This window comes from Mesorhizobium sp. WSM4810, from assembly GCF_055811235.1.
Window position 1 is genome coordinate 77,393 of the sequence record NZ_JBVVQV010000001.1, and the last position, 112,217, is coordinate 189,609.

The 112,217-nt window shown below is 61.9% G+C and carries 105 protein-coding genes, 1 tRNA gene and 4 pseudogenes; 52 read left to right on the top strand and 58 right to left on the bottom strand.

Annotated features, from left to right (window positions below):
- From AC0L3O_RS00410 to AC0L3O_RS00435, 6 genes are all read right to left on the bottom strand, one after another.
- The coding region (locus AC0L3O_RS00410; RefSeq protein ID WP_473614447.1) for a WD40 repeat domain-containing protein at window positions 1-1,268 on the bottom strand (1,268 nt) is incomplete at its 3' end.
- An 885-nt stretch (window positions 1,269-2,153) separates the two neighbouring features.
- Window positions 2,154-2,462, bottom strand: a complete 309-nt coding sequence (locus AC0L3O_RS00415; protein ID WP_473614448.1) for a DUF1236 domain-containing protein — start codon at window positions 2,460-2,462, stop codon at window positions 2,154-2,156.
- A 313-nt stretch (window positions 2,463-2,775) separates the two neighbouring features.
- Window positions 2,776-3,039, bottom strand: coding sequence for a hypothetical protein (locus AC0L3O_RS00420; RefSeq protein WP_473614449.1), 264 nt, complete (start codon window positions 3,037-3,039; stop codon window positions 2,776-2,778).
- Window positions 3,032-3,361 (bottom strand): hypothetical protein, encoded by a 330-nt coding sequence (locus AC0L3O_RS00425; RefSeq protein ID WP_473614451.1) that lies wholly within the window; start codon window positions 3,359-3,361, stop codon window positions 3,032-3,034. The genes AC0L3O_RS00420 and AC0L3O_RS00425 overlap by 8 nt, the downstream gene beginning before the upstream one ends.
- A gap of 36 nt (window positions 3,362-3,397) precedes the next feature.
- Complete coding sequence (locus AC0L3O_RS00430; protein WP_473614452.1) at window positions 3,398-3,607, bottom strand: hypothetical protein; 210 nt, start codon at window positions 3,605-3,607, stop codon at window positions 3,398-3,400.
- A 14-nt stretch (window positions 3,608-3,621) separates the two neighbouring features.
- The gene (locus tag AC0L3O_RS00435) at window positions 3,622-3,798 is read right to left on the bottom strand and encodes a hypothetical protein (protein WP_473614454.1); all 177 of its coding nucleotides are present in this window, start codon (window positions 3,796-3,798) and stop codon (window positions 3,622-3,624) included.
- Window positions 3,799-4,444: 646 nt separating this feature from the next.
- Between AC0L3O_RS00435 and AC0L3O_RS00440 the strand changes: the two genes are divergently transcribed.
- Window positions 4,445-4,828, top strand: a complete 384-nt coding sequence (locus tag AC0L3O_RS00440; RefSeq protein WP_473614455.1) for a hypothetical protein — start codon at window positions 4,445-4,447, stop codon at window positions 4,826-4,828.
- 197 nt (window positions 4,829-5,025) lie between these two features.
- Complete coding sequence (locus AC0L3O_RS00445) at window positions 5,026-5,535, top strand: thermonuclease family protein (RefSeq protein ID WP_473614456.1); 510 nt, start codon at window positions 5,026-5,028, stop codon at window positions 5,533-5,535.
- A gap of 118 nt (window positions 5,536-5,653) precedes the next feature.
- Here AC0L3O_RS00445 and AC0L3O_RS00450 read toward each other — a convergent pair whose 3' ends face one another.
- On the bottom strand, window positions 5,654-6,001 hold the full coding sequence (locus AC0L3O_RS00450) for a hypothetical protein (protein ID WP_473614458.1): 348 nt from the start codon (window positions 5,999-6,001) through the stop codon (window positions 5,654-5,656).
- A 559-nt stretch (window positions 6,002-6,560) separates the two neighbouring features.
- Here AC0L3O_RS00450 and AC0L3O_RS00455 point away from each other — a divergent pair.
- The 4 genes from AC0L3O_RS00455 (at window position 6,561) to AC0L3O_RS00470 (ending at window position 8,977) form a co-directional block, all read left to right on the top strand.
- A complete protein-coding gene (locus AC0L3O_RS00455; RefSeq protein WP_473614459.1) occupies window positions 6,561-6,758 on the top strand; it encodes a hypothetical protein in 198 nt (65 codons plus the stop codon).
- 190 nt (window positions 6,759-6,948) lie between these two features.
- The gene (locus tag AC0L3O_RS00460) at window positions 6,949-7,665 is read left to right on the top strand and encodes a hypothetical protein (RefSeq protein ID WP_473614461.1); all 717 of its coding nucleotides are present in this window, start codon (window positions 6,949-6,951) and stop codon (window positions 7,663-7,665) included.
- Window positions 7,666-7,845: 180 nt separating this feature from the next.
- Window positions 7,846-8,265, top strand: a complete 420-nt coding sequence (locus AC0L3O_RS00465; RefSeq protein ID WP_473614462.1) for a hypothetical protein — start codon at window positions 7,846-7,848, stop codon at window positions 8,263-8,265.
- Window positions 8,266-8,269: 4 nt separating this feature from the next.
- On the top strand, window positions 8,270-8,977 hold the full coding sequence (locus AC0L3O_RS00470) for a hypothetical protein (RefSeq protein WP_473614463.1): 708 nt from the start codon (window positions 8,270-8,272) through the stop codon (window positions 8,975-8,977).
- A 93-nt stretch (window positions 8,978-9,070) separates the two neighbouring features.
- Here AC0L3O_RS00470 and AC0L3O_RS00475 read toward each other — a convergent pair whose 3' ends face one another.
- Window positions 9,071-9,229, bottom strand: a complete 159-nt coding sequence (locus AC0L3O_RS00475; protein ID WP_473614464.1) for a hypothetical protein — start codon at window positions 9,227-9,229, stop codon at window positions 9,071-9,073.
- An 81-nt stretch (window positions 9,230-9,310) separates the two neighbouring features.
- Here AC0L3O_RS00475 and AC0L3O_RS00480 point away from each other — a divergent pair, with 81 nt between their 5' ends.
- Window positions 9,311-10,351 (top strand): tyrosine-type recombinase/integrase, encoded by a 1,041-nt coding sequence (locus AC0L3O_RS00480; protein ID WP_473614465.1) that lies wholly within the window; start codon window positions 9,311-9,313, stop codon window positions 10,349-10,351.
- A 501-nt stretch (window positions 10,352-10,852) separates the two neighbouring features.
- On the opposite strand, the gene AC0L3O_RS00485 is transcribed toward AC0L3O_RS00480, so the two are convergent.
- The gene (locus AC0L3O_RS00485) at window positions 10,853-11,362 is read right to left on the bottom strand and encodes a ferritin-like domain-containing protein (protein ID WP_473614466.1); all 510 of its coding nucleotides are present in this window, start codon (window positions 11,360-11,362) and stop codon (window positions 10,853-10,855) included.
- Between the two features lie 766 nt (window positions 11,363-12,128).
- Between AC0L3O_RS00485 and AC0L3O_RS00490 the strand changes: the two genes are divergently transcribed.
- Genes AC0L3O_RS00490 through AC0L3O_RS00500 form a run of 3 tightly spaced genes read left to right on the top strand, consistent with a single transcriptional unit; the run spans window position 12,129 to window position 14,043 of the window.
- Entirely contained in the window at window positions 12,129-12,773 is a 645-nt protein-coding gene (locus AC0L3O_RS00490) for a hypothetical protein (RefSeq protein ID WP_473614468.1), read from the top strand.
- Complete coding sequence (locus tag AC0L3O_RS00495; protein ID WP_473614469.1) at window positions 12,770-13,165, top strand: phage holin family protein; 396 nt, start codon at window positions 12,770-12,772, stop codon at window positions 13,163-13,165. The genes AC0L3O_RS00490 and AC0L3O_RS00495 overlap by 4 nt, the downstream gene beginning before the upstream one ends.
- Window positions 13,162-14,043, top strand: a complete 882-nt coding sequence (locus AC0L3O_RS00500; RefSeq protein WP_473614471.1) for a hypothetical protein — start codon at window positions 13,162-13,164, stop codon at window positions 14,041-14,043. Before AC0L3O_RS00495 ends, AC0L3O_RS00500 begins: the two co-directional genes overlap by 4 nt.
- On the opposite strand, the gene AC0L3O_RS00505 is transcribed toward AC0L3O_RS00500, so the two are convergent.
- Window positions 13,936-14,235, bottom strand: a complete 300-nt coding sequence (locus AC0L3O_RS00505; protein WP_473614472.1) for a hypothetical protein — start codon at window positions 14,233-14,235, stop codon at window positions 13,936-13,938. The two genes, AC0L3O_RS00500 and AC0L3O_RS00505, sit on opposite strands and share 108 nt — an antisense overlap.
- Window positions 14,236-14,843: 608 nt before the next feature.
- Between AC0L3O_RS00505 and AC0L3O_RS00510 the strand changes: the two genes are divergently transcribed.
- Window positions 14,844-15,065 (top strand): hypothetical protein, encoded by a 222-nt coding sequence (locus AC0L3O_RS00510; protein WP_473614473.1) that lies wholly within the window; start codon window positions 14,844-14,846, stop codon window positions 15,063-15,065.
- Window positions 15,066-15,759: 694 nt separating this feature from the next.
- Here AC0L3O_RS00510 and ligD read toward each other — a convergent pair.
- A complete protein-coding gene (gene ligD / locus AC0L3O_RS00515; RefSeq protein WP_473614474.1) occupies window positions 15,760-17,676 on the bottom strand; it encodes a DNA ligase D in 1,917 nt (638 codons plus the stop codon).
- Here ligD and AC0L3O_RS00520 point away from each other — a divergent pair.
- A complete protein-coding gene (locus tag AC0L3O_RS00520; RefSeq protein WP_287225363.1) occupies window positions 17,675-18,076 on the top strand; it encodes a DUF3606 domain-containing protein in 402 nt (133 codons plus the stop codon). The two genes, ligD and AC0L3O_RS00520, sit on opposite strands and share 2 nt — an antisense overlap.
- Window positions 18,077-18,303: 227 nt before the next feature.
- On the top strand, window positions 18,304-18,558 hold the full coding sequence (locus AC0L3O_RS00525; RefSeq protein ID WP_287225365.1) for a low affinity iron permease family protein: 255 nt from the start codon (window positions 18,304-18,306) through the stop codon (window positions 18,556-18,558).
- Between the two features lie 205 nt (window positions 18,559-18,763).
- Here AC0L3O_RS00525 and AC0L3O_RS00530 read toward each other — a convergent pair whose 3' ends face one another.
- From AC0L3O_RS00530 to AC0L3O_RS00545, 4 genes and pseudogenes are all read right to left on the bottom strand, one after another.
- Complete coding sequence (locus AC0L3O_RS00530; protein ID WP_091597134.1) at window positions 18,764-19,063, bottom strand: DUF1236 domain-containing protein; 300 nt, start codon at window positions 19,061-19,063, stop codon at window positions 18,764-18,766.
- Between the two features lie 421 nt (window positions 19,064-19,484).
- A complete protein-coding gene (locus tag AC0L3O_RS00535; RefSeq protein WP_473614476.1) occupies window positions 19,485-19,769 on the bottom strand; it encodes a DUF982 domain-containing protein in 285 nt (94 codons plus the stop codon).
- A 303-nt stretch (window positions 19,770-20,072) separates the two neighbouring features.
- Window positions 20,073-20,342, bottom strand: a pseudogene (locus AC0L3O_RS00540) (VOC family protein); the annotation flags it as partial.
- A 498-nt stretch (window positions 20,343-20,840) separates the two neighbouring features.
- Window positions 20,841-21,053, bottom strand: a complete 213-nt coding sequence (locus AC0L3O_RS00545; RefSeq protein ID WP_128185102.1) for a KTSC domain-containing protein — start codon at window positions 21,051-21,053, stop codon at window positions 20,841-20,843.
- A 392-nt stretch (window positions 21,054-21,445) separates the two neighbouring features.
- On the opposite strand from AC0L3O_RS00545, the gene AC0L3O_RS00550 reads away from it, so the two are divergent.
- Complete coding sequence (locus AC0L3O_RS00550) at window positions 21,446-22,270, top strand: class I SAM-dependent methyltransferase (protein WP_473534316.1); 825 nt, start codon at window positions 21,446-21,448, stop codon at window positions 22,268-22,270.
- A 110-nt stretch (window positions 22,271-22,380) separates the two neighbouring features.
- Here AC0L3O_RS00550 and AC0L3O_RS00555 read toward each other — a convergent pair whose 3' ends face one another.
- The 5 genes from AC0L3O_RS00555 to AC0L3O_RS00575 all read right to left on the bottom strand — a co-directional run bounded on the left by AC0L3O_RS00555 (window position 22,381) and on the right by AC0L3O_RS00575 (window position 24,173).
- Window positions 22,381-22,569 (bottom strand): DUF982 domain-containing protein, encoded by a 189-nt coding sequence (locus AC0L3O_RS00555; RefSeq protein ID WP_473534317.1) that lies wholly within the window; start codon window positions 22,567-22,569, stop codon window positions 22,381-22,383.
- 8 nt (window positions 22,570-22,577) lie between these two features.
- A complete protein-coding gene (locus tag AC0L3O_RS00560; protein ID WP_473614477.1) occupies window positions 22,578-22,826 on the bottom strand; it encodes a DUF982 domain-containing protein in 249 nt (82 codons plus the stop codon).
- Between the two features lie 8 nt (window positions 22,827-22,834).
- Window positions 22,835-23,044 carry a DUF982 domain-containing protein gene (locus AC0L3O_RS00565; RefSeq protein WP_473614479.1) on the bottom strand — a complete coding sequence of 70 codons (210 nt, stop codon included), beginning with the start codon at window positions 23,042-23,044 and terminating at the stop codon, window positions 22,835-22,837.
- Between the two features lie 518 nt (window positions 23,045-23,562).
- Entirely contained in the window at window positions 23,563-23,985 is a 423-nt protein-coding gene (locus tag AC0L3O_RS00570; RefSeq protein ID WP_128247773.1) for a type II toxin-antitoxin system HicB family antitoxin, read from the bottom strand.
- Window positions 23,986-23,999: 14 nt separating this feature from the next.
- On the bottom strand, window positions 24,000-24,173 hold the full coding sequence (locus tag AC0L3O_RS00575) for a type II toxin-antitoxin system HicA family toxin (protein ID WP_128247772.1): 174 nt from the start codon (window positions 24,171-24,173) through the stop codon (window positions 24,000-24,002).
- 329 nt (window positions 24,174-24,502) lie between these two features.
- On the opposite strand from AC0L3O_RS00575, the gene AC0L3O_RS00580 reads away from it, so the two are divergent.
- The 4 genes from AC0L3O_RS00580 (at window position 24,503) to AC0L3O_RS00595 (ending at window position 26,702) form a co-directional block, all read left to right on the top strand.
- Entirely contained in the window at window positions 24,503-25,186 is a 684-nt protein-coding gene (locus tag AC0L3O_RS00580; RefSeq protein ID WP_473534318.1) for a Crp/Fnr family transcriptional regulator, read from the top strand.
- Window positions 25,187-25,411: 225 nt separating this feature from the next.
- On the top strand, window positions 25,412-25,657 hold the full coding sequence (locus tag AC0L3O_RS00585) for a hypothetical protein (RefSeq protein ID WP_128247770.1): 246 nt from the start codon (window positions 25,412-25,414) through the stop codon (window positions 25,655-25,657).
- A gap of 7 nt (window positions 25,658-25,664) precedes the next feature.
- Entirely contained in the window at window positions 25,665-25,889 is a 225-nt protein-coding gene (locus AC0L3O_RS00590) for a hypothetical protein (protein WP_287347081.1), read from the top strand.
- 513 nt (window positions 25,890-26,402) lie between these two features.
- The gene (locus AC0L3O_RS00595) at window positions 26,403-26,702 is read left to right on the top strand and encodes a DUF1236 domain-containing protein (protein WP_128247769.1); all 300 of its coding nucleotides are present in this window, start codon (window positions 26,403-26,405) and stop codon (window positions 26,700-26,702) included.
- A 203-nt stretch (window positions 26,703-26,905) separates the two neighbouring features.
- Here the strand turns inward: AC0L3O_RS00595 and AC0L3O_RS00600 are convergent, their stop codons facing one another.
- Complete coding sequence (locus tag AC0L3O_RS00600) at window positions 26,906-27,799, bottom strand: transglutaminase family protein (RefSeq protein WP_128170162.1); 894 nt, start codon at window positions 27,797-27,799, stop codon at window positions 26,906-26,908.
- A 317-nt stretch (window positions 27,800-28,116) separates the two neighbouring features.
- On the opposite strand from AC0L3O_RS00600, the gene AC0L3O_RS00605 reads away from it, so the two are divergent.
- Window positions 28,117-28,317 (top strand): hypothetical protein, encoded by a 201-nt coding sequence (locus AC0L3O_RS00605; RefSeq protein ID WP_036263866.1) that lies wholly within the window; start codon window positions 28,117-28,119, stop codon window positions 28,315-28,317.
- A 217-nt stretch (window positions 28,318-28,534) separates the two neighbouring features.
- Here AC0L3O_RS00605 and AC0L3O_RS00610 read toward each other — a convergent pair whose 3' ends face one another.
- Both AC0L3O_RS00610 and AC0L3O_RS00615 read right to left on the bottom strand, forming a co-directional pair.
- The gene (locus AC0L3O_RS00610; RefSeq protein WP_023800267.1) at window positions 28,535-28,735 is read right to left on the bottom strand and encodes a CsbD family protein; all 201 of its coding nucleotides are present in this window, start codon (window positions 28,733-28,735) and stop codon (window positions 28,535-28,537) included.
- A gap of 207 nt (window positions 28,736-28,942) precedes the next feature.
- On the bottom strand, window positions 28,943-29,206 hold the full coding sequence (locus AC0L3O_RS00615) for a hypothetical protein (protein WP_027155567.1): 264 nt from the start codon (window positions 29,204-29,206) through the stop codon (window positions 28,943-28,945).
- A 225-nt stretch (window positions 29,207-29,431) separates the two neighbouring features.
- Between AC0L3O_RS00615 and AC0L3O_RS00620 the strand changes: the two genes are divergently transcribed.
- Window positions 29,432-29,716, top strand: coding sequence for a DUF3606 domain-containing protein (locus AC0L3O_RS00620; RefSeq protein ID WP_023800269.1), 285 nt, complete (start codon window positions 29,432-29,434; stop codon window positions 29,714-29,716).
- A gap of 37 nt (window positions 29,717-29,753) precedes the next feature.
- Here the strand turns inward: AC0L3O_RS00620 and AC0L3O_RS00625 are convergent, their stop codons facing one another.
- From AC0L3O_RS00625 to AC0L3O_RS00645, 5 genes are all read right to left on the bottom strand, one after another.
- Window positions 29,754-30,674 carry a YihY/virulence factor BrkB family protein gene (locus tag AC0L3O_RS00625; protein WP_023800270.1) on the bottom strand — a complete coding sequence of 307 codons (921 nt, stop codon included), beginning with the start codon at window positions 30,672-30,674 and terminating at the stop codon, window positions 29,754-29,756.
- 165 nt (window positions 30,675-30,839) lie between these two features.
- Window positions 30,840-31,559 carry a hypothetical protein gene (locus AC0L3O_RS00630; protein ID WP_128175894.1) on the bottom strand — a complete coding sequence of 240 codons (720 nt, stop codon included), beginning with the start codon at window positions 31,557-31,559 and terminating at the stop codon, window positions 30,840-30,842.
- 321 nt (window positions 31,560-31,880) lie between these two features.
- Entirely contained in the window at window positions 31,881-32,291 is a 411-nt protein-coding gene (locus AC0L3O_RS00635) for a TadE/TadG family type IV pilus assembly protein (RefSeq protein WP_023800272.1), read from the bottom strand.
- Window positions 32,281-32,724, bottom strand: a complete 444-nt coding sequence (locus AC0L3O_RS00640) for a TadE/TadG family type IV pilus assembly protein (protein ID WP_027155565.1) — start codon at window positions 32,722-32,724, stop codon at window positions 32,281-32,283. The genes AC0L3O_RS00635 and AC0L3O_RS00640 overlap by 11 nt, the downstream gene beginning before the upstream one ends.
- 5 nt (window positions 32,725-32,729) lie before the next feature.
- Window positions 32,730-33,965 (bottom strand): TadE/TadG family type IV pilus assembly protein, encoded by a 1,236-nt coding sequence (locus AC0L3O_RS00645; protein WP_473534320.1) that lies wholly within the window; start codon window positions 33,963-33,965, stop codon window positions 32,730-32,732.
- 201 nt (window positions 33,966-34,166) lie between these two features.
- On the opposite strand from AC0L3O_RS00645, the gene AC0L3O_RS00650 reads away from it, so the two are divergent.
- On the top strand, window positions 34,167-35,483 hold the full coding sequence (locus AC0L3O_RS00650; protein ID WP_419694309.1) for an NAD(P)H-dependent oxidoreductase: 1,317 nt from the start codon (window positions 34,167-34,169) through the stop codon (window positions 35,481-35,483).
- A 276-nt stretch (window positions 35,484-35,759) separates the two neighbouring features.
- Here AC0L3O_RS00650 and proC read toward each other — a convergent pair whose 3' ends face one another.
- From proC to AC0L3O_RS00665, 3 genes are all read right to left on the bottom strand, one after another.
- Entirely contained in the window at window positions 35,760-36,575 is an 816-nt protein-coding gene (proC, locus tag AC0L3O_RS00655; protein WP_473534321.1) for a pyrroline-5-carboxylate reductase, read from the bottom strand.
- Between the two features lie 129 nt (window positions 36,576-36,704).
- Window positions 36,705-38,024, bottom strand: a complete 1,320-nt coding sequence (locus tag AC0L3O_RS00660) for an O-antigen ligase family protein (protein WP_473534322.1) — start codon at window positions 38,022-38,024, stop codon at window positions 36,705-36,707.
- Entirely contained in the window at window positions 37,993-38,991 is a 999-nt protein-coding gene (locus AC0L3O_RS00665; RefSeq protein ID WP_473534323.1) for a glycosyltransferase family 2 protein, read from the bottom strand. The genes AC0L3O_RS00660 and AC0L3O_RS00665 overlap by 32 nt, the downstream gene beginning before the upstream one ends.
- A 171-nt stretch (window positions 38,992-39,162) precedes the next feature.
- Here AC0L3O_RS00665 and AC0L3O_RS00670 point away from each other — a divergent pair, with 171 nt between their 5' ends.
- The 3 genes from AC0L3O_RS00670 to AC0L3O_RS00680 are packed head-to-tail and all read left to right on the top strand — an operon-like array spanning window position 39,163 to window position 42,070.
- On the top strand, window positions 39,163-40,335 hold the full coding sequence (locus AC0L3O_RS00670) for a glycosyltransferase (RefSeq protein WP_473534324.1): 1,173 nt from the start codon (window positions 39,163-39,165) through the stop codon (window positions 40,333-40,335).
- A complete protein-coding gene (locus AC0L3O_RS00675; RefSeq protein ID WP_287067502.1) occupies window positions 40,332-41,150 on the top strand; it encodes a WecB/TagA/CpsF family glycosyltransferase in 819 nt (272 codons plus the stop codon). The genes AC0L3O_RS00670 and AC0L3O_RS00675 overlap by 4 nt, the downstream gene beginning before the upstream one ends.
- Complete coding sequence (locus AC0L3O_RS00680) at window positions 41,147-42,070, top strand: DUF6492 family protein (protein ID WP_128247758.1); 924 nt, start codon at window positions 41,147-41,149, stop codon at window positions 42,068-42,070. The genes AC0L3O_RS00675 and AC0L3O_RS00680 overlap by 4 nt, the downstream gene beginning before the upstream one ends.
- 100 nt (window positions 42,071-42,170) lie before the next feature.
- Here the strand turns inward: AC0L3O_RS00680 and AC0L3O_RS00685 are convergent.
- A pseudogene (locus AC0L3O_RS00685) lies at window positions 42,171-43,317 on the bottom strand (alpha-hydroxy acid oxidase).
- 465 nt (window positions 43,318-43,782) lie between these two features.
- Window positions 43,783-45,078, bottom strand: a complete 1,296-nt coding sequence (locus tag AC0L3O_RS00690; RefSeq protein ID WP_473534325.1) for a lipopolysaccharide biosynthesis protein — start codon at window positions 45,076-45,078, stop codon at window positions 43,783-43,785.
- 152 nt (window positions 45,079-45,230) lie between these two features.
- Between AC0L3O_RS00690 and AC0L3O_RS00695 the strand changes: the two genes are divergently transcribed.
- From AC0L3O_RS00695 to AC0L3O_RS00715, 5 genes are all read left to right on the top strand, one after another.
- On the top strand, window positions 45,231-47,495 hold the full coding sequence (locus AC0L3O_RS00695) for a GumC family protein (RefSeq protein ID WP_473614480.1): 2,265 nt from the start codon (window positions 45,231-45,233) through the stop codon (window positions 47,493-47,495).
- A 122-nt stretch (window positions 47,496-47,617) separates the two neighbouring features.
- Entirely contained in the window at window positions 47,618-48,517 is a 900-nt protein-coding gene (gene folD / locus AC0L3O_RS00700; RefSeq protein ID WP_287236404.1) for a bifunctional methylenetetrahydrofolate dehydrogenase/methenyltetrahydrofolate cyclohydrolase FolD, read from the top strand.
- 19 nt (window positions 48,518-48,536) lie between these two features.
- Complete coding sequence (locus AC0L3O_RS00705) at window positions 48,537-49,535, top strand: GlxA family transcriptional regulator (RefSeq protein WP_023800286.1); 999 nt, start codon at window positions 48,537-48,539, stop codon at window positions 49,533-49,535.
- A 173-nt stretch (window positions 49,536-49,708) separates the two neighbouring features.
- Window positions 49,709-51,370: a vWA domain-containing protein gene (locus AC0L3O_RS00710; RefSeq protein ID WP_473614482.1), complete on the top strand. Its 1,662-nt coding sequence runs from the start codon at window positions 49,709-49,711 to the stop codon at window positions 51,368-51,370.
- Window positions 51,371-51,705: 335 nt separating this feature from the next.
- The gene (locus AC0L3O_RS00715) at window positions 51,706-52,239 is read left to right on the top strand and encodes a dihydrofolate reductase family protein (protein WP_473614484.1); all 534 of its coding nucleotides are present in this window, start codon (window positions 51,706-51,708) and stop codon (window positions 52,237-52,239) included.
- 370 nt (window positions 52,240-52,609) lie between these two features.
- Here the strand turns inward: AC0L3O_RS00715 and AC0L3O_RS00720 are convergent, their stop codons facing one another.
- The 7 genes and pseudogenes from AC0L3O_RS00720 to zwf all read right to left on the bottom strand — a co-directional run bounded on the left by AC0L3O_RS00720 (window position 52,610) and on the right by zwf (window position 60,151).
- Window positions 52,610-54,499, bottom strand: coding sequence for a CHASE2 domain-containing protein (locus tag AC0L3O_RS00720; protein ID WP_473534330.1), 1,890 nt, complete (start codon window positions 54,497-54,499; stop codon window positions 52,610-52,612).
- A 5-nt stretch (window positions 54,500-54,504) separates the two neighbouring features.
- Window positions 54,505-55,041 carry a FecR domain-containing protein gene (locus tag AC0L3O_RS00725; protein WP_473534331.1) on the bottom strand — a complete coding sequence of 179 codons (537 nt, stop codon included), beginning with the start codon at window positions 55,039-55,041 and terminating at the stop codon, window positions 54,505-54,507.
- Window positions 55,042-55,264: 223 nt separating this feature from the next.
- Window positions 55,265-55,396 (bottom strand): hypothetical protein, encoded by a 132-nt coding sequence (locus tag AC0L3O_RS00730; protein WP_287173647.1) that lies wholly within the window; start codon window positions 55,394-55,396, stop codon window positions 55,265-55,267.
- Window positions 55,397-55,434: 38 nt separating this feature from the next.
- Window positions 55,435-56,065, bottom strand: a pseudogene (locus tag AC0L3O_RS00735) (anion permease); the annotation flags it as partial.
- A 7-nt stretch (window positions 56,066-56,072) separates the two neighbouring features.
- Window positions 56,073-57,917, bottom strand: a complete 1,845-nt coding sequence (edd, locus tag AC0L3O_RS00740; RefSeq protein WP_473494473.1) for a phosphogluconate dehydratase — start codon at window positions 57,915-57,917, stop codon at window positions 56,073-56,075.
- A gap of 66 nt (window positions 57,918-57,983) precedes the next feature.
- Window positions 57,984-58,700: a 6-phosphogluconolactonase gene (gene pgl, locus AC0L3O_RS00745; protein WP_473534333.1), complete on the bottom strand. Its 717-nt coding sequence runs from the start codon at window positions 58,698-58,700 to the stop codon at window positions 57,984-57,986.
- On the bottom strand, window positions 58,682-60,151 hold the full coding sequence (gene zwf, locus AC0L3O_RS00750) for a glucose-6-phosphate dehydrogenase (protein ID WP_236375126.1): 1,470 nt from the start codon (window positions 60,149-60,151) through the stop codon (window positions 58,682-58,684). The genes pgl and zwf overlap by 19 nt, the downstream gene beginning before the upstream one ends.
- Before the next feature lie 307 nt (window positions 60,152-60,458).
- Here zwf and AC0L3O_RS00755 point away from each other — a divergent pair, with 307 nt between their 5' ends.
- Complete coding sequence (locus tag AC0L3O_RS00755) at window positions 60,459-61,205, top strand: SDR family oxidoreductase (RefSeq protein ID WP_473614723.1); 747 nt, start codon at window positions 60,459-60,461, stop codon at window positions 61,203-61,205.
- Window positions 61,206-61,317: 112 nt separating this feature from the next.
- On the opposite strand, the gene AC0L3O_RS00760 is transcribed toward AC0L3O_RS00755, so the two are convergent.
- The 4 genes from AC0L3O_RS00760 to AC0L3O_RS00775 form a co-directional block, all read right to left on the bottom strand.
- A complete protein-coding gene (locus AC0L3O_RS00760; RefSeq protein ID WP_473534334.1) occupies window positions 61,318-62,175 on the bottom strand; it encodes an SH3 domain-containing protein in 858 nt (285 codons plus the stop codon).
- 228 nt (window positions 62,176-62,403) lie between these two features.
- Window positions 62,404-63,687, bottom strand: a complete 1,284-nt coding sequence (locus tag AC0L3O_RS00765) for an NAD(P)/FAD-dependent oxidoreductase (protein WP_473534335.1) — start codon at window positions 63,685-63,687, stop codon at window positions 62,404-62,406.
- A 77-nt stretch (window positions 63,688-63,764) separates the two neighbouring features.
- Window positions 63,765-64,082 (bottom strand): four helix bundle protein, encoded by a 318-nt coding sequence (locus AC0L3O_RS00770; RefSeq protein WP_473534336.1) that lies wholly within the window; start codon window positions 64,080-64,082, stop codon window positions 63,765-63,767.
- Window positions 64,083-64,154: 72 nt separating this feature from the next.
- On the bottom strand, window positions 64,155-65,591 hold the full coding sequence (locus AC0L3O_RS00775) for a glutamine synthetase family protein (protein WP_027156302.1): 1,437 nt from the start codon (window positions 65,589-65,591) through the stop codon (window positions 64,155-64,157).
- 149 nt (window positions 65,592-65,740) lie between these two features.
- On the opposite strand from AC0L3O_RS00775, the gene AC0L3O_RS00780 reads away from it, so the two are divergent.
- From AC0L3O_RS00780 to AC0L3O_RS00800, 5 genes are all read left to right on the top strand, one after another.
- Window positions 65,741-66,454 (top strand): HAD family hydrolase, encoded by a 714-nt coding sequence (locus tag AC0L3O_RS00780; protein ID WP_473534337.1) that lies wholly within the window; start codon window positions 65,741-65,743, stop codon window positions 66,452-66,454.
- Window positions 66,455-66,774: 320 nt separating this feature from the next.
- Complete coding sequence (locus AC0L3O_RS00785; RefSeq protein ID WP_288142217.1) at window positions 66,775-67,656, top strand: metal ABC transporter substrate-binding protein; 882 nt, start codon at window positions 66,775-66,777, stop codon at window positions 67,654-67,656.
- A complete protein-coding gene (locus AC0L3O_RS00790) occupies window positions 67,653-68,558 on the top strand; it encodes a manganese/iron ABC transporter ATP-binding protein (RefSeq protein WP_027156305.1) in 906 nt (301 codons plus the stop codon). The genes AC0L3O_RS00785 and AC0L3O_RS00790 overlap by 4 nt, the downstream gene beginning before the upstream one ends.
- Window positions 68,555-69,412: an iron/manganese ABC transporter permease subunit SitC gene (sitC, locus tag AC0L3O_RS00795; RefSeq protein ID WP_287341971.1), complete on the top strand. Its 858-nt coding sequence runs from the start codon at window positions 68,555-68,557 to the stop codon at window positions 69,410-69,412. The genes AC0L3O_RS00790 and sitC overlap by 4 nt, the downstream gene beginning before the upstream one ends.
- Entirely contained in the window at window positions 69,409-70,254 is an 846-nt protein-coding gene (locus AC0L3O_RS00800; protein WP_128247872.1) for a metal ABC transporter permease, read from the top strand. The genes sitC and AC0L3O_RS00800 overlap by 4 nt, the downstream gene beginning before the upstream one ends.
- 137 nt (window positions 70,255-70,391) lie before the next feature.
- Here AC0L3O_RS00800 and AC0L3O_RS00805 read toward each other — a convergent pair whose 3' ends face one another.
- From AC0L3O_RS00805 to aceA, 4 genes are all read right to left on the bottom strand, one after another.
- Window positions 70,392-70,835 carry a Fur family transcriptional regulator gene (locus tag AC0L3O_RS00805; protein ID WP_023800311.1) on the bottom strand — a complete coding sequence of 148 codons (444 nt, stop codon included), beginning with the start codon at window positions 70,833-70,835 and terminating at the stop codon, window positions 70,392-70,394.
- A 194-nt stretch (window positions 70,836-71,029) separates the two neighbouring features.
- A complete protein-coding gene (locus AC0L3O_RS00810) occupies window positions 71,030-71,443 on the bottom strand; it encodes a response regulator (protein ID WP_287341972.1) in 414 nt (137 codons plus the stop codon).
- Window positions 71,444-71,722: 279 nt separating this feature from the next.
- A complete protein-coding gene (locus AC0L3O_RS00815; RefSeq protein ID WP_027156310.1) occupies window positions 71,723-71,965 on the bottom strand; it encodes an SMc00767 family acetate metabolism repressor in 243 nt (80 codons plus the stop codon).
- A 64-nt stretch (window positions 71,966-72,029) separates the two neighbouring features.
- Complete coding sequence (aceA, locus tag AC0L3O_RS00820; RefSeq protein WP_287341973.1) at window positions 72,030-73,319, bottom strand: isocitrate lyase; 1,290 nt, start codon at window positions 73,317-73,319, stop codon at window positions 72,030-72,032.
- A gap of 245 nt (window positions 73,320-73,564) precedes the next feature.
- Here aceA and AC0L3O_RS00825 point away from each other — a divergent pair, with 245 nt between their 5' ends.
- The 6 genes from AC0L3O_RS00825 to AC0L3O_RS00850 all read left to right on the top strand — a co-directional run bounded on the left by AC0L3O_RS00825 (window position 73,565) and on the right by AC0L3O_RS00850 (window position 80,584).
- Entirely contained in the window at window positions 73,565-75,019 is a 1,455-nt protein-coding gene (locus tag AC0L3O_RS00825; RefSeq protein ID WP_287341974.1) for a helix-turn-helix domain-containing protein, read from the top strand.
- Window positions 75,020-75,166: 147 nt separating this feature from the next.
- Window positions 75,167-76,117, top strand: coding sequence for a DMT family transporter (locus AC0L3O_RS00830; protein ID WP_287307789.1), 951 nt, complete (start codon window positions 75,167-75,169; stop codon window positions 76,115-76,117).
- Between the two features lie 357 nt (window positions 76,118-76,474).
- The gene (locus AC0L3O_RS00835) at window positions 76,475-77,572 is read left to right on the top strand and encodes a polyamine ABC transporter substrate-binding protein (protein WP_287238008.1); all 1,098 of its coding nucleotides are present in this window, start codon (window positions 76,475-76,477) and stop codon (window positions 77,570-77,572) included.
- Window positions 77,573-77,646: 74 nt separating this feature from the next.
- Window positions 77,647-78,786, top strand: coding sequence for an ABC transporter ATP-binding protein (locus AC0L3O_RS00840; protein ID WP_473614485.1), 1,140 nt, complete (start codon window positions 77,647-77,649; stop codon window positions 78,784-78,786).
- 8 nt (window positions 78,787-78,794) lie between these two features.
- Window positions 78,795-79,769 (top strand): ABC transporter permease subunit, encoded by a 975-nt coding sequence (locus AC0L3O_RS00845; RefSeq protein ID WP_473614487.1) that lies wholly within the window; start codon window positions 78,795-78,797, stop codon window positions 79,767-79,769.
- Entirely contained in the window at window positions 79,766-80,584 is an 819-nt protein-coding gene (locus AC0L3O_RS00850) for an ABC transporter permease (protein ID WP_287065432.1), read from the top strand. The genes AC0L3O_RS00845 and AC0L3O_RS00850 overlap by 4 nt, the downstream gene beginning before the upstream one ends.
- A 68-nt stretch (window positions 80,585-80,652) precedes the next feature.
- Here the strand turns inward: AC0L3O_RS00850 and AC0L3O_RS00855 are convergent, their stop codons facing one another.
- Window positions 80,653-82,503: an AsmA family protein gene (locus AC0L3O_RS00855; protein ID WP_023800321.1), complete on the bottom strand. Its 1,851-nt coding sequence runs from the start codon at window positions 82,501-82,503 to the stop codon at window positions 80,653-80,655.
- Between the two features lie 276 nt (window positions 82,504-82,779).
- Here AC0L3O_RS00855 and AC0L3O_RS00860 point away from each other — a divergent pair, with 276 nt between their 5' ends.
- Window positions 82,780-84,762, top strand: coding sequence for an acetoacetate--CoA ligase (locus tag AC0L3O_RS00860; RefSeq protein ID WP_473534339.1), 1,983 nt, complete (start codon window positions 82,780-82,782; stop codon window positions 84,760-84,762).
- 381 nt (window positions 84,763-85,143) lie between these two features.
- Here AC0L3O_RS00860 and AC0L3O_RS00865 read toward each other — a convergent pair whose 3' ends face one another.
- Window positions 85,144-88,812, bottom strand: a complete 3,669-nt coding sequence (locus AC0L3O_RS00865) for a PAS domain S-box protein (RefSeq protein ID WP_473534340.1) — start codon at window positions 88,810-88,812, stop codon at window positions 85,144-85,146.
- Window positions 88,813-89,066: 254 nt separating this feature from the next.
- Between AC0L3O_RS00865 and AC0L3O_RS00870 the strand changes: the two genes are divergently transcribed.
- Complete coding sequence (locus AC0L3O_RS00870) at window positions 89,067-89,525, top strand: phasin (RefSeq protein ID WP_128166139.1); 459 nt, start codon at window positions 89,067-89,069, stop codon at window positions 89,523-89,525.
- A gap of 441 nt (window positions 89,526-89,966) precedes the next feature.
- Window positions 89,967-90,043 (top strand) — tRNA-His (locus tag AC0L3O_RS00875).
- 254 nt (window positions 90,044-90,297) lie between these two features.
- On the opposite strand, the gene AC0L3O_RS00880 is transcribed toward AC0L3O_RS00875, so the two are convergent.
- Window positions 90,298-91,749 (bottom strand): acetamidase/formamidase family protein, encoded by a 1,452-nt coding sequence (locus AC0L3O_RS00880; RefSeq protein ID WP_473614488.1) that lies wholly within the window; start codon window positions 91,747-91,749, stop codon window positions 90,298-90,300.
- Between the two features lie 329 nt (window positions 91,750-92,078).
- Between AC0L3O_RS00880 and AC0L3O_RS00885 the strand changes: the two genes are divergently transcribed.
- Window positions 92,079-94,394, top strand: a complete 2,316-nt coding sequence (locus AC0L3O_RS00885) for an acetamidase/formamidase family protein (RefSeq protein ID WP_473614490.1) — start codon at window positions 92,079-92,081, stop codon at window positions 94,392-94,394.
- Window positions 94,395-94,443: 49 nt separating this feature from the next.
- Here the strand turns inward: AC0L3O_RS00885 and AC0L3O_RS00890 are convergent, their stop codons facing one another.
- From AC0L3O_RS00890 to AC0L3O_RS00900, 3 genes are all read right to left on the bottom strand, one after another.
- Window positions 94,444-96,351: a putative bifunctional diguanylate cyclase/phosphodiesterase gene (locus AC0L3O_RS00890; RefSeq protein WP_473614491.1), complete on the bottom strand. Its 1,908-nt coding sequence runs from the start codon at window positions 96,349-96,351 to the stop codon at window positions 94,444-94,446.
- Between the two features lie 229 nt (window positions 96,352-96,580).
- Window positions 96,581-98,065: an ROK family protein gene (locus AC0L3O_RS00895; RefSeq protein ID WP_473534344.1), complete on the bottom strand. Its 1,485-nt coding sequence runs from the start codon at window positions 98,063-98,065 to the stop codon at window positions 96,581-96,583.
- 268 nt (window positions 98,066-98,333) lie between these two features.
- Window positions 98,334-99,239 carry a tagatose-bisphosphate aldolase gene (locus tag AC0L3O_RS00900; protein WP_473534345.1) on the bottom strand — a complete coding sequence of 302 codons (906 nt, stop codon included), beginning with the start codon at window positions 99,237-99,239 and terminating at the stop codon, window positions 98,334-98,336.
- 284 nt (window positions 99,240-99,523) lie between these two features.
- On the opposite strand from AC0L3O_RS00900, the gene AC0L3O_RS00905 reads away from it, so the two are divergent.
- From AC0L3O_RS00905 to AC0L3O_RS00925, 5 genes are all read left to right on the top strand, one after another.
- Window positions 99,524-100,429 carry a sugar-binding transcriptional regulator gene (locus AC0L3O_RS00905; protein WP_023800329.1) on the top strand — a complete coding sequence of 302 codons (906 nt, stop codon included), beginning with the start codon at window positions 99,524-99,526 and terminating at the stop codon, window positions 100,427-100,429.
- A 467-nt stretch (window positions 100,430-100,896) separates the two neighbouring features.
- The gene (locus tag AC0L3O_RS00910; protein ID WP_473534346.1) at window positions 100,897-101,877 is read left to right on the top strand and encodes an ABC transporter substrate-binding protein; all 981 of its coding nucleotides are present in this window, start codon (window positions 100,897-100,899) and stop codon (window positions 101,875-101,877) included.
- A gap of 96 nt (window positions 101,878-101,973) precedes the next feature.
- Entirely contained in the window at window positions 101,974-103,026 is a 1,053-nt protein-coding gene (locus AC0L3O_RS00915) for an ABC transporter permease subunit (protein ID WP_027156329.1), read from the top strand.
- Complete coding sequence (locus AC0L3O_RS00920; RefSeq protein WP_023800331.1) at window positions 103,019-103,774, top strand: ATP-binding cassette domain-containing protein; 756 nt, start codon at window positions 103,019-103,021, stop codon at window positions 103,772-103,774. Before AC0L3O_RS00915 ends, AC0L3O_RS00920 begins: the two co-directional genes overlap by 8 nt.
- Window positions 103,775-104,265: 491 nt before the next feature.
- On the top strand, window positions 104,266-104,508 hold the full coding sequence (locus tag AC0L3O_RS00925) for a hypothetical protein (protein WP_287065469.1): 243 nt from the start codon (window positions 104,266-104,268) through the stop codon (window positions 104,506-104,508).
- Window positions 104,509-104,678: 170 nt separating this feature from the next.
- Here AC0L3O_RS00925 and AC0L3O_RS00930 read toward each other — a convergent pair.
- A pseudogene (locus tag AC0L3O_RS00930) lies at window positions 104,679-105,808 on the bottom strand (DmpA family aminopeptidase).
- A gap of 9 nt (window positions 105,809-105,817) precedes the next feature.
- A complete protein-coding gene (gene xseA / locus AC0L3O_RS00935; protein WP_473534489.1) occupies window positions 105,818-107,383 on the bottom strand; it encodes an exodeoxyribonuclease VII large subunit in 1,566 nt (521 codons plus the stop codon).
- Between the two features lie 114 nt (window positions 107,384-107,497).
- Here xseA and AC0L3O_RS00940 point away from each other — a divergent pair, with 114 nt between their 5' ends.
- Window positions 107,498-109,711: a putative bifunctional diguanylate cyclase/phosphodiesterase gene (locus AC0L3O_RS00940; protein ID WP_473614493.1), complete on the top strand. Its 2,214-nt coding sequence runs from the start codon at window positions 107,498-107,500 to the stop codon at window positions 109,709-109,711.
- 3 nt (window positions 109,712-109,714) lie between these two features.
- On the opposite strand, the gene AC0L3O_RS00945 is transcribed toward AC0L3O_RS00940, so the two are convergent.
- Window positions 109,715-110,665, bottom strand: a complete 951-nt coding sequence (locus AC0L3O_RS00945) for a LysR substrate-binding domain-containing protein (RefSeq protein WP_023800337.1) — start codon at window positions 110,663-110,665, stop codon at window positions 109,715-109,717.
- A gap of 176 nt (window positions 110,666-110,841) precedes the next feature.
- Here AC0L3O_RS00945 and AC0L3O_RS00950 point away from each other — a divergent pair, with 176 nt between their 5' ends.
- Complete coding sequence (locus tag AC0L3O_RS00950) at window positions 110,842-111,132, top strand: DUF1127 domain-containing protein (protein ID WP_023800338.1); 291 nt, start codon at window positions 110,842-110,844, stop codon at window positions 111,130-111,132.
- 152 nt (window positions 111,133-111,284) lie between these two features.
- Here AC0L3O_RS00950 and AC0L3O_RS00955 read toward each other — a convergent pair whose 3' ends face one another.
- Complete coding sequence (locus tag AC0L3O_RS00955; RefSeq protein ID WP_023800339.1) at window positions 111,285-112,172, bottom strand: DUF937 domain-containing protein; 888 nt, start codon at window positions 112,170-112,172, stop codon at window positions 111,285-111,287.
- Window positions 112,173-112,217 lie beyond the last annotated feature (45 nt).

Sequence of the window (112,217 nt, forward strand, 5' to 3'; positions counted from 1 at the left end):
ATGCGATCACCAGCGGGCGAGAAGGCGACGCTGGTGACGTTCCCCTCATGGCCCTTGAAGGGCGGGGCGGCCTCCTTGCCGTCGAGCGTCCATAGCTGAACCATGTCGTCATCGCCAGCCGAGACGATGCGGTCGCCGGCGGGCGAGAAGGCGACGCTGTTGACGATCCCCTCATGGGCCTTGAAGGGCGGGGCGGCCTCCTTTCCGTCGAGCGTCCAAAGCCGCACCGTGCCGTCATTGCCAGCCGAGACGATGCGGTCCCTGGCGGGCGAGAAGGCGACGTCGTGGACGGCGACTTGTTGGCTCTCGAACGGCGGGGCGGCCTCCTTGCCATCGAGCGTCCAAAGCCGGACCGTGCCGTCAAAGCCAGCCGAGACGATGCGATCACCAGCGGGCGAGAAGGCGACGCTGGTGACGTTCCCCTCATGGCCCTTGAAGGGCGGGGCGGCCTCCTTTCCGTCAAGCGTCCAAAGCCGGACCGTGCCGTCACCGCCGGCCGAGACGATGCGATCGCCGGCGGGCGAGAAGGCGACGTCGTGGACGACGTCTTCATGGCCCTCGAACGGTTCGGCGGCCTCCTTGCCGTCGAGTGTCCAAAGCCGGACCGTGCCGTCGCCGCCGGCCGAGACGATGCGGTCGCCGGTGGGCGAGAAGGCAACGCTGGTGACGATCCCCTGCTCATAGGCTTTGAAGGGCAGGGCGGCCACCTTGCCGTCGAGCGTCCAAAGCCGCATGCCGTCCTCGCCAGCCGAGACGATGCGATCACCGGCGGGTGAGAAGGCGACGCTGGTGACGGACCCTTGGTGACCCTTGAACGGCGGGGCGGCCGCCTTGCCGTCGAGCGTCCAAAACTGCACCGTGCCGTCCTCGCCAGCCGAGACGATGCGGTCACCGGCGGGCGAGAAGGCGACGCTGGTGACGGACCCTTGGTGACCCTTAAACGGCGGGGCGGCCTCCTTGCCGTCGAGTGTCCAAAGCCGGACCGTGCCGTCACTGCCAGCCGAGACGATGCGGTCCCTGGCGGGCGAGAAAGCGACGTCGTGGACGGCGCCTTCATGGCCCTCGAACGGTGGGACGGCCTCCTTTCCCTCGAGCGTCCAAAGCCGAACCGTGCCGTCACTGCCAGCCGAGACGATGCGGTCGCCGGCGGGCGAGAAGGCGACGCTGGTGACAGACCCTTCATGGCCCTCGAACGGCGGGGCGGCCTCCTCTCCGTCGAGTGTCCAAAGCCGCACCGTGCCATCAACGCCAGCGGTGGCGATCCTCATCGCTTTTCGTTGATCGCGCTCAGACGAGAATGCCCCAGCGTTCGTTTCGGCGTTGATTTCACAAATTTTGACTGGTTGACCGTCGACCCGAAGGTCGAACACATCGACACGTCCTCCGTCATTGACAACGAGAAGAAGCGTGGGGTCGATTTGGGAATAGCGAACCTTTTTTGGGCTGAAGTCTGTTATGCCCAACTGCGGAACGATCCGAACTAATTCTTCAGCGCACAGGCTGATCGACTGCCAGGTCAGGCAGCAGAGCAGGCTCACCGCAAATGCGATGGCGCGCGGCAGTTTGCCGACACTGGAGCAATGCATAGCCATCTGCTGTGCAATCCACTCGGTCCAGAATATTCTTGCACGGATTACGGAAAGAGCCAAGTTCCGCGCCCTTGGACCTTGGATCACCTGCAGGCGTGATCGCCCCTGACAGGCAACCCCTACGGCAAACGTCGGGGCGCGCTCTGATCGATCGTTCTCCGCAGGAAGGGAAACGTCGGCTTGACGCAATGTCCGATCAGCAAGTGGCACCACGGCTGAGTGATCGGAGCGACCGTATCTGTCAGCCTACCAGCACCGGCGGCACACAGGCGTGATTTATCGAGGCGACGGTTCGCATTGGTACACCATATGAGACCGCCCAAGGAACACCGACAGAAACAGAGCGCCAGCCCACGTTCGGTCTCGCGAGGGTGCAAGGCTCGGCCGCACCGACAAACGGCTCTGGCGCGTCAACCGTTGGTGGTGTGTGGTGGCGTCGAAGGGGGCACGGGGTAGACGTACCGGGGCGACCTACGAACCCGAGAGGCAAATCCGCCCGAAGTTTTGCCTTGCTCTCGCTGGTAGGGGGCCCGGCTCAGCGCCCCCTATCGTACAGCCAAATGGTCACCTTTCGATGATGTGCACGACCTTGCGGGTTTGCGGGTCGATCAGCACGGTGCGACCGTCAACTACGACGTACTGATACTTGGTCGGCAATGTGTTTTCGGCAAGTTCGCCCGGCTTGAATATATCCGGTATGATCGCCCCGACTAGCAGTTCAAAGTTGGACGGACGCTCGACTACGACTGGATTGGTTTTCACGTATTCTCGAACTACGGTTTCCTGTTCGGGCGTGATCACGACAGTCTGGGCGGTCGCGAGAGCGGTTCCTGCGAGAAGGATGGTAGCAGCAATCGTGCTTCGAAAAGTCATATCTACCTCCTGGTTTGGCATAATAGCCGCTGGTATAACCGCCGTCGGTCCAAACGGTTCCGCAATTGTCCAGCCCTCCCAGCCCCCGCCATGCCACGAGGTAGGACCTCAGTCTTTCCCTGTCAGCCACTCCTCGGTCACGCCTCCGGGTCGCCCAGCGATCACCGTATGGAAGACCTAAGGACTTGTGGCGGGCTGGCCCTAAGGGGTGCCGGGGTCTTCGAGCCATTTATCCGATCACCCGCTCGGAAATTTCAGGGCTGCAGCCAAGGCGGAGGGTATGTTGATGGGCGCGGCTATGGAACTATGACCGTCACTCCATGTCGGGCACGTCGCCACCAACAAAGAGCGTCGTCGGCTCGCCGTATTCGCCCAGCGACGGGTTGACATCGCGCGACCAAGCAATAACGCCAGCATGTTTCGCCGCCAGACCCTTGGCGGTGCTTATTGCCCGGTCCTCGGTCTGCTGCTCGGCTGGCCCAAAGACAGGCTGAAGGTCGCCGCTCTCGTCGCGGTCGAAGGCAGTGACCACGATGAGCTTAGGAGTCTTCTGCTGGGGGAGGATGTTCTCAGACACGTTGGTTGCCTTTCCGCTGGGCCGGGAGTTGGACAGGAGGCATGGGAAGTCGCTCCGGTTCACTGGGATAAATCGCAGTGGCACCGATCAAAGGCACCATCGACAGTTCCCGCTTTGGAGCTTTCTGTTCGCCCTTTAGGTCTGCGATTTCCTCGTCACGTCTTGCTATTCGACTTTCCAGATTGGCGATACGCTCGGTCAGTAAGTGGCGGCCGACTAGGAAGCCCCCGCCTCCGAAGAGAACTGCAAACGTCGCAAAGACGGCCGGGTTCGCCAGCACCAGCGCCGAGTTGGCTTCTAGGAAAGCGATAAGGTCATGCATCGGGCAACATCGTCCTCGCGTGAGCGCCCACGGCTGTCACCCCAGGACTGGCGGCGTGTCGTCGTAGCTGACATGCACCAAGCCTGGATGCCGGTGCGCGAGAGCGACGATCTGGGTCTCAAGCTCACAGTTGTAAGCCATGAGCGCCTTCACCGTCTCAAGCGGGCTGTCATAGCGAGCGATGAGTTTCTCGGCTTCGGAGTGCAGTTCCGCCTTGGCCTCGGGGTCCAGGTGCATCATGCCCATTGTTGTGGTGCCTCCTATCGCGTTGCCCGGCGCGGTGCCGAGAGTGCGTCAAGCCGCTCCTGAAGGTGGCCGTTGACGACCATTTCCTTGAGCGCCTTCATCACGTCGCCATTGTGGACGGCAACGAACCTGTCAGCGGTGGCCTGTAGGGCAGCCTCTTGGCGGCTGTCGAGCGTCACGATGTGATCCATAGCGATGCCTCCAAACGTTGCATGGGGCACAGTGAACAAAATAGGAACAAAACTGTCAAGAGCGAATTGACCAGAGGAGGAATGAGTTCCTATTTTGGGCCATGCCTGACAATGGTGGAAGACGTACGCGCGGCAGCGAATGGAGGCTCAGCAATGCCCACGAGGTCGGGCAGCTTGTGCGCGTTCAATGCGGGCTCTGCAACGTCAAGCGCTGGTATCAGCCCAGCGACCTGAAGGAAATCTTCGGGGACATTGAGGCCGAGCTGGTGGGGAGCAGAATGAGCTGCGAGCGATGCGGAAAGCACGATTTCATGCATGTCGAGACGCAAAACCCAACAGGTCGGGAGCGGCAGGGCATTCGCGTCAGGCGGCTGGCCGAAATAAGGACAGTGCGGCGGGTGATCTGGAGAGATGAATAGCAAAGGAACCCAACTTTCGACCCAAACCGGTCAGACACGCAGGCGCGGACATGCTTGCCGAGGGCAGCGGAGGCTGACACTGGACCACGGGGTCGACCATAGGCAGGGAGCAGAATTGTGGCTTTGCCGGCGGCTTTGACGGCTTCCTTTGCGGCCTCAAGAGGCTTGCCTGATATTCAGGCGCGGGCTAAGGGGCGCGCTCCGCAACACCTCTGGAAAATCTTCCCATGCGCGTACTGATCCTAGCCGCCACCTCAGCCCTGTTGGCGGTCGGCCCCGTTCACTCCCGCGAACCTGTCGCTCTCGTGGTCAAATCGCTGTTTAAAGAAAATAAGCCGTTCAACCGGCACGCCGAACTGGTCGGGCATCTCAACACCATGATCCTCGCCTGCGGGATCGACAACAAGCGGAGGCGCGATGCTCACAAACAGGCGTTCGAGGCGGCCGAGGCCGAGATTGGATGGGACGCAACGCACGACCAGTTGTACCTCTTGGGAATTCGGTCCGCGAACTATCTCCTCCCCGCTGGCGCGCACGAGCGGTTCTGCGCGGAAGCGGAAAAAGACTGGGGGCCGGACGACCCAAGCATATGGGACAAGCCGCGCGACTGAGCCGGCGGCAAACGCCTTGACGAAGCAAGGACGCCCAGTGCAGGGCTTTTCCTCGTCGCCGGAGAGGCCGCTGTGGTGACGGCACCAACCGCCGACAGTCCGCCAAGCTACACGGTCAAGTCGTCCATCACAGTGCCCGATCTTGCAAGCCCTTCCCCATCTGGTATCCGTCAGACAGGGTTGATTTGGGGCTTCAGATGAGAATGGGTATTTGCGCCGCCGTCGCGGCAATCTTGTCGGCAACTCCTGCCATTGCGGGACCTATCGCGGGCGTTGCCTCGGTCATCGATGGCGACACAATCGAAGTCCACGGCCAGCGCATCCGTTTCAAGGGGATCGACGCGCCGGAAAGTCGCCAACTATGCCTTGATGCCGCCAGCAAGAAATACCGCTGCGGCCAACGGGCTGCGCTTGCCCTGGCTGATTTCCTCGATGCGAACCAGCCAGCGTCGTGCGTTGAGGTCGATCGCGACCGTTATCGCCGCGTCGTCGCCGTCTGCACGGCGGGCGGGCAGGACGTTGCCGATTGGCTTGTCAGGAGCGGTTTTGCGCTTGACTGGCCTCGATATAGCAACGGCGCGTATGCCGGCGCAGAGAAGACCGCACAGGCGGAGAGACGTGGCATGTGGGCCGGAACATTCGCCCGGCCGTGGGAATGGCGCAGGGGCCGCGACACAGCCCCATTAGTCAACGCTGGCGGCCCCTAACGGGCAAGCGGCCATCTAGACTACAAGCTGAACGTGGTTCGCGAGTAGATGACGGTTCGCCGCGGACCGGGCACATGACGTCGACCATGACTTCGCTGCGCAGCTTTCGGTGCTTTGGTCATCGCTTTCTCTTTGTCATGAGTGCGCGGACTTTGACGATCATCGCAGCATTGGACTTCAGCTGAAAGGCACGGATCTTTCGCATGTGTCGATCGGCTACCTCCTTGTAGTAAAGGATCGGCCGCATCGCTCGCTCGTATGCTGCTTCTTGTCCGGCGCACAATTGCTGCGCTTTTCTCGCTAACGAATACGGATCGCCGCGCTGAACTGACAGCTTTGCCGACCACAACTGATTGCATTTAATCAAGGCGCTCTGTTCGGCCTTGTACCTCGGATCGACTGCTGCTCGGGCGTCAGCAGTAAAAATCGTAAGTCCCACTAGTGTGGCGAGTAAGAAACGGTTCATTGCAGCCCCCCAAGATGGGCTACACAAACCGAAATTTCTCTACCTTTCAAGCCCGGCCTGCCGGTAAGCTCTAATGGAGGCGGCGATCGAAAAGATGCGTTCTACGGGGCTAGGGCGTCTCGCTGCGCACAATTGCCAAGATTATTACTGGAGACGGCAGTCAAGAAGGTGTTGACCCGGTGACGCCGCGTCAGTGCGACCACAACAGCGTTGCCTTCGCGCGCGCAGCAGATGCCCTTCGGTCCCACTTGCAAATCAGTCGCAGCTGCTTTAATGGGTTAAATGCAGTCGACGAACTGCGCCCAAAGGCTCGACCGATGCGTCGGGCTTTTTCGTTTCACCCGCCCGGTAAATTGTTGAGTATACGTGCAGCAGGCACTTGTACCGACGTTCGAACTCATCTAATGTGCTAAATGCAGGCGCGAAATTGTGCCTGAACAAAGCCGCTCCCGACCGGGCGGCTTTTTTGTTTCCGAATTCCAATCAACACCGAAGCCGCCCGCCTCTAGCTCGTTAGCGCTGGAGCGCTTTCGCTCGCCCAAAGGAAAGGCAAACCACCATGACCGCCACAGCGACCCTGACCATCAAAGAGGCCGCTCGCCTCGCTGAGGTGCCACACCAGACCGTCTATGGTTGGATCGAGCGTCATCCCTCGATCGTTGCCGAAACCGGCCGGCCGCGTCGTCTCTTCGCACACAAAGTTCTCGAATTCATCCGAGCGCGCGAACTCGTCTTTGGTCGCGAAACAGCCGCCTGAAAAGCCGGAGCAACTATAGACGTTTTCTAGATCCGCGCGCCTGCAAACAGGCTAATGAAATCATGTACTTAGCAAGGGATAATGCGCGGGCGGAAACGGCCGCGCATTATTGTTATTCAGCATGGTCGCGACGTCCTCCAAAACCAGACCGGGAGGATGGACGTCCACCACGATGTTGACGAGGGTTCAGATGCGAATGATTGACGACTTCGCTTACGCGGCCAATTGCAACGTCCACATCACTATGATGCCGCCCACTTCGGGCGATGCCGAAGGCCTACAGTTCTGCGCGAGGGCGCGTTCCGAACTAGCCACCATGCTTAAGCGGCGCGGGGTCGCCTTCCAGGCGTTGACCGTCTTCGAAAAGAAAGCAGGAGTTGACCTACATGGACACATGCTCGCGCGGATCGACCCCGAGCATTTCGACATCCTTGAAAAATGGCGTGCTCGCTACCCCGGTAACATCATAAAAGCCCAGCCCATCTACAAGCGGGCTGGCCTCGTCACCTACCTTCAGAAGCAACGCCAATGGCTTGGACCGCAGATCGAGGCGAACCTACGGAAATGGCGAGGGGCGAACCACCCGAAATACGAGAAGGGGGAGCCGTTTCGTGGCAAGCGCGTGTCACCAACGAAGGCGGCGGCGGCTCTGTTAGCCGAAATCGAGGCGCGGCGGGCGAGCGCATCCGTTCTTCGCGCTAGACGGCAGCGGACGGCGTACACGGCGGCTAATAGCCGGGGGATCGCGGACCTACCAAAGCTGATCCAGCCCGACATAACGGCACGAACAAAAACCGCTTCCAAGCGCGAACAAGGAAGCGGCGAAACGAATTCGTTGTCAAAGCAGTTACAGCCGCAACAATATCAGCAGTCGGCCGAAGAGCCAAGCTCCGAAGGCCGGAATTGAAAGCCGATGCCGGGTACTGACGTCGAAAACTGACAAGAGCCTCGGCCGGCCAAAACCACCTGCAATCATCGCAAGGACTTCACCACCGTCGCCCTTCGGCCGACGGGACGCGTCCGCGCGCGTCAACGCCAAACGGCCGCCCTCAGCGTGCCGACCGGCATCAATCAAAGGAAAAGCTCAATGCAACAGGACGAAGAAACTATAATTTCCGGTACCGAAACTGACAAAAGGGGGACCGGTTCGAAAAGGGCACGTGTGGGCCGGCCGTTCGCGCTCGAAGCCAGTGGCGAAGCGCTTCGGCAGCTTCGCGGCCTCTCTCGCATTCACGCGACGCACGACGAAATGGCGGATTTCTTCGGCATTGCGCATTCCACGTTCCAAGCCTTTCTAAAGCGCTCACCAGAAGCACTCGAAGAAATCGCCCGGGGCCGCGCGGAGGGATGCATCTCGCTTCGACGTCGGCAGTTCGCACTTGCTGAAAAGAACGCTGCCATGGCGATCTTTTTAGGGAAGAACTACCTCGGCCAGGCGGATCGCGTTGAACTCGCCAACAAGGGCGAGATCGCAATCTACATCGATGCCGACGACGCGAGGTTATAGGTCGATGCTCGACACAAATCCCCCAGGCGTCGTTCCTGACGCGCTCGGCGCGCCTCCGGCAGCGTCCCCGCTAACGTCGGGCGTGAAACCGCCCCGACAGTCCCGGCAGCCGGCAAACCGCGAGAAAGTTTGCTCGGTCGACGGATGCGCCAAGTCGGCCCATGCGCGCGGTCTGTGCAGCGCGCACTACCAGCGGCGACGTAGGTACGGCGATCCTCTTAGTGGGGGAACGGCGTACGGCGATCCGGGGCGATACTTCCGTGATGTGGTCCTCGCATACGAAGGCGACACGTGCTTGATTTGGCCTTTCGCGTTGACCGGCCATGGCTACCCTCACTTCCGCCACGAAGGTAAGTGGTGCTACGTCCATAGGCGCGTTTGCGAGCACGTCAACGGACCCGCTCGTACGCCGAAGCATGAGGCTGCCCACTCTTGCGGCAAGGGTCATCTTGGATGCGTCACCAAGCGGCACCTATCTTGGAAAACCCCATCGGGGAATGCGGCCGATCGGGTCGTTCACGGCACCAATCGTGTGAGGCTCACGCCCGCCAAGGTTCACGAGATACGCTCCCTTGACGGCTTGATGTCGCGGAGCGCGATTGCTCGGCACGTCGGCGTTTCGCCTTCGACCGTCCGTGACGTTCTGGGCGGCAAGACGTGGGCGTGGCTCCCTGACGCTCGTACGGCGGTTCCTGCGACTGCACACGTCTAAAATCCCCGCGAACGCGCCCACGGCCTTCTCCGGCCGTTTCCTATGCCACCCTGACCTAGCCGCTCTGTGCGCTGCCTCGCGGCCACGGAGGGCCTACCTTGCTCGCACGGTGACGCTATCCATGCCCGAATTTTCCAGTTCACAAACGCCGGCCGGCATGCCCTCATGGGCGCTTGCGATGGTGCCGGTCAGCATGGCGGTCGCCGCGATGCTTCTCGGCGTGTCGCGGCGCTTCTTGGTCGACGTGATCAAGGAGCATCCGCACTATGAGCCGCGCGGCTCCAAAAAGATATTTTATCCCGAACACATAGCGTCACTAAGAAAGGTATTGGCATGTCCGGAAAGCTCGAACTCAAAGAAAGGGGCGGAATTTGGTACGCCGTTGGAACCTTCGACGGACGACGCATTCGAGAGAGCCTTAAAACTCGCGACCGCGAAGTCGCCGAGCAAAAGCGCGTCAAATTCGAAGCGCGGCTCTGGAAACGTCATATCCATGGCGAGGAAGCGGTAAGGACGTTCGAAGAGGCGTGCGAGCGCTATCTCCTAGCCGGCGGCGAGGGTCGCTTCCTGCCGCCGCTCATGCGCCATTTCAAGGCCCGCGTGCTTGGCTCTATCAAGCCCGGCGAGATCAAAGATGCGGCGCTGAAGCTCTACCCGCGCGCGGCGCCGGCCACACGGAACCGGCAGGCGATCATCCCGGCCAAAGCCGTTATCAACGACGCGGCCGAAGCCGGATGGTGCCCCAAGATCAGCGTCGAGCTATTCAAGGTGGAGAAGAGCCGGAAGCACAAGCCCGTTGACCGGGCTTGGCTCGACGCCTTCATGGCCGAAGCCGACAAGAGCGGTCTGCCGCATCTGTCGGCGATCGTTCTGTTCATGCACCAGACGGCCGCCCGCGTCGCGGAGGCCGTGAGGCTAAGAGGCGAATGCGTCAATCTCGCCGCGCGGATAGCCGTGCTTGAAAAGACGAAGACGGAAGAGGGTTCCCCGCGAGCGCTCACGACGGAGCTAGTCGTCAGAATGGCTGCCTTGGGGATCGAGGATGGCAAGCCGGTGTTCTGGTATACCGACCCGAAGGCGGTAACGCGGCGAATGAAGGCTGTCGCGAAGCGCGCCAATATACCGATGCGGACAAGCCATAGCGCCGGCCGTCATTCATTCGGCACGAATGCTATTGGCAGCGGCGTGACGGTCAAGGAAGCGATGGATGCCGGCGGATGGAAGTCGGCCGCGCTCTTCATCCAAACCTACGTGCATTCCGAGGAAGCCGCCCGCAAGGTCGCGAACGTCTTCGATCGCGCGACCGGACCTCTTGACGCAAATTTGGCACAACATATCACTGTCCGCCGGCTAAGGTTCGGAAAACAAAAGTAAATCGGTCGCCCGGCGCCATCTCTTGGTAAGGGAGAGGTCGAGAGTTCAATCCTCTCTCGCAGCACCAGTTTATCCCATTGAAATCGTCCAACCACTTGACACGCAAGGCTCTCGTGATCGCTGCAGATTCCTTCAACGGAATTGGTTGGCACAAGATCGACAAGCGCAGCCCCTTGACATCGACGTGTATCCATTCCCATACGATGAAGGTGATGTGCGACGAGATTCAGGCTCCCACGGCCAGAACAGGTCATAGCGCCCGGGAATCAGCCATGCGTGCGAACATCCTGGCTGCACAAATCATGCCGGCTGGGATTTTCGCGAGGCCTAGCAAGCCTCGCGCAGGTTCTGCTTCGAACATCGCGCTGAGAGGGAGCGGTTTCTTTTAGAACCTCAACCAATCCGCCATCCCTTCGCGTCTGAAGCCCTACCGGGTTTGACGTCGATCAGCCTCGTACCGCCGAAGGATTTCTACAACGCGATCGCAAGACTTTAGGCATGTCACCGTTTCGCGGTGTCAGCATCCCGCTCGTCGCGTCTGAGGAACTCGCTGGTGACCGTGCCGAGTTGGTTTTCCAGCCAATCTGCCATCGCCTCTTCTTCGCGGAGGTTTTCTTTACACGCTCTTTGGGTCTCGGAGTCGCCGACCTCGCCGGCTGCGGCAATGAGCATTTTGTAGCTGGCGATTTCCATATGTTCGAATGTGTAGCTAGCCAGTGATCCTTTCATCACCTCGTCGCCTGCAAACATGCCGCTGATGTTCTGTCCGAATGCGATTAGCTTACCGCCGGCATCCTTCAGCGTCGAAGATCCGTCGCCAATCCGGTCGAGGCATTGTTCAAGACGTTTTGCCTGTTGCCTCGTTTCTTCGAGATGCATGTTCATCCGGTCGCGAATCTCGGGATAGTTTTCGAGACGCTCGATTTGGCCGCTCAACATGGTCTCGGCTTGTTCTTCCATGGCGTGAGCGTCGCGAAGCCACTGCACCAGACGTTCCTTGGAGTCTGTCATGTCTGTCTCCGTTGGTCAGCATTGTCTTACTGCCATCGCAACGCTGCCACAGACCGTTAGTTCCGATCGCCTGCAAAGCGCAGTCGATACCCGGCGGTGACCACGACATCCCGTCCCGCAGGTCGCTGCCTCCCCGGCCAAAAGCCCCTTGAAGCGCAACATTAGCGTCAGCTAATAGTGCTCTGTGAGCAGTGGGCGTTGCCTGGTAGGCGCCGGCCGGCAGCTTTTGGTCCGCCGTAGGAACAAGCTCCAGAGGTTAGGGCGGTGAGTATCTCAGATCAGAGCGGCCCGAGGACGAATGTGGCCAGTAGGGCAACAAAAAGCACAGCGGTGATCACGGCGCCCCACATGAGGACCCTTCCTGTGCCGCGTTGCTCTTCCTCGCGAGGTATCTCTTTCGCCATAGCAAGCATCCTTTTTGAGAAGTTCGGTGACTCAGCAACGTGTCTTGCGGAGGCTGGTTCCCGGCAGCCATCTTGAACGGATCAGCTTTCGGAGGGGCCTATTGATGCCCTGGTTCATTTGGATATTTCCCTTGGACCCACGCCATGGGCGCGCTGTCGCTAGAAGTCCATGCGAGGGACGCCGGTTATGGCACCGAATTCTTACTGCTAATTTAGCTGGAAGTGATGGAACCTGTTTGCCCCCGCCAAGTTCGTTAGGCAATGGAGGAGATTGCCACCATGAACAGTGTCATTTATCTCATCGGCCTTGTCGTCGTCGTGCTTGCGATCCTCTCCTTCCTCGGATTCCATTAGGAGATACCATGCAGCGCGAAGACGATCAGGGCCGTAAGCCGGCCGATTTCGAAACAGCCAAAAGCGAACTGTCTGAACGGTTCCAGCAGGAAACGCAGACCGCGACAGAGGCGCTACACGACGCTCGCGACGAACTCGCCAGGAAGGCGGGCGACTACGCTGCTGAAGCGAAGCAGGCGTTATTCGACAAGGCCGAGGGAACACAGCGCGACATCAGTTCCAATCTTAAGGCCTTGAGCGGAGCTTTGCGAGCAGCAAGCGAGCATCTGGCCAATAATGATCAACGGACCGCTTCGAAGTTCACCCTCGATGCCGCCGGCTCGCTTGAACGCCTTTCGTCTTCGTTGAAGGACAAGCCATTCGAAGATGTTCTTGGCGAGATGCGGTCTTTCGGCCGCGAAAACTCAGGGGCGCTGATAGCCGGCTCAGTATTGGCAGGCTTGGCGCTGGGGCGGTTTATCAAGAGCACGCCGCCATCTGCTCGGACCGAGACACCGAGTCGATCGCAAACAGACGGGGGTTCAGAAACGGTTTCGAACTCGGATCAGTCCGCTACGCGATCGGCAGAGGCACCTGACACTACGCCGCCCCCCTTCAATCAGCCCAGAGACGACAGGGATTTGGCAGGCGCAAGCCTGGAGCAGAACCCATGAACAACAATCAGGAAAGTCGCGGCCTCGCAACCCTCGTCAGCGATCTGGCACAGCAGGTCACAAGCCTGCTTCAAACCGAAAGTAGGCTGTTGCGGGCCGAAATGTCGGAGAAAATCAGCAAGGCCGGCACAGGCGCCGCCGAGGTTCTGGCCGGCGCCATATGCCTTCTCGCGGCCTTGATGGTGCTTTTGCAAGCACTCGTAATCGCCCTGGCGAGTGCCGGCTTGGGAGCGGGATGGTCCTCGCTGCTGGTCGGGATCGTCGTCGCGGTACTGGGGATCATTCTCTTGCGCTCCGGCACGAAAAGCATGGCTCCTTCCGAGCTAACGCCTGATCGCACACAAGACCAACTCAAGCGCGACGCACGCGTGATCAAGGATCAAGTGAGATGAGCGAAAAATCCGCAGCCGAGCTCGAACGCGATGCCGACATCGCCCGTGCTAAAGTAGCAGACACCGCCGATTCGATCCGCAGCAAGATGACACCGGGTCAATTGATCGACGAATTTACCGGGATGTTCGCCGGTGGCGAGGGATCTGCCATGCTTGGCAATTTCAAGTCGCAAGTCAGGGACAACCCGTTGCCATTGACGTTGATTGGAGCCGGCCTGGCCTGGCTGATGCTGGGCGACGGCACGTCGGCAACCAACTCAGCTGCCGCCGCCTATCGGACAGGCACGGCTCCTGACGCTTTCTCTAACTTGCGCGGCGATGATTTCAGCCAGGGCAACGAAGGGTCCGGAATCGGGGCGATGCTCTCCGATACCACCGGTTCGGTTACATCAGCAGCAAGCGACGCGGCCGAAGCTGCAGCAAACGCTGCAACGGGCGCCAAGGAAAGGATGACAAAAACCGCCGGACAGCTCGGCTCAAGCGCCAGCGAGATAGCGGCTCGGACGCGCCAATCGGCACAAGACCTCTTCGAGCGCGAACCGCTGGCTATCGCCGCAGTCGGCCTTGCGCTGGGCACTGCCATCGGGGTGATGCTGCCCCACACAGCCACAGAGGACGAGCAACTTGGCGCCTACCGCGACAAAATTCGCGACAGTGCGGAGGAGGTTTTCGAAACGGGCCTGGAGCAAGCAAAGCAAGTTGCCGCCGAGGCCTACGAAACGGTCAAGGAAGAGGCCGACCGGCAAGGCTCGGGTGGAGATGCAGGCACCCTAGCAGGCAAGGTCGGCAAAGTTGTGGAATCGACCGCAAACAGAACTGAGGAAGCCATTCGCGATCGTTTGCCGGGGTCGTCGGACGAGTCTTCTACCACCACATAGCGTCGCCACCAGCCTGAATGACGCGCTTGGTCCATACGATGTCATCCGGCACCGTCGCCGGTCGTAACCACACCGGATCGGAAGGGATTGCGGAGGTGGTCTTGAAGTAGCGGCATTCACAATGGCGGCTTTGAACGCGGCGAAGGTCTCCGGCGGCACGTCCTCAGACTGGTAACATTTACCGCTGGCCACGAACCACGCCGAGAGGGTTCTGCGTTCCGGATCGTATTCCGTTTGCGTATCGAGGTGAACGCCATAACGCTCACACCTTGGTTCGGCGCGGGCCTGCTAGGTTTCTCCCCTTTTGGGTCCTATGACGGTAGTTAGAAAATCGCCAGATCGTCCTGAACGCGGGTCTGCAACGACCTAAACTTGCGTCCCGGTCCACCGCGTGAAGGTGGACCGACCCCGCTACCGCGACGTCGAAAGCCGGCGCTTCAAGCAGAGGCGCGCCTATCGGGGATCGCTTCGCCGTCGGCACCTGACCCGATCGTTCCAAGTCGGCCTGGTCCGGTGCCTGAACGACCGCCTGGAAGAGCTCGAACCCATCCCGAAATACGGCTGGTGTGTCGGGCATCGGCCCGCGTAGCGACCGACGCCTAAAGGCCGGCAGACAGGCCGCCGACAAGGTCAACCTGAACCGCGCGTTGGGCAACCAAGTCCGAAACCAAGTTCGCACGATATTTGGAATCAAGATTAGTCGGGTTGCCTCCCCGGCCGTAAGCCTTGAAGCGGAACGTTAGCGCGCGCTGATGGTTTTCTTTCAGCAGTGGTTGGCAATGCGACGTCAGAGGCATCCAATGTTGACCGTCGAAGGAAAATGGATATGGGACAGCTGGTATTGCCGGGATGATCAGGGACTCTGGCATGCCTTCTTTCTGCAGGCCGATCGCTCGCTAGGGAATCCCGAACTGCGACACTGGAATGTCACCTGGGGCCTTGCCACAAGTCCTGACCTGCGCAAATGGACGTATCGGGAACGGTTTTCCGGCCGAGCAAAACTCCGTCTTTTCATGATCTGACGATCTGGACCCGGCTGCGTTGTGCGGAACGACAGGAATTCATGGACCCTCTTCTATACCGGGACATCACGCGCTGAAGAGGGCAAGATACAACGAATCGGACGCGCGAGTAGCGCCGATCTAGTCCATTGGAGAAGGCAGGGCCTTGCGCTCGAGCGCACCGGTGAGAATGCCGAGTATTACGAGGGTTGCGTTCCGCGGCGCTGGAAGGACTGCTCGCTGCGGGATCCTTGGGTGATACGTGACCCCGAGGGCTCTGGCTGGCTGATGTATTTCACGGCCCGATCGCCGATGCCATCGGATACCAATGCCTCTGGTGCAATTGGCGTTGCCCATTCGCACGATCTTGTAAATTGGCAGCTTCAGCCTCCGGTTTATGTCGGATCTTTCGGGGAAATCGAGGTCCCCCAAGTCTTCCAGCGGGGCGACAAATGGTTCTGCCTCTTCTGCACACATTCACAATGTTGGTCGGAAGAATTCAAACGCAACTATCCGGGAGAGCCGGTAGCGGGCATCCACTATCTTGCTGCCGATCATCCCTTGGGGCCATGGAAACCAGCGGACGGTCCATTCCTATACGGCACACCCGACTGCGAGATATATGCCGGGCGCCTTCTTACACATGGTGACCAGGACTATCTACTTGCCTTCATTTCGGGTCCGGAGGAGCGGTTTTCGGGGACAATCTGCGACCCTATTCCAATCCACTTTGACGCGTGCGGAAGATTGGCCTTGGTCGAGCCACGATCTCCAGATCCGCCGACTGATTATAGAGTCTCTGGTCTTTCTTCACGTCGGGCGATCTGAAATTGGCACGAGCGCGACCCGCTTTCCGCAGGCTTGTCTGCGGCGTCGGTCGAATTGGGCTTTGCAGCGTGAACGCGTCTGGCAGAATTCCCTTTTCGACCAAGCTCCAGGTTACGGGAGCTGCTATCGGAAAGTGTGGCCCGGCTCTTGGCGAATACGCACCGACCGCCGTGTTTCCTCGCCCATTTCGGAGATAATCCAGGAAGATCCGCCCTACGCGGGCGGACGGCGCAGCCGCCAACAGGTAGCGATCGGGATACTTGTTGACCAGCTGCTGCGCCAGCCTGCGTGCATACTGCCTGGCCGCATCGTGGGTGATCGCAGCGTTCAGCGGCGCCATCACATGCACGCCTTTGCCGCCAGTCACCTTCGGCCAGCTGTCGAGTCCTGCTGAACGCAGCATATCGCGGAGCGCCAAAGCCGTGCCGGCAACTAGCTCCCATTCGACTCCTTCGCCAGGATCCAGATCTGTTACGAGGTGGTCGGCATGCTCGATATCATCAATGGTGGCGTTCCATGGGTGCAATTCGACAACGCCCATTTCCACCAAGCCAAGAAGCCCATCAAGGTCATCAACCCACAGCCTCACACCTTCGCCACCTTCGCGTTTCTGAACTCGCAGCTGATGCACGGCATCCGGAACTTTGGGCAATCTGCCCTTGTGATAGAACGTGACGCCGTGGGAGTGGCGAACCAGCTTGAGCGGGCGTCGGCCAAGGTGGACGAGCGCCTTCCTCGCTACCTTCGTCCAATATCCGATCAGATCCTCTTTCGAGGGCACGACGGCGTCGGGCAGCAATTGCAGAATGTTTTCCGGCGGCACGCCGAAACTTTCATCGGACGGCGGCCGCTTGCGGCCTAAAGGCGGCGCGCGGGCTGGTGGGCTCAGATCATCGCGCAGCCCCTTGAACACCGCCTCACGCAGCAGTCCGTCATCGGTGATCCCGCTATATTGGATTTCGGCCTCGACTGCTGGGTGCACCCAAGTTGCCTTGGGCTTGTCTATCGGTTCCGAGAGTGGAGATTTCGCCACAATCAGTGGGTCCAATCGTTCGCGCACTTCGCGTGCATCGCGCAGGCTGTAGCCGCTTTGCGCCTTGCCGGCATAGTGGACGCGATTCCCTTCGCGGCGGCCGAGATAAAGCGAGGCAATCCTGCGCGGCTTCGCCCCCAGCTTCTCGACGAAGGCAACGATCGGAAAGTTGTCGCTCTTGATGCATTTGAGCTTGAGCCAACTCTCCTGCCGGCCGGAGCGGTAGCGGGAATCTGCACGCTTCGACACGATCCCCTCCAGGCCCATTTCGCAGGCGTGCTCGAACACTGTCGGGCCGTCGCCCTCATAATGATCGACATAGACCAGCGCCGGCGGCGCGCCTCTCAAGAGACGTTGCAAGGCGCGCTTGCGTTCCAGCAGCGGAGCGTCCCGCAGATTCTTGCCGTTGAGGTGAAGCAGATCGAAAGCGTGGAAGATCAGCTTCGTTGACTCAGCTTTTCCAAGCTCGCGGCGTAGTGCCTGAAAGTTAGGAAGGCCGGTAGCGCCTAATACAGTCGCCTCGCCATCGATGATTGCGAGCTTTGCTTTCAGCTCAGCCGCGGCACCGACAATCGGGCCGTATCGGTCGGTCCAGTCGAAGCCCCTTCGGGTGAAGGCCTGCGCCTTGCCCCGCTGGATGATCAGCTGGGTCCGATAGCCATCGTATTTGATTTCGTGAATCCATCCATCGCCCTTGGGCGGCTTCTCGACCAGCGTGGGCATCTGGAATTCAATAAACGACAGCCGGCCAATGCCAGGCTCGGTAAGCATGCAATTGGACTCCAGACGCTTCGATTTGAATCAATATCCCCGTTTCGAATCGGTTCCGAAAAACAAAGTGAGGTCCGGCAGTGCTGGCATTCTCCCGTGTGAACAGAACTTGATCCCGCAGGCCCGCGGCAACGAAATCGGTTTGCCGGCGTTGCAATTGATTCGAAGCTCACAGGAGAACGCCATGGGCGATGACATGAGCGAGCGAGATTTCCGCGACCGCGTATCCGCCGGTGACGACTACGAGATCGAGTATTTTACCCAGCAGAACGGTGTCTCGGCAGACCAAGTCCGCCAACTTATCAAAAGCCACGGCAACAACCGGGCCGCTCTGACAGAACCCGCGAGGCGCTGCGTGAGCGGAAATGAGAAACAGCGAGGCCAGCCAGCTACAGGGTAAAGTTCACGACCGGCCGATCAGCCCGGGGCGGAGCATCTCGAGCGCTGTCCTATCCGCCGGCAAGATTTCGATTAGCGCGATCTTGGGCCAGGCACTTCATCACTACGAGCCAGAGCATGAGCTTCTGTCCTATGAAGATGCGTAGGAATTCTTGCACATGGCAAACCACCCAGTTCGGGGCACCATCACACACATTGGCACGCTGACGTCGCGGCCCGCAGGCGTTTTTGATTTTCCTGGCCTATGCCGGGCTTTGGCTTGTCTATGACGCACGCAGCCTCGATTGGCATTCGATTGCGACGCTAGCGACACGGGCCATGACGCTTTTCATCCAGCGCGCCGAACATCCCGATACTCAGGCCCTTCACGCCAAGACGGACGAACTGCTTTGCGCCGTCGGCAAGGCTGATAGCGAGACGGTCAAGTTCGACAAAGAGGAACCTGAAGAGATTGAAAGAGAACGAGAGCGAAAGCAGCAATGAGATTGACCGATAACGAGACCCGGCATTGCCGCGCGAAACCGTTGCAGCCCCAATGCGTTGGGTTGGGCCGCAAGTTACCGGATGAGCCGACAGACCATTGCCTACGAGAGAGGGCAGGCAATGGTCTGTTGGATCAGACCGACTTCCAGATTTAGTGTCCTGCTATACCTTTCGGCACCGCGGGCTGTGCTCCCAGTCGCTTAGGTCACTCGATGACTTTGATGATCTTGCGTGTGCCTGGATCAACGACAACGGTCCGGTTGTCGACCATCACGTAACTGTATTTGGTGTCAGGAACTTCATGAAGCTCGACCGTCTCGGGCAGCGTTGAGCCGATATTGAGCTCTATCCCAGGGACCTTCACCGATGCGAGCGGCTGCTTCTTCACATATTCCCTGATGACGGTCTCCTGTTCAGGCTCGATGACTACGTCCTGAGCGGCAGCAGCGCCGATACCTGCCAGCAGCAGAAATCCCGCGGCTGCAGTGGAAAGTCGCATTTTCATATTGCCTCCTATGTGAGTCCTGTCGCGCCGAACAGCATCGTCACGCGCGATACTCACCGAACCCGCGGCAGCTGCAAAAGTTCCTTTGGCTGGGAGCTTCGGGCCGATCTCAGACAGGACCCAAGTCTCACTGTTCGCGCAACAGACTGGACATCGCACCATCCGGAACCGCGGCTGCCCCTAGTCGTTGCTCACTGTGAGTTCACTGGAAGAGCCCATGGAAAATAGCGTCGACCAAGCCCGCTGGTTACTCGCTCCGGTCTTCGCCGTCTCCATCGCGTTCCTTGGCAATTGGAATGTCGTTAGCTAGGGAATGCGCAGCAAGAGACCACCGCCATTCCTCGATTTGCGGGTGGTCCTGACCACGTCCGCCTAGGCGAGGCCTGTCAGCGGTTCCAAGGTGGCGAGGGCGGGCATCACCTCACATCAGATCTTCAGCAACCCCGTCGAATTTCTTGAGGCCTTCGCTTGGGGGCTTCTGCTTATGAAGTCCCTGTTCCGTTACAGCCGCCTCGAAGGCGGCGAACGCAGCTTGGTGACTGCAATGTCCGGCCAGGCATTCCTCGATCATTCGGATTGCTTCAAGCCGGGACGGCTTGTCCATGAATGGCCATGGTTGCTGAAGCGCTTTCGCAGCGTCGGTTATCGACGCGACCACCATCGGCCTGTGATTCAGGTAGATTGTAATCGGGACAAACGCCGTCATTTTCGTCGCTCCCCAGGAGTGAAGGCGGTTAAACGCGAAGACATGGCGGTGGTTGCATCGTCGTGAATTCAGGGCGCCGCTGCCCGACGCGAACGGCTATGCAGGCCTTAACCGCCGCCAAGATCCAGGACGTCGATGCGGTCGAGCAAAGGCGCGAGGCGCCGTTTCGTGGCAGCATGCCCACGTTTCGATAATTGCATGCGTGTAACGCGGCCGACCGCGGAGGGATGGACGTCGAACAGGCGGGTCGGCCTCGGACGCGCTCGCTGGCATTGGTCACTCTTCGCCTGTCTTCGTATTCGCTCAGCTGAGTTCTTGGGCTAGTCCGATGAGGAGCCCTTCAGGCCCACGGATGTAGCAGAGCCGATACGCGTCTTTATACTGGACTACTTCGCCTTCGAGCTGCGCGCCGCGCGTGCGGAGTCTTTCAAGCGTCTCGTCGATGTCGTCCACGGCGAACATGACGCGGAGGTAGCCGAAGGCGTTGACCGGGGCGTTCCGGTGATCTGCGACGACAGGCGGCGTGAGGAAGCGGGAGAGCTCGAGCCGGCTGTGGCCGTCCGGTGTGCGCACATGTGGACGTGCGGTCGTGTCCACATGTCTACAATTCTGCGGCCCCAAGGGGCTAAGGACAGGCATCACGAAACGGATGTGGTGAGAACGCCACATGCAGCAACCGAACAACCCGCCGTACATCGTGCCGATGCGGAGGCGAGCATGAGCGCGGCCCTACTGATGCCGCACGAGCCGGTCCATGGGTGCGTTTGCTTCGGCCAAACTAGCCAGCGCTTGCTCGACTTTTTGAGCCGAGGCGTCAGTGCGCTTGATGTGCCGTATCATTTGCTGCCTCAACCGAGCGAGCCTTTCCGCGCGATATACATCGCCGTATCTCGCAGTTTCAAGGTGGAGGGTCGCGAGCCTCATGGGCGACGATTCCGATTATCTAGCAGTAGAAATTCGCGAATCCGCCTTTCGTTCCGATGTCCGACCTTACCCTCGCAAAAGCTGGCCGGACGGCCGCGACGAATGAGCCGCATCTCTGCCAAAAGAGAGATCGTCCGCTGATGCTGCTCAGTCGACCGCGGGTCCAACTAGACGGTAGCGGAAGTGATTTCGGATGTGGCCGTTGAAGAAGCGGCCCTTGGCGAAGGCGGCTTGGAACTCGGCGAAGGTCTCCGGCGGCACGTCCTCAAACTGGTAGCATTTACCGCTGGCCACGAGCCACACCGAGAGGACTTTGCGCTCCGGATCGTATTCCGTTTTGTGTATCGAGGTCGACGGCATGACGTGACTACTCCAATCAGGGAGAGAGTCCATCTGAAGTTGCCCGCGCCCACGGAGGGGAAGGACGCGGGCCGATCGGGAGGGGACACCGATCTCGCAGCACAGAAGATGCTGCAGTAGGCGAACGTCCTGCCCATGCCGGTGTTCCATAGGAAACAAAAAAACCCGCCGCACAGGAGAGCGACGGGGCGATCAAGCGGTCACCGAGCGCGGGTGGGTCGGGATTTGCCCGGTTCGCGGATCGTGGAAAAATCCTACGCGCGCCGGCTGCGGCGCGTCTTCCAACCGCCGGTTGGCGCGGTTGCTTGTTTGACAGACGCGCGCCTATGATGACTCCTTAAAGCGCCGATCGAGCCTTTTGCCGAGCGGCTCGTTGTGCGGAAAGGAACGCTATGGCCGAGCAGGAGCAGTGGCAGCTGCAAGGCAGCGCCGCGGAACTCTACGAGCGCTACCTGGTCCCGGCGATCACAACCCTGTGGGCTGCCGACCTGGTGGATCGTGCTGCGCCTCAATCTGGTGAGCGGGTTCTGGACGTAGCTTGCGGCACCGGCGTGGTAGCACGCTTGGCGGCCGAGCGTATGGGAAGTGGGCAGGTCGTCGGCCTCGACATCAACACGGGCATGCTTGCCGTTGCTCGATCCCTCCCGACGGGCGCTGGACCGCGTATCGACTGGCACGAGGGAAGCGCGCTCGAAATGCCGTTCCCTGACGCCACCTTTGATCTGGTTCTTTGCCAGCTCGGACTGCAGTTTTTCCCGGACCGATCGAGTGCGCTACGTGAGATGTTCCGGGTGCTGGTGCCTGACGGCCGACTGGCCTTAAGCGTTTTCAGCGCTATTGAGCGCACTCCTGCGGCAAAGGCGCTGGTGGACGCCTTGGATCGACACCTCGGTGCAGGCGCTTCGGCAACGAAACGGTCCGAGCATTCACTCGCCGATGCGGACGAGCTTTACCAATTGGTGGCCGGGGCGGGATTTCGTCAGGTGACCATCCACACGACGACACAGAACATCCGATTCCCCTCGTCAAAGGAATATGTGCGACTACAGCTGGCAGCGACTCCGCAGGCAGGGCTGGTCAGCGGAATGGATGCCGGACACCGCGACGCTATCATCGCAGCGATTATGGGTGATGTAAGTTCTTCGCTGGCAATCTATTCAATTGGAGGGGAGCTGATGTTCCCCCAAGAGGCTCACGTCGTGCTCGCACGCAAATAGCGCAGCTGATTCTGCGGCATCCGGTGTTCAATAGCGCCCACGGAAGTGAGCCTAATTAGAGGAGGAGCGTAGCAGCCCCTCCTCCTTGGCAGCAACCTCGAAGGCCTTCCTCACGTCGTCGGGCGTGCGCTCGCCTTCAATGAGGCCATACAGACATCGACCGCCGCCTTCCACTTAGATCCCCGCTTGGTCCACTTCATGAGTTCTATAGCGGCACCCTCGACATTGGTGCAGACGAAGGTGAGCCCAGGTTGGTCGGTTTCGATAAAGACCGGAGGGTGAATCCAATGGATGGCCATGATACCTCCTACTCAGGCGAGAGATACATCTCCGCCTCCTTAGCGGCAGCCACGAAAGCCTTTCGGATCACGTGAGGGTCAATCGGATCGCCCTCCAGTGCTGACAGGCAGAGGGTCCACGCCTTGTGCCAGTGAGGTCCTCTCCGGGGCCACGTCTTGAGCTGCTCAAGGGCTGCCCTCGCATTGTTGCAGCCATGCCTGGCACCGTCCGTTTCAGACTTCACGAACACTGGAGGGACGAACCAAAGGGTTGCCATGATACCTCCTACTCAGGCGAGAGATATACGGTCGCCTCCTTGGCCGCCGCCTCAAAGGCTTCACGGACTCTTGGGGGGACACTGCCCTCGAACGCGTCAACGCATAATTGGACCGCTTTCGTCCACCTCGGCCCCTTTGTGTCCCACGCCATGAGTTCCTCGGCGGCTCCCTCGACGTGGCTGACCCCATGGCGAGTGGCCGGACGCTTCGCCTTCACGTAGACCGGGGGAGAGAACCAGAGGAGTAGATTAGGGGATGCTCACATGTTTGGTAGAGGCGGATCACAGCGGCGGCTCGGTCGATATCTCTGGCCGGCCTCATTTCCGGTGAAGCCGTCGCTTACCGCCCCATTTTCGAGGCCGACAGAAGTTCTTCCTCGTCCACCACTCCGGCGCCAGTTCGGACCGCTCGGTTACCCTCCCGAAATGCCTTTCAACAAAGTCTTTGAAATCGTTCTCGCCAAGTTGCAGTTGAGGAGATCCGAACTTAGGCGTTTTGCGGTTTACGCGAACGGTCGTCGGCCTACGGAACAAAGCGCGAAACTGCACGCCTTGGAGCGAAGAAACGTCAGCTTTGGGGCCAAAGACATGATCGCTTACGATGCCAGCTTCGCCTTTTGTGCGGATCGCTTCGGCGGCTTCTTTTTGCTGAGCGCCAGCAGACTCGCGGACAGTTGCCCACGATGGATTTTATCTTATCGTTTGCCACCGCCCACCTCCATCTATCTTGCGGCAGCTAGGCGGCAACGCGAATGTCGACTTCCACCGTGCGTCCTAGCGCGGAGAAGGCCGCTTCCAACTGTTCAAGTCTGGATCTGTGATCAAGCCTGAACAGGCGGTCGACAGACTCCCTCTTCCAATCCAATCGCCTGGCCAATTCAGCTCGCGTTATATCCGAATCCCTGAGCGACCAATAAAGATTCAGCTTCAGCCAAGTCAGTGCCGGTAAATCGATGACCAAACCCGGTTGGCCATCTGGGCGAGGGACGTCCTCACCATCGTCGATCATACTTGCCAGTGCGGTCTCTATGGCATCAACTGCGTGCTGGCGCACACCCTGCTCATCCTCTGCGAACGTCACCACAATTGGCAATTGCGGGCATGTAATGAGCAGCGTTCCGTTGTCGTCCGGTTCCACGTTGATGCGATATCCAGCCATCACTTCAATCCCAACTACTTTTTGACTGCATTGACCAGGCCTGTTCCGAGTTCCTTGCCAGCGTCATGCATTGGCAATTCCGACTTGCGATCACCACGGCGGATGATCAGGTGGCCGGAGCCGCCCTTCTTGCTTTCGAAGGTGCAACCCTGCGCAGCGAGCCATTTCTTAAGTTCCTTGCTGTTCACGCATATAAGGAACTCCACACAAATGTTGAAGTCAACATAAATGTGGAATATCCTAGGCGTGGGCGCCGGTAACCTGCGCAATGGGGCCCTCAGAAGCCCTCCCTTTACCAAGGGCAAGGGAGAGGTCGAGAGTTCAATCCTAGCCGGCGCGCAAAGATGCGCAACGGGGATCGACCGCCGCCACCTTGTCTCAGTTTGAAGTTCGGCCGCGGGTGGCGAAGGTTTTGCCAATCGCGTGTTTGCAGCGTATGCTTTGATATCGGCCGCCAGTGCTGCGGATGCAGCCGACAGTAAGAGGGTACGTGCTCTTGCCCGTCAGGGAGAGAGACGTGTCCCTTCCTCGCAATCATCTGTTGAAAGCCCTCTCCCCAGAGGATTTCGCGCTGCTGCTGCCGTCAATGCATCATGTCCAACTGGACCTCAAAGCCCAGCTGGAGGTGCCGCATCAGCCGATCGGGCATGTGTATTTTCCAGAGGCGGGTATCGCTTCGGTGGTCGCCACCATGACTGGAGGGCGGCAGAGTGAAGTCGGGATCATTGGCTATGATGGCATGACAGGCGTTGCCGTCATTCTCGGCCAGGACAGCTCTCCCAACGAAACCTACATCCAGGTCGCAGGCAGCGGCTGGTGCCTGCCGGTTGAGAACCTTCGGTCTGAGGTGGCAAAGAGCCAGTCGCTTGGCGCGTCGCTGCTTGCCTATGCCCACGCCTTCCTCGTCCAGTCGTCGCGAACGGCACTGGTCAATGGCCATTCCAAGATCGAGGAACGGTTGGCCCGCTGGTTGCTGATGGTCCACGACCGAACCGAGGGCAACAAGATCCAGCTGACGCATGAATTTCTGGCGACCATGCTCGGCTCTCGGCGCCCCGGCGTTACCACCGCCCTGCAAATGCTGGAATATCGGGGGCTGGTTCACGCCAGGCGCGGCGAGATCACGATCGTCGACCGTTCCGGAATGATAAAGCTCACACATGGCGCCTATGGCGACGAGGAGCAGCGTCACTTCGGCTGATGCATGTCGCGCACAAGCATGCCCCTCGGGGACTGACCCAGGGCCTGACCCAAGGGCGTGCAGCGGTTTTCCGATTACCACATGCATGAAAACAACATCCTAAAGCGCGTCGCATGAGGCCGGTCAAACGCGACGTGCTCTGCCTGATTGTCCGAAATCAGACATATGCTTGAAGGCCGCAGCATGTTAGACGAAAGTCGTAGTGTTGGCAGGGAGGAACTGTTGATGAGCCACACTTTTCACACAGTCACGGTTGAAGGCGCGGCGGAGGCCTATGTCCTTTCCAGAGGCAAGGCTCGGTATCTCTCGATCGCGCAGGCGATCCGCGCCATTCGAACACTCATGCCGGCTTGCAAGGCCACCAACCACGAGTTGGAGGAGATGCTGGCGGCAGCATGCGTCGTGCACGGCGTGCCCGTCGCTTTCGACGCCACAACAGCCGATAGCCCAGAACCACGGCTCCATTCTTAGGCCGGAAATGTCCGCGCCGCTGCAGAAGCCAAATTCATTGGATGTCCGGCAAGCGATTGTCGGCTACCTGATCGATCACGTTGACAATCCGAGCGTTTCGATCTTCGAGGTGACCATCGCCGTGAGGGAGATGTTTCCACACTGCGAACTCACGGATTGGCAAATTGGCGATCTCATTGCGCGAAGCGCCATCGACGCGGGATTTGTGGTCGATTTCGATGCGGTCCCCTAGACGCGTCTGGGTAGCAGCATAGTGGCGTTCCGCATTCGCCTCGATCTCGCCGCGGACCAGGCTGGTAGCGCACATCGTTCCGGGGTCGCAGGTTTCCCGAGCGGACTTGCGCGTCGCCGGCCTGTCGAGCGCGGCCGATTCTGGATCAATCCTGAGCGGGAGCCTGCTATAATCCCGTATGGCCGCTCGCATAGTGGTTATCCTGGCGCTGCTTTCCGCCTTCGCCTACGGCTTCGCAAAACTCGTGGAACGTTATGGCGACGCTGGCGACAAGCCGACTGCGTGTGAAAAATGGCCACAGCCTGATTGTCCAGTCCCAAACGCGCCGCCCCAAGAAGAAACCAGGCCTTGAGCGGGCGTTGGCGGGCGCCGCCAAACATCGGCGTCGATAGGCCGTGGCAGCCGGTTCGCGCACAGCCGGTGGAACAAGAATTGCTCAGCATCGTTGAGATAACTAGGCAACCCGTCGCGGCAGCATCAAGCACCGCAGCTGAAGGTTGCTTGGAGGCTATTATGGGAAAGCAACTTACATTGGCTGCGGCAGGCACGCTTCTGCTCGTCGGTGTCAGCGCCGCTGCCGCTCAGGACGTCATTATTCAACCCGAGCATGACACCGTGATCCGCGAATACGTGAAAAAGAAACCGGTGGCATCACTCAGCCTTCCTGGCGTTGAACTCAACATCGGCACAGCTTTGCCCGAAACAGTCGAGCTTTACGAGGTGCCGGACGTTCAGTACCGCTACGTCGTCATCGATGGCCGAACTGTCCTGGTCGATCCAGGTACCCGCAAGATTGTGAAGGTCTACGACTGACGTGACCCCACGCTGAAGCCCGTCGTGCCGAAAGGCGCGGCGGGCTGGCGCCTTCCCGATATGCCGATGGCAGAGATAGAAGGTGCAATATCGCGCTGGAACAGTCATGCAACGGCGTGAATTGCGAAATGCGTAAAATCCCGACAGACACCGGCGAGCAAACTCCCGCGAACAGTTCCGAATATATTGGAAGATGCTGATTTTTATCGATGCTGGTGATTGCCGGCTTCCCTCACCACCTTGACCTCCACCGTCATGCCGAGAAAGCTCGACGCGCTGCCGCAGTAGCTTCCCGAAAGTGGGATGGCTTGCCCGGGATGCCTGGCCACAGCCACCCGGATCAGATCCCGGTTGCCGACAATACCGTTGGTGGGATCGAACTCGACCCAACCCGCGCCGGGCAAATAGACCTGGCACCAGGCATGCGTCGACCCGCCGCCGACGACAGAACCGCTGTCGCGGTTCGGCACATAGACATAACCGGTCACAAACCGGGCGGCAAAACCGAGCGAACGAACCGCTTCCATCATGAACAGCGCAAAGTCTCGGCATGTGCCTCGACGCAGGTGCAAGGTCATCAGAGGCGGTTGCGTCCCTGATTCAGTTCGACGCGAATAAACAAAGCTCTCGTGGATGGCGTAGCAAAGCGTCATCAGCAATTTGCCGGTCTCGGTGCGCCCTTTGGCGCTCACGAACTGTCGTGCCCATTTGCCGATCTCGTCGCCATCATCGAGGTGATGGCGCTCGATGGTTTGGCTGAGGTCGGTTGCCTCGTCGGGATCATAGGAAAATGGATAGCTGAGTGCTGTGTCATCGATACGGAAATCGGGCGCATGCTGCGGCGTGTGATCGAGCCGAATGTCTGTCACGAAACGCAGTTCGTCGCCCGAGCCGTTGAAATCGATTACGGCAACGCAGTTTCCGAAAACGTCGTGGATCCAGCCAATCTCTTTCGGCTCGGGGTCGACTAACAGGGCGTGATCCAGAAGTCGCTGATCGAAACTGTCGCGCGGCCTGAACATCAGCCGGTGCTCGCCGAATGTCACCGGCTGCGTATAGCGATAGACGGTCGTGTGCTTGACTGAAAAGATCGGCATTGGCTTGCGTCGACCACCTGCGATATCAGCGCCATCATATAAACTTTTTTGATGTGCAGCGGACAAAATGGGGCTGCCCCTCAAGACGGCCGTATCAGGCGGACTGATGAACAGATCGGCGCGGCTAGCGCCGAATTGATCATCCATGCTGGCCCGCTGTTCTTGGTTCTGTCGGCAGCATGGCCGCGAAAAAAGCAGCGGACTTGCGCCGCAGGCCTTTTGCAATCTCTAATTGGTAGACTCTCTCAAGACCGGGGAAGTTAATCCTTGCGCCGCGGAGGGGCCAAGGCGAGGAACGTCGCAAACGGGAGGAAGCAATGAATGAAGACTACGAACTGGCCATAGACCACGACAAGCCTTACGAAATAACTGCTTTCGCTAAAAAGCACGGCCTTACGACAAGGGCTGCCGAGCTGATCCTTTTCGCCTATAGCCCGTCCCGAGCGGCGTGCGATACTGCCGCAACGGCTTTCCTCACCGCCGTCGCCGTGCAAGCCAAGAGACAATCGGCGCGCTAGCCGATCGTGACATCGGGGCGTCGCGGCGATCGTATTTTGATGCTGGCAGGACAGAGGGGGGCGCCTCCCTCCGCCATCAACGGTTCTGCACCGTCGTGACGCTCTGAGGTAACGGCATGGATCCTAGGGGCTGCGCCGCGTCGCTTCGCTCCTTGCTTCGCCCTAGCTAGGACGACGAAGGCGCGCCGATCGACGGCGCAGCCTGGATATTGAAGACTCAGGTGAGGCTTCTGGACCAGTCGTCTACCTGGCGCTCTGCCTCTTCCTTGGCGATTCCATACCGCTCCTGAATGCGTCCTGCGAGTTGGTCACGATTGCCCTCGATGCGATCAAGGTCATCGTCGGTAAGGTCGCCCCATTGCTCCTTGGCCTGGCCTTTGAACTGCATCCATTTTCCCTTGATTTGATCCCAGTTCATGAATTCCTCCTTTGTTGTCTAGAGGAAATGCAACTGGACACCACATGTTCCCAAACAGCGGATCGCCATGACGATTATTGCCGATGACGATTGTCATTGGCGACGCGGCAAACACGCCGCCGGCCGGAGCCAGCGGGGCGAATTGGAGCAGGACGGGAACGATCCGCGTCTTGAAATCACACTCGCCGGAAAGGTCCCTCAGCCGGATCAGCTGGCGCGCGCCAAGGCTATCGATATGACGTTGTCTGCATCCGCCCCCGGCAGATCGAACAGCATCGGAAGTTGGCGGGTCATGGCCATTTCAACGATCAACTCTTCGATGGAAGCTGTCGGCAGATCGGTCTCGAGACTATTCGAGATCATCGAGGCAAGCTTGTGGACTGGCACTGGTGCCGACTTCGCACGGTCGTCGAGCAACCTGCTGATTTCGATTACAACGTCTGCGTCAATGCTCTTTGGCAATTCGCGCATGGCTTTTCCTCCCTGCCCATATCATGCGCGTGCCTGAGGGCTGAGTCTCGAAAAATCGACGTATGGACTTAACCAGATACGTGCTTCGACCCGATTGCTTTGGCCGGGCGCTCGGGCCTGCGGCGAAAAAGCGAACTGCATTGGTGTCGCATGCGGCAACGAATTCGCCCGTTTTGCGTTGGCCAATCGTACATCGTGAGCAAACGTGACCAAAGGAGAGTAAGCATGACAGCCGACGCGGCGAAGCTCTATCCCCGCCACCGGGATCGGATCTCCGGCAGCGAAGCTTATATGGTAAGGCATTTTGCCCGACAGAACGGCATCACCCCAGCGCAAGTCCATCAGTTGATCAAGAGATATGGAAGCAACCGCGCCAGGCTGGTGGCTGCGGCGAAGGAGCTTCGCGCGTCGCTCCGACCGGATGTCCCCAAGGCCATGCTCGCCTCGGGGCGCCGCGCCGGGCGTCTCAGCGCCAGTGTTGATGCTGGAAATGGCTTAGGGACGCAGTGAGCGGACTGCGGAAAACAATCTAGCCGACGACTTCGTTTTAGACTTTTCGATCCTGGCCGCCGTCGCCGGCTTCTGTTTGCGATTTACTTGCTTCAATGGTCGCCTCCAGGTCGGACCGGCTGCCATATCGAACCGAGTAGGCTCGTGTAAATTCGGCGCCCAACAGAAAGATCTCGGACGAATAGAAGACCCACAGCAGCACGACGAGCAGTGCACCGGCTGCCCCGTATGACGAAGCGATGGCGCTGGTCCCGATATACCAGCCGATCAGTGACTTGCCGATCGTGAAGAGAAACGCCGTCGCTACGGCGCCGACGCCAACGTCGCGCCATTGCAGCGCGCGGTCGGGCAGTATCTTGTAGATTGCCGCAAACAACAGGGCGATCATGGCAAACGACACGATCCCGTTGATTGCGCTCAGGATGAGGGTGCCAAAGGGCAGATATGCGTTGATGATATCGCCAAGCGCCGAAATTGCAGCGCTTACGACGAGGGATACCAGCAGCAGAAAGCCAAGCGCCGCGACGAGACCCAGGCTGGCAGCGCGCGCCCGAACGAGCCGTGAAATCGATGTGCCAACCGGTTTGACTTTCCAGATCTCGTTCAGGGCAACCTGCATTTCGCCGAAGACGCCGGATGCGGCAACCAACAGCGTGACGAGCCCCAAAATGCTGGCAAGAGTTCCCGCCTCTTTTTGTGACGCGTTCTCGATTGTCGCTTGCAAAAGCTCGGCGCTCTGCGGACCCATCAGGCCCGCCAGCTGGGCCGAAAGCGCCAGTTGTGCGGCATCGTTTCCGAAGGCCATGCCTGCGATGGCGACAACGATGAGCAGGATCGGCGCAAGCGAGGTCGTGGCATAAAACGCCATCGCTGCGCCGTGGCTCAAGGCATTGTCATTGATGAAGCCGACAATGCTCTCCTTAAGGAGCGTCCAGCCCTCTTTCGCCACATCCCACATGTTTGCCTCGCCTGCTTCTCAAGCAAATAGAGGCAGTGCCGCGGCGGACCAGACCGTGGCAGGTCGCAAACCTCTATAGGATTGGGAGCTGGAGGTCGCTCGGCAGCGACCGCTCACAGTCCCTTTCAGGATCAGTCGAAGAACCAAATCCTCTGTGCAGAGCAATCAGGTGACGGATCCCGGCTTGTTTGGCGCGACCTGCCCCGCGGCTCTTCTTGTGAGACCATCCTGCGTCGGGAAGGCCGCGAATGCCGCGATGGCCAGATAGACCGGAATCCCCAATTCGAGGATTTCCTCGAACACTGTCGAGGTATCGTTCCGGGCAAGATGGATGCCGAGAAATGTGAGATTTGACGGCGCCCCGTCGATGACCTTCGAAAGGACGGCGCAACCGATAGCGGCGGCAATGGCAACGGCAGTCGCCTCGCCGTGGCGAAGCCCGTGCACAAAGCTACGGAGGCCGTCTTTGAGGAGAAAATAGAAGGCAACGGCGAGGGCGATAACGACCGTCGCGCCGATCAGCTTTTCCAACAGCGGAACGTCAGGCGAAATGTAGAGGGTGGTCTTGGTGATGTTGTGGGTGGTGAAATGCGCATGGAAATCCAGCTCGCGCAGGCACATCGCGATCGAGATGGCAACGAGATACCAGCGCTTGAGCAGCTCCCGATAGGACATTTCCCGCACAAGCGTCGCCACGACGATCAGGTAACCGGCGGCCGAGAAGACTTCGATGGGACCGCCCTCGCTGAGGTAGAACTTCCGTATGTCTTCGGGAAGAAAGGCGAGCGGCAGGGCGATGAGAAAGACGAGCACCAGCAGCGCAAGGCCCATTTGAATGAAATAATGGTCCTTGCCGTAACCGGTCTTTCTTTCGCTCCATGCCATGTCTGTCTCGCCCATGTCTGTCGCACCGACTCTCTATTGATCGTGATTTCACTCAATTTGAAAGATTGGGCCTTTGTCAAGTTGCCGCTCCGCATGCCGCGCCCGATGCCCGGCCGCTTGCCGGCGCTCTGATGGCATGACTGCGCAAGCGTGACGAGCCTGGTCCGGCCTAGCGCGGTGATGGCTGTCCTGTCCAGAAACGTGCCTTTGTAGCGACGACGACCCGTTCGCTCACGCCACCGATCGCCGCCATCGACCCTGCGGCGGTGTTAATCGATCGACACCCCACCGCCTGTTGCGTAGAGGCGCTGTTGGACGCTCTCACGATCCAACCAACGGAACTGTGACAGTTGTCGCATAATTGATCGGATATTGGTCGAAGTACGGGAACTCGATCACGAAAGCATATCTGGCCGTGAGATGCGCCATGCGGAAGCCGCCGCTGGGAGGGTCGATTGCTATCGTCACATCGACATCTTTCAATCCCAAACCCAGCAATTTTTCTGTGGCTATGGCCTCTATTTCGGCCTCGGTCAGCGAGTTCTTCAAATGCAGCGCACGTGAGGACGTTTCCAGCGTATAGCGAACGCTGGACATGGCATTCAGAGCCCAGCCGAATGCGAAGATACCGAACAAAAGCATTATCAGAAAAGGTGCGATCAGCGCGAATTCCAGCCCAGTCCCGCCTGATGCATCACGGCTGAACGCTCTCGCGATCCGCTTAGCGGACACGGATCACCTCTTGATGGCCGATCTCGCGAGAAAGAGAAAACGCGCCAAAAATGAAGGGCGGGGACCAGGTCGCCGTCGCTTTTATTTCCACGAAGACCGAGGGAGCTTTCGTCCCCCCGTTGCACAGGCTCGATGCATCGACCACGGTGCTTCCGCACATGTATTTCCGGCCCAGTGTAACCTGTGCGCCTTCGGGATGGTTTTCCCAACTTGAAAGGGCGACGGCTTGGGTGGCCGCGTCGTCGGTTGCTCCCTCCATCACAAGATTTGCCGCCGTCTTGACGCTTGCGCGCATCGACAGCGAGCTTGATACGAAAGACCAGCCGTCAATGATGCCGAAAAGCACCAGGCAAAGGATCGGCACAATCAGGGCAAACTCCACCGCAGCAACACCCGAATCGTTCCGGAAAATCCGACCTGACCGCCGTTCCATGACGATTACTCGACAAGGTGAACGGATTGCGCGGCTGGGATCTCTCGCATTCCGAGGCTCGTGCAGTCCTGCTTGATGCTTGTAGCGCCGGACCACTCGATCGTATCGGCGACGACCTGTGTGCAACCACCTTGGCCCGAGAAATTGCCGAGATATTTAACCGCCTGCGTTGGAAAATACAGAACACCGGTCAAAAGCGAATCCGCCGTGCCATTAAACGTGTTCGATCCCGCCAGGTTTGCTCTGTCGCCGTAAAACAGCACACCCGAATAGGTGCCTGACGTCGGTGCGCTAAGCTTGACGGTGGCCGTGCCGTTCATGCTGACGCCGGAGCTGCCGGCCAGATAGATGATGACTCCGTCGCCGGAAATATTTGCGTTCGCGCCTGCTTTGAAATCGCCCCCCTCAACGACATATACCCCAGGCGAGAGCGTTACACTGCCGCTCAAGCTGAGCCCCTTGCAGTATCTTCCAGGTTGCAAGGTCGACTGATTGTCGTTTTGACAAGGATTCGTGGCTGGCGGCGCCGGCAAGTCGGCAAAAGGATCTGCAGCGGGCAGCGCCTGGGTAAGCGGGTTCGCGCAAACGGTTTTTACAACGTTGCTCAATGAAACACCGCCTGCCGATATCAGGCAATCGGCCTCCAGATATGCCGACCCTTGAAGCTTGAGGGCGTCCGCGGCGATTGAATCCGACATGACGGAGCAGCCGGTCAGCTTGAGGTTCGAACTGCCGGAAAATAGCGCCGCTCTCGAAGCGGAAGGATTCAGCGCCAGAACGCAGGCTTTTGACGCGTCCGTGATAAGAGCCACTGCCCTTGCCTGTGCGCCGACCGCGCTTTGACTGAAGATCGATGTGAAAAATCGATCGAGCGTCTGATGGACGACTACTTCAACAGCCTTTTTTGCGACATTCGGTCCGGACGATGGAGGCGTGAAGACCTCGATTGTGCCTGTCGATGGTCCCCAGCCGTTCGTGATCGCTGACAGTGTCGCGGCCGAGACAATCATTGGCTTGTCGGATCCCGAAATTTTTTCCAAAGCGCCAGCATAGGCTGCCGCATCTGCCACCGCCTGTAGCTTCAGGCTGCTGTAATACCAGTAGGAAGTCTCGACACCGAGTCCCGCCCCGCCGACAACAATCGGCAAAGACAGGGCAAAAATAATAGCAACGTTGCCGCTCTCGCTGATTCGTCGCGGACAGCTGAAAAAACGCCTGAAGGTATCGCCACCCCATCCCATTTGCCTATTCAAGCAGCGATGCATAAAGGAATGACTAAGATTTTCACTCGATTTGTTAGCTGCGCCATCCGCCGACGTTGAACCAGCTCTTTCCAGTTCCCGGGGGCATGCGCAAGAAATTATCGACGGCGGCCGGTTTCGTTGGCAAAAGGCTGCCGTTCCCTGCTATTCCCCTAAAAATCAAAAGCAGTGGACTTGCGCATGACTAATGTCGCCTTGACCGGGCTTGCCCGCGATCTCGCCAAGCGCGCTGCGGAAGGCCGACCGGTGCGCATCGGCGTCATCGGCTCCGGCGAGATGGGCACCGACCTGGTGACGCAAGGCATGCTGATGCCGGGCATTTCGGTGTGCGCCGTCTCGACCCGCCGCCCGCACACCGCGCGTGATGCCATCCGCATCGCCTATGGCGATGAGGCGATGGCGCGCGAGGCCGATACGCCGTCGAAACTCAGCGAGGCGATAGAGAGCGGAAAAATAGCCATCACCTCGAACGAGATGCTGGTCACCAATCCGCTGATCGACGTCGTCATCGACGCCACCGGCAAGCCCGGCGTCGCCGCGGATTTCGACCTGATGGCGATGCAGCACGGCAAGCATCTGGTGATGATGAATGTCGAGGCCGACGTCACCATCGGCGTTTATCTGAAGCAGCAGGCCGACCGGCTCGGCGTCGTCTACTCGGTCGGCGCCGGCGACGAGCCGTCGAGCTGCATGGAACTGATCGAGTTCGCCTCCGCGCTCGGCTACACCATCGTCTGTGCCGGCAAGGGCAAGAACAACCCGCTCAACCATGACGCCGTCCCTGACGACTATCGCGCGGAAGCGCTGCGCCGCAACATGAACCCACGCATGCTGGTCGAGTTCGTCGACGGCTCGAAGACCATGGTCGAGATGTGCGCCATCGCCAACGCCACCGGGCTGGTGCCCGACATTGCCGGCATGCACGGTCCCAAGGCCGACCGCGATGAATTGGCCAAGGTGCTCATCCCGCGCGCCGACGGCGGCATCCTGTCGAGGAAGGGCGTCGTCGACTACACCATCGGCAAAGGTGTGGCGCCCGGCGTCTTCGTGATCGTCGAGGCCACCCATCCGCGCATCATCGAGCGCATGGACGATCTGCATATCGGCCATGGACCCTACTACAGCTTCTTCCGGCCCTATCATCTGACCTCGCTGGAAGTGCCGCTCACCGCCGCGCGCATCGTGCTCTATGGCAAGCCGGACATGGTGCCGCTGTCGAGGCCGGTTGCCGAAGTCTGCGCCGTGGCCAAGCGCGATCTGGCGGCGGGAGAGACATTCGACGCGATCGGCGAGACCTGCTACCGCTCCTGGACGATGACTGTCGAGGAGGCCCGCGCCAACCGCGCCGTGCCGGTCGGCCTGCTCGAAGGCGGCAAGGTGCTGAGACCGGTCAGCAAGGGCGAGCTGCTGACATCAGCCAATGCCGCGCCCGACCCGACCACCAGGCTGTTCGCCTTGCGCCGGCTGCAGGACGAGATGCTGTATGGGGCGGGGTAGTGCGCAGAATTTTGATGCCGGCGGACAGCGCGCCCCTCTGTCCTGCCCTCTTTGCCAAAACTTGGCATCTCCCCCACTTGGGGGGAGATTGGCAGCTTCTGGCGGCCACTCACCACTGCGATGTTGGAGATAGGCGAAAGCCGGCGTGACGTCCGATCTCCCCCCAAGTGGGGGAGATGTCCGGCAGGACAGAGGGGGGCGCGAAGGATCGCTACGGAACGTTTGTTATTGCAACTGATCGTCGACCTTCGCCGCCGGCGACTCGCAAAGCCGCCGCTATTTTCCCAGTTCGATCGACCGCAGCCGTGCCGCCTCCACCGCTTCGGTGAGCAGGTGGATCAGCCGGTCCTCGCCCATCAGCACGGCAAGTGCGGCGGCCGTTGTGCCGTTGGGGCTGGTCACCTGCTGGCGCAGCACGCCCGCATCTTCGCCGCTTTCGGCGGCGAGCGAGGCGGCGCCATAGACCGTCTGCACGGCCAGCAGCCTGGCGGTTTTGGCTGGCAACCCGGCCGTCTCGGCAGCCACCGCCAGTGCTTCGATGAAATGGAAGACATAGGCCGGGCCAGACCCTGACACCGCCGTCACCGCGTCCATCAGGCCCTCGTCGTCGATATCTGTCACTTCGCCGCTCGCCGAGAGCAGATCGGCAACGAAACGTTTCGTATCGATGAAAACCAGCCGGTTGGAAAACACCACCATCATGCCCTTGCCGATCGCCGCCGGCGTGTTGGGCATGCAGCGCACGATCGGCGCGCGATCGCCCAGAATGGCCTCGAAAGTGGCGACCGGCGTTCCGGCGGCGATGCTGAGGAAGGTGGTGCGGCCATCGTTGAAGCGCTTGTAGGCGGCGGTCACCTCACGGATCACTTGCGGCTTCACCGCAATGACGATGAGGGCCGGCACCGCGTCCGCCGGAATGCCGCCGGCATCCGAGGCAGCATTGCAACCCAGCGCTTCAGCGCGCTTGCGCAGATCGGCATTGGGCTCGACCACGAAGACCGCCGCCGGGGGGAGCTTGCCCGATTTCAGCCAGCCGGAGAGCATGGCGTAGCCCATATTGCCGCAGCCGGCGAGAACAAGCCTGATCGTCATGGAAAACCTCCGCAGAGCATTGGGCCTAAAAGTGGGTACCGGTTTTGGCAAAATCCGATGCTCAAACCAAAAGATGTTCTCCCATAGACCCTCGCGACTAGGCGGGAAAGCCCCTGGTGGGACGGAGGATCAGGACGGACCACGGACCGCCATCGGCCGCAGCGACACTTGCCTCAGGCCGAACATGCCGAACACGAAGAGCAGCCAGACCGGGTCGGCGCGATGGAAGAAGAAGCTTTCGAGGAAGGCGTTCAGCGCTGCGAACAGCACCACCATCATGAAGAAGTCGCCGAGATAGATGTTCTCCTTGCGCAAGGGAATGCGCATGTAATCGCGCAGCGGCGCGACCAGGAACGTGTAGACCGCCACGCACAGCGCCGGGATGCCCATCAGCACGGCGATGTCGAGATAGCCGTTATGGCCGTGCACGATGGTTCTGATGTCCCAGGCGCGGTCGAAGGGCTGGTCCTGGTTCAACAGCAGCGGCGTGCCCCAGAAGCTCTCGAAGCCATAGCCGGTCCATGGCCGCTTCGCCAGCATCTCGCCGGCGAACTCCCAAAGAGTCGTGCGCCCGGTGTAGGTCAGGTCGGGGAAATAGAATGCAGCCAGATGCTTCACCGGCGGCAGGAAGACGATGCCCAGCGTGCCAATCGCTGCGGCGATGATGGCCAGCGCGAACAGGATCGGCGTGCCAAGCCGCATGCCGATGAGGCTTGGCAGCACGACGATCAGGATCGAAAACGGCACCAGTCCGGCCGTCGTCTTGGAACCGGTGTGCAGCATGAAGATCATCGCCGCGCAAAAGATCGATGCGCCCCAGAGCCGCTGTCCGCGCCGGTAGAGGTACAGCCCGGCGAAGCTGAAGCAGGCCATGACGGGCCCGGCGATGTTCTTGTGGGTGAACACGCCGCGCCACAGGCCGGCATGTTCCGGCTCCAGCGACGCGGCGGTGTGCAGCGCCTCGTTTGGAAAGACGATGAGCCCGATATAGGACAGGCCCATGACGACGACGATGGTGAAGATGATGACTTTCGAGAAAGCTTCGGCGTCGCGCGGCAGCGCCAGGATCGTCGCCATCGTCAAAATGCCGATCAGCGTGAAGAAGGCGGCGCGCATGGCAGACGGCGGATCGGTTGCCATCACCACCGAGAACATCAGGAAAGCCAGCATCAGCAGCCAGGACGGGCTGAGCAGCGAGCGCACCACGCGCGGGTCGGCAAAAGCCATGAGCGAGAAGACCGAGATCGCGCCAAGCGAGCCGAAGCCGAGCTGGTTGACGATGTCGCCGCCATCGCCGGTCGTTGCGGCGCCGGCCGGCTGGAACGGCCGGAACGACACCAGGATGACGGTGAACAGCAGCGCGGCGACCGCGGTCGCGACACCGTCGCGTGTGAAGGCCGCGCTGAGCGGCGCGCGTTCAGTTCTTCTCAGGCTGCCGGTATTGCTCATTGGCGTATCCGAATTCGGCAAGCACGCGGCCGACAGCGACATGGATTGGGTATAAGGCCGTCGCCAACGACCCCGTCCGCGCCAGCCTGGCCCCGCCGCGAAACGGCGAGACGGCAAGCAGCGCCAGGCTCTTCAAGAAAACCCTGGTGCCGGCGAACGGCGTGCCGGCCCGCTTCTTCTTCTCGACCAGTGTCGAGATGACGCCGTTGCGCAGGCTGCGGGCACGGATCCAATCGGCCTCGATGCGCCGGGCCGGAACTGTTTCATGCACTTGCGCTTCCGCGCACCAGCCAAGCACAAAACCTGTTTGTGCCGCCCGGCTCAGGAAATCGGAATCGCCGCCGCCCATGAAGTTGAATTTCAGGTCGAGGAAGGGCGGCCCCATGGCGGTGAGCACGTTGCGGCCGACCAGCAAATTGCCGGAGGAATACAGCGCGGGCACCCGCCCGGTCTGCCGATAAGGTGGCGCAAAGACCGGGTGCTCGGCCCAACTGGCATGGGCCGCGTCGGCAAACACAGGCATTTGCGGGCCACCGACAATATCGGCACCGAGCGTCTCGGCCGCATGGCACATGCGCTCGAGCCACTGCGGATCGGCGATCTCGTCGTCGTCGATGACCAGCAGGTGGCTGAAGTCAGGAAAGTGGAGGATAGCCGTCTGCCAGCCGGCATTGTAGGCGCTGCAATTGCCGCGCTCATGCGCGACGATCACCATGCCCGGGATGTCGCCGCCCTCGAACAGCGGCAGCGCCGCCCTGGCGCCGGCGCGCGCCTCGGCTTCGTTCTCGATGACGATGATTGCGAAACGTCTGCCGGTTTCCTGGGCCTTGAGCGATGCCAGCGTCGCCAGCAGTTGCTCGGGCCGTTTGAAGGTCGGCAGCGTAACGACCGCCTCGACAGCAGCGGCGACAAGTCCCGGCGACCGCCCTGCGATCGATACCGATCCGTCCGATGGCAAAGGGATCATCCGTGTCCAGCCCGGGATGGTGAGTTTGGCTCTCGATAGCATCGCGGTGATAACGTTTCGTTAATCACCTTCGCGGACAAGCCGGCAAATCGGCAACGCCGGGCCACCAGATAGCTTCACTTAATCAAGGCTTCACCGCGCCTTGCTAACCAATCAGCGCTGGAAGGTGAGATGCATCTGCTGTTCGCCACATCGATCGTGCCCGACGGGGCCCTTGCCTCGGGCTACGAGATCGCCAATGCCGCGATCATCGCCGCGTTGCGGCGCGCCGGCGCGCGGGTCACGGTGATCGGCTTCACCTGGCCGGGCAAGCCTGCGAGCGATCCGCAAAACACCATCGTACTCGGCGCCGTCGATGTGCGCACGGAAACCGCCTCATCGCTGCAAAAGCTCGCCTGGGTTGCAAGGGCGATGCTCTCCGACCTCACTTTCGCGTCGGTCAAGCTGCGCGTGGTCAACGACAGCGATGTCCGCGCCGCCGTCAAACGCGCCGGCCCTTTCGACGGCTACGTCTTGAATTCCGTGCAGTTCGCCGGCGCCTTCGAAAGGCTTTTCGGCGACCGGCCGTCGATCTTCGTCGCCCACAATGTCGAGCATCGTTCGGCGCGTGAGAACGCCGCTGCCGCCGGCGGCCTTTTCCAGCGCCTGCTGTTTCGCCGTGAGGCAAGGCTGCTCAAGACTGTGGAAGAACGGCTCTGCCGCCGGGCACGCTTCGTCTTCACGCTGGCCGAGGAAGATCGCTCAGCGCTCGGCGTCGCCTCCGACGACCGTTCGGCGGTGCTGCCGCTGGTGACCTGCGCCGAGCCGCCGGTGCAAAAAACCCCTCGCCGCATCGACTGCGACGCGGCGCTGATCGGCACCTGGACCTGGCAGCCGAACCGCATCGGCCTCGACTGGTTCCTGGAAAAGGTAGTGCCGCATCTCAGGCCCGATTTCCGGGTCAGGATTGCCGGCGGCATGCCGTCCGGCCTCGCGTCCGCGCATCCCGGCGTCGAATTCGTCGGCCGCGTGCCGGACGCGCAGGCTTTCGTGCGCAGCGCCGCCGTCATCCCGCTGATCAGCACCTCCGGCAGCGGCGTGCAGCTCAAGACCATCGAAACCTTCGAGCTCGGCCTGCCTTCCGTCGCCACCAGCCATTCGCTGCGCGGCATCGACCATCGCCCGGTGAATTGCGTGGTGACCGATGATCCGGTCGCCTTCGCCGGCGCCCTTGAAGCAGCAGTGGCTGATGTCGGGGACGTCGACGGCAGCGCTTTCCACCGCCGGCAGCTGAAGGCGCTCGATGCCGCAATCAGGCTCGGCCTGGAAAAGCTCGGGCCTGTCGGCCAGGAGATGTTTGCATGAATGTGCACAACGCCCGCGCCGTTTTCGGGGCCGACAGCTTGAAATCGATCCTGGGCATCCCGGTCCTTGCCATCCGCTGGGACGATGCGGTCGCGCACCTGACCCGGTTGATTGCAGAGCGGCGCTTCACCAAGGTCACCTTTCTCAACGCGCACAACGCCAATGTCGCCTATACGGACCCGGTCGTTGCCGAGGCGCTCGACGATTTTCTCATCCTGCCGGACGGCGTCGGCGTCGATCTGGCGGCGAAACTGCTTTACGGAGCATCGTTTCCGGACAATCTCAACGGCACCGATTTCATCCCTGCCTTCCTGCAGGCGTCCGCCAGGCCGCTGACCGTGGGGCTGCTCGGCGCGACCCGTGTCAACGCCGAGGCGGCGTCGAAGAAGCTGGCAGCGCTCGCGTTGCAGCACCGGTTCGTCGTCATCCATGACGGTTATTTCTCTCCCGCCGAGGAGCCGGCAATCGTCGATCGCATCGCCAGATTGCGGCCGGACGTGCTGCTTGTCGCCATGGGCGTGCCGCGCCAGGAATTATGGATCGCGCGCCACATCGACGCGCGCCACTGCACGCTGCCGATCGCCGTCGGCGCGCTGCTCGATTTCCTGAGCGGCACGGTGCCGCGGGCGCCGCTGTGGATGCGTCGGCTCAGGCTCGAATGGCTGTTTCGGTTGTGCATCGAACCGGGCCGTCTCTGGCGCCGCTATGTGGTCGGCAATCCCCTGTTCCTGTGGCGCGTCATCGGCCAGAAATTCTTGCACAGGCCCGCTGCTGCCAAAACTCGCCCCAGAGCAAGCCCCGGAGCAGATCATTGAACAACCGGTTCGTGCCGCGCCCTGACACCGAGGCCGATTTCCTCCACCGGACGCCGACGGCGGCGGTCGTGACGGCAAGCTATGCGCCGGATTTGGAGCGCTGCCGCCTGCTGTGCGACACAATCGACCGCTACGTTTCCGGCGTGGCGCACCACTATATTCTTGTCGAGCATCGTGACGTGGCGCTGTTTCGTCAGTTGGAGAACAATCGCCGCACCATCGTCGACGAGCGGGACCTGTTGCCGCGCTGGCTGCATGCCTTCGACGATCCGCTCAGCCTGTTCCGCCGGCGCATCTGGCTCAGCCTGAAGACCAAACCGCTGCGCGGCTGGCATGTGCAGCAGCTTCGCCGCATCGCGATATCGGCGCATGCCGGCGAAGACGTGCTGGTCTTCTGCGATTCCGACGTGGCGTTCCTAAAACCTTTCGACTGCAGCGGCTTCTGGCGCGATGGCAAGGTGCGGCTGTTCCGCCGCGACGGCGTGCTGTCCGGTGACGGTCATGAGGAGCATCGCATCTGGTCGCGCAATGCCGGTTCGGCGCTTGGCATCGAGCCATCGGAGGTTTCGACCCACGACTACATTTCGACGCTGATTGCCTGGCGCCGCGAAACCGTGACGGCGCTGTGCGCGCGGATCGAGAAGATCCATGGCCGCAACTGGGTCGAAGTCATCGGTGCGGCGCGCAAATTCTCCGAATGCATGATCTACGGCCGCTATGTCGACGACGTGCTCGCCGGCGCCGGCCATTTCCATGGCTCGGAGGAGTTCTGCCGCGTCCACTGGACGGGCGAGGCGCTGTCGGATGACGAGTTCCGCCGTTTCGTCGCCGCCATGGCGCCGCAACAGGTGGCCATCGGCATGCAGTCGTTCATCGGCACCGACGTCGGCCGCATCCGCCGCCTGATCGGGCTCGATTAGTCCGAGAATCAAAACTCATCGCCCTTTAGCGACCGGGCTTAGGCCCCCGACCTTCCCATTTACCCCGGTAGGAGGTGATGAAAGGGTGGGAAGTCGCCTGTTACTGACGGCAGCGCAGGTTCCGTCGCGTGAGCTCGTTGACCGAGGTGCAGCCCATCAGCTTCATGCCACGCTCAATCTCGATCTGCATCAATTCCAGCGCGCGTTCGACGCCGGCCTGCCCGGCGGCCGCCAGTGGGAAAAGGTAGTAGCGGCCCAATCCGACGGCCTTTGCGCCCAGCGACAGGGCCTTGAGCACGTGGGTGCCGCGCTGCACGCCACCATCCATCATCACATCGATTCTGTCTCCCACCGCATCGACGATCTCGGCAAGCTGGTCGAACGCGGTACGCGAGCCGTCGAGTTGGCGACCGCCGTGATTGGAGAGGACAATTCCGGTGCAGCCAATCTCGACCGCACGCCTGGCATCCTCGACCGACATGATGCCTTTCAGGCAGAACTGTCCGCCCCAGTGCTGCACCATCTCGGCAACGTCGCCCCACGACATGGAGGGGTCCAACATCTCCGTGAAGTAGCGGCTGATCGACATCGCGCCGCCGCCCATGTCGACATGGCCATCGAGCTGTGGCAGCCGGAACCGCTCATGCATATAGTAGTTGATCGCCCATGACGGTTTGACCGCGAACTGCGCGATGCCAGCGAGATTGAGCTTGAAGGGGATGGCGAACCCCGTTCTCTTGTCACGCTCGCGGTTGCCGCCGGTGATGCTGTCCACCGTCAGCATCATCACCTCTACTCCCCTGCTTGGCCCGGGCCATCATCTCGCGGTTCAATCCGCGGTCCTTGTGGAAGTAGAATTGGTAGACTTGCGGCCCATTGCTGATCTGGCGCGCCTCTTCGAGGCTGACGGTGCCGAGCGAGGAGACGCCGAACATCGTGCCATATTTCGCCGCCGCTGCCGCCACCGCACGTTCGCCCTGATGGTGGAACAGGCGCTGGAGCGCTGTTGGCGAGCAGTAGGCCGGCATCGCTAGCTTCTGGCCCATGACGGTCACCGACATGTCCACATTGGTCACGCCGCGCAGAACATTCGGCACCAGGTCGCAGTCATCGAAGGCAGCCCTGTTGCGCCGATAAGTGACTTCGTCATCGGCCGCACCGTCAATGTAGTTGAAGATCGGTCGGGGAAGGCGCTGTTTGGCCATGCTGCGGAAGTCATGGAAGTTGTGGCAATTCCTCAGACGCATCTCATCACTCTGTTGGCCCGGCTCATCTGCCCGATAGCACACTGCTGCGCGATGCCTAACTGACGCGGGCTGAACGATAAACGGCCGCAACGGGCCGGTAGCAGTCGGGGCGCGAACGTCGCTCTGGAGAAGCGGCGGCAAGGCTCGCCGCTACCCGACACCCGGCATTTTTCGAGTGAACGACCAGTCTCGGGCGACAATTTCGATGGTCTCATCTCGAAAATAGAACAAGAAATGCCGTGATGTCGGACTGTCCGGCGACAGAACCCCCCAATCGGGCTCGTCGACTGCCCCGCCGTCGCCGATCACTTCGTAGAACTCCCCCCATTTTGGAGCTTGATTGCTATAACGGGCTTCACCTGTAAACTACGCGTGATCATTTGTGGCGTCCCATCGCCAGCGACTACTGCCAACGAATCGAAGTGTCCATCCCATCTCGGCATCGACGGCAGCCAGCTGGTCGACCTAGACCGGCTTCGCCGGCCTGCGCATCGCCGAATAGGTGAGCAGCGCCGAGGCGAGATAGAGCAGCAGGAAGACGAGATTGAGCGAGAGCACCAGATCGGGTGTGTCCAGGATATGGGTCAGCACATAGGTCAGCAGCACCGCCTTCAGCCCGGCAAGCAGCGCCAGGTTGATCGCCCGCACCAGCGTCTGGCCGCGCGCGAACAGAAGCTCGGCCTGGTATTCGACGAGATTGCGCAGGCCCGGCACGCAGATCGCCAGCGCCACCAAAGGGGCGGCCTTCGCAACATTCCTGCCCAGCGCGTTGGGGAAGAAATGCAGCACGATGGCGAGTGTCGCCAGCGCCAGCGTCGAGACCGCGAATACGCCGCCTTCGATACCGCTCTTGACCGAAAGGCGCGACAAAAGTTCCGGCGCCCGCATCATGCGCTGAACCAGCATCATCGAGAAGGTGCGGATCGGGATCGCCGTCAGGTCGACCAGCCGCATGATGATGGCATAGATGCCGGCGAGGTGCGGACCGCCGATCGCCAGCACCAGCAGCTTGTCGAATTCCATCTGCAGGTAGAACAGCACCTCTGCGCCGGCCACGTAGATGGAATCGGCGAGCCGCCGCAGATAGAGCGCCAGCCGCAGCCGCAGCCGCAGGCGCGGATAGAAAAATCCGAAGGCGATGAGCAGCGAGGCGGCGTTGGTGCCGATGTAATACCAGGACCAGGCTCCTATGGTCGGCTGCGCCGCGAACATGAACAGCACGGCGCCGAGCGCCCGCAAGGCCGTCGCCAGGATCGTCAGCAGGGCGGCGCGACCGAATTTGCCGAGACCGTTGTTGACGATCAGCGCCACCTCGACCGGCCGCCACAGCAACGCCTCGGCAAACACGATCGCCGCAAAGACCGACAGCGGCACGGTGCCGGCAAAGAAGACCAGGTAGACGCCGTAGGAGGCCGCAGCCAGCAACGGCAGCGATATCGCGCCAAACAGCAGGAAGCCGGCCGTGAAGGTGCCGATCAGATTGGGGCGGATGGTGGCGGTTCGGTAAAGCGCCGAGATGAAGCCGAAGGCCAGGATGCGCGACAGCATCACGCCGGCCGCCGAAGCGGTGGCAAACATGCCGAACTCGGCGATCGACAGCGTGTTGGCCAGCGCGATGAAATAGGCGAGCGAAAACACCAGCCGCCCGCCCGCGCCACTGATCGCCGAAAGATAGTCGCGTACCAGCCGCCGTCGCTCGGCGACGAAAGCGCCGGTCCGGGCGAGAAGCCGTTTTTGCGGGATGTTGCCAGCCTGAGTCATGTGTCGAGACAGCATAGGGCCGGAAAGTTTAACGCGCGGTTCTGGGCGCTTTCGATGCTTTCAGGAAAGGCACAACCCTAGAGGGAAACCGTGTCTTCAAGGCTGAGAAATTAACCTTTTATTTCCTATGCTTGTTTAGCGTGGTTTAACGAATGGCTGACCGCGCGTCCAAGCCGCAAAGGGCAAGCTCCACGACAATGGTCGACAGGCAAAACCGTGAAGATTGGAAGCGCGAGCGGTCCTTGCTGGCGCTCGGCCAGGCGTTGCGCGGCGAAGAAGAACCATCGCTGGTTGCGATCGGGGACCGGGCAGACCCGTCATGGCGCGACGATGCCGCAACGCGCCATCGTGTCGCGCGCTTACGCCGCGAGGGGCGGGCGCATCCGGAAGTCTCGGCAAACCCGGAGCCCTCGGCGACCCCGGAACGCTGGGTGACTCCGGAGTTATCGGCAAACGATGAAACAAGCCGGTTTCACGCCGAGGATGCATCGGCCTCGGCCGCGCGGATGCCGCCTGAGACCGACGACGCCGTTGAAGCGGACTATGCCGACGCCGCGTTCGATCCTCGATACGCCAGGCAGCGGGAGGAGCCGGTTTCAGCCGCTGTTTCCGAGGGCCGCCGCTCCGATGCCGACCCCCGATACGCCGCGTTCGACCCCCGATACGCCGCACCCGAGCCTCGAGACGCCGCACCCGAACCTCGATATGCCGCACCCGAACCCGGATATGCAGATGCCGAGCGGCGGTCTTCCCGTCAGGATGACGACAGACAAGAATGGAAGCCGTTGATCGACCCGATGCAGGTCGTCCGCGGCATTGCCCGCTCGAAGCTGCTGATCGTCGCCATGACGATACTGGGCGCCACGCTTGGCGTCGCCATCGCGCTGTCGACGCCGAAGAAATACGAAGCCACCGCAGAGCTGATCGTCGACCCGCGCGACCTGAAGCTCACCGACCGCGACCTCACGCAATCCGTGGTTGCGTCCGACGCGACGCTGGCCATTGTCGAGAACCAGGTTCGCGTGCTCACCTCCGGTACCGTTCTGAACAAGGTCGTGGACAAGCTCAATCTCGTCAATGATCCGGAGTTCAACGGGCAAGGTTCCGATGGCCTGGGGATGATGACGGTCATCCAATCGATCCTGTCGCGCAATGACGGGCCGGCTGCCGGTGAAGGCCGCCGCCGTGCGCTGGCCGTCGCCAATCTGGCCGAGAGCCTTGCGGTCGAGCGCGGCGGCAAGACCTTTGTCATCTCCGTCAGCGCCACAACGCAAAATGGTGAGAAGTCGGCGCTCATCGCCAACACGATGACGGATGTCTTTCTGCAGACCTTCGGCCAGATCCAGTCCGACACCGCTGGCCGCGCGACCAACGAGCTGACGGGCAGGCTAGACGAGCTGCGCAAGGGCGTCGAAGCGGCTGAGCGCAAGGTCGAGGACTTCAGGGCCGCGCACGACCTCGTCGACGCGCAAGGCCACCTGATCAGCGACGACGAGATGCTCAAGCTCAACCAGCAGCTGGCCATCGCCCGCGCGCGCACGCTGGAACTTAACGCCCGCGCGGCGTCGGCGCGCTCGATCGACGTGAATTCGGTTCTGAGCGGCACCTTGCCGGAGGAGATCAACTCCAACACCATGAGCGAGTTGCGCTCGCAATACGCGACGCTCAAGCAGGAGGCCGACCGCGCCGCGATCCGGCTCGGGCCGCGCCATCCCGAGCTCCAGGCGCTCAATGCCCAGCTTGCCGGATCGCGCGAGCGTATCGCCGGGGAACTGCGCCGCATCGCCTCGTCGCTGCAGGTCGACCTCAGGCGCGCCGTGCAGCTCGAACAGGATCTGGCCTCCCGGCTGGCGCAGTTGAAGGTCCGCAGCGGCGACGTCAACAGCGATCTGGTCACGCTGCGCGAACTGGAGCGCGAGGCCGCCGCCAAACGCTCCGTCTATGAGCAATATCTTCTCCGCGCCAAGGAGACCGGCGAGCAGAAGGACATCAACACCGCCAACATCAACGTGATCTCCAAGGCGTTCGCCCCGCTCGAGCCAAACGGACCGTCGCGCGCCATGACGGTGCTTGCCGGCCTGCTGGCAGGGCTTGCTTCCGGTGTCGGCCTCGGCGCCATGCGCGGCGCTTATGCGAGCTTGCGCGAAACCGCCGATTCGCGGCCGCGCCGCCGGGCAGAAGGGCGCCGGACATCCATTGAAGACAAAGCATACAAGGCGTCGCCGCCCGTTCCGCCCCATGCCGGGCAAGTGCCTCATCCGCAGCAGCAGTATCGGCGAGCCTCGTCGGACGAGGCAGATCAGGCTTCGAAAGCCGCTGAACAGCAAGCCTCCATCGAGGAAATCCGAGCCAGCTTGCGCGAATTCCGCGAAGCGGTTCGCGAACTCACCGAAAGCCGATCGCGGCGCTATTTCTGAGCGCCGAATAGAATAAAAGCCATCGGTTTCGAGTTAGCGGCATAAGACGGCGCTTTGACGGGATTGCCCGGTCGGATTTTCGTGAAAATGCCGCCCGAAGCAGAACGTGTTGAGGATGGTTGATGGCCGAGTTGATCGACGGAAAAAGCGTTGCCGAAGGCGTAGTGCGGCGCGTCAAGGCCCTGACGATCGAACTGATGGAAAAGGGCGCGCACAAGCCCGGTCTCGCCGTGGTCATCGTCGGCGAGGATCCGGCGAGCCAGGTTTACGTCGCCTCTAAATCCCGCACCGCCAAGGAATGCGGCTTTCATTCGGTCCAGCACACGCTGCCGGCGGAAATATCCGAACAGGAACTGCTTGCCATCATCGGCGAACTCAACGCCGATCCCGGCATCAACGGCATCCTGGTGCAGCTTCCATTGCCTGGCCATATCGATGCGGGCAAGGTCATCCAGGCAATAGCGCCGCAAAAGGATGTCGACGGCTTCCACTTCATCAATGTCGGCAAGCTCGGCACCGGCGAACTGGAGACGGCGTTCGTGCCTTGCACGCCGGCCGGCTCGATGCTGCTCATCGAGCGTGTGCGCGGCAAGGATCTTTCCGGGCTCAATGCGGTGGTCGTCGGCCGCTCCAATATCGTCGGCAAACCGATGGCCAATCTTCTGCTTGCCGCCAACTGCACCGTCACTGTCGCGCACAGCCGCACGAAGGACCTGGCTGCACTGGCGCGCACCGCCGACATTCTCGTTGCCGCTGTCGGCAGAGCTGAAATGGTCAGGGGTGACTGGGTCAAACCGGGCGCCACCGTCATCGACGTCGGCATCAACCGCATCGCGGCGCCAGAAAAGGGCGAAGGCAAGACCCGTCTCGTCGGTGACGTCGCCTTTGCGGAGGCGGCCAGGACCGCCGGCGCCATCACGCCGGTGCCCGGCGGCGTCGGACCGATGACCATTGCCATGCTGATGGCCAACACGCTAGCTTCCGCCTATCTCGCGGCCGGATTGAAACGGCCGTCTTTCTGAACCTGGAAAGCCCAAAGCTTTGCCGAACCTCACTGTTCCCCCAGAGCGGCCGGTCACCAATGATCCCATTCACGGCGGCCGGCAGTTCGGGTTCCTGCTGGTTGACAAGTTTTCCATGTTCTCGCTGGCCGCCGCAATCGACACGTTCCGGTCGGCCAACCGGCTGCTCGGCCACGACTTCTATGGCTGGACGACGGTGTCGGCCGACGGCGATGCCGTCATGGCCTCCAACGGCCTGCCGCTCAAGATCGACTACGCTGTCGCCGATCTGCCGCCGGTCGATATTCTTTTCGTCTCGGTCGGGCTGACGACCGAGTTTCCCGGCAAGAGCAAGGTGCTGGCGGCGTTGCGCAGCTGGGGCCGGCGCGGCAACGCGCTCGGCGCACTGTCGGTCGGCTCCTATCTGCTCGCCGAGGCAGGCCAGCTCGAAGGCTATCGCTGCACCATCCACTGGGAAAACCGCGCCGGCTTCGTCGAACGGTTTCCCGACATCAACTGCACCGGCAATGTCTTCGAGATCGATCGCAAGCGTTACACCTGCGCCGGCGGCACCACCTCCATCGACCTGATGCTGGAGATCGTGCGCGGCGATTTCGGCTCGAGCCTCGCCAACGGCGTCGCCAACCAGTTCCAGCACGAGCGAATCCGCTCCGCCGGCGACCGCCAGCGCGTCGGTCCTGAGCGCGACCTGACCGGAAAATCGGAGAAGCTGCGCCGCATCGTCGAGCTGATGGCCGACCATCTCGACGAGCCGCTGTCGGCGGTGCAACTCGCCAAGTCGGCGGGCCTGTCGGTGCGGCAAGTCGAGCGGCTGTTCCTGCGCCACCTCAGTGTGACGCCCGGTCGCTATTACATGCGGCTCAGGCTTGAGCGGGCACGCGAATTGCTGCGCCAGACCAACATGCCGATCCTCGACGTGGCGATCGCCACCGGCTTCACCTCGCACTCCTATTTTGCCCAGAGCTACCGGCTGCAGTTTGGCCGGCCGCCTTCCGAAGAGCGACGCACGACATATTGAGTGGTTTGGCGCAGTCAGCCCCGCCAACCCCTCACGTGCCCCGGCGCCCGGGCTTGTATCCTGACGCGGCGTCAAATAGCTTCCCCCGGCGGCACGGACTGGCGGGCATGGACTGGCTGGCAGAAGCTGACTGGCTGCGACGAACTGGCGACCACTGACTGGGGGGAGATTTCATGGCGGGACTTGCACGGAGCATCGTTGCGGCGGCGCTCCTGTTGTGGATGACGACGCTCGGCCTTGCCGCCGACCGTGTCGTCATCGTTCTCGACGCCTCCGGTTCGATGTGGGCGCAGATCGACGGCAAGCCGAAGCTCGAAATCGCCCGCGAATCGCTGCGAACGGTGCTGCAATTGGTCCCCGCCGACAAGGAAATCGGCTTCATGGCCTATGGCCATCGGGAGAAGGGCAGTTGCGAGGACATCGAGCTCATCGTGCCGCCGCAGGCTGGCTCGGCAGGTGCTGTTTCCACTGCCGCCGACAGCCTGAAATTCATCGGCAAGACGCCGCTGACATCAGCCGTCAGGCAGGCGGCCGAGGCGCTGAAATACACCGAGGACAAGGCCACCGTCATCCTGATCACCGACGGGCTCGAGACCTGCAAAGGCGACCCCTGCGCGCTCGGCAGGGAACTGAGGGCTGCCGGTGTCGACTTCACCGTAAACGTCGTCGGCTTCGGCCTGACCGCGGACGAGGGCAGGCAGGTTGCTTGCCTCGCCGACAACACCGGCGGCAAATACATCCAGGCGTCGGATGAGAAGGCGCTGCAGGACGCGCTGGTCGAGACCATCGCCGCCGCACCTGCACCGGCGCCCGAACCAGCGCCGGCGCCGCAGCCGGCCGCCGCGCCGGAAAAACCGGAGTTCAACTTCATCCCCGCCGTGGTGCTCGCCGAGGGCGGCGATCCCGTCACCGACGGCAATTCTTGGGAGATCCACCAGGCGAAGTCCGACGGCACGCGCGGCGAATACGTCGCCACCGAATACGGAGCTTATAAAGGCAATTTGGAGCCGGGTGATTACACAGTCGTGGCGCGCCATGGCGAGGCCAGGACCGAACAGAAGATCACGATCGAGGCGGGCCAGGTCTACAAGCCCCTGTTCGTGCTCGATGCCGGCACGCTCATCATTCATCCGCGGCCAAGCGAGGGAGCGGATGTGGCCGATGGTGCGGCTGTCGTGATCGCCTATCCGGGCGTTGAAATGCCGGCGACCTATTATGGCCACACCAAGGTGGTGTTGCCGGCCGGCGATCAGAAAGTGACGGTCAGGATCGGGCAGGGCGAGGTTACCGAAACCATCCCGCTCGCTGCCGGCAAGGTCGTCGACAAGGATATCATCGTCGGCGTCGGCCATGTCGTTGCCAACGCCTACTACATTGCCGGCGGCGACAAGGCCGACGGCTCGGGCATTGGCTTCAAGGTGTTCAAGGCAAAAAAGAAGCTCGACGGAACGAGGCAAGAGGTGGCTTATGCCTATGGCCCCGACAGCAAGTTCGATCTGCCGCCCGACGACTATGTGCTGACGGCGACGGTCGACCTTGCCGTCGTCGAGCAGCCGTTCAGCGTCAAGGCCGGTGAGCATCAGGATCTGCAGATCGCCATCAATGCCGGCGTGCTGGCGATCACCGCGCCAGGAGCTTCGAAGATCGAGATTTTCGATGCGAAGAAGGACATCAATGGCAACCGCAAATCGCTCGGCTACGCCTTTGACGAGAAATATCAGGCGGCGCTGCCGGCCGGCGAGTATGCGGTCGTTTCGGAGAAGTCGGACAACAGCTCGAAGGAAAGCGCGGTGACCATCAAGGCCGGCGAGCGTTCCGAACTGACGGTGCAGTAGGGACATTCGACGTCTGAAAAAGGGTGGTCGTGAAGACCCGCCCCTAACCCAAATTGGAACCCAAGTATCTTGCAGCGCAATATTCGCCTGCGGCGCAGACGTTTCGCGCGGTTTAGCTTGCTGTAAAAATTTCGCAAAGCATTCTGTTCGCTGGATCGTCGCAGAACATCCGGTTTTGCGATGTCGCAAATATCAGTCGCGAAACCGATTCAAAACTCGGGAATTTTGCGACAAGAACCGGGTAACGACCCCACAAGAAAAAATTTCGGGCATGTGTCGGGGCGCTTGGCTGTCGTTCGTCTTGTATACCCGACACGACGGGGAGATTTTGCAGCATGGCGAAGATCGTATTCGGAATGAACCAGTCCCTCGACGGCTATGTCGACCACCAGGAATTGCCTGCGCCAAGTCCCGCGCTCTTTCGTCACTGGATAGAGCACGTGCGCGACCTGACCGGCAGTGTGTACGGTCGCCGCATGTACGAGGCCATGCGCTATTGGGACGAAGACCGTCCTGAGTGGAGTACGGAGCAACACGAGTTCGCGGCGGCGTGGCGGCGCCAGCCGAAATGGGTTGTATCGCGCTCGTTGAAGTCGGTCGGTCCCAATGCCACGCTTATCGCGGATGACGTCGAGGTAGTGATACGCAGGCTAAAGGCCAAGCTAACAGGAGAGATTTCCGCTTCCGGACCAGAGTTGGCGCAAAGCCTGACCGAAATGGGTCTGATCGACGAATACCGCCTCTACCTTCACCCCGTGGTGCTTGGTCGCGGCAAGCCCTTCTTCGCCGGCTCTCGGCCACCGCTCCGCCTTGCGGCCAGCGAGCGAATCGGCGGGGAAGTCATCAGGTTGACCTACGTTCCCGCCTGATTACAGACCACGCCGATGAGAAGGCGATGCATCGAAATCCCCCTTTCGGTTCAGCATACGTTGCGGAAAGGATTCGGAAGAACGACGGCTGCGGGTGGGGAGATCGCCATTCGGCGGGGATCGGCCGAACGGCTCGGTTGCGCCATTTGCCGACCTTCATTGCGTTTCTCCAAACCTGCCGTTCGCGCTACAGCCTGATACGACCCTAAGCGGAAGCTCGTTCGCCCCCGGCCGAATTCACGCCCATGACCCGAAGCTGCCTTCCATCAATGCGGATTTTTTCAGAATCTCCCGTTCGGGTTGGCCGAGGCCTCAGGCAGGATTCGAAGTGTCGCGGCCAAACGGGCGCCATTCAGACATTCCGGTACCATCATTGTTCACGGGGCCTGGTATCCTGCAGCGTCTGCGAACTCTGCCACAGCCAGATTGCGAGCGAGCCTGAACGCCCGCGGACCTGTGCTTCCACCGGTCCTCTCAGAGCACCAGATTTGAACAACTCGCAGTCGCGGCCGGCGACTTGCAGCATTTCGTCGCTCACTGCGACTTCGGCATTTTGGTCGGCCGCGATCTCCATCAAGCGACTGGCGACGTTAACCGTATCACCCGTCGTCGCGATGTGCTGACGGCCTTTGCCACCGAGTCTCGACGCAACGATTGTTCCGTAATGCGCTCCGATCTTGAAGCCGAGCCTAGATGCAGTTGATGCGGGCAACGAGACGAGCCAGTTGCTGGTACGGCTGGAGAGCGCTGCGCAGCAGCGGACAGCATTGAAGGCATCATCTGTCGCTGCTTCCGGTAGACCGAACAGGATCATGGCTCCGTCACCCATGAAATTCGTGACAACGCCACCGCAGCTTGTCACCTCTTCGTCCACCAACGCATGGAACGTGTTCAAAAGTTCGCGTGTGGCGTTCGGCCCCAATGTTTCGCTCAGTCCGGTGAAACCGGACAGGTCAATGAATATGATGGCGGCGTCCCTCCGGACAGGTTCCAGGAGAAAGTCGCCATGCTTAGCGAGCCACCCCGCAAAGCCCGGGGCCTCAACTCGTTGAAGCAATTCGCTCTGCGTGGCGAAATACTGGGCCTGGTTCCTGCCCAACCAAAGCTGCGCGGCCCCGAACAAAATAGCCGGCGGAACGGCGGCGGCCATCGGCAACGCCGCGCTCAGCCAGATATGGTGTGAGAATGCGGTCATATTGACCACGAACCAGATCACAACCACGCCAACGATCGCTGCAAGGCCGATGGCGTTGCGACGCCATGCCAACAGCCCCACAAGAACCACTGGCAGCACCACTGCAAAGCCGGCATCTGCAAGGCGAACGTACTTATCTCGCACTATGCCGTCGCCGGTCATCAGATGGGCAATGGCCGTCGACATGACCTCGACGCCTGGGAGCACGGGATCAAACGGTGTCGGGAAAACATCGCCGGCGCCGGTTGCAGTTGCTCCGATCACAACAATTCGATCCCGAATAATGCCGCCATCGACTTGGCCGCCCAGCACCGTCGTGGCGCTGATCGTGCGGATCGTGCCGCGGGGGCCATAGAATGTCAGAGGGAGTATGTGACCAATGTCCGTCCGAATCCGCTGTCCGCCCAGAGATAGATAGTCGGGCGCTATTCCCGGATCCTCTCCCACCGCCATGGTGGCAACGCGCAGGGAGAAAGACGCTTCCGTCCGATCTCCGGCCCGAAACAGCAACGGGACGAACCGAGGCGTTCCCGTCCAGTCGGTAACCACGTTCACGACGCCGACAGCGGCGATATCCGAGAACGCTTTCAGGGGCCACAAAAACCGCTCGGCATTCGGCACTCGGGCGAGAGGGCCATCGCCCTCGACTGCAATCGATTGTTTACCTCCCGAGTAGACCGCTGCAGCAGCGATTACGCTTGAAGTCCCACGCAGCGAACGCGCGAGCGCCTCATCATCATCTTTTGTCCCGGGATCGACCAGCAGCAGGTCGACCGCAATGGCTTTCGGTCCAAAGCGAGCTATCGTATCGACAATCCGGGCAAGCGTGGCGCGGCTGAGGGGATAGCGGCCGTCGTTTCGGACCGCTTCGTCGTCTATTGCGACAATGGTAATCACCTCCGGCGGCTTTGCCGTTCCCCGAACAAGCGTTCGAAGATCCGTCATCGTTGCTTCGACGCGATCGAGGGACCACATGTTGCCGCGCCAGTGCGCAAAGCCAAGCCCGGCCCCCCAAAGACCCGCCAGAACGAGCGCGATCAGCGTCTGAAGCGCTCGCCCGCTCATTTAGCTTACTGACCGAAACGGGCCATCAAAGCCGAAACACGTGCGGCGGGCCAGCGCTTGACCGTCAGTGTGCCTGTTCCGGCTTCCACATCGACGCCTTCGCCCGGCCCGAGGACTACGCCAGCATTGGACGCCGGCCTTTGCACGGCGACGCGACCTTTGACGACGAAGACAGACGTCTTGCCTCGGGCAACGTCGACTGCCCATTTTGTACCTCGCACCGCGGCGATCGCCTGCGGGGTGACGACAGCGAAGCTACCCCGGACCCTGCCGGCTGGAGCATCGAGCAACAGCGCCTTGCGCCGTAATCTGACCGCATCGGCACTACCATTTCGATCACGGTCCACCAATGTAAAACGAGCGCCATCTTCCGCAATGATGGTAAGGCCTTCCCGGCATCTCAGAATTTGTCGGGACGTACCTGCTACCAGTCGGAACGTACAGCCGGCGTTATTCGACTGCGCTGAAGCGGTATCCACCCAGAAGACACAGGCAAGCATGCATGCCATCAGGCTCCGGAGATATCGGCCACTTGCGCTCATGAACGTCTCCTTGCTTTTGCGAAAATCTGCGGCAAGAAAATCTATGCATTGTCTTCTGCGGTCAGCTTGGCAGTATACTCATGCATACGAACCGGCACTTGCAGCCGCGTTGCCTTAGAGGTAGCACGGTGCCGACCAGCGATCTTAGCACGATAGCTTGCTCCAACACCAAATAAGGCGACATCAAGCCGTTGAAGCGGCCGCGATGCGAATGTCGCGAACGTCACGCGGCGACGCTGCTGTTCGGCTCATCTGCCAGAACGAGCAGGTCGCGCCATTTCGCGACATTCTGACCGCTTCTCCAAAGCTGATCTTCGAGCAGCGGCAGCAGTCGACCTTCGCGATCGTCAGTCAAACTTCCGGGCTCCGCATTAACTGAAGAGTGCCACGATTCTAACAGCAAGCAGCAATCAGCGCCGTAGAGGGCATGGTGATGACCCAGGCGATCACGATCGAGCCGGCTATGTCCGAGCGGAGGCAGAGGTGCGCCGTGCCGCTCCGACGCCGACGATCACGCCGGTGATGGTGTGCGTGGTGGAGACCGGGATGCCGAGCCAGGTCGCGCCGAACAGCGTGATCGCGCCGCCGGTCTCGGCGCAGAAACCCTGCATCGGATTGAGCCGGGTGATCTTCGAGCCCATCGTGTGGACGATGCGCCAGCCGCCAAAACAGCGTGCCTAGGGCCAGCATTGCCTGGCAGGTGATCACCACCCAGAAGGGCACGTAGAACTCGCCCCCGAGCATGCCCTGCGAGTAGAGCAGCACCGCGATGATGCCCATCGTTTTCTGCGCATCATTGCCGCCATGGCCGTGCGAATAGAGCGACGCCGACACGAATTGCAGGGTGCGGAAGGTATTGTCGACCGCGAACGGCGGCTGGCGCACGAAAAATCCAGGAGACGGTGAGTATCAGCACCAGAGCCAGCACGAAGCCGGTGAGCGGCGACAGCACGATGGCCGCGACGGTCTTCAAGAGCCCCTACCAGACGATGGCGACGCTTCCCGCCTTGGCGACAGCCCCGCCGCCCTTTTCACTGCAGCGCGAATTCCGCCACGTTGTTTCCGAATGCGCTGGCGCCGTGGTCGGCACGGCCGACCATTTGCCGCAACCCGGCGAAAAGCTCGCGGCCAAAACCGAATTCATTGCCGACAAGATCGCTGTCCGCTGCCCGGCGCAGCGCGAAATCGCCTGCCGGCACCAAGACTTCCAGCGTACCGGCGTCGGCGTCGAGCCTGATGATGTCGCCGTCATGGATCCTGGCGATCGGCCCGTCCTCGACCGCCTCCGGCGTCACATGAATCGCCGCCGGCACCTTGCCGCTCGCGCCCGACATGCGCCCGTCGGTGACCAGCGCCACATGCTGGCCGCGATCCTGCAGGACGCCGAGCACGGTGGTCAGCTTGTGCAACTCCGGCATGCCGTTGGCTTTCGGCCCCTGGAAGCGGATGACGGCGATGAAATCGCCGGTCAACGTGCCGGCCTTGAACGCCTCGTTGAGCCCTTGCTGGCTGTCGAAAACCTTGGCAGGCGCCTCGATGATGCGCCGTTCCGGTTTCACGGCGGAAGTCTTGATGACGGCGTGGCCGAGATTGCCTGACAGCATTTTCAGCCCGCCCGTCGGCTGGAACGCCTTCTTGAAAGGCGCCAGCACCTTCTCGTCGCCGCTTTCGCGGGGCGAGGCCTCGCGCACCACGCCGCCATCGGCGCCGAGCTTGGCCTCGACCGCATAAGGCCGCAGCCCTTCGCCCCAAACCGTCTGGACGTCCTCGTGCAATATTCCCTCGTCGAGCAGTTCGCGGATCAGGAAGCCGAGCCCGCCGGCTGCGTGGAAATGGTTCACGTCGGCAAGGCCGTTCGGATAGACCCGCGCCAGCAGCGGCACGGCTTCCGAAAGGTCCGAAATATCCTGCCAGCTAATGGCGATGCCGGCCGCGGCGGCCATGGCGATCAGGTGGATGGTGTGATTGGTCGATCCGCCGGTGGCGTGCAGGCCGACGATGCCGTTGACGAACGAGCGCTCGTCGATCATCCGGCCGACCGGCGTGTAGGCGTTGCCGAGCGCGGTGATGGCCAGCGCCCGCTTCGTCGCCTCCCGGGTCAGCGCGTCGCGCAACGGCGTGCCGGGGTTGACGAAGGAGGCGCCCGGCGTGTGCAGGCCCATGATCTCCATCAGCATCTGGTTGGAGTTCGCCGTGCCGTAGAAGGTGCAGGTTCCCGGCCCGTGATAGGATTTGGACTCGGCCTCGAGCAGCTCGGCCCGTCCTGCCTTGCCTTCGGCATAGAGCTGGCGGACCTTGGCTTTCTCGTCGTTGGGCAGGCCCGTCGTCATCGGCCCGGCCGGGATGAACACCGCCGGCAGATGGCCGAAGGTCAGCGCCGCGATCACCAGCCCCGGCACGATCTTGTCGCAGACGCCGAGATGGACGGCGGCGTCGAACATGTTGTGGGACAGGCCGATCGCCGCCGCCATGGCGATCACGTCGCGCGAGAACAGCGACAGCTCCATGCCGGGCTGGCCCTGGGTGACGCCGTCGCACATCGCCGGCACGCCGCCGGCGACCTGGGCAATGCCGCCGGCCTCGCGCGCCGCGTCCTTGATCAGCGCCGGAAATGTCTCGAAAGGCTGATGCGCCGACAGCATGTCGTTATAGGAGGTGATGATGCCGAGGTTCGGCACGCGGTCGCCGCCAAGTGCCAGCTTTTCCGAAGGGCTGCACACGGCGAAGCCGTGGGCGAGGTTGCCGCAGGACAGCACGGCCCGGTTGGCGGTGCGGCTCGATGCCTCGGCGATGCGGCCGAGATAGGCCTCGCGCCCCGGTCTGGAGCGTTGGCGGATGCGCTCGGTGATGGCTTCGATGTCGCGTCTCGCGGTCATGGCGTCGGTCCTTTCAGGCGAGGTCCCGCAAACACGGTCCGTGCGGGACCCCTTGGCAAGTTGAAATCAGGGTGCCCAGAAAACCTGTACGGGTCTCTCGGCTGCGTCGAGCACGGCGCGAATGGGCTTTCGCGTTTCCGATGCCATCGCGCTTTCGAATGCCGTGCGCTTGTCCTCGCCCTCGATGTGCAGCGCGACGAAGCCGGCCCTGACGATCCGCGCCAGCGACAGCGTCAGCCGCGGCTCGCCGGCGCTTGTCGCGTGAACCGGGAGCACGACCCTTTCCGAGGAGGGGTCGAGCAGTGGTTCCAGATTGTCGGCGTCAGGAAAAAACGACGCGGTATGGCCATCGGTTCCCATGCCAAGCACGACCACATCGAGCGGCCAGGGCAGCGACCGCAACATCCTGCTATCGGCCTCCGACGTATTGCAGACGGTTTCTGCCTCTTGGTAGAGCGGCACGAAACGTGCGGCTGCGGCGGCGTGTTGCAGAAGATTGGCGGCGACCAGCCCGGCATTGGAGCGCGGCGAGGACGCCGGCACGCAACGCTCGTCGACCAGCGACACCGTGACCTTGTTCCAGGCGATCGGGATGCTCGAAAGCGATGCGAAAAATTTCGCCGGCGTCGTGCCGCCGGAAACGGCGAGCAATGCCGTGCCACGCTCAGCGATCGCAGTGGTCAGGCGGCCTGCGACGTGGCCGGCAAGTGCAGCCGCCAGGTCCTGGCGTTCGGCAAATGCGTGCCAGTTGTAGGCGTCGCTGTTCAATTGCTCTCGTGCCATGTCCGCCCGTCGCGTTCGATCAGCGCAATCGAGGCGGAGGGGCCCCATGTGCCGGCGGTATAGCCCTGCGCCTCCTGCCTGGCGCCTTCCCATGCGTCCTGAATCGGGTCGATCCATTTCCACGCCGCCTCGACCTCGTCGCGGCGCATGAACAGCGTTTGGTTGCCACGGATGACGTCCATGATCAGTCGCTCATAGGCGTCGGGGGCGCGGCCGTCGAAAGATTGCGCGAAGCTCATATCGAGCGGGATCTGGCGCAGCCGCATGCCGCCAGGCCCCGGATCCTTGATCATGATGAACTGCTTGACGCCTTCGTCGGGCTGCAGCCTGATGACCAGTTGGTTGGCCGAGATCGGCCCGGCGCTGTCGCCGAAGATCGAATGCGGGATCGGCTTGAATTCGATGACGATCTCCGAAACGCGTGTCGCCAGCCGCTTGCCCGTCCTGAGGTAGAACGGCACGCCAGCCCAGCGCCAGTTGCCGATTTCGGCCTTGAGCGCAACGAAGGTCTCGGTGTTGCTATTCTTGCCGAGCTCCTCGACATAGCCTTTCACCGGCCCGCCGGCCGAGGCCCCGGCACGGTACTGGCCGCGTACCGTGTGCTTGGGCGCTTCATTGCCGTTGATGCGTTTCAGCGCGCGCAGAACCTTCAGCTTTTCGTCGCGCACGGCGTCGGCGTCCATCGACGACGGCGCCTCCATGGCGACGAGGCAGAGAAGCTGCAGCATGTGGTTCTGCACCATGTCGCGCAACGCGCCCGCCTTGTCGTAATAGGTGACGCGGTCTTCGAGGCCGACGGTCTCGGCCACGGTGATCTGCACATGATCGACATTGGCGGAATTCCACAGCGGCTCGTAGAGCGCATTGGCAAAGCGCAGCGCCATCAGGTTCTGCACCGTTTCCTTGCCGAGATAGTGATCGATGCGGAAAATCTGGCTTTCATGGAAATCGTCGCCGACCAAATCGTTGAGCTGGCGCGCCGAGGCGAGATCGCGCCCGATCGGCTTCTCCAGCACGATGCGCGAGTTCGGCGTGATCAGCCCGTTCTCTTTCAGCTTGTGAGAGATGTCGCCGAACAGCGCCGGCGCAACCGCCAGGTAGAAGGCACGGATGCATTCGCTGTCGCCGATCGCCGTCTTCAATTTGTCGAAGCCCGCGCCGGTCGTCGCGTCAGCCGAGACGTAGGAAAGCCGGGCAAGGAACGTCTCCAGCTCCGCGGCGTCGATATCGGCCGGTTTCACATGGTCGGAAATCGCCTGCCTGGCGAAAGCCTGGAATTCCTCGTCGGTCATTTTCGAGCGCGAGGTGCCGATGATGCGCGTCGGTTCGGAAAACTGATGGCCGCGCTGGCGATGATAGAGTGACGGCAAAAGCTTGCGTTCCGACAGATCGCCGGTGCCGCCGAAAATGATGAAGTCGAAAGGGTCGACGGGAATGATCTGGCTGGTCATGGTCTGTCCGCTCTGACGCCGCTCGCTGTGGTGCGGTGGATATAATCTAATCGATTTAGATTTTCCAGTGACACGGCGTCACATCCCAGGGCCAATCGGGTGTTTGCCGATTGTCCTGAGGTGTGCCCTTGACACTGGCGCAACCCGGACGCTTGTCGGCGAGGTGGTTCCGGGAGGCCTTCGCGGATGCAGCATAGAGCGGGATCGAGGCGAAAGCCAAAGGAGAAATCGAGAGTATATTGATCTTTCGGCGGCCATTGCCGGAGGCTGCCGGAGCGGGGAGTCTTCAATCATGAGTGAGAAAGCCATGCGCCTGGATAACAAAGTTGCCATCATCACCGGTGCCGCGTCAGGCTTCGGCGAGGGCATGGCCAAGCGTTTTGCCGAGGAGGGCGCCAAGGTTGTTGTCGCCGACCTCAACGCCAAGGGCGCCGAACGCGTCGCCAACGAGATCGGCCGGGCGGCGATCTGGACCCAGACGGACGTCTCGACCCGTTCCGAGTTCGACGAGATGGTCTATGCCGCAAAGAGTGCCTTTGGCCGCATCGACATCATGGTCAACAATGCCGGCTACACCCATCGCAACGGCGATATGCTCGAGGTCGACGAGACGACCTTCGATCTGATCACGGCCGTCAACATGAAGGCGATCTACCACGCCGCCCTGGCGGTCGTGCCGGTGATGGCTAGGCAAGGCGGCGGCGTCATCCTGACCACGGCCTCGACCGCCGGCATCAGGCCGCGGCCCGGCCTCACCTGGTACAATGCGTCGAAGGGCTGGGCGATCACCGCGACCAAATCCATGGCGGTGGAACTCGCGCCGAAGAACATCCGCGTCAACTGCCTGTGCCCGGTCGCCGGCGAGACCGGCATGCTGGAAGAATTCATGGGCGCCGACACGCCCGAAATCCGCGAGAAATTCCGCGCCTCGATCCCACTTGGCCGGCTTTCGACCCCGCTCGACATAGCCAACGCGGCGCTCTGGCTGGCGTCGGCCGATGCGGCCTTCGTCACTGGCGTGGCGCTGGAGGTCGACGGCGGACGGTGCATCTGAGCCGTCCGGCCCTGTCGGTTTCAAGTTTGACCTGACCGTCCCTCGCACGCGGGCGGTTGATTGCGGCAGCCAAATGAGCCGTGGGCAACGTCAAAGAACGGCCTGACCGATGCTAGGCGCCGGTCTTGACGAAGCTCTTGTAGATCCAGCCGCGTTTGCCGTTGTAGACGATCTGGCACCATTTCTTGCAGCCCATCACCTGAACCGAGGTCTTGGCGGGAATGGTGACGATGGCGGCCGCACTGTTCTTCGGACCGGTGCGCATGGTGACGCCCCTGAGGATGCGTCCGGTCTCTGCCGCGCTCGCTGGCTTGGCCTCGACTTTGGCCTGGGCGCCATCCTTCTGTGTCGCGGCCGGCAGCGGCTTCGGGGTCGAGATGGCGGCGGTTGGCGCACCGTCCGTCGCCGCCTTGGCGGGAGCCGCGACTTTGGCAATCAATGCTGCCACTTTGGTTTTCGCTGCCGGATCGGCGAATGCCGCCGCAGTGGACGGCTTGTCTGCTTTTTCAGCCTGGCCCGCCATCTGGCCGCCCGCCGTCTGGCCGCCCCCCGTCTGGCCGGATGTGGTCTTCGGTCCCGATCCTGTCCAGCGAGGGTCATTGGGCGCCAGCGCCGCTATCTCGGCCTTCGCTGCAACCACCGCCGACGAAATCGCATCGGTCTTGCTTGCAGCCTGCTGTGCCGCTTCTATCCTCGCGGCCGCGGCCGCGGCCGGCACAATCCTTGTCGTTTTCACCGGAATGCTGGAAACGATCTGCTCGGGACTGGCGACCGCTTGCCTCTCGGTGGCCGGCAATGCCAGCCATAGCGCCATCGCTGCCACGCCAAGCAGCGCTGCTGTTCCAAACGCGGCGATGACCAGATGCAGGTTCGACCGGATCTGCCGCCAGAACCTGGGCTGCATGTCGTAGCCAAACTGCATCGCAAAGCGCCGTCGTTCCGGCGCGCCGAAACTGAAGGGCTCTCTCACTCTTACAACCTCCATTTGCGGCCCAACGTTCTTACGACCTGGGCCGGGAAACCGGCATCTGGTCGGCATTGGTCCCAATCCAACGCGGGCAGGCCCGCAAAATCCCCCTTCGACTGCCCAGAACCGGCATCCTTTGCCGGCGATTGTGGCATCACTGCGCCCTTGCCGGGCGGATTCTGCACCTTTACGATCGATTCTGCAACTTGCAAGGGATTTTGCAACCTTTGGTTATATGCGGTCCCTCAAGGCATACCAGTTGAGCGCAAGAAACATCAGAGGCGCGCGCAAGCGCCGGCCACCGGGAAAGGCCGGGATGTTCAGGTCCTCGATCAGCCTCAGCCGGTCCCGGTTGCCGGCGACGGTTTCGGCATAGAGCTTGCCGAAAAAGTTCGACAGCATGACGCCGTGGCCGGAATAGCCGCCGACCGAGATCACATTGGGCATCACCTCGCGCACGAACGGTTTTCTCGGCATCGTGATGCCGACATAGCCGCCCCAGCCATGGGTGATCTCGACATCCCTGAGGTCAGGGTAAAGCTCGGCGATCTGCCGGCGGATGTGGACATGGATGTCTTTCGGATCGTTGACCGCGTAGATCTCGCGCCCGCCGAACAGCAGCCGCCCATCCGTCGATTTGCGGAAGTAGCGCACGACGAAGCGGGAATCGTCGACCGCCTCACCGCCCGGCAACACGTTTGAATCCGCAAGCGGCACCGTCGCGCCGATGAAGGAGCCGATCGGCATGATATGCGCGGCACTGATCGGCTCGAGCGTGCCGCCATGGGCGTTGACGCCGATCAGACATTTCTCGGCTGATATCGTGCCTTTCGGCGTCGTGACCCTGATCTTGCCGCCAACGGACGCGATGGCGCTCGCCGGCGTCTGCTCGAACAGCTGCGCGCCCGCCTGCGCCGCCACTTTTGCCGTGCCGATCACCAGCTTCAGCGGATGGATGTGCCCGGTGCCGGTGTCGCGGGTGCCGCCGAAATAGCGCGCCGAGCCCAACCGCTCCGCCGTCTCCCTGGCGTCCATGAAGCTGATGTGTGGATAGCCGAAGCGGTTCGCCATGATCTCGGCATGCGCTTTGTAGTCATCGACATAGCGCTGCTTGTGCGCCACCGACATCTGGCCTTGCATGTAGTCGATCTCGATCTTGTTGACGGCGGCGAATTCGAGGAGATGCGCCTTGGCCTCTTCGGCGAGGTCGAACAGCGCCTTGGCCCGGGAAAAGCCATATTCCGCTTCGAGCTCCTCGGCCCAGGCGCGCTGACCGGTGCCGAGCTGGCCGCCATTGCGGCCCGATGCGCCGTCGCCGAAACGATGCGCTTCGACCAGCACGACATTGCTGCCGGCCCTGGCGAGGTGCACCGCCGCCGACAGGCCGGTAAAACCGCCGCCAACGACGACGACGTCGCACCTCAGGTCACCGTCGAGCGCCGTGTATTCGGGCCGTGGACCGGCCGTGTCCTCATACCAGGAGCGGCCGGGGGAGATTGGGGATTGGTAGGGCATGATGCTCGGAGTAGGGGAGTAGGGGAGTAGGAGAGTAGGAGAGTAGGGCAGTAGGGCAGTAGGGCAGTAAGGAGATGTTAGTCGGCTGAAAGTTTGCGGATTAGGAGCCGAAGAAGCTTTCCCACACTTTCGGTGCTCGCCAATAATGAAGCCGCTGTCCCGTTCGGCGCGATGCCGGTACGCTCAGCGATCAGAAGCTGCGTTTCCAGCTCCTTCAGTGACCCTTGAGCGATACGGAGAAATTGCTGATAGGAACCCCGTACCTCTCTGCCATAGCCTTCCGCTATGTTCGCCGGCACCGAGCTTGCGGCGCGCCGCACTTGGCTGGTCAGTCCATAAAGTTCCTCCTTCGGCCAGGATTTCGTCGCGCCGTAAACCGCCACCGCAAGGTCCATTGCCTGCTGCCTAACTATTAAACCTTGTAGGAACCCGTTTTCTCAGTCATTTCCCCTACTCCCCTACTCCTCCTACACATTCAACAACAGATACTCCCGCTCCCACGGGCTGATCACTTCCATGAAGGTCTCGAATTCCGCCCGCTTGATCGCCGCATAGGTGGCGGCGAACGACTTGCCGAGCAGCGCGCAGAGTTCCTCGTCGGCTTCGAACAGGTCGACGGCCTCGAGCAGGCTGCGCGGCAGGTCGATCTCGGCCGCGTTGGCGGTGGTGAGAACCGGCGGTTCGGCCTTGATCTTGTTGGTCATGCCGATCAGCCCGCAGGCGAGCGATGCGGCCATCGCCAGATAGGGATTGGCGTCGGAGGAGGGGATGCGGTTCTCGACGCGCCTGGCTGCCGGGTCGGAGCGCGGGACGCGGAAGGCGGTGGTGCGGTTGTCGTAGCCCCATTTGTTGTTGACCGGCGCCGAAGCCGACTGCGTCAGCCGGCGATAGGAATTGACGTAGGGCGCAAACATCACCAGCGCGTTCGGCACATGTTTCTGCATGCCGCCGAGGAAATGGAAGAAGGCTTCGGTTTCCGAGCCGTCCTCGGCAGAAAAGACGTTTCTGCCGGTCTTCTTGTCGATGATCGATTGGTGGATATGCATGGCCGAGCCGGGCTGCCCCTGGATCGGCTTGGCCATGAAGGTGGCATAGATCTCATGCTTCAGCGCCGCCTCGCGGATGGTGCGCTTGAACATGAACACCTGATCGGCCAGTTCGATCGGATCGCCGTGGCGCAGATTGATCTCGAGCTGGCCGGCGCCTTCCTCGTGGATCAGCGTGTCGATCTCCAGGCCCTGGCTTTCGGAGAAATGGTAGATGTCGTCGATCAGTTCGTCGAACTCGTTGACGCCGGCGATCGAATAGCCGGCGCCACCGCCGATCGCCCGTCCCGAACGCCCGACCGGCGGGGTCAGCGGGTAGTCCGGATCGGGATTCTTGCGCACCAGGTAGAACTCGATCTCGGGCGCCACCACCGGCTTCAGCCCGCGCTTGTCGTAAGCGGCAAGCACACGCTTCAGCACGTTGCGCGGCGTGAACTCGACCGAGCGGCCGTCCTGGTGGACGAGGTCGCAGATGACCGCCGCCGTCGGGTCCTCTTCCCACGGCACCACGGTCAGCGTCGAAAGGTCCGGCATCAGCTTGAGGTCGCCGTCGTCTTCCGGATAGTTGAAGCCGTTGCCGTTCTCGGGGTAGCCGCCGGAGATCGTCGTCATGAACACCGCCGAAGGCAGCGCCAGCGAGGTGTTGGAGGTGAATTTCTTCGACGGCATCATCTTGCCGCGCGCAACACCGGCCTGGTCGGGGGTGATGCATTCGATATCCTCGATGCCGCGCCACGCCAGCCAGGCGCCGACTTCCTTCCAGTTTTTCACACCACGTTGATTTTTCACGAAGGCAGGCGTGCGGATACGTCCTCCGCGGCTCGACGGACGGACTTCCTTTTTTGCAGGCGGCATCATTCACCAGATTGGGTTGCGGATTTGGGAGTATAGCCGGGGCCGGTGATGGAAGGGAAGGGGAGCCGGCCCTGCCTTCGCCCGCCAGTTGAAAATTGCTCCAGGCAGCTTAGGTTCGACGCAAGTCCAATGACCTCGGCTGAAGACGCCGAATGCGGAACCATGAATTGACCACGATCGGCTTCGATGCCGACGACACGCTCTGGCAGAACGAGCAGTTCTTCCGCATCACCGAAAAGCGCTTTGCCGCGCTGCTCGCCGATCATGCCGAGGAGGAGCACATCTCGGCAAGATTGCTGGAAGCCGAGAAGCGCAACCTCGCCGTTTACGGCTTCGGCATCAAGGGGTTTACCCTGTCGATGATCGAAACGGCGATCGAGATTACCGACGGCCGCGCGCCGGCCTCGGTCATCGCCGAAATTCTCGCCGCGGGCCGCGAGATGCTTGGCCATCCGATCGAGGCGCTGCCTCATGCGCGCGAAACCGTTGAAAAACTGGCGGACGCCTATCGCCTGGTGCTGATCACCAAGGGCGACCTTTTCGATCAGGAACGCAAGCTGGCGCAATCGGGCCTCGGTGACCTGTTCGATGCCGTCGAGATCGTCAGCGACAAGAGCCCCGCCACTTATACCAGCATCTTCAGCCGCCACGGTGATGGCGCCGAAAAAAGCATGATGGTCGGCAATTCGCTGAAGTCGGACGTGGTGCCGGCCATCGAGGCCGGCAGTTGGGGCATCCACGTGCCGCATGAGCTGACCTGGGCGCTGGAACATGTCGAGCCGCCGGTCACCGCGCCTCGCTTCCGCCAGATAGCCGATCTCTCGGAATTGCCCCCGCTGGTCGAAAGCATCGGGAAAGCCGGCTGATCGCATGTCTCGGCGTCGAACCGGACGTGCGCGGCAGGCGTATCGATGCCGGACATAGCGCGTCGCAATCCTTGTTGTTCGCTCCGCCAAAGAGCCGCGCTGTCGCTGACCCTCCATCGTGCGGCCCCTCCATCGCGCGGCCCCTCCATCGCGCGGCTCTTGAACAATCGATGCTGTAAAATCGTTTTCTACTTGCAAATCAGTCGCAATTGCAGAATATGCGACAAGCGCGGCGTTACAGCGCCCGCGCGGCATGCGAGTAATCGCGACAGGAGATTTTGATGATCGAGAGATACGGGCGATGGGTTGCCGTCGGGTTGATGGCTGCGGTTTTCGCTGCGGCAGTGGCTTCAAGCCAAGCGAAAGCGCAGGAAAAATTCAAGGCCGTGACGACCTTCACCGTCATCGCCGACATGGCGAAGAACGTGGCGGGCGACGCAGCGATCGTGGAATCGATCACCAAGCCGGGGGCGGAGATCCACAATTACGCGCCGACGCCGGGCGACATTCAGCGGGCTCAGGGCGCAAAGCTCATTCTGTGGAACGGGCTCAACCTCGAAGTCTGGTTCGAAAAATTCTTCCAGAACCTCAGCGACGTGCCCGGCGCCATCGTCTCCGAGGGCGTCCAGCCGATGAGCATCGCCGAGGGACCCTATACCGGCAAACCGAATCCGCATGCCTGGATGTCGCCGACAAACGCGCTGATCTACGTCGACAACATCCGCGACGCCTTCGTCGAGCACGATCCGGCGCATGCCGAGACCTACAAGGCCAATGCGGAAGCCTACAAGGCAAAGATAGAGGCGGCCGTCGCGCCGATCCGCGATAAGCTTGCCTCGATCCCGCAGGACAGGCGCTGGCTGGTGTCGAGCGAAGGCGCTTTCTCCTACCTCGCACGCGATTTCGCGCTGAAGGAGCTTTATTTGTGGCCGATCAACGCTGACCAGCAAGGCACCCCGCAGCAGGTTCGCAAGGTGATCGACGCCGTCAGGGACAACAAGATCGTCGCCGTCTTCAGTGAAAGCACCGTGTCGGACAAGCCGGCCCGGCAGGTCGCGCGCGAGACGGGGGTCCATTACGGTGGCGTGCTCTACGTCGATTCCCTCAGCGAGGCGGACGGCCCGGTGCCGACCTATATCGACCTGCTGCGTGTGACATCGGATACAATTCAGAAAGGCCTCGCCGCAGGGCTGTCGCAATGAACGAAGCCGTTCCGCCTCTTGCCGCCGCGTCCGAGGATGCGGGAGGCGGTCTCGCCGTGCGCGGCGCGACCGTCACCTACCGCAACGGCCTCACGGCGCTGCGCGATGCGAGCTTTGAAATTCCGACAGGCACGATCACGGCACTTGTCGGCGTCAACGGCTCGGGCAAGTCGACGCTGTTCAAAGCCATCATGGGCTTCGTGCGGCTGGCAAAGGGAGAGATTCTTGTTCTCGGACGGCCGGCCGCGGCCGCGCTGAGGAAGAACGTCGTCGCCTATGTGCCGCAGGCCGAGGAGGTCGACTGGGACTTTCCAGTACTGGTCGAGGACGTCGTCATGATGGGGCGTTACGGCCATATGGGCATGATGCGCATTCCGAAGGCTGCTGATCGCGAGGCGGTTACATCGGCGCTTGCGCGAGTCGGCATGAGCGATTTCCGCAAGCGCCAGATCGGCGAGCTTTCGGGCGGGCAGAAGAAGCGCGTCTTTCTCGCTCGGGCGCTGGCGCAGGACGGGCGCGTCATCCTGCTCGACGAGCCCTTCACTGGCGTCGACGTCAGGACCGAGGACGCTATCATCGAACTGCTGCGCGCGCTCCGGGACGAAGGCCGGGTGATGCTGGTCTCGACGCATAATCTGGGTAGCGTGCCGGAGTTCTGCGACCGTGCCGTGCTGCTCCGGAACACGGTCCTTGCCTACGGGCCGACAGGCCAGACCTTCACGCAGGCGAACCTGGAAAAGGCTTTCGGCGGCGTCTTGCGTCATTTCGTGCTGGGCGGCGCCGGACTGCATGAGGACGACGACAGGCGCCGCCTTGCCGTCATCACCGACGACGAGCGGCCACTGGTCTTCTACGGAGAGAACGGAGCCATGCAGCACAAGATGCGGGAACCGGACGAATGAGTGTCCTGCTCGAGCCGTTCGGCTACGAATATATGCTCAATGCCATGTGGGTGTCCGCCCTGGTCGGCGGTGTCTGCGCCTTCCTGTCCTGCTATCTGATGCTGAAAGGCTGGTCGCTGATCGGTGACGCGCTCTCGCATTCGATCGTGCCGGGCGTCGCCGGCGCCTATATGCTGGGCCTTCCCTTCTCGATCGGCGCCTTCTTCTCCGGCGGGCTCGCCGCCGCGGCGATGCTCTTCCTCAACCAGCGCACCAAGCTGAAGGAAGACGCCATCATCGGCCTGATCTTCTCCTCCTTCTTCGGCCTCGGCTTGTTCATGGTGTCGCTGTCGCCGACCTCGGTGAATATCCAGACGATCGTGCTCGGCAACATTCTGGCCATCACTCCGGAAGACACGCTTCAGCTCGCTATCATAGGCTTCGTCTCGCTCGCCGTCCTGCTGGTGAAATGGAAGGATCTGATGGTGGTCTTCTTCGACGAGAGCCATGCCCGCTCGATCGGCCTCAACCCGAGCGCGCTCAAGATCATGTTCTTCATGCTGCTATCGGCCTCCACGGTCGCCGCGCTTCAGACCGTCGGCGCCTTCCTGGTCATCTGCATGGTGGTGACCCCCGGCGCGACCGCCTATCTTCTGACAGACCGGTTTCCGCGCCTGCTCGTCATCGCGGTCGGCATCGGCGCGGCGACGAGTTTCACCGGCGCCTATGCCAGCTATTTCCTCGACGGCGCCACCGGCGGCATCATCGTCGTGCTGCAGACGCTGATCTTTCTCGCCGCCTTCTTCTTCGCTCCCAAGCATGGAATGCTGGCAGCCCGCCGCCGCTCGGCGCGGGCCTTGGAGGCCAGCCTGTGAGCGTCCTCGATACACTGCTTACCCCCTTCCAGTTCGGCTTCATGGTCAATGCGCTGATTGCTTCGGTGCTGGTCGCCGTGCCGACGGCGCTGCTCTCCTGCTTTCTCGTTCTCAAGGGCTGGTCGCTGATGGGCGACGCCATCAGCCACGCCGTCTTTCCCGGCGTGGTCATCGCTTACATCCTCGGATTCCCCTATTCGATCGGCGCCTTCGCCGCCGGGATGGTCTGCGCTCTAGCCACCGGCTTCCTCAAGGACAACAGCCGCATCAAGCAGGACACGGTCATGGGCATCGTCTTCTCCGGCATGTTCGGCTTCGGCCTGGTGCTCTACGTAAAAATCCAGTCCGACGTGCATCTCGACCACATATTGTTCGGCGACGTTCTGGGCATCGGCCTGCGCGACATCGTCGAAACGGGGCTCATTGCTGCGATTACGGCCGGCATCATCGGCATCAAGTGGCGCGACTTCCTGCTGCACGCCTTCGACCCGGCTCAGGCGCGCGCGGTCGGTCTTCGGGTCAACCTGCTCCATTACGGCCTGCTTTGCCTGATCTCGCTCACCATCGTCGGCGCGCTGAAGGCGGTCGGCATCATCATGGCCATCGCCATGCTGATCGCGCCGGGCGCCATCGCCTTCCTGCTGACAAGGCAGTTCAGCGCCATGCTGATCCTGTCGGTGGCGATCGCGGTCGCCGCATCGTTTCTGGGCGTCTATCTGTCCTTCTTCATCGACAGCGCACCGGCGCCGACCATCGTTCTCATGCTGTCTGCCGCCTTCATTGCTGCTTTCGTCGTCACCACACTCAAGGCGGGCCGAATGGAGCTCGGCGAGGAGGGCTAATGCATGTCGCCCAAAAGCATGCCCTCGGGCCTGACCCGGGGGTGCGCAGCGGTTTTGGGATAACGACATGCATAAAACAAGAACTCAAGCGCGTCGCATGAATCCCTTCAGACGCGACGCGCTTTAGAAACTGGCGGTCATTCTCTGGTTTGACGAGAGCGACGCTGTTTCTGGATCGGCTTCACGTAGATCTCCAGTCTGTGGCTGATGATCGTGAATCCGTGCTGTCGAGCGATTTCCTCCTGGAGCCGCTCGATCTCCGCCGACTGGAACTCGATGACATCTCCGGTCTCGATGTTGATGAGATGATCGTGATGCTCGCGGGGGACGGTTTCGTATCTGGCGCGCCGATCGCCAAAGGTGTGCCGCTCCAGAATGCCCTTTTCGCGCAGAAGGCTGACGGTGCGATAGACAGTGGCGAGCGCGATCGTCGGCTCGATGGCGACAACACGGCGATGGAGTTCCACCACATCCGGATGGTCGCTGGATTCGGATAGAACGCGCATGATGACGCGGCGCGGACCGGTGATGCGCAGTCCGAGTTCCCTGCAAAGCGCGGCGATGGTCTGTTCTGAGGACATGTCATGATCCGCCAATATCGACAGCCATGTCGCGAAGTCGGAACATGCCTGCGGATTTGTTCGAAGGTGCTATCCCAGATGCGTCGCAATTGCAAAAGGACATCGGACTGGGTTCGCTGTCAGGCGGTCACACACTGACACAAGATATCCAGATCCGATCGCAAGAAGCGAGGAAGGAGCCGGATAGACGCCGGCTAGCTGCGTCCGAGCCCGATCAAATGGTCGATCACCGGCTGCAGCCGTTCGGTCGTGATCGGCTTGGCGACCACCGCATCGACGACGCTCGACAGGCCGAGGCTCTCCGGTGTGCCGCTTTTGGTCGAGAGCAGGATCACCGAGGGACGCGATCTGCCCGAGATGCGTCGAAGCGCGTCGATACGCGACATCAGTGCGTCGCAGTCCTTGTTGTCGGCTCCGCCATCGAGGACGATCGCTCCGGGATTGAGCGAGCGCAGCGTCGTTGCTGCCGTTTCGGGCGATTCCGAGATCGGTTTGAGCCCGGACCGTTCGACGATTTTCGAAACCACCACCCGGTTGACCGGCGATTTTCCGACGACGAGCACGCGGGTGAAGTCGGTGAGCATTTCGGGGTCCACATTCCGGCTCATCAAACTCAACTGGTTCACAGTGCGATTTAAGGGGCGCATGAGCAGGGCGGGCACTCGCTAGTTTCAATGCAGGGTTGTACTTTGGAAACAATTGCCGTGAGATCGCTGCCTATGTCAAGCTGAAATGGCCGGCGTCGAGAACATCGCAAGAAAGGTTAAAATTTAAAGCAAGTTCTTTTCTGGCCGTGCATGCAAACTGGTTGTGCAAGTGCAAATCACCTGCGCAGAGAACTGCGCAGGTGATGCCGCATCCGCCAGCAGGATTTCGTCGGATTTCGATCAGCCGACGCTCCGCTGCGTGACGATGACCGGGATCAGCAGGTCGCCCCAGTTGCCGTCGCCGCCATGGTGCCGTGCCGAGCGCACCAGTTCCACCGACACACCGGCCTCGACCGCCTTCATCACCGACTGGTTGAGCCTGTGCAGGTCGTTGGCCAACATGCGGATGGTCGCCTGCTGGTCGACGGTCATGGTGGTGGCCTGTTCTTCGGCCCGTTCCTTGACGCGGCTTATCGATGCCATTGGTCTTCTCCTTGCGTATTTTTTACCCCTTTTGGGGCGTTGCCTCTATTTTGTTGCGTTCGTGCTATTCCGCCGCCGGTTTGAACTGGGCGTGCTCGGTCGATTCATGCATGGCCGTGGTCGAAGACCGGCCACCGGTGATCGCCACCGACACGGCGTCGAAATAGCCGGTGCCGACTTCGCGCTGGTGCTTGGTCGCGGTGTAGCCGTGGGCTTCCGCCGCGAATTCAGCCTCCTGCAGTTCGGAATAAGCCGCCATCTGACGCGCCTTGTAGCCGCGGGCGAGTTCGAACATGCCGAAATTGAGCTGGTGAAAACCGGCCAGCGTGATGAACTGGAACTTGTAGCCCATGGCGCCGAGTTCCTTCTGGAACCTGGCGATGGTGGCATCGTCGAGGTTCTTCTTCCAGTTGAACGACGGCGAGCAATTATAGGCGAGAAGCTTGCCAGGATGGTGCCTGTGCACGCCCTCGGCGAACTTTTTGGCCTGCGCCAGATCGGGCTTGGAGGTTTCGCACCAGATCAGGTCGGCGTGGGGCGCGTAGGCAACGGCCCGTGCGATGCAGGGCTCGATGCCGTTCCTGACTTGATAGAAGCCCTCCACCGTACGGCCGGCGCCATAGTCGACGAAGGGCTGGTCGCGCTCGTCGATGTCGGAGGTGAGCAGCTTTGCCGCTTCCGCGTCGGTGCGCGCGACGACCAGCGTCGGCGTGCCCATGACGTCGGCGGCAAGCCGCGCGGCGTTGAGGTTGCGGATGTGTGCGGCGGTTGGGATCAGGACCTTGCCGCCGAGATGGCCGCACTTCTTCTCCGACGCCAGCTGGTCCTCGTAGTGGACGCCGGCGGCACCCGCCTCGATGAAGGCCTTCATGATCTCGAAGGCGTTGAGCGGTCCGCCGAAGCCGGCTTCCGCATCGGCGACAACAGGCGCGAACCAGGTGTCGACCGAAAGCCCCCTGCCTTCGGAGGTCTCGATCTGGTCGGCGCGCTGCAGGGTGCGGTTGATGCGCTTGACCAGTTCGGGCGCCGCATTGGCGGGATAAAGCGACTGGTCCGGATACATGGCGGATGCGGTGTTGGCATCGGCCGCGACCTGCCATCCAGACAGGTAGATCGCCTTCAGTCCGGCCCGGACCTGCTGCATCGCCTGGTTGCCCGACATGGCGCCGAGCGCGTTAACGAAATCCTCTTCGTGGATGAGCTTCCAGAGCCGGTTGGCGCCCATTTCGGCGAGGCTCTGCCGGATCTGGACCGAACCGCGCAGCCGCTTCACGTCGTCCGGCGAGTAGGGCCGCTCGATGCCGTCGAAGCGGCCTTCCGGCGCCGAGGGGACGAGGTTGTAAAAATCAGTCATTGGTCGCTCCGACAGATCGTTGCTGGGATAGAAACGCCGCCTCATGAAAATTTCTGCGCCGTTTTGGTATGACAGCATTTACATTTTGGCGCGGGCCAGGCGAGGAAAACCAGAGGATTGGCTGGAAAATAAGGGAAAACCTGTGTTGCGTTTGACAGTCAGGCGCTGTAAATCTGTCATGATTGTAAAAGGCCGGCATGGCAGCGCCGCGCGGGAGTCATGTAAATTCTGTCAAGGACAGCCGAGTGGCCGATCAAAAAATCTTCGCCGGGCCGCGCATCCGCCGCATCCGCAGCGCCAAGGGCCTGACCCAGACGGCGATGGCCGAAGGTCTTGGCATCTCGCCGTCCTACCTCAATCTCATCGAGCGCAACCAGCGGCCGCTGACGGTTCAGCTGATCCTCAAGCTGGCATCTGTCTACAAGGTCGACCCGCATGAATTGCAGGGCGAGGCGAGGGGGTCGGTCACCGCCCTGAAGGAAGTGTTTTCAGATCCGCTGCTGGTCGGCGAATTGCCTGGCGACCAGGAACTGATCGAGCTTGCCGAGGCGGCGCCCAACGCTTCCGCCGCGGTGATAAAACTGTTTCGCGCTTATCGCGAGCAGGCCGAGCGCCTTTCCGACCTCAACGAACTCCTGGCGCGCGATGGCAAAGCGACGGCGCTGTCCGGCGCCCGCCTGCCGATCGACGAGGTGCACGAGATTTTCGAGCGCCGTCCGAACCATTTTGCCGCGCTGGAAGAGGAGGCCGAGGCATTCATTTCGGTGCTCGATCCCGGCGACGACCTGCTCGGTGCGCTGAAGGCCTGGCTGAAGCGCGAATACGGCATCGTCGTCAAGGTGCTGCCGGTCGCCACCATGCCGAATTGGCGCCGCCGCTACGACCGCCATTCGCAGCGTCTGTTCCTGTCCGAGCGCCTGTCGCCGTTCGACCAGTTGCGCGAGGTGGCGATGGAGGCCTGCCTGATCCGCATGACGGTCGCCGTGGCAAGCGAGATCCAGGCGCTGAAGCTGACCACGGATGAGGCCCGCCGGCTCGCCCGCTTCGAGCTTGGCCGCTACGCTGCCCACGCGCTGATGATGCCCTATCAATCCTTTCACGCAGCCGCCACACGCGCGCGTTACGACATCGACGTGCTGCGCTCGCGCTTCGGCGTCTCCTTCGAGCAGGCGGCGAACCGGTTGACCACGCTGCAGCGGCCGGGCACGCCGGGCGTGCCCTTCTTCATGCTCGAGGTCGACAACGCCGGCAACCGCTTCCGCAAGGCTGGCAGCCAGGGTTTTCCGCAGAGCCGCTTCGGCGGCGGCTGTCCAAAGCTTCCCGTGCATGCCGCCTTTACCCAGCCCGGCCAGATCTTCGTCGAGGCGGTGGAAATGCCCGACGGCGCCGAATTCCTCTGCGTCGCCCGCACGCTCGAGGGGCCGCAAGGCTCGTTTGCGGAGCGCCCGCGCCGTACCGCACTTCTGCTCGGCTGCGACATCGGCTTTCGTGACGAGATCGTCTACGGCGCGGCACTGCCGGGGCCGGCTGCCGCTGCGGCCGGAAAAGCCGGACAGGGCACAAATCCGGCCACGCCGGTTGGCCCGGCCTGCCGGCTGTGCGAACGCATCGGCTGCCTCGCCCGCGCCGAGCCGCCGGTGACGCGCCCGCTCGGCCTCGACGAGATGGTGACCGGATTAAGCGCCTTCGATTTCCAGTGAGGTCCCGGCAGGCGACTGCCGTCTTTGCCACAACCGTCGCTGCCCGGTGGACCACGCTCCGCCGCTGCCTTTGCGATAGGCGAATGTGGCACGTTTCTGTCGTCCGCTATGCATCGTGTTGCCTCGAAACCGCCGACAGTCGCCATCATGACCGATACATCATCACCGTTAGCCGTTTCGCCTGTCGTCTCGCCGCGTGACGAGCGTGTCGGCTTCCTGTTGATTTTCCTGTCGGCGCTGATGTGGAGTTTCGGCGGCGCCATCGCCCGTTTCATCGACGCCGGAGACAGCTGGACGGTGGTGTTCTGGCGCTCGGTCTGGGCCGCCGCCTTCCTGATCTGCTTCATGGTCTGGCGCGACGGCTGGCACGGCACGGTGAGGTTGTTCCGCGGCATGGGCCTGTCCGGCCTTGCCGTGGCGTTCTGCTTCGCCACCGCATCGACCTCATTCGTCGTGGCGCTTGCCTACACCACCGTCGCCAACATCCTTTTGATGCAGGCCGGCGTGCCGCTCCTGGCGGCGCTGTTTGCCTGGGTGCTGTTTCGCGAACGGGTGGCGTTGGCGACCTGGGTGGCGATTGCCGCCGTCATTGCCGGCGTTGCCATCATGGTATCGGAATCGCTCGATGGCGCGGTGTCGCCCATCGGCGACGGCCTGGCGCTGCTCATCGCCGTGATGTTTTCGATCGCCACCGTCATCACGCGACGCTTTGCCCATGTGCGCATGACGCCGGCGACCTGCCTCGGCACGATGATTGCCGCCGCATTCGCGGCGTCCCAGGCATCGCAATTCGGCGTTTCCAGCAGCGACATGGGCTTCCTGTTTGCATTCGGCGTGGTCAATCTCGGTCTCGGCCTTGCCTTCTTCGCCACCGGCGCCCGGCTGGTCCCGGCTGCGGTCGCAGCACTGCTCGGCACTTTCGAGCCGATCCTCGGCCCGATCTGGGTCTGGCTCATCCATTCCGAGGTGCCGTCGGGACGCACCATCCTTGGAGGCACGGTCGTGGTCACGGCGCTGCTCGTCCATATCGGGCTCGAATTCAAGCGTCAGGCGCGGCCGGTGCGGCCGGGTGTCACCGGCATGCCGTCGCCTAACTGATGCAGCGCACGCGCCAAAGCGAGATGAGCCATTGACAATGGCGCAGCCGCGCGGGCAGGCTGCAAATACGGCAACAACAAGACAGGCTCATCTTGCCAAGTCTCCCCTCCGGCCCGACCGAGACCGGACAACATCGTCGTATCCCTGCCCGCGCCGTGGCGAGAGCCTTTGACGGCGCCGGAATGCCACCTGGATCACGACAAAGGAACCGGGGGCTCGGCCGTTGCGCATCGAACCGCTGTCGTGTTGACGGTTCGCGCTTGTCGCTTGTCGGAAAGCTCAATAATCTGAAGCAAACGCCCAGCCGCGCAGCCCCGCGACGTGCTGGCGATGGAACACTCATCAAAGGAGAGACGCATGATCCGCAAAGCATTCTGGCTTTCGGCGACCTCGGCATTTCTGGCGCTTTTCACCCTCGGCGCTCATGCCCAGGACCGCGTCGTCAACGTCTATAACTGGTCGGATTACATCGACAGTTCGATCATCGACGACTTCACCAAGGAAACGGGCATCAAGGTCACCTACGATACCTTCGATTCCAACGAGCTGCTTGAGACGAAACTGCTTGCCGGCGGCAGCGGCTACGACGTTGTCGTGCCGACCGCCAATTTCCTCGCACGCCAGATCCAGGCAGGGGTGTTCCAGAAGCTCGACAAGTCGAAGCTGCCCAACATTTCCAACATGTGGGACGTCGTCTCGGAGCGCACGACCAAGTACGATCCCGGCAACGAATATTCGATCAACTACATGTGGGGCACGGTCGGCCTCGGCTATAACGTCAAGAAAGTGCAGGAAGCGCTCGGCACCGACAAGATCGACAGCTGGGACGTGTTCTTCAACCCGGAAAAGCTGGCCAAGCTGAAGGATTGCGGCGTCTATGTCCTCGATTCTCCGAGCGACATCCTGCCGAACGCCTTCAAATATCTGGGCATCGATCCTGAGACCACGTCGCCGGACGATTTCGCCAAGGCCGAAGAAGTGATGCTGAAGATCAGGCCTTATATCCGCAAGTTCCACTCGTCGGAATATATCAACGCGCTGGCCAATGGCGACATCTGCCTGGCCGTTGGCTGGTCGGGCGACGTGTTCCAGGCCCGCGACCGTGCGACGGAAGCAAACCAGGGCGTTGAGATCGCCTATTCCGTGCCGAAGGAAGGCGCCGAAATGTGGTTCGACCAGATGGCGATCCCGGCCGACGCGCCGCATGTCGCCGAGGCGCATGAATTCCTGAACTACATAATGAAGCCGGAAGTCATCGCCAAGGCGAGCAATTTCGTCTTCTACGCCAATGGCAACAAGGCGTCGCAGCAGTTCATCGACAAGGAGATACTCGAGGATCCGGCGATCTACCCGGACGAGGCGACGCTGGCGAAACTGTTCACCATCACCCCCTACGATTCCAAGACCCAGCGCGTCGTCACCCGCACCTGGACCAGGATCGTCACCGGGCAGTAAGCGACATCAACGACCCCGGCAGGTGCTGCCGGGGTCAAGTCTTCTGGGGATAGAACGCGAGCACGGAGTGGGACATGAAATCGCTTGGCAGCATCCGCAGGGATTTCGCGCCATGGAACGATCCGAACGCCAAGCCGTACATCCAGTTCGACAAGGTCACCAAGAAGTTCGGTGACTTCACCGCCGTCAACAATTTGTCGCTGACGATATTCGAGCGCGAGTTCTTTGCCCTGCTCGGCGCATCCGGCTGCGGAAAGTCGACGCTTCTGCGGATGCTCGCCGGTTTCGAGGAGCCGACCGCCGGCCGCATCCTGCTCGACGGCCAGGATCTGCGCGGCATCCCGCCATACCGGCGGCCGGTCAACATGATGTTCCAGTCCTATGCGCTGTTCCCGCATATGACGGTCGAGAACAACATTGCCTTCGGCCTCAAGCAGGACGGCATGCCGAAGCCCGAGATCGCGGCGCGCGTTGGAGAGATGCTGAAGCTGGTCAAGCTCGAGCAGTTCGCCAAGCGCAAGCCGCACCAATTGTCCGGCGGCCAGCGCCAGCGCGTCGCGCTTGCCCGCTCGGTCGCCAAGCGGCCGAAGGTGCTGCTGCTCGACGAGCCGTTGGGCGCGCTGGACAAGAAGTTGCGCGAGGAAACGCAGTTCGAGCTGATGGATCTGCAGCAGTCACTCGGCCTCACCTTCGTCGTCGTCACTCACGACCAGGAAGAGGCGATGACCATGGCCGACCGCATCGCCATCATCGACAAGGGCGAGGTGATGCAGGTCGCGACGCCGGCGGAAGTCTACGAGGCGCCAGGTTCCCGTTTCGTCGCCGGCTTTGTCGGCAACGTCAACGTGTTCGAAGGCAAGATTGCGAACGGCGAGGCGGGTGCGGCCAGCATCGATGCCGGCAACGGCATCACCATCCGGACCGAGAATGCCGGCGATGCCGCAACTGGCGCGGCCGTCGCCTTCGCCATCAGGCCGGAGAAGATCAGGATATCGTCTACGAGACCGGCCGGCGCTGTCAACGCCATCGAGGGTGAAGTCTATGATATCGCCTATCTCGGCGACATGACGGTCTATCACGTCAGGCTAGACGACGGCCAGGTGGTGCGGGCGAGCACGATGAACGCGGCCCGCATCACCGAGGATCCGCTGAGCTGGAACGACCGTGCCTGGGTGTCGTTCCGGCCGGACGCCGGCGTCGTGCTGACGCGATAGGGGCGGCCATGTCGAATGCCGCTGTCACTGCTGCAACAACCTCTCGAGCCACCGCTGCCGGCAAATCCGCCCTGGCCAGACTGGGAGAGGCCTTGGCTAGCCGTCTTGTCATCCTCATTCCGTATCTCTGGCTGGTCTTCTTCTTCCTCATTCCGTTCGTCATCGTCTTCAAGATATCGCTGTCGCAGACGGCGATCGCCATACCGCCCTACACGCCGGTGCTCGGCTTCGGCGACGGCCTTGCCGGTTTCTTCGCCCAGTTGAATGAGCTCAGCATCGACAACTACACATGGCTGACGCAGGACGCGCTCTACGTCAACGCCTATGTGACCAGCGTCATCGTCGCCGCCATCTCGACGGTGCTGACATTGCTTGTCGGCTACCCGATCGCCTACGGCATGGCGCGCGCCCCGGCGATGCTGCGCCCGACTTTGCTGATGCTGGTGATCCTGCCGTTCTGGACCTCGTTCCTGATCCGGGTCTACGCCTGGATCGGCATCCTCAAGCCTGAGGGGCTGCTCAACCAGCTGCTGCTCGCCACCGGCGTTATCAGCCAGCCGCTGATCATCCTCAACACCTATACGGCGATCTTCATAGGCATCGTCTATTCCTACCTGCCGTTCATGGTGCTGCCGCTCTATTCGTCGCTGGAAAAGATGGATTATTCGCTGATCGAGGCAGCCAAGGATCTCGGCTGCCCACCGACCAGCGCCTTCTGGAAGATCACCTTTCCGCTGTCGCTACCCGGCGTCATCGCCGGCTGCCTGCTGGTGTTCATCCCCGCCGTCGGCGAATTCGTCATTCCCGACCTGCTCGGCGGCTCACAGACGCTGATGATCGGCAAGACGCTGTGGAACGAGTTCTTCGCCAATCGTGACTGGCCGGTGTCTTCGGCCGTCGCCGTCATCCTGCTGTTGCTGCTGATCGTGCCGATCATGCTCTTCCAGCGGGCCCAGGCCCGCGCCCAGGAGCAGGACAGATGAACCCGACCTGGAGCCGCTTCAACATCACTTCGATCGTGCTCGGCTTTGCCTTTCTTTACCTGCCGATCGTCCTGCTCGTCGTCTTCTCTTTCAACGAATCGAAACTGGTCACTGTCTGGGGCGGCTTCTCGACAAAATGGTACGTCTCGCTGTTCCACAACCAGGGCCTCATGGACGCCACCTGGGTAACGGCCCGCGTCGCCGTCATCTCGGCCACCGTGGCGACCGTGCTCGGCACGCTGGCGGCTCTCACCTTGACGCGCTACACGCGCTTCAAGGGCCGGACGCTGTTTTCCGGCATGGTCTTTGCGCCGCTGGTCATGCCGGAAGTCATTACCGGCCTGTCGCTGCTGCTGCTCTTTGTCGCCGTCGGTCTCGACCGCGGTTTTGTCACCGTCACGCTTGCCCACATCACCCTGACCATGTGCTTCGTCGCCGTCGTCGTGCAGTCGCGCCTGATCACGTTCGACCGCTCGCTCGAAGAAGCCGCGATGGATCTTGGCGCGCCGCCGGTGAAGACCTTCTTCCAGATCACGCTGCCGGTCATCATGCCGGCGATCGTGTCCGGCTGGATGCTGGCGTTCACACTGTCGCTCGACGATCTGGTCATCGCCAGCTTCACCTCAGGGCCTGGCGCCACCACGCTGCCGATGAAGATCTACAGCCAGGTTCGTCTCGGTGTGACGCCGGAGATCAACGCCGCCTGCACCATCCTGATCGCGGTTGTGGCGGTCGGCGTCATCATCGCTTCGCTCGCCAACAAGCGGCGCGAGGTCCAGCGCCAGCGCGACGAGCAGGCCGCTCAGCGTGGGTGACGAAAGGGGCGGCAGCAGCAAAAGCCGGCAGGAAGCACTTCTGACGACGACCGCAGCAGCTTCGTTGCTTACTCGCCGGATACCCCGCGGCTTATCGGCGAAATGAACGGCGTGCTCCACGTTCCGCCGATGAAGAACGAAGACTGGTTGGGACCTTGGCTATTTGTCTGCGTGGCTGGCTGGTCCGCCTGAATGATGCCGCCGGACAGCGCCAGCCCGCGCCCGGCATAGGAGGCGATGCCGGAAAGCCAGATCTTGTACTTCGCCGAATTCGCTTCGGCCTTGTCGATCTTCGCCACACCGTTCGAAATGCTCGCCTTGAGTTCGGCCCCGTCGATCGGCAGTGTTCCGTCGGAGACATCGTCGAGCGCGAAGAACCCGCCCTGTTCGTTGTGTTTGAGAAACGCCGGCAGGTTGAACCGGCTCAACGCGCCTTGGCCGAATTTCGCCGAAACCGAGCCGTCGGCATTTTCGAAAATGGAATCCCAGGTTCTGCCCGGCCCCTTGAGGATGACCGAAACGGTTCCCGTGCCAATCGGCACCAGTCGCGTCATTCCGGCTGCGGTGCCAAAAGCGCCGCCGTCGATGTCGGAGGCGAGCAGCCTGATCTCGACCTGCGTGCCTTCCGGCTTGCGGTCAAAACGAAGGCTGCTCTGGATGTTGCCGCCAAAGGCCGATGCATCGGAAATATCGAAGACGGCAAGACCGTTCTTGACCTGGGCAGCGGCGGCGACGTCGGCAAGCTGGATGGCGCCTGCGGTGGCCTGCGCTGCCGACAGTCTGAGATCGAGATCGATGCGGTCGGCGACGCTTATGTCGATTTCGCCGGGGCCAGCGCCGTTCGCGGGCGCCAAGGGTGCGAAGGCGGAGAGAAACGACCGCAGGTCGAGCGTCTCGAAGGCGAGCGTACCGGCGATCACCGGGCGCGCCTCGCCAAAGGAGAAATCCAGCGCACCCATTCCCGGATTGTCGTCCAGGGCGATCTCGGTGTTTTCGAATTTAATGCGGCCGGAGGTCGCCGTGAGCTTGCTGGAAACGGAAACCGAGCCAATTGCTGCGCCCGGCGCGATGCCGGCCCGCGACCATTCGAGCGCGCGCCTGAGCGAGGGTGCGGCAAATTTTGCCTGGCCGTCGAAATAGGCGTTCTCGGACATGCTGGCCACGCCGTCGAACGAAAAACTGGCAGGGGCCGCCTTGAATGAAAGCGTCATCGGCGCCGCACCTCCGCCAAACAGCACCAGCGGGTTTGACGATGCGGCATCCACGGCGACGCTTTCGCCGCGCCAGATCCCGGTCGCCGACAGCGTCGCATTGCTGTTCATTGCGGCCCAGTTCGCCTGGCCGCTCAGGCTGCTCAGTATCTCAGCGTCCTTGCCATCGACGGAAGTCACCACGCGGCCGTTCCTGAACTCCACGGTGCCGAACGGATCAGCCGGCAGCTTGCTGAGGTCCGGCTTGGCTGGATTGGCGCTGACAACGGCGCGAGCGACGTCGATGGACCGGGTGATGCGCCCGCCCGAAGGCAGGGCGGGCAGGAAAAGTCCATGTGCTGCGCGTTGAACCCTGATCGTCGGCCGGATCAGCCGCGCCGTCGAGAACACCACATTGCCACGCAACGCCGCCATGGCGGAGAGATTGACCTCGACCCGTTCAGCCTCGATCACCGGCGGCGCGTCGGTCTCTGTCCATTGCGAAAGCGTCACGTCGGCCAAGATGGCACGGAAATTCGGCCAGACCTCGATCCGTGGCGCGCCGTCGATGGTGACCCTGAAACCGCTCCACGCACTCATTTCCCAGGCGATGCGGTCGCGCACGATACGGGTCGAGGCGACGAGCGGCAGGGCGGCAACGGCCAGCGCGATGACGAGCACGGCAGCGCCGATCGCCCATATTCCGCGCCGGATCAAAGGTGATGGCATGTCGCCCCGTATGCTTCCGTTCCGACAAAAAAACGCCCGACGGGTGTAACCCACGGCTGACGCATTTCAAGTCTTTATGGCCCAGCGATGGCATTTGCGCACATCCGCGTCGCTCGGCCGAACAAAATCTTGCTCTGCTGCGTTGCGATATGCATAAGCGATGCCAATGCATGTCGCCAAAATGCGCAACGTTTTTGGATAACATGATAATAACAAAAGTCTAAAGCGCGTCGCGTGAATCTCTTCAAGCGTAACGTGCTTTAAGGAGGAACGATCATGGCTGGCGACGCACCGCTCTGGATACCGACCAAAGACCAGATCGACGCGGCGCCGATGACCGCCTTCATGCAGGCCGCGGCGGCCGCAACCGGCAGGTTTTTTCCCTCCTACGGCGATCTTCATCGTTGGTCGATCGACGATCGCGAGGCGTTCTGGAGCCTGGTCTGGGAGTTTTGCGGGATCGTCGGCGACAAGGGCGCCAATGGGGGGATCAGTGGCGGCGAGCGCGTGCTTGTCGATGGCGAGAAGATGCCCGGCGCCGCCTTCTTTCCCGACGCCAAGCTTAACTTCGCCGAGAACCTGTTGAAAAAAACTGGGCTCGGTGACGCCATCGTCTTTCGCGGCGAGGACAAGGTCGAGCGCCGGCTCTCCTGGAACGAGTTGCATGCGCTGACCTCGCGGCTGCAGCAGCTTTTCCTGTCGCTCGGGGTGAAAAAGGGTGACCGCATCGCTGCCATGATGCCCAACATGCCGGAGACGGTGGCGGCAATGCTGGCGACAGCCTCGATCGGGGCCGTGTGGTCGTCCTGCTCTCCCGATTTCGGCGAGCAGGGCGTTCTGGACCGGTTCGGGCAGATCGAGCCTGTCGTCTTCATCGCGCCTGACGGTTACTGGTACAATGGCAAGGCGATCGAGGTTGCCGACAAGATCGCGGCCGTTGCGGCAAAGCTCGTCACCGTCCGCAAGATCCTGATCGTCGACTATCTCGGCACGTCGACCGACGTGGCGGCGACCATCGAGAAGGCGACTGCGCTGGACGAGGCGCTCTCATCGTTCGCTGCCAAGTCGGTCACCTTCGAACGGTTGCCGTTCGCGCATCCGCTCTACATCCTGTTTTCTTCCGGAACGACCGGCATCCCCAAATGCATTGTCCATTCGGCCGGCGGAACGCTGATCCAGCATGTCAAGGAAGAACGGCTCCACGCCGGCCTGCTCGACGGCGACCGCTTCTTTTATTTCACCACCTGCGGCTGGATGATGTGGAACTGGCTGGTCTCAGGCCTGGCGTCGGGCGCAACCCTTCTGCTTTATGACGGGTCGCCCTTCTACCCCGACGGCAACGTGCTGTTCGACTTCGCCGACGCCGAGAAGATGACCTATTTCGGCACCTCGGCCAAATTCATCGATTCCGTGCGCAAGGCCGGCCTCAGGCCGATCAACACGCACGATCTTTCCAGCGTGCGCACGATCTCCTCCACCGGCTCGCCACTGTCGCCGGAAGATTTCCGCTTCGTCTATGACGGCATCAAGAAAGACGTGCATCTCGCCTCCATCTCCGGCGGCACCGACATCGTCTCCTGCTTCGTGCTCGGCGTGCCGATCGAACCGGTGTGGATCGGAGAGATCCAGGGACCTGGCCTCGGCCTCGCCGTCGATGTCTGGGACGACGACGGCCAGCCGCTCAGGCAGGAAAAGGGTGAGCTCGTCTGTACGAGAGCGTTCCCGGCGATGCCGATCGGCTTCTGGAACGATCCCGAAGGCAAGAAATACCACGCCGCCTATTTCGAGCGCTTCGACAATGTCTGGTGCCACGGTGACTTCGCCGAATGGACCGCCCATGGCGGCCTGATCATCCACGGCCGCTCCGACGCGACGCTCAACCCTGGCGGTGTGCGGATCGGCACGGCGGAAATCTACAATCAGGTCGAGCAGATGCCGGAAATCCTGGAAGCGCTGTGCATCGGCCAGGACTTCGACAACGACGTGCGCGTCGTGCTGTTCGTGCGGCTGGCGGCCGGCGTTGAACTCGACGCCGAGCTGGAAAAACGCATCCGGGCGAAAATCCGCAGCGGCGCGAGCCCGCGCCACGTGCCGGCTAAAATCGTCGCCGTCGCCGACATTCCACGCACCAAATCGGGCAAGATCACCGAGCTTGCGGTGCGCGACGTGGTGCATGGCCGTGCCGTCAAGAACAAGGAGGCGCTGGCCAATCCCGAAGCGCTCGAGCTGTTCCGCGACCTGCCGCAGCTGGCCGATTAGTTTCTCGAGGTCCAGGACATGAGAACCGTCAGGCGTTCAAACGGAGCCGAGCACGGTTAACGAAATATCTCGCTCGAATTTACCTAGATTTCATGAGTGGTACACATTGGTAAATTATTCGCGGTGCCGGTAAGGTTTTGTTAAGGGCCGACATCGATAGTCGTGCGTAACTTGAGGGAGAAATCCCGTTCCTCTAAATCCCCAGAGGATCTGAATTCGCTCAAGCCCCCGATGTACAGCAATCGATCATTCAAGGCGTCCTGTTGGACGCCTTTCTTTTGTGTGCCGAGCATGAGCCAAAAGTGGACACCGGTTTTGGGAAATCCGGTGCTCAAACAAAGAGATAGAGCGGCGACACGGACGGGCCGAAAGTCCGCTGCCCTAATCCGCCAGCACGCGGGTCGACGGGAAAGCGACTTCGACCAGAGTGCCCTCGCCGGGCGTCGAGTTGATGGTGAACCGGGCCCGGTTCGCCTCGACCATGGCCTTGGTCAGCGGCAGCCCGAGACCGGTGCCGTCGCCGCGCCCGCGCTTAAGCGCGTTGAGTTGCTTGAACGGCTTGAGCGCCTGCTCGATCTCGGACTGGCTCATGCCGATACCGGTGTCGCGCACGCGCATCACGACGTCGCCGGAGTTCTCGTAGGCTGTCGATACAATCACCTGGCCGCCGGCCTGCGTGTAGCGGATGGCATTCGACAGGATGTTCAGCGCGATCTGGCGTACGCTGCGCAGATCGGCCACCACTTCCGGCAGCCGGGAGGCGAAGCTGGAGCGGATGATGACACGTTCGCGGTTGGCTTGCGGCTGCATCATCGCCACCGTCTCGGCCAGCGTGTCGTTGAGCGACACTGCCTCATAGGCCATCTCCTGCTGGCCGGCCTCGATTTTCGAAATATCGAGCAGATCGTTGACCAGGTCGAGCACATGGTTGCCCGACCGGTTGATGTCGCGCAGATAGTCGCGGTAGCGGTCATTGGCGACCGGTCCGAATTTCTCGTCGACCATCAACTCGGAGAAGCCGATGATGGCGTTGAGCGGCGTGCGGATTTCGTGGCTGATGCGGGCGAGGAAGTCGGTCTTCTGCGAGGAAGCGCGCTCGGCCACGGCGCGCGCCTGGGTCAGATCCTCTTCGGCCCGCTTCCACTGGGTGATGTCGCGCACCACCGCGCAGAAACCGCTGTCGTTGGGCAGCCTGCCGATGGTCATGAACAGCGGAATGAAGCGCCCCTGCGCCTCGCGTCCGATCACCTCGCGGCCGTCGTTGAGCACGCTCGCCACGCCGGGCTCGGACAATCCGTCGATATAGTCTCGCGCGGCGCGCTGGCTTTCGATCGCGAACAGCGAGACGAAGGGTTTTCCGGTCACCTCGTCGCTGTCGAAACCGAACAGCGCCTCCGCCGGTCGGCTGATCGAGCGGATCGTTCCGTCTCGGCCGATCAGCACGACGCCGTCGGTCGCGGTGTCGATGATGGTGCGCATCTCGGCAATGCGCGCCTTGAGCTCCGAAGTGTCCGGCTGCGTCTGGTCGTCGGCGGCACCTGCTGCCTCGTCGTCGCCGGAACGGCGCACGACCAGCATCAGCGCCTTGCCGCCACGCCATGGCACCGAGCGCAAAATGGCCTCGATCGGGAACTCCTGACCGTCACGCGTCTTCAACCGCAGCGCGTGGTCGGTTCCATCGGAGGCGCTGCCGTCGTAAGGATCGGCAAACAGCGCGTCGAGGCCACCGGCATCCTCCAACTGGTCGAGCGTGTCATAGCCGGTCAGGCTGAGGAATTCCTCGTTCGCATAGTGAAGATCGTCGCCGGAATGGATCAGCAGCGGCACCGGCAGCTTGCCGAGGATCGAAATGTCCGGAGCCTTGTTGTCGTCCGCGGTCGAAAAAGCCGACGGCACGAACCCTTCGAGCTTGAGCGGCGGCACCGGCAGGCGCGGCCGCTCGACCGTCGTCGGCTCGACGTCGCCGGCATCGCCGATGCCATCGGTTGGCGAACCGGTTTCGCCGTCTTCGGGTCGCGCCGAGTCCTCGCTGTCTTCTGCATCGCGGAAATCGGCGGCCGTCATGCTGTCGGCGTCTTCGGCGATCGATCGACTGGCGGCGTCGGTGGGCTCAGCGATCTCCTGCGCCGGTTTGTCCGGCTCGGAGACCGGCGCACCGTCGCCATCGTCGGCGACGTAGTCCCGGTCGGCATAGTCGAGCAGCGAGCCTGAGAGGTCGGACACGGTTGCTTGCGGCTGCTCACCGTCGAGCCTTGCGACATCCTTCTCGTCTTCGACATCGGTTTCGGTCGGTTCCGCCGCAGCCGGCTCTGCCGCAATTGCGGCAGCGGGCTGTTCGGTCGGGGGATTGTCCTTCTTGAGCCGCTCGCCGATCTCACGGAATGCACTGCGTTCCAGCGTCGACAGGCCTTTATCGTTGGCCGGCTGCCTGTGCTCCGCCAACCGGATCACCTTGTCGGCTAAGCGCCGCTCCGGCTTCGGCACGATGGTCAGCGCCGGCACCTCGCCCTGGAACGGGTCGGTTTCGTCAGGCGTTTTGGCGACTTCCGGCTCGCCGGCCACGGGGACGTCGGCATTGGCGACAAGCGCCATGCCGATCGCTTCCGGATCGACCACCGCATCGCCGGTGCGAGCAACGCCGAATCCGCGAAAGCCTTCGAAGGCACGGCTGCGGCCGTAGACGGGCAGCGCCGCCAGGTCGACGGGTATCTTGAAATCGGTGCCGGCGACCGGCCACAGCACCGAGCGGCCGGACCAGGTATCGCGTCGGTCGAGCAGGCCGGCGATGTCGCCGGTCGCATCGAGGTCGAAGGTGGCCGCGACGTCCCTGAAGCGCCGGCCGATCACATCGGCGGCAGGCTTGCCGACGAGTTCCGCGAATTCCGTCGACAGCGCACTGAATCTGCCCTCGGCGTCGGTGCGCCAGACGAAACGCAGGGGCGCCGCCGCGCGGTCGATCGAGGGGATGGCATTTTTGACCGGGGAGGCGGCCCTGACGGCATTTTGTGCGAAGCTTTCCGCCGAAGCATCCGCCTCGACAGGACCGGATGCATCCGGTCCCGGCTTTTGCGCCTCCTCCTCGCTGGCGCTGAAATACCAATGGTCATGCTGTGGAGGTATCCCGCCGGCCGCTTCCGGACCCTGCTCGGTTGGCGCAGTTGAATGAGATCCGGTCGAATCGAGCCCAGTGGAATCGGGCCCACTGGAATCGGGAACATCATGCTCCGCCGACAGCGAAGTGTCTTCGTCGGCTGCCGCAAATGTCTGCACTGCCGCAGCCGTTTTCGCGACTGTTGCCGGCGGGTTGTCCTGTTGTGCTTTTGGCGGGACTGCGGCATCGGCCGCCGCCCCTGCGCTGAGCACGCCAGCAGGGGCTGCTTCGGAGTCCAGCTGGTTCTCGTCGATCACCACCAGCAGGTGCCGCTCGTCAGTCAGCCGGGCGAGGCCGGCCGGGTAGGAAGCGGTGCCGCCAGGAACGAGGCGTTTGACGACGCGACCGCTCTCGTTCGCAACATCGGCGACAAGCGCTGTCAGCGTTTCGGGCAGGATGCCGAGTGCCGAAAAATCATCGGAAGCGGCCTCTATGTTGCCGTTGGCATCGACGAAGGCGATGAAATGACCGTCTTCGGTAAAGCCGCTGATGGCCCGAGCGGCAAGCTCGGCGGCGCTGCGCGAGCCGGTCTGCGTCGCCGGCACCGCCAGCATGATGGCGTTTTCGCCGTCAGGCATTGTCACCGCGCTGGCCAGAAAGCCAACCGCGCGGCTGGTCAGCCCGGTTGCCAGCCGCACCGTGATGGCGCGGTCGCGGCCGATCTGTGGAAAACCGCTTGTCGCCATGATCTGGCGCCTGGCGATCGGCGGCAAGCCGGCCGAGGCGCCGATGATCGCCTCCATGTCGGGGTAGCCGAACACCGCTGCCCCTGGTCCGTTGGCCCAGATCACCTGTTCGAGGTCTGCCGACAAAAGGGCGATCGCGTCGCCGGCGGCAAAGCGCTGGCGGACCGCGTCGAGCACGGCGACGTCGAGGAAGGAGTAGTTTTCAGACGGCATGCGCTTTGGGAACCCTTACGAAGCGGGCAGTTTGCAGTTAACGCTTTGTTAATAAAAGCCGACGGTGCGAAGGTCCACAAGCCATAGCGTGCAACCGCCGGAATCTCTGGGCGCGTGGTTAACGCTGGGAGAGAAAATTTATGGTGCGCTGCAACAAAGATATTGCAATGCACAAGATTTGCCTTTATATTGCCATCATACATGAACGAGACGGCTTTCCTATCGAAGCCGCTACCACTGCAAAGGATGGAAAATTGTCCAGGACCAAGACCGCTGATACTATCGAAAACGTTGAATTCCCGAGCTTCGACGCTTCCAAGGCCACCGACCAGATCCGTGCTTTCGCCGAAAAGGGCGTCGAGCAGTCGAAAGAGGCCTATGCCAAGCTGAAGACCGGCGCCGAAGAGACCCAGAAGGCCCTTGAGTCCACCTTTGAGACCGCCAAGACCGTTTCCAACGACCTGTCGCTCAAGACCATTGCCGCTCTGCGCGCCAATACTGAAGCCGGCTTGTCGCATTTCGAAGCTCTGATCGGCGCCAAGTCGCTGTCGGAAGTCGTCGAACTGCAGACCGCATTCCTGCGCAAGCAGGTCGAGATGACTGTCGAGCAGGCAAAGGATTTCCAGACCGTCGCCTCCAAGGCGGCCGAGGACGTCTCCAAGCCGATCAAGACCGCCTTCGAGAAGGCGATGAAGGAAGTTAAGATCGCCTAATATTTGCGCATAGTTCGAAGATGCAACAAAAGGTCGCATTTCTTCGAACAGGATTATGTGAGATATAGTGGTCCAAGCGAATACCCGGCGGGTGGAACCTCCTCCCTCTGCTCTCCGGGATGACCAGCCAGCACCTCCTCCCGCTGGCTCGGAACAGGAAAAGGCCGGCACCTCCTCCCGCCGGCCTTTTTCTTTGCCCGGCGAATATGATGTCGGTGCCGGAGCACCCTTTGCCTACAGCGCCGGCGCCTTCCTGGACGCGCAAAGCACGCTGCGGAACCCTGGGATTTTGCGCATGATCCCCAGCGAAATCGATTCTGATTTTCCGGGCCATGCGCGGCCAAAAGCCTTGAATTAAACTCCGATAGCCCGTATGGACGCATCGCCGAACGACAGAGCGGGTCTCGGAGGATGAACGTTCCATCCCGCTCAGGCGAACGTGCCGTTGTAGCTCAGATGGTTAGAGCGCCGGATTGTGGATCCGGAGGTCGCTGGTTCGATCCCAGCCAACGGTACCATTGGTGCACGGTCGCCTTCTTCGGTTTCGGCCGCTTCTCTTGGCTACAGATGTCCGTTCTTACGGAGGGACCGGTCGGTGCCCCGCTTGGTTCGGATTCCTGATGCATGTTGCGCAAAAGCATGCCCTCGGGCCTGACCCGAGGGTGCGCAGCGTAAAGCGCTTCGCATGAATTCCTTCAAACGCGACGCGCTTTAGCCTTTGTCGAGCTTCCGAGTAACGGCGATGTGATGCGAGATTTAGTTACCCACCATCTCAGGCGACACGTGCGGCGAAGATGTCCTTCTTCACCACCGCATGCACCCCCCAGTTTCCATCGACGACCTGGGTGATGCCGAAGTCTACTCCGATCGACATCAGGGAAATCGCCTCGTCCTCTGTCAGTCCTTTGGTTGTCATGAGGAAGTGGCGCATCTTCCGGAACGCATCGCGCAGCGCTCTGTCGACAGACGACTTCGAATAGATGTCGCTCTGAGCGCTCGGTCCCAGTTCCTCAAGATAGTTGGCGTAGGAAAACCCATGCACCAGCCAGTCCGTTTGCGTCTCGAGCATGGGGTAGTTGAGCTCCTCGAGCGGTGTGCCGGCTAGGTCCGCTTTCTTGTGCAAGATGAGCTGGAACGTGCCGGTGAGCGAGCATTCGATCGCCGTCCCGCATAATTCGCTGTCGCCTTGGCTGGCATGGGGATCACCGACCGAGAGCAGCGCGCCGTCGACGGAGACCGGATAATACATCGTGGCGCCCTTGCCGATGCGCCAGTTATCGATGTTGCCGCCGGTGTAGCTCGGCGGGATGGTGTCTACGACGTCCGCTTCTTTCGGTGCCAGTCCGATCGTGCCAAAATGCGGGCGAATGGGCAGTCTCACGCCCTTCAGCACATCGTAGTTTCGTTTGGTCAGGCTGTGGTCGACCGGAACCCCGGGATAGTCGATCGTGTCATGCCTGACGCCAAACGGGTCAGTCTGCGGCACCCATTGGAAATTGTAGACCGCTTCGGCCCAGCTTTTGCCGCCGGCAACGTCGACCTCGTAGATGGTGACGACCTCGCGCTTGGTGCCGCCAAGGAGATCATTGTAGTGGAAGCCCCAATTGGCCGCCGCGTTGGAGCCATATGATTTGCCGCTGAACTTGGGATTGCCAGAGGGACGCGGCCCGCAATCGAGAATCCGCACCTCTAATATGTCGCCCGGCTCCGCGTTGCGAACATAGACCGGGCCGGTCATGATGTGCACGCCCTGCCCCTCACCAGAACCTTTCTTGTACTTGGCCGGGTCGGTAGGGCCGGCACCGCGGCGGTCGACGCCCTTCTTCTCTTTCGTCCAGAGATAGACGCTCTCTGCACCCTCGTCGCCGTCAACCATGCGCTCCAGGTCATCGCCCGCATGGTGGGTGAGCGACTCGATCGTGACGATGTCGCCGGAATTGACCTCGATGCGCGGCTTCAGCGATTTGCTGAAGTAGCCCCAATGCACGGTCTCGGCGTTGGCCGGCAAATAATGATAGGCGCATTGTGCAGGCAGCTTCGATGACGTGGCCTGCGCCAGTGCGGGTGTGACCAGCGAGATGCCACCGGCGCCCAGCGTGGCCAGACCGCTGGCCGCGAACAGGCCCCCCTTCAGAAAGCCGCGTCGCTCGGCATTTAGATCTTGCTTCAACTTGTTGTAGTGAAGCTCGAAATGCGGACAGCTGATATCATCGCCTTTGCACATGAACAGTCCCCTTGTTTTTGTTGGAAGGAATGTGCGCGATTTTATGCATCACGCGCGCCATCGGCAATCCAGCCAGCCGGCCGCGAAATCAATGCATCGCGCTGTTGCCTAAATAAATACGTGTCAATTCAATGGCTTACGCTCACGCCGGCAAGACCGGCGAGCTTGAGCTCCGCCTGGTGACAGGGTAAAGTCAAGAGATTGTTCGCATGCGCACAAATACTGTCGCCGGCGTCGCGCTAAAGTGAATCTCGGCGGGCGGGTCGCCTGATGGACGTAACGCGCCCCGGAAAGGCCGCTGCAGTATGCAACAAAGACCCTCTTCTCTTATGGTTGCGGCTCTGCGATCGATCGACCATCTGCCCCTCGAACACCGCGACAAGGCGTGGCTCGACTGGTTTGAGGAGCTTTCGCTTTCCGCGTCTGTCGACGACCAGCCGATCCCGAGAGGCACCATGCACCTGCGGGCAGCGAACGCCACCACGCGCCTCGCCGACGTATCTGGTACACCCCAGCGCATCGTGCCGATGCGCCGGGACCACGGGATTCTATTCGCTCTCATCGTTGCTGGGCGCGGGCGTCTTGTCGCCCCGCACCAGGCGTTCGATCTCGCTGACGGCGATATGATGGTGCTCGGCACGGCCGACGACTGGTCTATGACCTTTCGCAGTGACTTCCGCGCGTTCATACTTCAGGCGGCCGCCGGTCCGCTGGAAGCACGGCTGGGCCGCAGCGGCATCCGCTTGCCGAAGGTGCTAGGCAGCACCGTCGTCGCTGCGGTTGCGAAATCCGGATTGCGAACGCTGGGCTCCAATCTCGAGACTTCCGGTGCGGCCGATCTGACAGCCGCCGAAGTGGCTTTGACGGAACTCGTGGCAAGCGCCCTGCTTGGCGAGGTACGTGAGCCCGCTGGCAGCCTGACCGGGGTGCAAGCGGCGCATTTCAGGCGCGTCGCGGCGACGATTGACGCCCGGCTGTCGGACCCGGATCTTGCCTTGGCCCTGATCGCGAGACTGGAAGGGCTTTCCGTACGCTACGCGCAAAAACTGTTCGAGGGGCGCGGCGAAAGCTTCTCCGAATATGTGCGCCAGCAGCGCCTCGAACATTGCCGCATCGACCTGGCGGATCCCAACCATGCACATGAAAGCGTGGCCGCGATCGGACAGCGCTGGGGCTTTCGCGATCAATCGCATTTCAGCCGCACTTTCGGCGCGACGTTTGGAATGAGTCCCAGGCAGGTGAGGCGCGCTAGGTCACAGACGGAGGAAGCTTATCCGCTGCGCGGCAAACCGGACGGCCGCAAGTCGGCGGCGGCGCGGCCGGCCCCGATGCTGCAGGCCGCTATGGATCGCCCGCCAACGGCAAGAGCGCGCGAACGGACGGACCATTGGCACTTGCCAGCAACAGCGGAGACCGTGCATTGGGGCTTTTTCAGCCGCTCGCTGCCGCCGGTGTTGCGCGTCGATTCGGGCGACTCAGTCACCGTTGAGACACTCACTCAGCACGCGGGCGACGACTGGCAGCGGATGGTGGCGGGTGACAGCGGGGCTGAAAGCGTGTTCGATTGGTCGCCCGAATACAAGCGCGTCGACCGTCGCGGGGCCGGTCCGGCAAACGCTTCCATCTTCGGGCGCGGCGCTGGCGAGGGGTTCGGCGTTCACATCATGACTGGCCCGATCTATGTGCGCGGCGCCGAGCCCGGCGACTTACTCGAGATCGAGTTCGTCGAAATTCGGCCACGGCCGAGCGCTGCCTTTCCCGGCAAGGCCTTCGCATCGAACGTATCGGCGTGGTGGGGGTATCAGTATCACGACCGTCTGGACCGGGATGCCAAACGCGAAACGGTGACTATCTTCGAGATCGACATGCGGTGCCCGGCCGCAGCGCGGCCGCTGTACAGCTACGAATGGCAGCCGCAGACCGACCCCTTCGGCGTTGTCCACGCGACGATCGACTATCCTGGCATACCCGTCGACCACAGCAAGGTTTCGCATCGCGACTTGAGTGGTAGCGGCGTGCGCATACCGGCGCGCCTGCATTTCGGGTGCATCGCGGTGGCTCCGCGCGAGGCTGACCTGGTCGATTCCATCCCGCCGGGCTATTTCGGCGGCAATATCGACAATTGGAGGATCGGAGCCGGCGCGAAGCTTTATTTGCCCGTTGCGGTTCAGGGCGCACTGCTCTCGCTCGGCGATGGACATTTCGCGCAGTCGGACGGCGAGATCAATGGCACGGGTCTTGAGTGTTCGCTGACCGGCGACATCATCATCAAGCTGCATAAGGCGGGCGAAGGGTGCCCGGCTTTCCTGCGCGGTCTCAACTCGCCGCTCATCGAAACCGAGCACAGCTGGGTGATACAGAGTTTTAGCCATCCCAACTACCTCGGGGACCTCGGCAGCAACGCGCAGTCGGACGTCTACAAGACATCCACCATCGAGTTGGCGCTGCGCAACGCCTTCCGCCAGACGCGCCGATTCATTATGCAGACATACGATCTCACGGAGGACGAGGTGTTGAGCATCATGTCGCTTGCCGCCGACTTCGGCATTACGCAAGTCGCCGACGGCAATTTCGGCGTGCACGCCACGATCACCAAGGCCGTGTTCGGCGAGCGACAGCACAGCCAGCGTACCGCTCGCCCCTGACCACCCATGATCAGAGATCACGCAGCGGTTTCATTGGTGGCGTGTGCCCTCACAACTCCGTGGCGTGCTCTTTTAGTGTCACCTCAAGCGCCTGGCTTAGCGGCACCGCCTTGGAGAATAGGAAGCCCTGAGCAGTTCTGCAGCCGAGCTTGTACAGAATTTGCCGGTCCGCCTCTGTTTCGACGCCCTCGGCCATGACATCGATCCCGAGCGCCCGACCAAGATCGATCACCGTTTTGACAAGCAGCCGGTCCTCCCGAGACTTGGCTAGGCCGCGAATGAAGCCTTGGTCTATTTTCACCTTGCGTATCCGACTGTCCTTGAGCGATGCCAACGTGGAAAAGCCGGTGCCGAAGTCATCGAGCGCGATGGAAATGCCGGCATGTGAAAGCCGTCCGAGCTTTTCATCCAGTCTTTCCGGGTCCACTGGAGATTCTTCGGTAATCTCGATTTCGAACATCGTTGTCGGGAGGTCTTTTGCCGCCAGACCATTCAGAACCATGTCGTCGATATCGCCGGCTTCCAATTCGCGCGGTGAAACATTCATTGCCACACGAACATCTCGACGGTCAGCTTTCACCAGGCCGTCGATAAGAGCACAACAGTCGGAGAATACCGTTTGCGTTAACAGTTGAAGCATTCCGGTTTCGCGTGCGGCTGTCATGATTTCGGGTGGAGAGATGGAACCATGGATCGGATGGGACCATCTCAGCAAGGCTTCAAAACCGATCACGGCCTCGGTATCGAGTCTTACGATGGGCTGGAACCAAGGTGCCACCCTTCTCGCCTCTAGAGCCGAATGAAGGTCGCGTTCGATGGACTGGCGACGTTGCAAATCCCTGTCGAGTTCGGCATCGAACAGGCGAAATTCGTTCCTGCCACGACGCTTGGCAGTGTAAAGAGCGACATCCGCCCGCAGCAACATTTCCGTCAGCCCCGGCCTTTCAGCCAAGTATATTCCGATCGCTGCACCGATCCGGACGGACGCGACCTCACGATAGGGGCTGGCGACTTTGGCTATGATGTTGGATGCGAGGGTACTGGGAGAAAGCGAACTCGTGAGTGAGGGAAAAAACAGCACAAACTCATCGCCGCCGATACGGGCGAGCGTTGAGCCTGCCGGCGCTGCCTGCTCTATGCGGCGGGCGATCATGACGAGCAATTCATCACCGGTCCTGTGACCGTAGGTATCGTTGACGGATTTGAAGCCGTCCAGATCAATCAGCATTGCAACGAAGGGGCCGTCTGTATTCTCGAACTGATTGATCGCGTGTTCGAGACCCCGTCTGTTGAGAAGGGCCGTCAGGTGGTCCTCCCTGGAATTGCGCTCCATTTCCGCCGCAAGCCGCTCCGCCTCATGTCTCAGGCGGCTTGCTTCGCGGAAGCGGGCTTGCCCTACAAACGAGCCTCGAACCAAGCCGCCCACGAAGAGCAGAACGGCAAAGGCCAGAATGTAATCTTCAAAGTTGCCTTTCGCCAACAGGCAACCCATCGCGATCACAAGCGGCGGCGTGATGAAGTTGATCGCGGCCGCGGCATATGAACTGCCGTATGTAACCGCACCAGCTGAGATGCCTGCCAGAATAATCAGATGCAGCGGCGCTTGCGGCGTTGTGTAGCCAACGGTAAGGACGGCAAGAAAGGACCAGGCAAACCCTGACAGAAGAGCAAGGATGCCAAACCAGCGAAGCCGCTGCGAAATCCCTGTTAAATCGTCCTGATCCCCCGTCTCGTTTAGCTGATAACGGGCGAGTCCGAGGCGGGCGGCATTTATGGCATTGACAACCAGGAACCAGATTGCGGCGGCAAAGCCCCCGCCAGAAAAGGCCTGCACTGTCAAAATCAGGCCTGATAGCATAGTGCTTATCGGCATCGATACGAAGAGACCGGCCTTCAGATCAGCAAGCTGATCTTGAAGGATTCTGGCCTCCAGCGCGTTTTCTTTCTTTAGGGCCATAGACCAGTCGGTTCGCTTCCCATGCCGATTCGCAACGTAAGCTTATGCAAGCCCACTGAAGGACGGGTTAACTACTCATTGTATCAGCCTTCTGCGAGGCCTTTGTATGAATCCTCCTCATTTGTGCGGTGATAGAGAACATGGATCGGCAGCATCCTGACGCTCGGGAATAACTTAAGGCGCGTCGCATGCATCCGTTCAAACGCGACGTGCTTAGGGGCTGCGCTGCCTACCTGTCAGCCGCAATCGTCCCCTGCAGCCATTGCGTGATGGCGTCGAAAGCGATCGGTCTGGTCGTGTCGACGTCAAGCAGCGGTCCGCGCCGCAGCGGCTCGGCGCGCTTGGCCAGTTCGATCAGTTCGGGGATGTAGGCCGCGCCGGGATGGCCGGCGGGACGCTGGTCGAGCCTTGCGCGATAGCGCTCGGCCAGAACCTCGCCGGGCGCATGGCACCAGATCTCGGCGGTCTGCTCGACGCCGGCGCTGCGCAGGTGATCCTCGAGCACCTGGCGCGGTTGGAAGCCGAACCAGGCGTCGATGACAAATGTGGCGCCCGCCGGGGCCTCGCCGACGACCGACCAGATGGCCTGGTAACTGGCGCGGCCGAGTATGCGGTTGAATTCGCGATCGCCGCCGCCGAGCACTTCGAGGAACGGGTTCTTGATCGTATCGAGCGCCAGCAATGGCCAGCCCATGCGCGCGGCGATGCCGCGCGAGACCGTGCTTTTGCCGCTGGCGGGGATGCCGTTGACGAGCACGGCGCGCCGGCCGGGCACGGCGCGCCTGGTGCGATCGAGCCGGGCGGTCGGCAAGGGTACTGGCGAGCCTTCTGCAACTGCTGATTGTGCAACTGCCGCTTGCGCGGCGAGCGCTTGCAGACCGGCGCCGATGACCCCGGCGTCGTCACCCAGTTGCGCCGCTTCCACCGGGCATTGGTACCAGGGCGCCAGGGCAGGAGCCCTGGCAAGCGCCCGATCGGCCGCCAGGCCAAGTCCGCCGCCGAGCAGCACCAGGTCGGGGTCGAACATGGCCACGGTCGTGTCGATTGCCGCACGCAGCGGCCCGGCCCAGGCTTCCAATATACCGCGCGCCAAGGGATCGCCGCCCGCATCCCGGGCAAAAAGCTGATCGACCGAAACGTCCGGACCGAGGCCTGCCCGCGCGATGTGACGGCCAAGCGCCGTGCCTGAGCTGGTGGTTTCAACGCAGCCGCGCCGGCCGCAGACGCACGCTTCGCCTGATAGGTCGACGGTGATATGGCCGAGCTGCCCCGCCGTCCCTTTGCCGCGGACGATCCGCCGGTCCTGGACCACGGCACCGCCAATGCCGGTCCCGATCGTGAACATGACGATGCTTTCATGGCCTCTGGCAGCGCCGAGGGCCATTTCCGCGACCAGTGCCATGTTGCAGTCATTGTCGATCACCACGGGCTTGCCCGCCAGGCTTTCCAGTCGTTGCGCAGGGGAGACCGAGGCGAGGTTGACATAGCCCCCTGACAAGACCGCGCCAAGCCGCGCATCGACGCGGCCGGGGACGCCGATGCCGATGGCCGCAACTTCGGGACAATCGAGCCGGCGCACCATTTCGGCGATCCGGGAGAGCACGAGCTCGGGGTCCGGCGCGCTTTTCTCGGAAATGCGCTCGAGGATTTCGCCCGTGCCGGAAACACGGGCGGCGCGCAGATTGGTGCCGCCGATATCGATTCCTATGGCCATCGAACCAGAGCCTGTTCCATTTCGACTAAATCGAAATGGGGCTCTATCTTGCTGTTTGACCATGATCTTCTCCGAAAACCGGTCCCCACTTTTCGGGATCATGGTCAGAGGCATGACGTCCCGTGCGTGCCTGGTGTGAACGTCGGATAGCTACAGCGCCGCGCATCCTGGTGCGCACAGGACGCTATAGTACTTTGATTTGCGCATGATCCTTTTCGAAGATCGACTTCGATTTTGCATCCGCGGACCTTCGGTTCGGGGTCATCTGCTAAGCGGCTTGCTGCCGGTAGTTTCCGATCACCGCCTGAAGCTCGCGCAATCTCGACACCGCGATAGTCCTGAGCCTTTCACGCTGAATGTCACGGTCGAGCGAGATGCAGTCCTTCCACAGCGACCGGCCGGCGATGACGCCTGACGCGCCGTTCTGCATCGCGATCTCGACCTGGCCCAGGAAGGTTGCGTGGTTGACGCCGGCGGAGAGGACCGCCCAAGGCACCTCGCCAGCCATTCTGCTGATCCTGGCGCAGGCTTCCGGCGTTCCGGGATAAGGAAGCTTGAGCACCTTTGCCCCGCATTCCAGCGAAATACGGGTGCCCTCTTCGACGAGCCAGGGGATCTTGGCCGTATACTCTTCAAGGCTTTCCGCTTCGAGCTGATAGGTCAGGAACTCGACGACGAGCAGGAGGTCCTCTTGCGCGAAATCGGCGATGCATTGGCGCAGAATGGCGACATTATGCTCGTTCGCCTCAGGCCTGTCGGGCCTGAGATAGACCATGATCTTGCCGCCGGTGCCGCCGAGCTCGCGCACGCGGCGCGCGCCGATGCCGGGAACGAGACGCGACAGGCGGTAGCCGGCAGGCGAGACGTCGAAGCCCGAAGCGTCGAGGCCGATGAGCAGAGCCGTATCGCGGCTCAGCACCCCGTCATCGACAACCCGCGGCACCGCGCAGAGCGGGTCGAGCAGCACGCAGGATGCCTGGCTGGCGAGGTATCGCGTGATGTCCGACTTGGTGTCGCCCAGCATGTCGTTGGTGATCTTGGCCTGTTCTTCAGGGTCCGACGCAAGCAAGCTTCGCATGCCGCCGCGCTGGTCACAGGCGATGGCCATCATCGCCCCGTCCTTGCCGCATATCTGCTGGTAGCCGCGCAACTCTGCGGTCGTCATCTTTGTCATGGGTCTTCTGTCCGATGTTGGCGCCCATTCACCGGGGCGCAGATCAGTGGAAACAAGAAAGGTTCAGTTTTACCTGCCTCCCGACAGGAGGTTTTGCCGCTTTGCTGCGCTATCGGACCGAGAAATTCGGCCTTGGCCGCAATCTGCCGTGGAAACCAGCCCACGTTGCGAGTCAGCCGGATTTGCGCGATAACTCCCATCGGTCGATGGGTCTGTAACACATTGCTGAAAGGAATTGCAAGCTGTCTGCACCTCCCGCACAAGATGCACCCGCATCGCGGACGATGCTGCATACGGTCGCCAAACTGCACTATGAGGCGGACATGTCGCAGGTCGATATCGCGCGGCGGCTTGGCGTCTCCACCGCGACCATATCGCGCCTCCTGCAGCGGGCGAGAGCGGAGGGCATCGTGCGGATCGAAGTTCTCGATCTTGCAACCCCCGAAGGCATCACCACGCAACTGGTCGAGGCACTCGGGCTGCGTGACGCGGCGGTCATCGAAACGCCGTCAGCCGGTGCGCTGGCGGCGCTCGCTGCGCCGCTCGGCGCCTTGCTCAAGCAAGCGGGACTGACGGCCGGCAAGGTCGTCGCCATCGGCTGGGGGCGAGCCATTCGCGAGGTGATCCAGGCAGGCCTGCCGCGCATTCCCGGCGTTCTTACCGTCGCTGCCACCGGCGGCATGCAGCAGCAGGCGGCGCATTTTCAGATCAACGAGTTTGTGCGGCTGGCCGCAGAAGAGCTGGGCGGGACGCCGCATTTCATCCATGCGCCCTATCTGCCGTCGTCCGAATTGCGTGAGGTCTTCCTCGGCGATGCGGCCATCCGCGACAGCGTCGCGCTTTGGGACCGCACCGACGTTGCGATCGTTGGCATCGGCCTGCCCCATGCCATCAATCCGCCCGAAGCGAGCGCGGCCACGCTGAGCGAACAGGCCCTGTTTCATGCGGCGGGAGACGTCATCCGCCACTACTTCGACGCCGAAGGCAAGCTCATCCCGTGGGAGGGGGAGGGCCGGATGATCGCAATGTCGCCGGCCCAGCTTCGAGCCGTCCCGCTGGTGATCGGCGTTGCCGCCTCGCCGGAGAAGGCGAAGGCGATCATAGGTGCCGTCCGCGCCAGGCTCATCAATGCTCTGGTGACGGACACGAAGACGGCCCAGGCCATTCTCGAGGCTCTCTTGCCCCGATAATGCTGGGCACGCCGATACGTGACATCGGCACAGCTGATCGATTCCAGACCGATCGACACCCAACCCGCAGCCGCGAAATCATCGCCGCGAAATCATCAGTTGTGTCGTCAAGGCGTTGGGGCAATAGTCTGCGGGAGGGGCTCTGCGGAGCAGACAGATGGTGTCCGGTTTGAAAGCGTTTCGATCCCGGAAATGTGCGGTTGCAATTTCTTTCAGCAAAGTGTTACAACATTGCAGCTAGGCAAGCATGCGCGCCGAGCGGCGCAGTTTCCTGCACCTTGCGGAGGCTCGTAACGGGACTGCGCATCAGGCTGGTCGGTTTCGACGGTCGATTTAATGACTGGGGCGCTTGGGAGGAGGCTGCCCCATAACAGCAAGCAGGCGAAACCCGCTTCTCGCCGCCAGCACTTCACAGAGCCGGGACGACTCGCAACGGCAAAATCTGCCAACATTAGGAGGAGGATGTTATGAAGAAGATTGTTGCCGCTCTGGCGGCTCTCGCCATCTGCGCAGCGGCGCTGGTCACGCCCGCATTGGCGCAGGACAAAAAATACACCATTGCGCTCATTCCGGGTCTTACCACCGACGGCTTTTACATCACCATGCGCAAGGGAGCCCAGGCGGCAGCCGATGCCCTTGGTGTGACCCTGGTTTTCCAGGGCGCCCCGGATTTCAATCCGGTAACGCAAGTCCCCGTGCTTGACGCGGTCATCGCCAAGAAGCCGGATGCCATCCTGATCGCGCCGACCGACAAGGTTCAATTGGTCGAACCCCTGCGCAAGGCCCATGACGCCGGCATTCCGGTGATCACCGTCGACACCTTCATCGGCAGCGGCGTCTACCAGACCGGCGCCGGCGAGGCGGATTTCCCACTGTCCTATATTGCCTCCGACAACATTCTGGGCGGCGAGATCGCCGCGCGGGCATTGGCCAAGGCCATAGGCGACAAGGGCAAGGTCTATGTTTCGAACGTCAAGCCCGGCATTTCGACCACCGACCAGCGTGAAGAGGGCTTCAAGAAGGAGATGGCGGCCAACCATCCCGGCATCACCCTTCTCGAAACCCAGTTCAACGACAATGACGCCAACAAGGCGGCCTCGCAGCTGCAGGCTGTGTTCGCGCGCAATCCCGATCTCGTCGGGGTGTTCGGCGCAAACCTGTTCTCGGCGCTTGGCGCGGCGAATGGCGTCCAGCAGGCCGGGCAGACCGGCACCGTCAAGGTCGTGGCGTTCGACGCGCCGACCAGCATTGCCGACAACATCAACTCTGGCCTTGTCGACGTCGCGATTGCCCAGCATCCCGCGGAAATCGGCTATTTCGGCGTCGTGTCGGCCTATGCCCATCTGACCGGCCAGTCGATCCCGGTTGCGATCGGCACCGGCTTTACGATCATGGACAAGGCCAACATCGCCGACCCGAACATCTCGAAATACCTCTATTCCGAATAAGTCCAGCCAGTCTCCTTCCGGCCTGCCGGAAGGAGACCTGCGCCGGGTCGCTTTGACCCTGTTTGTCGGAGGCCGCTCTGCGGATCGGAACCATCCATGACTTCAACATCACCAACCGAAACGCATGTCGCTCCTCAGGCGGATCACGGTGATCCGGCCAGGAGCTGGCTCGCACGCATCGCCGAAGGGCGCGCCTGGCTGTTCCTTGCGGGCCTGATCATCTGTTTCGAGGTCTGGTCGAGGCTCTCCTTCGGCGCGACCTTCGTGCTCAACCCGTTCAACGTGCAGTCCATTGCGATATTCGCCGTGGCGCCGTTGCTGCTGGCGACCGGGCAGACCTTCGTCATCATTTCGGGAGGCATCGACCTCTCGCTGGGCTTCATCATGGGTCTCGCGGCCGTCGTCGCCGCCCACGCCACGAATATGGCTGGCGTCGCCATGCCGGTGCCTCTGGCCATGATGTTGGGCATTCTGGCGGCCGTGATCGTCGCCGGCGTGCCTGGCGTCATCAATGGCTTGCTGATCTCGCGCCTCAGAATTCCCCCTTTCATCGGCACGCTTGGCATGTTTGGCGTGGCGCGCGGCGCTGCGTTCCTGCTGGCCGGCGGCACGACGGTGCCGGTCCAGAATTCGTGGTTCGCGCTGCTTGGCAACGGCAGGTTCTACGGGGTGCCTTATCTCGTCATCATTGCCGCCGTCTTTGTCGTGGTGATGCACTACATCCTGAGCCAGACCCGGTTCGGCCAGCATAACTACGCCATCGGCGCCAATGTGCAGGCGGCGCGCCGCGCCGGCATCGACATCAGGGGCCACATCCTGCGCCTCTACGTGCTTTCGGCGATGTGCGCCGGCCTCGGGGGCGCGCTCTATGCAGCGCGCTTCACCGCGGGCGCCGCCCAGGCCGGCGAGCCCTTGCTGCTGGACAGCGTGGCAGCCGTGGTAATCGGCGGCGCCAGCCTGTTCGGTGGCTCAGGCACCATCTTCGGGACGGTCGCCGGCGCCTTGGTCATAGCGGTCATTCAATACGGGCTGGTTTTCGTCAATGTCGAGCCGTTCTGGCAGTTCATCGCCGTCGGCCTGGTCATCATTATCTCCGTCCTTATCGACCAGGCGCAGCGCCGGTTCAGTGGAGCTCGCCAGGATGAATAGTTCCGAACCAACCACCCCCCTCCTCGAAGTCCGGCACCTTTCCAAGCATTTCGGCGCGGTGCAGGCGCTGAACGATTTCTCCATGGCCGTGCGGCCGGGCGAAGTGGTGGCGCTGGCCGGCGACAACGGCGCCGGCAAGACGACGCTGATCAAGGCGATATCGGGCGTCTTTCAGCCGACCGGCGGTGAAATTCTGCTGAGGGGGCAGCCGGTCACCTTCGCGACGCCGCAGGAGGCGCGCGAAAAAGGCATCGAGACCATTTACCAGGATCTCGCTCTCGCCGACAATTTGTCCATCGGCGCCAATATCTTCCTCGGCCGTGAACCCATGCGCAAGGCTTTCGGTTTCTTGCCGGTGCTCGACCGCAAGGCGATGGCCGTCGCCGCCAAGCAAACGATGGGACGGCTGGACTTCCATGTCAGCCGGCTCGACGCCCCGGTCAGCAATTTCTCCGGCGGTCAACGGCAGGCCGTTGCCATCGGCCGGGCCGTCTACTGGGACGCGCAGATCCTGATCATGGACGAACCGACCGCAGCCCTCGGCGTGCCGGAGCAGCGCAAGGTCATCTCGCTCATCCACCAGCTCAAGGCGCAAGGCCGGGGGGTGATCTTCATCTCGCACAATCTGCAGGACATTTTCGCCGTTTCCGACCGTATCGTCGTGCTGCGCCGCGGCATCCAGGCCGGCGAGCGCAAGATTTCGGAGACTAATCATGACGAAGTCGTCAAGCTCATGGTTGGCGGATAGGCCGAGCGCCCGCCCGATTTCCGGCGAAACATACTCGCCCCGACGGTGACAAAATGCCATCCAGATACGCTCGGCGCGGCGGAAGGAAGCAGGACGGCGAGCAGAGTCGACATTGCCTGAGGATGTCACTATATAGCGGCGGCTTTGGCCGCGTACCCTAGGGTTGCGCAGCGAATGGCGCCGCAAACGTGCCGCGTAATGTGATACCTATTGTCATACAAATTGACTGGATTGCCGGAAAATAACAAGTAGAAACAATGGCGCGATCCGGGACCTGATCCCAGTCAACGGTGCCAGTCTGCTCAGGAAAATAGAATCTCCTTCAGAATTAGAATGTGCTCCTTGAACCTTCGATTTCCGTCAGCCCTGTGGAGCTTGGGCAAGATCGGCTTGCCGGGTGACGGCGACTCGGTTGGAATAGGACCGTGCATCTTTTCGGGGATGCCGGCGTTTATGATTACCAACCGGCGCAGCCGCCAGGGAACAGCAGCATGAGCGAACACGCGATCGAGTTCTTGCAGGAGTGGATCGGCGAAAAGGTCCACTGCCAGTCCCCGCTGGACAGGATCGAGGAGCAGGCCGAGACCCTCGCCAAGGAATGCGCGGCGAAGGCTGCTGAGGCCGGCATACCGCTGGAGGATATCCAGGAAGAGGTCGGCGACATTCAGGAACTTATCGCGTCGAGGCTGGAAGAGGCGGCTGAGGCCGACCAGGACGAAAAGAATTCGGACTAATGCATGTCGCCCAAAAGTGCGCAGCGGTTTTGGGATAACGACATGCATAAAACAAAGAACTAAAGGGCGTCGCATGAATCCCTTCAAACGCGACGCGCTTTAGCGAGTGACATGCCGACCCGGCGAAAAGCATCTATTCACCTGTGCGACGCGTGACACGCCACACAGTTCTACTTTCCCTGCCTAGCCCCGAATTTGCTCTTGAGCCATGCCGTTGGCAGCGCCGGCACGAAATTGCCGTCGCGCCCGGTCATGTCGTCATTGGCGACCAGCGCATTGAGGATCGCTTCCTCCACACTCCCGATCACGGCGTCGAAGAACGGGTCGATGTCGGTATCCGGGATAAAATCGGCGCTGGCGATGCGGCCTGGCGGCGCCAGCGCCGCCTCGCGGTTGGCGGTCGAAAAGGCCAGGAAAATATCGCCCGAGCTGTGATAGCCGAAGCCGCCGGTCATGGCGACGCCGAGCGGCACCCGGCGAGCCAGCCGCTTCATCTGATGCGGCAGCAACGGCGCGTTGGTGGCGATGATCCCGATGATCGAGCCCTTTTCGGCGCGCGGCGTGCTTTCGCGGATCGCCGGTTCGATGAGATCGGGCCCGGCGCGCAGGCCGCGAATGGTAAAATTGCTCCGCGTGCCGAAATTCGCCTGCACGAACGCGCCGACCGTGTAGCGCCGGCCGTGCCATTCGACGAGGCGCGATGCCGTGCCGGAGCCTGCCTTGAAACCGAAGGCGATCATGCCGGTGCCGCCGCCGACGCTGCCTTCCTCGATCGATCCGCTGGTCGCGCCATCGAGGGCCGCGGCGACATGCTCAAACCCGAGATGGTGGCCATTGATGTCGTTCAGGAAGCCGTCATAGGTCTCCGCCGCCACCGGCAGGCCCCAGCCGCTGTCGAGCGCGGCCGGCAGCACGCGCTGCATCCAGCGAGTTCCGTCGCGCGAAACGCCGCAGGAATGCGTGTTGGTGATGGTGATCGGAAAATTGAAGGCACCGGTTTCCTCGATGATGTGCGAGCCGGTCAATTCGCCATTGCCGTTCTGGCCGAAAATGCCGGCAAACACCGGCGTGGCCAGTTCGGCGCGCGATCTGGGCAGGATGGCGGTCACGCCGGTGCGCACCGGCCCTCGCCGACCACCAGCGCACCTTCGCCCGAAATCAGCGTCGAATAACCGATCGCAACGCCAGCCACATCGGTGATGGCGTTGAACGGTCCGGGCGTGCCGTCAAAACGAATGCCGAAGGCTCGCGCGCGCTGCTTGCCGGAAGGCGTCGTCTGGTGATGTGGATTGCCGGAAATCATCGGCGCTCAAAACAGCGAGCCTTGGCTGCCAGGCTCCTTGGCTTTGGCGGCCGGCTTTGCAACAGTTTTCGGCCGTGCCGCGCCGCTGGTCGCAACCGCATCGGCGGTTCCGTCGGCGAACTCCAGCGAAAGTGCCATCCCCGGCGCCACTTCCGCCGCTTGATTGATCACTGCGCCGTCGGCATCTTTCACCAGGGCGAAGCCGCGCGCCAGCACCGCCTTGTGCGACAGCGTCGCCAGCAGCCGGTCGGCCTGGGTCAGTTTCCCGCGCAAACGCTCGAGCCGCACCGAAATCACCCGGTCCTGCCGCCGCGACAGCGCCGTCAGGGCATCTGCCTGCAATTTCTGCCGCCTTGCGAGCGGCGCCGGCGACAGCCGCGCCGCGGTGCGCGAAAACCGCGTTCGCCGCTCGCGCACGATGGCGAAGAACGCCGCTTGCGCGCGGCCAAGGTCGCGGCCGGCCAGTGTGCGGGCCTCCTTCATGCGTCGCGACAGGGTGGCCGGCGTCAGCCGCTGCGCCTGAAGCCTGGCTCGCTTGCGCTGGACGCTGACGGACAGCGCTCGGCCAAGCCGGCTCGTCGCCTCGTCGAAACGCCGGCGCGGCAATGCCAGCAACTGGTCGGGCGAGGGCAGCGCCCGGGTGGCGGCACGCACCGCCTGGCGCTTGCGCTCGAAATTGCGCGACACCGCGGCCTTGAGCCGCGCACCAAGGCCGGCAAGCGTCACTTCGAGGTCGGCGCGTACGGGCACGGCGATTTCGGCGGCACCCGTCGGTGTCGGCGCCCGCACATCCGCCGCCAAGTCGATCAGCGTCCAGTCCGTTTCATGGCCGACGGCCGAAATCACCGGAATGCGCGAGGCGGCGACGGCGCGGGCCAGCGCCTCGTCATTGAACCCCCAAAGATCCTCGAGGCTGCCGCCGCCGCGCGCCACGATCAGCAGGTCGGGCTGCGGGATGACGCCATCCTGCGCCAGTCCGTTGAAGCCGTTGACGGCGGCGGTCACTTCCGCGCCGGCCGTTTCGCCCTGCACTCGCACCGGCCAGACCAGCACATGCAGCGGAAACCGGTCCTTGATCCGGTGGATGATGTCGCGGATGACAGAGCCTGTCGGCGAGGTGACGACGCCGATGACGCACGGCATGAACGGCAGCAAGCGCTTGCGGCCGGCATCGAACAGGCCTTCGGACTGCAGCCGGCGCTTGCGCTCTTCCAGCAGAGCCATCAGCGCCCCGGCGCCGGCGGGCTCCAGATTGTCGATGACGATCTGGTAGGTGGACTTTCCGGGATAGGTGGTGAGCCGGCCGGTGGCGATCACCTCCATGCCTTCTTCAGGGCGGAATTTCAGCCGGCCCATTGTGGTCTTCCAGACCACGGCGTCGAGCCGTGCGCGGTCGTCCTTGAGGCAGAAATAGGCATGGCCGGAGGAGTGCGGCCCGCGATAGCCTGATATTTCGCCGCGCACCCGCACATTGCCGAAGACGTCCTCGACCGTGCGCTTCAGCGCGCCGGAAATCTCGCTGACCGTGTATTCGGTGGCGTTGGTACGTGATTCGGATGCAGCGTCGCTCATTAGCCGATTGGGGGGCGGTTGTTGGCCGGCGTCAAGGCCGTCGCTCATAGCGATGTCATAACTCGATCTTAACCCGATCTGATGACTGTGCGGAAAAGAGAGTGGCCAGGACGCATGAGCCGTCGTCTTCAACGCAGCCCATTAACGTTCCAGGTCACGCTGACGGTAATGGCGCTTGCCATTTTCGCGCTTGCCATGGTCGTCGGCTTTGGCTTTTACGCCACTGTGCAGGCGGATAGCGTCTCCCTCGAGCGGCAGAAAATCCTTTTCGCCAACGGCATGCGGGACCGGATGGCGGCGGTGGATCGCGAGCAGGAAAGCATCGCAGTCTGGGACGATTCCGTCATCAATGCCAAGGCCGGCAACGTGGACTGGATGATCGATAACATCAGCGTCTGGATGTATTCCTACTATGGGCATGATCGGGTCTATGTACTGGATGCCGTCGATCGTCCGGTCCATGCGATGCGTGAAGGAAACGTACTGGCGCCGGCGCGTTACAGCGAGGATGAGCCGGTTCTGTTGCCCACGGTCGAAAGGGTGCGCCGGTTGATCCGCGAGCCGGCGAAAGAAGACCTGGCCGGCGGTCCGGTCAAATTGGCCGCAGGGGATCTGGTGGAGCTTGACGGAAAACCTGCCATCCTCAGCATCATGCCGCTGGTGCCGAGTTCCGACCGCGTCATCCAGACGCCTGGCAGCGAATACCTTCATATCTCGGTGGACTTCATCACCGACGCGCTGCTGGCCAAGATCGCCGGGCAATATCTGTTGGGGGGCGCCCGCCTGCTGCCGTTGTCGCAGCCGGTCGGCGGGGCTGCCATTCCGCTGGTCGACTCACACGGCGTCATCCTGGCTTATGCCGGCTGGGATCAGGAGCGGCCCGGCAGCGCGCTTGTGCGCGAGGCAGGGCCGGCCCTGATCGGTGGCGCGCTGCTCGCGGCAGGTGTCCTGGCATTCCTGCTGCGCCGCCTCCGCCGTGCATCGTCGGCGCTGCAGACCAGTCAGGCCGAGGCGCAGTATCTCGCCTTCCACGACACGCTCACCGGCCTTCCCAACCGGGCGCTGTTCGAGGACCGGCTCCGGCGCGCTTTGCTCACGGCCAGTCACGAAACAGCCAAAGTGGCGCTTCTTTATCTCGACCTCGACCGTTTCAAGCATGTCAACGACACGCTTGGCCATCCTGCCGGCGACGAGCTTGTCCGCCAGACCGCCGCGAGGCTCCAGCAGGCAATCCGGGAGGTCGACACGGTGGCACGGCTCGGCGGTGATGAGTTCGCCATGATCCTGATTGATGTTGACGACATCCGAGGCGCCGAGGATGTTTCGGAGGGTCTGCTTCAAAAGCTGCAGGAGCCGTTCAAGCTGGCCGACGACCAGGTTTTTGTCAGCGCCAGCATCGGCATAGCATTGTCGACCGGTCCGGATGCCGATGCGGACGACTTGCTGCGCAAGGCCGATATCGCGCTTTATGAAGCCAAGAAGAACGGCCGCGGCCGCTACCAGGTCTTTGCCGGCGACATGGACGACCTGCTGTTGCGCAAGCGCCAGGTTGAGAGCGAGCTTCGCCATGCCCTGAATGGCGGAACCGGGATCAAGCTGGCGTATCAGCCGATCTTTGCGGCGGACGGCAGCACGATCCTCGGTGCCGAGGCGCTGATCCGCTGGGGACATGAGGTCCACGGTGGCTTGCCGCCGGCACAATTCATCGCCATCGCCGAAGAACGTGGCATGATCGGCCAGCTTGGCAAATGGGTGCTGCAAGAGGCTTGCCGCTTCGCTGTCGGCACCGAATTGCCTTGGGTGGCCGTCAACGTGTCGCCGCTGCAACTGCGCGACGCCGGTTTCGCCGAGCAGCTTGCGGCGGTTCTCGCCGAGACCGGATTGGCGCCAGGGCGCCTGCAGCTCGAGATCACCGAGGGCGTGCTGTTGGACAACAACGATACGACCAGGACGGCTCTGGCTGCCTTGCGCCGGTCGGGGATCGCCATAGTGCTCGACGATTTCGGCACCGGCTATTCGTCGCTGAACTATCTGCGCCGCCACGCTATCGACAAGCTCAAGATCGACCGCTCCTTCGTGAACCTCCTCGGCCGCGACGAGAGTTCAGCGGCGATCGTCACGGCGCTTGTCGATCTTGCCGACGCTCTTAACGTCGGCGTCACCGCGGAAGGCGTGGAGACCGAGGAGCAAAAGGCGCTGCTCGTCGCCATGGGCTGCCGAGAGTTTCAGGGCCATCTGCTGTCGCTGCCGCTGGAGCCGGCGCAATTGCTGCGGCTGGCCGGCCTTTTGCCTGGCAAGGACAGCACGCCGGCAGCAGTTTCCGCCTGATCCTTACCAGCCCGGCACGATCTGGTTCGGCTTGCCCCGCTTCATCTTCGAAAAGGCTGCGAAGTCGAAGCTTCCCGTCTCTTCGCCGAGCGGCACGGAAATATTGTCGAGGCTTTCCGAAATGTGACGGGCAAGCGCGTCGACGATCTCCGGCCGCGACGTCTGGCCGCGCATGATGCCGATGCGGCAATCGGGCAGGGCGCCGAATCCGTCGGCGTCGCCCAGCACCCGCATGCCGGGGCGCAGCGCGCATTCCGGCAGCACCGAGATCGCCAGGCCGGAAAGCACCGCGGCGGTGATGACGGTCGCCGAGAAGCTGGTGAACAGGATGCGGTAGTCGCGGTTCTGCCGGTCGAGCACGTCGACCGCGGCCCGCCGCCAGATGCAGTTCGGCCGGCCGAAGGCCATCGGCAGAACGTCCTGTTCATGCGTCGCATGGTTGGCCGAAGTCACCCACAGCAGCGGTTCGCGCCGCACCACTTCCGACTGGCCGTGCGCGTCACTATGCGTCACCAGTGCCAGATCGAGATTGCCACGCTTGATATGCTCGACCAGCCCCGGCGTCGGCTCGCAGATCACGGTCAGTTCGACACGTGGGTTGGAACGGGCGAAGCGGGCCATGATCTCGGGCAGGAAGCGATCGGCATAGTCGTCCGGCGTGCCGATTCGGATCGTGCCTTCGAGCCGCCGGTCGTCGAAGGCGGCCAGCGTTTCCCGATTGAGGAACAGCAACCGTCTTGCGTAGGAGAGCAGCCTGTCGCCTTCCTCGGTCAGCCTGTTGGTGCGCCCGTCCTTTTCGAACAGCGGCTTGCCGATCCGCTCCTCCAGCCGGCGCATCTGCATGGACACCGCCGACTGGGTCCGATGCACCGCTTCCGCCGCGCGGGTGAAGCTGCCGGTGTCGACGATCGAGACGAAGGTCTGCAATTGATCGAGATCGAGTGGCGCTTTCATCGGTCCAATCCATCACTAGTGTTGATGTTAAAGATTAGAAACATTCGTTGGATTAATCAATCGAACGATGGCAAATTTACGACTGTCCACATGACAGCATGTGAATCGGGACCGGAACGGCCGCTGTTGCCAGCGCCGATCGCGCGTCTTCGTCCGTTCGAATGAAGGAGACTGACATGGCTACGTTTGATTTCGCCACCGAGACTTCGCGCATCACGTCGCGTCCGGCTATTGCGACGCGCGTGGTCAACACCATCTCCAGCGTCTATCGCGCCTGGAAAAACCGCCGCGCCTTCTATCGCCTTGGCGAGATGTCGGACGCCGAACTTGCCGACATCGGCTTGACGCGAGCCGATCTCCACGTCGCCATCGACGTGCCGTTTGGCCGCGATCCAACCGAGAGGCTTCGCATTATCGCAGCCGATCGCACAGACACGATCGAGGATATTGCCCGCAAAGTGACCTGATCGATGGTTGCGTGCCCTTAGGGCGCGCGGTGCTTGGATTTCGCAGGCTCCCACTCCCTGCCGGTTTCCCCGCCGGCCCGCCTGCGCACTGCCCGGTCCTCCCAAGGATCGGGCATTTTTCTTTTTGAAATCAGCCGAAGGCCAGCTTCACGCTACCGCCGGTCCATGCCTCGCTTGAACTGATCGAAGATCGACTCCATGCCCTTCTGGTAGTCGTCACGCTGCTGCGCACCTGCCTCGAACATCTTGCCGAACAAATCGTCGAACGGATTGCGTGGCCTGCCGCTCGGATTGGTCTGCGGCTGCGGCGTTTCGCGCTGCTGCGGCGCCTGACGCGGCTGCGGCTGCTGCGCGCCGCCGCCGAACATGTCCTGCAGCACCTTGCCGAGCGGATTGTCGCCGTAGGGATTGGGCGCCTGCCGCGGCTGACCCTGCGGCTGCTGCGCACCACCGAACATGTCCTGCAGCACTTTGCCGAACGGATTGTCCATCGGGCCGGGCTGCGGCGCCTGGCGCTGTTGCGGTGCCGGTGCGCCGCCACCGGCCTGCCGCATCATCTGCTCGATGATCTCGCCGAGCGGATTGCTGCCGCCGCCGAATCCGCCTGCTGCCTGCATCTGATTTGTGGTCTGCTTGAACAGGCCACCCATCATCATCGAAGCCACGACCGGCAACATCTGCTGCAAGATCTGCTGGCTGACGCCGCTCGCCTGCGCTGCCTGGCTGGCAACGGCGCGGGACAGGTCTTTCGAGCCGAACAGATGGCCAAGAATGCCGTTGCCTTCATCGACGCCCTGCGGCGAGAAGGCCCGGCCTGCGTCCTCGAAATATTTGGCGTGCTGGCCGCTGGCCATTGCCGTCATGAACGCGCCGAGCCCGTACGGGTCGGAGGTGCTGCGCTTCAGCCCCTGTGAAAAGGCCGGCAGCAGCGCCTCGACCGCCGATTGCGCTTGCTGCTGCGAAAGGCCGAACTGTTGGGCCAGGGCCTGCATGCCGTTACCGTTCTGCGCCTGCGCCAGAATGTCGAACAAGGAAGCCATTGGTTTTCTCCTCGGGAAAATCCTCGTAGAAGAGCCTACCGCATC

What these genes read in the sequence shown, in the direction of transcription:
- AC0L3O_RS00415 (WP_473614448.1), bottom strand. Translation starts at nt 2,462, where the DNA reads ATGACTTTTCGAAGCACGATTGCTGCTACCATCCTTCTCGCAGGAACC.
- AC0L3O_RS00425 (WP_473614451.1), bottom strand. Translation starts at nt 3,361, where the DNA reads ATGCATGACCTTATCGCTTTCCTAGAAGCCAACTCGGCGCTGGTGCTG.
- AC0L3O_RS00430 (WP_473614452.1), bottom strand. Translation starts at nt 3,607, where the DNA reads ATGGGCATGATGCACCTGGACCCCGAGGCCAAGGCGGAACTGCACTCC.
- AC0L3O_RS00435 (WP_473614454.1), bottom strand. Translation starts at nt 3,798, where the DNA reads ATGGATCACATCGTGACGCTCGACAGCCGCCAAGAGGCTGCCCTACAG.
- AC0L3O_RS00440 (WP_473614455.1), top strand. Translation starts at nt 4,445, where the DNA reads ATGCGCGTACTGATCCTAGCCGCCACCTCAGCCCTGTTGGCGGTCGGC.
- AC0L3O_RS00445 (WP_473614456.1), top strand. Translation starts at nt 5,026, where the DNA reads ATGAGAATGGGTATTTGCGCCGCCGTCGCGGCAATCTTGTCGGCAACT.
- AC0L3O_RS00450 (WP_473614458.1), bottom strand. Translation starts at nt 6,001, where the DNA reads ATGAACCGTTTCTTACTCGCCACACTAGTGGGACTTACGATTTTTACT.
- AC0L3O_RS00455 (WP_473614459.1), top strand. Translation starts at nt 6,561, where the DNA reads ATGACCGCCACAGCGACCCTGACCATCAAAGAGGCCGCTCGCCTCGCT.
- AC0L3O_RS00460 (WP_473614461.1), top strand. Translation starts at nt 6,949, where the DNA reads ATGCGAATGATTGACGACTTCGCTTACGCGGCCAATTGCAACGTCCAC.
- AC0L3O_RS00465 (WP_473614462.1), top strand. Translation starts at nt 7,846, where the DNA reads ATGCAACAGGACGAAGAAACTATAATTTCCGGTACCGAAACTGACAAA.
- AC0L3O_RS00470 (WP_473614463.1), top strand. Translation starts at nt 8,270, where the DNA reads ATGCTCGACACAAATCCCCCAGGCGTCGTTCCTGACGCGCTCGGCGCG.
- AC0L3O_RS00480 (WP_473614465.1), top strand. Translation starts at nt 9,311, where the DNA reads ATGTCCGGAAAGCTCGAACTCAAAGAAAGGGGCGGAATTTGGTACGCC.
- AC0L3O_RS00485 (WP_473614466.1), bottom strand. Translation starts at nt 11,362, where the DNA reads ATGACAGACTCCAAGGAACGTCTGGTGCAGTGGCTTCGCGACGCTCAC.
- AC0L3O_RS00490 (WP_473614468.1), top strand. Translation starts at nt 12,129, where the DNA reads ATGCAGCGCGAAGACGATCAGGGCCGTAAGCCGGCCGATTTCGAAACA.
- AC0L3O_RS00495 (WP_473614469.1), top strand. Translation starts at nt 12,770, where the DNA reads ATGAACAACAATCAGGAAAGTCGCGGCCTCGCAACCCTCGTCAGCGAT.
- AC0L3O_RS00500 (WP_473614471.1), top strand. Translation starts at nt 13,162, where the DNA reads ATGAGCGAAAAATCCGCAGCCGAGCTCGAACGCGATGCCGACATCGCC.
- AC0L3O_RS00510 (WP_473614473.1), top strand. Translation starts at nt 14,844, where the DNA reads ATGTTGACCGTCGAAGGAAAATGGATATGGGACAGCTGGTATTGCCGG.
- AC0L3O_RS00520 (WP_287225363.1), top strand. Translation starts at nt 17,675, where the DNA reads ATGCAATTGGACTCCAGACGCTTCGATTTGAATCAATATCCCCGTTTC.
- ligD (WP_473614474.1), bottom strand. Translation starts at nt 17,676, where the DNA reads ATGCTTACCGAGCCTGGCATTGGCCGGCTGTCGTTTATTGAATTCCAG.
- AC0L3O_RS00530 (WP_091597134.1), bottom strand. Translation starts at nt 19,063, where the DNA reads ATGAAAATGCGACTTTCCACTGCAGCCGCGGGATTTCTGCTGCTGGCA.
- AC0L3O_RS00535 (WP_473614476.1), bottom strand. Translation starts at nt 19,769, where the DNA reads ATGACGGCGTTTGTCCCGATTACAATCTACCTGAATCACAGGCCGATG.
- AC0L3O_RS00545 (WP_128185102.1), bottom strand. Translation starts at nt 21,053, where the DNA reads ATGCCGTCGACCTCGATACACAAAACGGAATACGATCCGGAGCGCAAA.
- AC0L3O_RS00550 (WP_473534316.1), top strand. Translation starts at nt 21,446, where the DNA reads ATGGCCGAGCAGGAGCAGTGGCAGCTGCAAGGCAGCGCCGCGGAACTC.
- AC0L3O_RS00555 (WP_473534317.1), bottom strand. Translation starts at nt 22,569, where the DNA reads ATGGCCATCCATTGGATTCACCCTCCGGTCTTTATCGAAACCGACCAA.
- AC0L3O_RS00560 (WP_473614477.1), bottom strand. Translation starts at nt 22,826, where the DNA reads ATGGCAACCCTTTGGTTCGTCCCTCCAGTGTTCGTGAAGTCTGAAACG.
- AC0L3O_RS00570 (WP_128247773.1), bottom strand. Translation starts at nt 23,985, where the DNA reads ATGGCTGGATATCGCATCAACGTGGAACCGGACGACAACGGAACGCTG.
- AC0L3O_RS00585 (WP_128247770.1), top strand. Translation starts at nt 25,412, where the DNA reads ATGAGCCACACTTTTCACACAGTCACGGTTGAAGGCGCGGCGGAGGCC.
- AC0L3O_RS00590 (WP_287347081.1), top strand. Translation starts at nt 25,665, where the DNA reads ATGTCCGCGCCGCTGCAGAAGCCAAATTCATTGGATGTCCGGCAAGCG.
- AC0L3O_RS00595 (WP_128247769.1), top strand. Translation starts at nt 26,403, where the DNA reads ATGGGAAAGCAACTTACATTGGCTGCGGCAGGCACGCTTCTGCTCGTC.
- AC0L3O_RS00600 (WP_128170162.1), bottom strand. Translation starts at nt 27,799, where the DNA reads ATGCCGATCTTTTCAGTCAAGCACACGACCGTCTATCGCTATACGCAG.
- AC0L3O_RS00605 (WP_036263866.1), top strand. Translation starts at nt 28,117, where the DNA reads ATGAATGAAGACTACGAACTGGCCATAGACCACGACAAGCCTTACGAA.
- AC0L3O_RS00610 (WP_023800267.1), bottom strand. Translation starts at nt 28,735, where the DNA reads ATGAACTGGGATCAAATCAAGGGAAAATGGATGCAGTTCAAAGGCCAG.
- AC0L3O_RS00615 (WP_027155567.1), bottom strand. Translation starts at nt 29,206, where the DNA reads ATGCGCGAATTGCCAAAGAGCATTGACGCAGACGTTGTAATCGAAATC.
- AC0L3O_RS00620 (WP_023800269.1), top strand. Translation starts at nt 29,432, where the DNA reads ATGACAGCCGACGCGGCGAAGCTCTATCCCCGCCACCGGGATCGGATC.
- AC0L3O_RS00625 (WP_023800270.1), bottom strand. Translation starts at nt 30,674, where the DNA reads ATGTGGGATGTGGCGAAAGAGGGCTGGACGCTCCTTAAGGAGAGCATT.
- AC0L3O_RS00630 (WP_128175894.1), bottom strand. Translation starts at nt 31,559, where the DNA reads ATGGCATGGAGCGAAAGAAAGACCGGTTACGGCAAGGACCATTATTTC.
- AC0L3O_RS00640 (WP_027155565.1), bottom strand. Translation starts at nt 32,724, where the DNA reads ATGGAACGGCGGTCAGGTCGGATTTTCCGGAACGATTCGGGTGTTGCT.
- AC0L3O_RS00645 (WP_473534320.1), bottom strand. Translation starts at nt 33,965, where the DNA reads ATGGGATGGGGTGGCGATACCTTCAGGCGTTTTTTCAGCTGTCCGCGA.
- AC0L3O_RS00650 (WP_419694309.1), top strand. Translation starts at nt 34,167, where the DNA reads ATGACTAATGTCGCCTTGACCGGGCTTGCCCGCGATCTCGCCAAGCGC.
- proC (WP_473534321.1), bottom strand. Translation starts at nt 36,575, where the DNA reads ATGACGATCAGGCTTGTTCTCGCCGGCTGCGGCAATATGGGCTACGCC.
- AC0L3O_RS00660 (WP_473534322.1), bottom strand. Translation starts at nt 38,024, where the DNA reads ATGAGCAATACCGGCAGCCTGAGAAGAACTGAACGCGCGCCGCTCAGC.
- AC0L3O_RS00665 (WP_473534323.1), bottom strand. Translation starts at nt 38,991, where the DNA reads ATGATCCCTTTGCCATCGGACGGATCGGTATCGATCGCAGGGCGGTCG.
- AC0L3O_RS00670 (WP_473534324.1), top strand. Translation starts at nt 39,163, where the DNA reads ATGCATCTGCTGTTCGCCACATCGATCGTGCCCGACGGGGCCCTTGCC.
- AC0L3O_RS00675 (WP_287067502.1), top strand. Translation starts at nt 40,332, where the DNA reads ATGAATGTGCACAACGCCCGCGCCGTTTTCGGGGCCGACAGCTTGAAA.
- AC0L3O_RS00690 (WP_473534325.1), bottom strand. Translation starts at nt 45,078, where the DNA reads ATGACTCAGGCTGGCAACATCCCGCAAAAACGGCTTCTCGCCCGGACC.
- AC0L3O_RS00695 (WP_473614480.1), top strand. Translation starts at nt 45,231, where the DNA reads ATGGCTGACCGCGCGTCCAAGCCGCAAAGGGCAAGCTCCACGACAATG.
- folD (WP_287236404.1), top strand. Translation starts at nt 47,618, where the DNA reads ATGGCCGAGTTGATCGACGGAAAAAGCGTTGCCGAAGGCGTAGTGCGG.
- AC0L3O_RS00710 (WP_473614482.1), top strand. Translation starts at nt 49,709, where the DNA reads ATGGCGGGACTTGCACGGAGCATCGTTGCGGCGGCGCTCCTGTTGTGG.
- AC0L3O_RS00715 (WP_473614484.1), top strand. Translation starts at nt 51,706, where the DNA reads ATGGCGAAGATCGTATTCGGAATGAACCAGTCCCTCGACGGCTATGTC.
- AC0L3O_RS00720 (WP_473534330.1), bottom strand. Translation starts at nt 54,499, where the DNA reads ATGAGCGGGCGAGCGCTTCAGACGCTGATCGCGCTCGTTCTGGCGGGT.
- AC0L3O_RS00725 (WP_473534331.1), bottom strand. Translation starts at nt 55,041, where the DNA reads ATGAGCGCAAGTGGCCGATATCTCCGGAGCCTGATGGCATGCATGCTT.
- edd (WP_473494473.1), bottom strand. Translation starts at nt 57,917, where the DNA reads ATGACCGCGAGACGCGACATCGAAGCCATCACCGAGCGCATCCGCCAA.
- pgl (WP_473534333.1), bottom strand. Translation starts at nt 58,700, where the DNA reads ATGGCACGAGAGCAATTGAACAGCGACGCCTACAACTGGCACGCATTT.
- zwf (WP_236375126.1), bottom strand. Translation starts at nt 60,151, where the DNA reads ATGACCAGCCAGATCATTCCCGTCGACCCTTTCGACTTCATCATTTTC.
- AC0L3O_RS00755 (WP_473614723.1), top strand. Translation starts at nt 60,459, where the DNA reads ATGCGCCTGGATAACAAAGTTGCCATCATCACCGGTGCCGCGTCAGGC.
- AC0L3O_RS00765 (WP_473534335.1), bottom strand. Translation starts at nt 63,687, where the DNA reads ATGCCCTACCAATCCCCAATCTCCCCCGGCCGCTCCTGGTATGAGGAC.
- AC0L3O_RS00770 (WP_473534336.1), bottom strand. Translation starts at nt 64,082, where the DNA reads ATGGACCTTGCGGTGGCGGTTTACGGCGCGACGAAATCCTGGCCGAAG.
- AC0L3O_RS00775 (WP_027156302.1), bottom strand. Translation starts at nt 65,591, where the DNA reads ATGATGCCGCCTGCAAAAAAGGAAGTCCGTCCGTCGAGCCGCGGAGGA.
- AC0L3O_RS00780 (WP_473534337.1), top strand. Translation starts at nt 65,741, where the DNA reads ATGCGGAACCATGAATTGACCACGATCGGCTTCGATGCCGACGACACG.
- AC0L3O_RS00785 (WP_288142217.1), top strand. Translation starts at nt 66,775, where the DNA reads ATGGCTGCGGTTTTCGCTGCGGCAGTGGCTTCAAGCCAAGCGAAAGCG.
- AC0L3O_RS00790 (WP_027156305.1), top strand. Translation starts at nt 67,653, where the DNA reads ATGAACGAAGCCGTTCCGCCTCTTGCCGCCGCGTCCGAGGATGCGGGA.
- sitC (WP_287341971.1), top strand. Translation starts at nt 68,555, where the DNA reads ATGAGTGTCCTGCTCGAGCCGTTCGGCTACGAATATATGCTCAATGCC.
- AC0L3O_RS00805 (WP_023800311.1), bottom strand. Translation starts at nt 70,835, where the DNA reads ATGTCCTCAGAACAGACCATCGCCGCGCTTTGCAGGGAACTCGGACTG.
- AC0L3O_RS00810 (WP_287341972.1), bottom strand. Translation starts at nt 71,443, where the DNA reads ATGAGCCGGAATGTGGACCCCGAAATGCTCACCGACTTCACCCGCGTG.
- AC0L3O_RS00815 (WP_027156310.1), bottom strand. Translation starts at nt 71,965, where the DNA reads ATGGCATCGATAAGCCGCGTCAAGGAACGGGCCGAAGAACAGGCCACC.
- aceA (WP_287341973.1), bottom strand. Translation starts at nt 73,319, where the DNA reads ATGACTGATTTTTACAACCTCGTCCCCTCGGCGCCGGAAGGCCGCTTC.
- AC0L3O_RS00830 (WP_287307789.1), top strand. Translation starts at nt 75,167, where the DNA reads ATGACCGATACATCATCACCGTTAGCCGTTTCGCCTGTCGTCTCGCCG.
- AC0L3O_RS00835 (WP_287238008.1), top strand. Translation starts at nt 76,475, where the DNA reads ATGATCCGCAAAGCATTCTGGCTTTCGGCGACCTCGGCATTTCTGGCG.
- AC0L3O_RS00840 (WP_473614485.1), top strand. Translation starts at nt 77,647, where the DNA reads ATGAAATCGCTTGGCAGCATCCGCAGGGATTTCGCGCCATGGAACGAT.
- AC0L3O_RS00845 (WP_473614487.1), top strand. Translation starts at nt 78,795, where the DNA reads ATGTCGAATGCCGCTGTCACTGCTGCAACAACCTCTCGAGCCACCGCT.
- AC0L3O_RS00850 (WP_287065432.1), top strand. Translation starts at nt 79,766, where the DNA reads ATGAACCCGACCTGGAGCCGCTTCAACATCACTTCGATCGTGCTCGGC.
- AC0L3O_RS00855 (WP_023800321.1), bottom strand. Translation starts at nt 82,503, where the DNA reads ATGCCATCACCTTTGATCCGGCGCGGAATATGGGCGATCGGCGCTGCC.
- AC0L3O_RS00860 (WP_473534339.1), top strand. Translation starts at nt 82,780, where the DNA reads ATGGCTGGCGACGCACCGCTCTGGATACCGACCAAAGACCAGATCGAC.
- AC0L3O_RS00865 (WP_473534340.1), bottom strand. Translation starts at nt 88,812, where the DNA reads ATGCCGTCTGAAAACTACTCCTTCCTCGACGTCGCCGTGCTCGACGCG.
- AC0L3O_RS00880 (WP_473614488.1), bottom strand. Translation starts at nt 91,749, where the DNA reads ATGTGCAAAGGCGATGATATCAGCTGTCCGCATTTCGAGCTTCACTAC.
- AC0L3O_RS00885 (WP_473614490.1), top strand. Translation starts at nt 92,079, where the DNA reads ATGGTTGCGGCTCTGCGATCGATCGACCATCTGCCCCTCGAACACCGC.
- AC0L3O_RS00890 (WP_473614491.1), bottom strand. Translation starts at nt 96,351, where the DNA reads ATGGCCCTAAAGAAAGAAAACGCGCTGGAGGCCAGAATCCTTCAAGAT.
- AC0L3O_RS00895 (WP_473534344.1), bottom strand. Translation starts at nt 98,065, where the DNA reads ATGGCCATAGGAATCGATATCGGCGGCACCAATCTGCGCGCCGCCCGT.
- AC0L3O_RS00900 (WP_473534345.1), bottom strand. Translation starts at nt 99,239, where the DNA reads ATGACAAAGATGACGACCGCAGAGTTGCGCGGCTACCAGCAGATATGC.
- AC0L3O_RS00905 (WP_023800329.1), top strand. Translation starts at nt 99,524, where the DNA reads ATGCTGCATACGGTCGCCAAACTGCACTATGAGGCGGACATGTCGCAG.
- AC0L3O_RS00910 (WP_473534346.1), top strand. Translation starts at nt 100,897, where the DNA reads ATGAAGAAGATTGTTGCCGCTCTGGCGGCTCTCGCCATCTGCGCAGCG.
- AC0L3O_RS00915 (WP_027156329.1), top strand. Translation starts at nt 101,974, where the DNA reads ATGACTTCAACATCACCAACCGAAACGCATGTCGCTCCTCAGGCGGAT.
- AC0L3O_RS00920 (WP_023800331.1), top strand. Translation starts at nt 103,019, where the DNA reads ATGAATAGTTCCGAACCAACCACCCCCCTCCTCGAAGTCCGGCACCTT.
- AC0L3O_RS00925 (WP_287065469.1), top strand. Translation starts at nt 104,266, where the DNA reads ATGAGCGAACACGCGATCGAGTTCTTGCAGGAGTGGATCGGCGAAAAG.
- xseA (WP_473534489.1), bottom strand. Translation starts at nt 107,383, where the DNA reads ATGAGCGACGCTGCATCCGAATCACGTACCAACGCCACCGAATACACG.
- AC0L3O_RS00940 (WP_473614493.1), top strand. Translation starts at nt 107,498, where the DNA reads ATGAGCCGTCGTCTTCAACGCAGCCCATTAACGTTCCAGGTCACGCTG.
- AC0L3O_RS00945 (WP_023800337.1), bottom strand. Translation starts at nt 110,665, where the DNA reads ATGAAAGCGCCACTCGATCTCGATCAATTGCAGACCTTCGTCTCGATC.
- AC0L3O_RS00950 (WP_023800338.1), top strand. Translation starts at nt 110,842, where the DNA reads ATGGCTACGTTTGATTTCGCCACCGAGACTTCGCGCATCACGTCGCGT.
- AC0L3O_RS00955 (WP_023800339.1), bottom strand. Translation starts at nt 112,172, where the DNA reads ATGGCTTCCTTGTTCGACATTCTGGCGCAGGCGCAGAACGGTAACGGC.